Annotated in this window: 88 protein-coding genes, 6 tRNA genes, 13 rRNA genes and 2 riboswitches (2 of these 109 cut by a window edge); of the genes, 80 read left to right on the top strand and 27 right to left on the bottom strand. The window is 42.7% G+C overall.

What is annotated here, in order from left to right; translation table 11 throughout:
- From OC457_RS13800 to OC457_RS13710, 19 genes are all read left to right on the top strand, one after another.
- Window positions 1–458: ribosomal RNA gene (locus OC457_RS13800) — 16S ribosomal RNA — on the top strand (it extends 1,087 nt beyond the left edge of the window).
- A 101-nt stretch (window positions 459–559) separates the two neighbouring features.
- Window positions 560–635: transfer RNA gene (locus tag OC457_RS13795), tRNA-Glu, on the top strand.
- Window positions 636–637: 2 nt separating this feature from the next.
- Window positions 638–713 (top strand) — tRNA-Lys (locus OC457_RS13790).
- A gap of 31 nt (window positions 714–744) precedes the next feature.
- A tRNA-Val gene (locus tag OC457_RS13785) sits at window positions 745–820 on the top strand.
- A 330-nt stretch (window positions 821–1,150) separates the two neighbouring features.
- A 23S ribosomal RNA gene (locus OC457_RS13780) occupies window positions 1,151–4,044 on the top strand.
- 136 nt (window positions 4,045–4,180) lie between these two features.
- Window positions 4,181–4,296 (top strand): 5S ribosomal RNA (gene rrf / locus OC457_RS13775).
- A gap of 431 nt (window positions 4,297–4,727) precedes the next feature.
- A 16S ribosomal RNA gene (locus OC457_RS13770) occupies window positions 4,728–6,272 on the top strand.
- 332 nt (window positions 6,273–6,604) lie between these two features.
- Window positions 6,605–9,498: ribosomal RNA gene (locus OC457_RS13765) — 23S ribosomal RNA — on the top strand.
- Between the two features lie 137 nt (window positions 9,499–9,635).
- Window positions 9,636–9,751, top strand: a 5S ribosomal RNA gene (gene rrf, locus OC457_RS13760).
- Window positions 9,752–10,171: 420 nt separating this feature from the next.
- A 16S ribosomal RNA gene (locus OC457_RS13755) occupies window positions 10,172–11,716 on the top strand.
- A gap of 101 nt (window positions 11,717–11,817) precedes the next feature.
- Window positions 11,818–11,893: transfer RNA gene (locus OC457_RS13750), tRNA-Glu, on the top strand.
- Between the two features lie 2 nt (window positions 11,894–11,895).
- Window positions 11,896–11,971, top strand: a tRNA-Lys gene (locus OC457_RS13745).
- A 31-nt stretch (window positions 11,972–12,002) separates the two neighbouring features.
- Window positions 12,003–12,078, top strand: a tRNA-Val gene (locus tag OC457_RS13740).
- A gap of 330 nt (window positions 12,079–12,408) precedes the next feature.
- A 23S ribosomal RNA gene (locus tag OC457_RS13735) occupies window positions 12,409–15,302 on the top strand.
- Window positions 15,303–15,438: 136 nt separating this feature from the next.
- Window positions 15,439–15,554 (top strand): 5S ribosomal RNA (gene rrf / locus OC457_RS13730).
- 434 nt (window positions 15,555–15,988) lie between these two features.
- Window positions 15,989–17,533, top strand: a 16S ribosomal RNA gene (locus OC457_RS13725).
- 376 nt (window positions 17,534–17,909) lie between these two features.
- Window positions 17,910–20,803 (top strand): 23S ribosomal RNA (locus tag OC457_RS13720).
- Between the two features lie 137 nt (window positions 20,804–20,940).
- Window positions 20,941–21,056, top strand: a 5S ribosomal RNA gene (rrf, locus tag OC457_RS13715).
- The 16S, 23S and 5S rRNA genes sit together here with 6 tRNA genes alongside, the layout of an rRNA operon.
- A gap of 185 nt (window positions 21,057–21,241) precedes the next feature.
- Window positions 21,242–22,277 (top strand): IS630 family transposase gene (locus OC457_RS13710; protein WP_262054063.1). Its coding sequence is split into 2 segments (ribosomal slippage): window positions 21,242–21,700 and window positions 21,702–22,277, totalling 1,035 coding nucleotides; the frame shifts between segments, so codons are not numbered across the junction.
- 66 nt (window positions 22,278–22,343) lie between these two features.
- On the opposite strand, the gene crcB is transcribed toward OC457_RS13710, so the two are convergent.
- Entirely contained in the window at window positions 22,344–22,727 is a 384-nt protein-coding gene (gene crcB, locus OC457_RS13705) for a fluoride efflux transporter CrcB (RefSeq protein ID WP_036788490.1), read from the bottom strand.
- A 204-nt stretch (window positions 22,728–22,931) separates the two neighbouring features.
- On the opposite strand from crcB, the gene OC457_RS13700 reads away from it, so the two are divergent.
- From OC457_RS13700 to thiH, 7 genes are all read left to right on the top strand, one after another.
- The gene (locus tag OC457_RS13700; RefSeq protein WP_080175512.1) at window positions 22,932–23,354 is read left to right on the top strand and encodes a universal stress protein; all 423 of its coding nucleotides are present in this window, start codon (window positions 22,932–22,934) and stop codon (window positions 23,352–23,354) included.
- 124 nt (window positions 23,355–23,478) lie between these two features.
- Window positions 23,479–23,576, top strand: a riboswitch (TPP riboswitch).
- Between the two features lie 116 nt (window positions 23,577–23,692).
- A complete protein-coding gene (gene thiC / locus OC457_RS13695) occupies window positions 23,693–25,603 on the top strand; it encodes a phosphomethylpyrimidine synthase ThiC (protein WP_080175511.1) in 1,911 nt (636 codons plus the stop codon).
- Between the two features lie 3 nt (window positions 25,604–25,606).
- Window positions 25,607–26,905 (top strand): thiamine phosphate synthase, encoded by a 1,299-nt coding sequence (gene thiE, locus OC457_RS13690; protein WP_080175510.1) that lies wholly within the window; start codon window positions 25,607–25,609, stop codon window positions 26,903–26,905.
- The gene (locus tag OC457_RS13685) at window positions 26,883–27,677 is read left to right on the top strand and encodes a HesA/MoeB/ThiF family protein (protein ID WP_080175509.1); all 795 of its coding nucleotides are present in this window, start codon (window positions 26,883–26,885) and stop codon (window positions 27,675–27,677) included. Before thiE ends, OC457_RS13685 begins: the two co-directional genes overlap by 23 nt.
- Window positions 27,677–27,886, top strand: a complete 210-nt coding sequence (thiS, locus tag OC457_RS13680) for a sulfur carrier protein ThiS (protein WP_080175508.1) — start codon at window positions 27,677–27,679, stop codon at window positions 27,884–27,886. Before OC457_RS13685 ends, thiS begins: the two co-directional genes overlap by 1 nt.
- A gap of 1 nt (window position 27,887) precedes the next feature.
- Window positions 27,888–28,658, top strand: a complete 771-nt coding sequence (locus OC457_RS13675) for a thiazole synthase (protein ID WP_080175507.1) — start codon at window positions 27,888–27,890, stop codon at window positions 28,656–28,658.
- Window positions 28,659–28,667: 9 nt separating this feature from the next.
- Window positions 28,668–29,780 (top strand): 2-iminoacetate synthase ThiH, encoded by a 1,113-nt coding sequence (thiH, locus tag OC457_RS13670; RefSeq protein WP_080175506.1) that lies wholly within the window; start codon window positions 28,668–28,670, stop codon window positions 29,778–29,780.
- Window positions 29,781–29,854: 74 nt separating this feature from the next.
- On the opposite strand, the gene OC457_RS13665 is transcribed toward thiH, so the two are convergent.
- Complete coding sequence (locus tag OC457_RS13665; protein WP_080175505.1) at window positions 29,855–31,642, bottom strand: aminopeptidase P family protein; 1,788 nt, start codon at window positions 31,640–31,642, stop codon at window positions 29,855–29,857.
- A 317-nt stretch (window positions 31,643–31,959) separates the two neighbouring features.
- On the opposite strand from OC457_RS13665, the gene OC457_RS13660 reads away from it, so the two are divergent.
- The 10 genes from OC457_RS13660 to hemB all read left to right on the top strand — a co-directional run bounded on the left by OC457_RS13660 (window position 31,960) and on the right by hemB (window position 41,538).
- Window positions 31,960–33,168: a multidrug effflux MFS transporter gene (locus tag OC457_RS13660; RefSeq protein ID WP_080175504.1), complete on the top strand. Its 1,209-nt coding sequence runs from the start codon at window positions 31,960–31,962 to the stop codon at window positions 33,166–33,168.
- A gap of 182 nt (window positions 33,169–33,350) precedes the next feature.
- The gene (gene rmuC / locus OC457_RS13655; RefSeq protein WP_080175503.1) at window positions 33,351–34,883 is read left to right on the top strand and encodes a DNA recombination protein RmuC; all 1,533 of its coding nucleotides are present in this window, start codon (window positions 33,351–33,353) and stop codon (window positions 34,881–34,883) included.
- A 135-nt stretch (window positions 34,884–35,018) separates the two neighbouring features.
- The gene (ubiE, locus tag OC457_RS13650) at window positions 35,019–35,774 is read left to right on the top strand and encodes a bifunctional demethylmenaquinone methyltransferase/2-methoxy-6-polyprenyl-1,4-benzoquinol methylase UbiE (RefSeq protein ID WP_080175502.1); all 756 of its coding nucleotides are present in this window, start codon (window positions 35,019–35,021) and stop codon (window positions 35,772–35,774) included.
- Between the two features lie 8 nt (window positions 35,775–35,782).
- Complete coding sequence (locus tag OC457_RS13645) at window positions 35,783–36,388, top strand: ubiquinone biosynthesis accessory factor UbiJ (protein ID WP_080175501.1); 606 nt, start codon at window positions 35,783–35,785, stop codon at window positions 36,386–36,388.
- 2 nt (window positions 36,389–36,390) lie between these two features.
- Window positions 36,391–38,028, top strand: coding sequence for a ubiquinone biosynthesis regulatory protein kinase UbiB (ubiB, locus tag OC457_RS13640; RefSeq protein ID WP_210436097.1), 1,638 nt, complete (start codon window positions 36,391–36,393; stop codon window positions 38,026–38,028).
- 83 nt (window positions 38,029–38,111) lie between these two features.
- The gene (gene tatA / locus OC457_RS13635; protein WP_080175500.1) at window positions 38,112–38,375 is read left to right on the top strand and encodes a Sec-independent protein translocase subunit TatA; all 264 of its coding nucleotides are present in this window, start codon (window positions 38,112–38,114) and stop codon (window positions 38,373–38,375) included.
- Window positions 38,376–38,378: 3 nt separating this feature from the next.
- Window positions 38,379–38,717, top strand: coding sequence for a Sec-independent protein translocase protein TatB (tatB, locus tag OC457_RS13630; protein WP_080175499.1), 339 nt, complete (start codon window positions 38,379–38,381; stop codon window positions 38,715–38,717).
- A gap of 11 nt (window positions 38,718–38,728) precedes the next feature.
- A complete protein-coding gene (gene tatC / locus OC457_RS13625) occupies window positions 38,729–39,514 on the top strand; it encodes a twin-arginine translocase subunit TatC (protein WP_080175498.1) in 786 nt (261 codons plus the stop codon).
- A gap of 144 nt (window positions 39,515–39,658) precedes the next feature.
- Window positions 39,659–40,438 (top strand): TatD family hydrolase, encoded by a 780-nt coding sequence (locus OC457_RS13620; protein WP_080175497.1) that lies wholly within the window; start codon window positions 39,659–39,661, stop codon window positions 40,436–40,438.
- Between the two features lie 59 nt (window positions 40,439–40,497).
- On the top strand, window positions 40,498–41,538 hold the full coding sequence (hemB, locus tag OC457_RS13615) for a porphobilinogen synthase (protein WP_080175496.1): 1,041 nt from the start codon (window positions 40,498–40,500) through the stop codon (window positions 41,536–41,538).
- Window positions 41,539–41,595: 57 nt separating this feature from the next.
- Here the strand turns inward: hemB and asnC are convergent, their stop codons facing one another.
- Complete coding sequence (gene asnC / locus OC457_RS13610; RefSeq protein ID WP_080175495.1) at window positions 41,596–42,057, bottom strand: transcriptional regulator AsnC; 462 nt, start codon at window positions 42,055–42,057, stop codon at window positions 41,596–41,598.
- 176 nt (window positions 42,058–42,233) lie between these two features.
- Between asnC and OC457_RS13605 the strand changes: the two genes are divergently transcribed.
- Window positions 42,234–43,022 carry a class I SAM-dependent methyltransferase gene (locus tag OC457_RS13605; RefSeq protein ID WP_080175494.1) on the top strand — a complete coding sequence of 263 codons (789 nt, stop codon included), beginning with the start codon at window positions 42,234–42,236 and terminating at the stop codon, window positions 43,020–43,022.
- 103 nt (window positions 43,023–43,125) lie between these two features.
- Window positions 43,126–43,557, top strand: coding sequence for a hypothetical protein (locus OC457_RS13600; RefSeq protein ID WP_080175493.1), 432 nt, complete (start codon window positions 43,126–43,128; stop codon window positions 43,555–43,557).
- 345 nt (window positions 43,558–43,902) lie between these two features.
- On the opposite strand, the gene OC457_RS13595 is transcribed toward OC457_RS13600, so the two are convergent.
- From OC457_RS13595 to hemC, 4 genes are read right to left on the bottom strand one after another with little or no spacing between them, the layout of a single operon-like run.
- Entirely contained in the window at window positions 43,903–45,090 is a 1,188-nt protein-coding gene (locus tag OC457_RS13595) for a heme biosynthesis HemY N-terminal domain-containing protein (protein WP_080175492.1), read from the bottom strand.
- Window positions 45,090–46,370, bottom strand: a complete 1,281-nt coding sequence (gene hemX / locus OC457_RS13590; protein WP_080175491.1) for a uroporphyrinogen-III C-methyltransferase — start codon at window positions 46,368–46,370, stop codon at window positions 45,090–45,092. Before hemX ends, OC457_RS13595 begins: the two co-directional genes overlap by 1 nt.
- A 13-nt stretch (window positions 46,371–46,383) precedes the next feature.
- Window positions 46,384–47,133, bottom strand: a complete 750-nt coding sequence (locus tag OC457_RS13585; protein ID WP_080175490.1) for a uroporphyrinogen-III synthase — start codon at window positions 47,131–47,133, stop codon at window positions 46,384–46,386.
- A complete protein-coding gene (gene hemC, locus OC457_RS13580) occupies window positions 47,133–48,065 on the bottom strand; it encodes a hydroxymethylbilane synthase (protein WP_080175516.1) in 933 nt (310 codons plus the stop codon). The genes OC457_RS13585 and hemC overlap by 1 nt, the downstream gene beginning before the upstream one ends.
- Before the next feature lie 396 nt (window positions 48,066–48,461).
- Here hemC and OC457_RS13575 point away from each other — a divergent pair, with 396 nt between their 5' ends.
- Window positions 48,462–51,020, top strand: coding sequence for a class I adenylate cyclase (locus tag OC457_RS13575; protein WP_080175489.1), 2,559 nt, complete (start codon window positions 48,462–48,464; stop codon window positions 51,018–51,020).
- Window positions 51,021–51,099: 79 nt separating this feature from the next.
- Here the strand turns inward: OC457_RS13575 and cyaY are convergent, their stop codons facing one another.
- Window positions 51,100–51,411 carry an iron donor protein CyaY gene (gene cyaY, locus OC457_RS13570; RefSeq protein WP_080175488.1) on the bottom strand — a complete coding sequence of 104 codons (312 nt, stop codon included), beginning with the start codon at window positions 51,409–51,411 and terminating at the stop codon, window positions 51,100–51,102.
- A gap of 78 nt (window positions 51,412–51,489) precedes the next feature.
- On the opposite strand from cyaY, the gene lptM reads away from it, so the two are divergent.
- The 5 genes from lptM to yigB all read left to right on the top strand — a co-directional run bounded on the left by lptM (window position 51,490) and on the right by yigB (window position 55,492).
- Entirely contained in the window at window positions 51,490–51,606 is a 117-nt protein-coding gene (lptM, locus tag OC457_RS13565) for an LPS translocon maturation chaperone LptM (protein ID WP_080175487.1), read from the top strand.
- Window positions 51,607–51,668: 62 nt separating this feature from the next.
- On the top strand, window positions 51,669–52,919 hold the full coding sequence (gene lysA, locus OC457_RS13560; RefSeq protein WP_080175486.1) for a diaminopimelate decarboxylase: 1,251 nt from the start codon (window positions 51,669–51,671) through the stop codon (window positions 52,917–52,919).
- Window positions 52,920–52,957: 38 nt separating this feature from the next.
- Entirely contained in the window at window positions 52,958–53,788 is an 831-nt protein-coding gene (gene dapF / locus OC457_RS13555) for a diaminopimelate epimerase (RefSeq protein WP_080175485.1), read from the top strand.
- A gap of 28 nt (window positions 53,789–53,816) precedes the next feature.
- Window positions 53,817–54,749, top strand: a complete 933-nt coding sequence (xerC, locus tag OC457_RS13550) for a tyrosine recombinase XerC (protein WP_370737973.1) — start codon at window positions 53,817–53,819, stop codon at window positions 54,747–54,749.
- Window positions 54,750–54,775: 26 nt separating this feature from the next.
- Complete coding sequence (gene yigB / locus OC457_RS13545; protein ID WP_080175483.1) at window positions 54,776–55,492, top strand: 5-amino-6-(5-phospho-D-ribitylamino)uracil phosphatase YigB; 717 nt, start codon at window positions 54,776–54,778, stop codon at window positions 55,490–55,492.
- A gap of 72 nt (window positions 55,493–55,564) precedes the next feature.
- Here yigB and OC457_RS13540 read toward each other — a convergent pair whose 3' ends face one another.
- Genes OC457_RS13540 through OC457_RS13525 form a run of 4 tightly spaced genes read right to left on the bottom strand, consistent with a single transcriptional unit; the run spans window position 55,565 to window position 57,934 of the window.
- A complete protein-coding gene (locus tag OC457_RS13540) occupies window positions 55,565–56,023 on the bottom strand; it encodes a DoxX family protein (protein ID WP_080175482.1) in 459 nt (152 codons plus the stop codon).
- Entirely contained in the window at window positions 56,016–56,816 is an 801-nt protein-coding gene (locus OC457_RS13535) for an HvfC/BufC N-terminal domain-containing protein (protein WP_159447861.1), read from the bottom strand. Before OC457_RS13535 ends, OC457_RS13540 begins: the two co-directional genes overlap by 8 nt.
- Entirely contained in the window at window positions 56,791–57,684 is an 894-nt protein-coding gene (bufB, locus tag OC457_RS13530; RefSeq protein ID WP_080175480.1) for an MNIO family bufferin maturase, read from the bottom strand. Before bufB ends, OC457_RS13535 begins: the two co-directional genes overlap by 26 nt.
- Window positions 57,659–57,934, bottom strand: coding sequence for a BufA1 family periplasmic bufferin-type metallophore (locus OC457_RS13525; RefSeq protein WP_080175479.1), 276 nt, complete (start codon window positions 57,932–57,934; stop codon window positions 57,659–57,661). The genes bufB and OC457_RS13525 overlap by 26 nt, the downstream gene beginning before the upstream one ends.
- Before the next feature lie 246 nt (window positions 57,935–58,180).
- Between OC457_RS13525 and uvrD the strand changes: the two genes are divergently transcribed.
- Window positions 58,181–60,352: a DNA helicase II gene (gene uvrD / locus OC457_RS13520; RefSeq protein WP_080175478.1), complete on the top strand. Its 2,172-nt coding sequence runs from the start codon at window positions 58,181–58,183 to the stop codon at window positions 60,350–60,352.
- 81 nt (window positions 60,353–60,433) lie between these two features.
- Here uvrD and ggt read toward each other — a convergent pair whose 3' ends face one another.
- Window positions 60,434–62,158, bottom strand: coding sequence for a gamma-glutamyltransferase (ggt, locus tag OC457_RS13515; protein WP_235866967.1), 1,725 nt, complete (start codon window positions 62,156–62,158; stop codon window positions 60,434–60,436).
- 609 nt (window positions 62,159–62,767) lie between these two features.
- Between ggt and recQ the strand changes: the two genes are divergently transcribed.
- From recQ to OC457_RS13495, 4 genes are all read left to right on the top strand, one after another.
- Window positions 62,768–64,612, top strand: a complete 1,845-nt coding sequence (recQ, locus tag OC457_RS13510) for an ATP-dependent DNA helicase RecQ (RefSeq protein WP_080175476.1) — start codon at window positions 62,768–62,770, stop codon at window positions 64,610–64,612.
- Window positions 64,613–64,624: 12 nt separating this feature from the next.
- Window positions 64,625–64,924 carry a DUF3630 family protein gene (locus tag OC457_RS13505; protein ID WP_080175475.1) on the top strand — a complete coding sequence of 100 codons (300 nt, stop codon included), beginning with the start codon at window positions 64,625–64,627 and terminating at the stop codon, window positions 64,922–64,924.
- Between the two features lie 106 nt (window positions 64,925–65,030).
- Window positions 65,031–65,747 carry a 7-cyano-7-deazaguanine/7-aminomethyl-7-deazaguanine transporter gene (locus OC457_RS13500; protein WP_080175474.1) on the top strand — a complete coding sequence of 239 codons (717 nt, stop codon included), beginning with the start codon at window positions 65,031–65,033 and terminating at the stop codon, window positions 65,745–65,747.
- 86 nt (window positions 65,748–65,833) lie between these two features.
- The gene (locus OC457_RS13495) at window positions 65,834–66,277 is read left to right on the top strand and encodes a GNAT family N-acetyltransferase (protein ID WP_096777857.1); all 444 of its coding nucleotides are present in this window, start codon (window positions 65,834–65,836) and stop codon (window positions 66,275–66,277) included.
- A 264-nt stretch (window positions 66,278–66,541) separates the two neighbouring features.
- Here OC457_RS13495 and elbB read toward each other — a convergent pair whose 3' ends face one another.
- Complete coding sequence (gene elbB / locus OC457_RS13490) at window positions 66,542–67,192, bottom strand: isoprenoid biosynthesis glyoxalase ElbB (protein ID WP_080175473.1); 651 nt, start codon at window positions 67,190–67,192, stop codon at window positions 66,542–66,544.
- A 376-nt stretch (window positions 67,193–67,568) separates the two neighbouring features.
- On the opposite strand from elbB, the gene polA reads away from it, so the two are divergent.
- Both polA and OC457_RS20960 read left to right on the top strand, forming a co-directional pair.
- Window positions 67,569–70,340: a DNA polymerase I gene (gene polA / locus OC457_RS13485; protein ID WP_080175472.1), complete on the top strand. Its 2,772-nt coding sequence runs from the start codon at window positions 67,569–67,571 to the stop codon at window positions 70,338–70,340.
- A 180-nt stretch (window positions 70,341–70,520) separates the two neighbouring features.
- Window positions 70,521–70,568 carry a hypothetical protein gene (locus OC457_RS20960; RefSeq protein WP_438616993.1) on the top strand — a complete coding sequence of 16 codons (48 nt, stop codon included), beginning with the start codon at window positions 70,521–70,523 and terminating at the stop codon, window positions 70,566–70,568.
- Between the two features lie 672 nt (window positions 70,569–71,240).
- Here OC457_RS20960 and yihA read toward each other — a convergent pair.
- On the bottom strand, window positions 71,241–71,909 hold the full coding sequence (gene yihA / locus OC457_RS13480; protein WP_080175471.1) for a ribosome biogenesis GTP-binding protein YihA/YsxC: 669 nt from the start codon (window positions 71,907–71,909) through the stop codon (window positions 71,241–71,243).
- Between the two features lie 156 nt (window positions 71,910–72,065).
- Between yihA and OC457_RS13475 the strand changes: the two genes are divergently transcribed.
- The 5 genes from OC457_RS13475 to hemN all read left to right on the top strand — a co-directional run bounded on the left by OC457_RS13475 (window position 72,066) and on the right by hemN (window position 76,779).
- Window positions 72,066–72,683, top strand: coding sequence for a c-type cytochrome (locus OC457_RS13475; protein WP_080175470.1), 618 nt, complete (start codon window positions 72,066–72,068; stop codon window positions 72,681–72,683).
- 899 nt (window positions 72,684–73,582) lie between these two features.
- Window positions 73,583–74,224 (top strand): class I SAM-dependent methyltransferase, encoded by a 642-nt coding sequence (locus tag OC457_RS13470; protein WP_080175469.1) that lies wholly within the window; start codon window positions 73,583–73,585, stop codon window positions 74,222–74,224.
- Entirely contained in the window at window positions 74,224–74,775 is a 552-nt protein-coding gene (yihI, locus tag OC457_RS13465) for a Der GTPase-activating protein YihI (RefSeq protein ID WP_080175468.1), read from the top strand. The genes OC457_RS13470 and yihI overlap by 1 nt, the downstream gene beginning before the upstream one ends.
- Window positions 74,776–74,778: 3 nt before the next feature.
- Window positions 74,779–75,258, top strand: coding sequence for a DUF2489 domain-containing protein (locus OC457_RS13460; protein ID WP_080175467.1), 480 nt, complete (start codon window positions 74,779–74,781; stop codon window positions 75,256–75,258).
- Between the two features lie 147 nt (window positions 75,259–75,405).
- Window positions 75,406–76,779: an oxygen-independent coproporphyrinogen III oxidase gene (gene hemN / locus OC457_RS13455; protein ID WP_080175466.1), complete on the top strand. Its 1,374-nt coding sequence runs from the start codon at window positions 75,406–75,408 to the stop codon at window positions 76,777–76,779.
- Between the two features lie 114 nt (window positions 76,780–76,893).
- Here hemN and add read toward each other — a convergent pair whose 3' ends face one another.
- The 5 genes from add to glnA all read right to left on the bottom strand — a co-directional run bounded on the left by add (window position 76,894) and on the right by glnA (window position 82,766).
- Window positions 76,894–77,898 (bottom strand): adenosine deaminase, encoded by a 1,005-nt coding sequence (gene add, locus OC457_RS13450; RefSeq protein WP_080175465.1) that lies wholly within the window; start codon window positions 77,896–77,898, stop codon window positions 76,894–76,896.
- Window positions 77,899–78,018: 120 nt separating this feature from the next.
- Window positions 78,019–79,428, bottom strand: coding sequence for a nitrogen regulation protein NR(I) (glnG, locus tag OC457_RS13445; RefSeq protein WP_080175464.1), 1,410 nt, complete (start codon window positions 79,426–79,428; stop codon window positions 78,019–78,021).
- A 25-nt stretch (window positions 79,429–79,453) separates the two neighbouring features.
- Window positions 79,454–80,506: a nitrogen regulation protein NR(II) gene (gene glnL / locus OC457_RS13440; RefSeq protein ID WP_080175463.1), complete on the bottom strand. Its 1,053-nt coding sequence runs from the start codon at window positions 80,504–80,506 to the stop codon at window positions 79,454–79,456.
- Window positions 80,507–80,646: 140 nt separating this feature from the next.
- The gene (locus tag OC457_RS13435; protein ID WP_080175462.1) at window positions 80,647–81,222 is read right to left on the bottom strand and encodes a DUF4124 domain-containing protein; all 576 of its coding nucleotides are present in this window, start codon (window positions 81,220–81,222) and stop codon (window positions 80,647–80,649) included.
- 134 nt (window positions 81,223–81,356) lie between these two features.
- Complete coding sequence (gene glnA, locus OC457_RS13430) at window positions 81,357–82,766, bottom strand: glutamate--ammonia ligase (RefSeq protein ID WP_080158860.1); 1,410 nt, start codon at window positions 82,764–82,766, stop codon at window positions 81,357–81,359.
- 600 nt (window positions 82,767–83,366) lie between these two features.
- On the opposite strand from glnA, the gene typA reads away from it, so the two are divergent.
- Window positions 83,367–85,193 (top strand): translational GTPase TypA, encoded by a 1,827-nt coding sequence (gene typA / locus OC457_RS13425; protein WP_080175461.1) that lies wholly within the window; start codon window positions 83,367–83,369, stop codon window positions 85,191–85,193.
- A gap of 150 nt (window positions 85,194–85,343) precedes the next feature.
- Here the strand turns inward: typA and OC457_RS13420 are convergent, their stop codons facing one another.
- A complete protein-coding gene (locus OC457_RS13420) occupies window positions 85,344–85,982 on the bottom strand; it encodes a DUF2959 domain-containing protein (RefSeq protein WP_080175460.1) in 639 nt (212 codons plus the stop codon).
- 204 nt (window positions 85,983–86,186) lie between these two features.
- Between OC457_RS13420 and OC457_RS13415 the strand changes: the two genes are divergently transcribed.
- The 3 genes from OC457_RS13415 (at window position 86,187) to OC457_RS13405 (ending at window position 88,497) form a co-directional block, all read left to right on the top strand.
- Entirely contained in the window at window positions 86,187–86,996 is an 810-nt protein-coding gene (locus OC457_RS13415; RefSeq protein WP_390948900.1) for a virulence factor BrkB family protein, read from the top strand.
- Window positions 86,997–87,067: 71 nt separating this feature from the next.
- Window positions 87,068–87,505 (top strand): D-aminoacyl-tRNA deacylase, encoded by a 438-nt coding sequence (gene dtd, locus OC457_RS13410; RefSeq protein WP_080175459.1) that lies wholly within the window; start codon window positions 87,068–87,070, stop codon window positions 87,503–87,505.
- Window positions 87,506–87,567: 62 nt separating this feature from the next.
- Window positions 87,568–88,497: a bifunctional GNAT family N-acetyltransferase/hotdog fold thioesterase gene (locus OC457_RS13405; protein WP_080175458.1), complete on the top strand. Its 930-nt coding sequence runs from the start codon at window positions 87,568–87,570 to the stop codon at window positions 88,495–88,497.
- Here the strand turns inward: OC457_RS13405 and OC457_RS13400 are convergent.
- The 4 genes from OC457_RS13400 to hslR form a co-directional block, all read right to left on the bottom strand.
- Window positions 88,404–90,431 carry an AsmA family protein gene (locus OC457_RS13400; RefSeq protein ID WP_080175457.1) on the bottom strand — a complete coding sequence of 676 codons (2,028 nt, stop codon included), beginning with the start codon at window positions 90,429–90,431 and terminating at the stop codon, window positions 88,404–88,406. The genes OC457_RS13405 and OC457_RS13400 overlap by 94 nt on opposite strands.
- A 174-nt stretch (window positions 90,432–90,605) precedes the next feature.
- Window positions 90,606–92,237, bottom strand: coding sequence for a phosphoenolpyruvate carboxykinase (ATP) (gene pckA / locus OC457_RS13395; protein WP_080175456.1), 1,632 nt, complete (start codon window positions 92,235–92,237; stop codon window positions 90,606–90,608).
- A 323-nt stretch (window positions 92,238–92,560) separates the two neighbouring features.
- Window positions 92,561–93,439, bottom strand: coding sequence for an Hsp33 family molecular chaperone HslO (gene hslO / locus OC457_RS13390; RefSeq protein WP_080175455.1), 879 nt, complete (start codon window positions 93,437–93,439; stop codon window positions 92,561–92,563).
- A gap of 154 nt (window positions 93,440–93,593) precedes the next feature.
- Entirely contained in the window at window positions 93,594–94,004 is a 411-nt protein-coding gene (hslR, locus tag OC457_RS13385) for a ribosome-associated heat shock protein Hsp15 (protein ID WP_080175454.1), read from the bottom strand.
- A 285-nt stretch (window positions 94,005–94,289) separates the two neighbouring features.
- On the opposite strand from hslR, the gene gspC reads away from it, so the two are divergent.
- The 16 genes from gspC to OC457_RS13305 all read left to right on the top strand — a co-directional run bounded on the left by gspC (window position 94,290) and on the right by OC457_RS13305 (window position 108,533).
- Complete coding sequence (gene gspC / locus OC457_RS13380; protein WP_080175453.1) at window positions 94,290–95,174, top strand: type II secretion system protein GspC; 885 nt, start codon at window positions 94,290–94,292, stop codon at window positions 95,172–95,174.
- 50 nt (window positions 95,175–95,224) lie between these two features.
- Window positions 95,225–97,249: a type II secretion system secretin GspD gene (gene gspD / locus OC457_RS13375; RefSeq protein WP_080175452.1), complete on the top strand. Its 2,025-nt coding sequence runs from the start codon at window positions 95,225–95,227 to the stop codon at window positions 97,247–97,249.
- Window positions 97,249–98,751, top strand: a complete 1,503-nt coding sequence (gene gspE, locus OC457_RS13370) for a type II secretion system ATPase GspE (RefSeq protein ID WP_080175451.1) — start codon at window positions 97,249–97,251, stop codon at window positions 98,749–98,751. The genes gspD and gspE overlap by 1 nt, the downstream gene beginning before the upstream one ends.
- Window positions 98,751–99,977 (top strand): type II secretion system inner membrane protein GspF, encoded by a 1,227-nt coding sequence (gspF, locus tag OC457_RS13365; RefSeq protein ID WP_080175450.1) that lies wholly within the window; start codon window positions 98,751–98,753, stop codon window positions 99,975–99,977. The genes gspE and gspF overlap by 1 nt, the downstream gene beginning before the upstream one ends.
- 22 nt (window positions 99,978–99,999) lie before the next feature.
- Entirely contained in the window at window positions 100,000–100,440 is a 441-nt protein-coding gene (gene gspG / locus OC457_RS13360) for a type II secretion system major pseudopilin GspG (RefSeq protein ID WP_080175449.1), read from the top strand.
- Between the two features lie 11 nt (window positions 100,441–100,451).
- Entirely contained in the window at window positions 100,452–101,057 is a 606-nt protein-coding gene (gene gspH, locus OC457_RS13355; protein WP_080175448.1) for a type II secretion system minor pseudopilin GspH, read from the top strand.
- Window positions 101,058–101,059: 2 nt separating this feature from the next.
- Window positions 101,060–101,419 (top strand): type II secretion system minor pseudopilin GspI, encoded by a 360-nt coding sequence (gspI, locus tag OC457_RS13350; protein WP_080175447.1) that lies wholly within the window; start codon window positions 101,060–101,062, stop codon window positions 101,417–101,419.
- Window positions 101,406–102,053: a type II secretion system minor pseudopilin GspJ gene (gspJ, locus tag OC457_RS13345; protein ID WP_080175446.1), complete on the top strand. Its 648-nt coding sequence runs from the start codon at window positions 101,406–101,408 to the stop codon at window positions 102,051–102,053. Before gspI ends, gspJ begins: the two co-directional genes overlap by 14 nt.
- Window positions 102,050–103,084 (top strand): type II secretion system minor pseudopilin GspK, encoded by a 1,035-nt coding sequence (gene gspK / locus OC457_RS13340; RefSeq protein WP_080175445.1) that lies wholly within the window; start codon window positions 102,050–102,052, stop codon window positions 103,082–103,084. Before gspJ ends, gspK begins: the two co-directional genes overlap by 4 nt.
- A complete protein-coding gene (gene gspL / locus OC457_RS13335) occupies window positions 103,053–104,372 on the top strand; it encodes a type II secretion system protein GspL (RefSeq protein WP_235866966.1) in 1,320 nt (439 codons plus the stop codon). The genes gspK and gspL overlap by 32 nt, the downstream gene beginning before the upstream one ends.
- A complete protein-coding gene (locus OC457_RS13330) occupies window positions 104,372–104,854 on the top strand; it encodes a type II secretion system protein M (RefSeq protein WP_080175443.1) in 483 nt (160 codons plus the stop codon). The genes gspL and OC457_RS13330 overlap by 1 nt, the downstream gene beginning before the upstream one ends.
- Window positions 104,855–104,856: 2 nt before the next feature.
- Window positions 104,857–105,615 carry a type II secretion system protein N gene (locus tag OC457_RS13325; RefSeq protein WP_080175442.1) on the top strand — a complete coding sequence of 253 codons (759 nt, stop codon included), beginning with the start codon at window positions 104,857–104,859 and terminating at the stop codon, window positions 105,613–105,615.
- 142 nt (window positions 105,616–105,757) lie between these two features.
- Window positions 105,758–106,315 (top strand): ADP compounds hydrolase NudE, encoded by a 558-nt coding sequence (gene nudE, locus OC457_RS13320; RefSeq protein WP_080175441.1) that lies wholly within the window; start codon window positions 105,758–105,760, stop codon window positions 106,313–106,315.
- 3 nt (window positions 106,316–106,318) lie between these two features.
- Window positions 106,319–107,152 (top strand): 3'(2'),5'-bisphosphate nucleotidase CysQ, encoded by an 834-nt coding sequence (cysQ, locus tag OC457_RS13315; protein ID WP_080175440.1) that lies wholly within the window; start codon window positions 106,319–106,321, stop codon window positions 107,150–107,152.
- A 349-nt stretch (window positions 107,153–107,501) separates the two neighbouring features.
- Window positions 107,502–108,134, top strand: coding sequence for an HTH-type transcriptional repressor FabR (gene fabR, locus OC457_RS13310; protein WP_080175439.1), 633 nt, complete (start codon window positions 107,502–107,504; stop codon window positions 108,132–108,134).
- 27 nt (window positions 108,135–108,161) lie between these two features.
- Window positions 108,162–108,533, top strand: coding sequence for a YijD family membrane protein (locus OC457_RS13305; protein WP_080175438.1), 372 nt, complete (start codon window positions 108,162–108,164; stop codon window positions 108,531–108,533).
- 81 nt (window positions 108,534–108,614) lie between these two features.
- Here the strand turns inward: OC457_RS13305 and trmA are convergent, their stop codons facing one another.
- Window positions 108,615–109,721 (bottom strand): tRNA (uridine(54)-C5)-methyltransferase TrmA, encoded by a 1,107-nt coding sequence (gene trmA, locus OC457_RS13300; RefSeq protein WP_080175437.1) that lies wholly within the window; start codon window positions 109,719–109,721, stop codon window positions 108,615–108,617.
- A 147-nt stretch (window positions 109,722–109,868) separates the two neighbouring features.
- Window positions 109,869–110,105: riboswitch (cobalamin riboswitch) on the top strand.
- Window positions 110,106–110,138: 33 nt separating this feature from the next.
- Here trmA and btuB point away from each other — a divergent pair.
- From btuB to murI, 3 genes are read left to right on the top strand one after another with little or no spacing between them, the layout of a single operon-like run.
- The gene (gene btuB, locus OC457_RS13295) at window positions 110,139–111,971 is read left to right on the top strand and encodes a TonB-dependent vitamin B12 receptor (protein ID WP_080175436.1); all 1,833 of its coding nucleotides are present in this window, start codon (window positions 110,139–110,141) and stop codon (window positions 111,969–111,971) included.
- A 58-nt stretch (window positions 111,972–112,029) separates the two neighbouring features.
- Window positions 112,030–112,728, top strand: coding sequence for a Dph6-related ATP pyrophosphatase (locus tag OC457_RS13290; RefSeq protein WP_080175435.1), 699 nt, complete (start codon window positions 112,030–112,032; stop codon window positions 112,726–112,728).
- Window positions 112,729–112,758: 30 nt separating this feature from the next.
- Window positions 112,759–113,565, top strand: a complete 807-nt coding sequence (murI, locus tag OC457_RS13285; protein ID WP_080175434.1) for a glutamate racemase — start codon at window positions 112,759–112,761, stop codon at window positions 113,563–113,565.
- Here murI and OC457_RS13280 read toward each other — a convergent pair.
- Window positions 113,525–113,986, bottom strand: a complete 462-nt coding sequence (locus tag OC457_RS13280) for an RNA recognition motif domain-containing protein (protein ID WP_080175433.1) — start codon at window positions 113,984–113,986, stop codon at window positions 113,525–113,527. The two genes, murI and OC457_RS13280, sit on opposite strands and share 41 nt — an antisense overlap.
- A 673-nt stretch (window positions 113,987–114,659) precedes the next feature.
- Here OC457_RS13280 and OC457_RS13275 point away from each other — a divergent pair.
- Window positions 114,660–115,343: ribosomal RNA gene (locus OC457_RS13275) — 16S ribosomal RNA — on the top strand; it runs 861 nt beyond the window's last position.

The raw sequence follows: 115,343 nt of genomic DNA, 5'->3' as shown, positions 1-115,343 counted from the left end.
TGGGTTAAGTCCCGCAACGAGCGCAACCCTTATCCTTGTTTGCCAGCACGTAATGGTGGGAACTCCAGGGAGACTGCCGGTGATAAACCGGAGGAAGGTGGGGACGACGTCAAGTCATCATGGCCCTTACGAGTAGGGCTACACACGTGCTACAATGGCGTATACAGAGGGCTGCAAACTAGCGATAGTGAGCGAATCCCACAAAGTACGTCGTAGTCCGGATTGGAGTCTGCAACTCGACTCCATGAAGTCGGAATCGCTAGTAATCGTGAATCAGAATGTCACGGTGAATACGTTCCCGGGCCTTGTACACACCGCCCGTCACACCATGGGAGTGGGCTGCACCAGAAGTAGATAGCTTAACCTTCGGGAGGGCGTTTACCACGGTGTGGTTCATGACTGGGGTGAAGTCGTAACAAGGTAGCCCTAGGGGAACCTGGGGCTGGATCACCTCCTTACCTAAAGACTTATACTGTTTTATGCAGTGTCCACACAGATTGCTTGGTCGAAATGTAAAAGAGCCGACGTAAGTTGCCCAACAACTTACGTTATGAACATTGTCCCGTTCGTCTAGAGGCCTAGGACACCGCCCTTTCACGGCGGTAACAGGGGTTCGACTCCCCTACGGGACGCCAATGGGTCGTTAGCTCAGTTGGTAGAGCAGTTGACTTTTAATCAATTGGTCGCAGGTTCGAATCCTGCACGACCCACCATTCTTTCTCACGAAGGAATTAAAACTATCGTGGGCGATTAGCTCAGTTGGGAGAGCACCTCCCTTACAAGGAGGGGGTCACTGGTTCGAGCCCGGTATCGCCCACCACTCTCTAAGAATTTTCTGCACGGAATCGCAGATTTAATGAAGAATACCTTTGTTAAGTCCGCATTGTTGTCACTGAAAATCATTAGAAAGTGGTTATCGTTAGATAATTGCATGCTCTTTAACAATCTGGAAAGCTGACTAGTAAATTTAATCGAAAGATTAATTTTAAAAAATGTTTTTATTTTCGAATAAAAACGAGTTCTCAAAACAACACACATTCAAGTGTCTTGTATCGAGTCCGGCGAAAAACCAATGTTTAATATTTTCTTGATCGGATTATTAAACACAAACCTTGGTTGTTTGAACATACAAGACCTCTTGGGGTTGTATGGTTAAGTGACTAAGCGTACACGGTGGATGCCTTGGCAGTCAGAGGCGATGAAGGACGTATTAACTTGCGATAAGCCCAGATTAGGCAGTAAAAGCCACTTGAGTCTGGGATTTCCGAATGGGGAAACCCACTAGCATAAGCTAGTATCATTAACTGAATACATAGGTTAATGAAGCGAACCGGGGGAACTGAAACATCTAAGTACCCCGAGGAAGAGAAATCAACCGAGATTCCGGTAGTAGCGGCGAGCGAAACCGGATTAGCCCTTAAGTTAGTTCAGCGTTAGGTGAAGGTTCTGGAAAGTACCGCGATACAGGGTGATAGCCCCGTAACCAACAACGCTTTATTAGTGAAATCGAGTAGGACGGGACACGTGATATCCTGTTTGAACATGGGGGGACCATCCTCCAAGGCTAAATACTCCTGACTGACCGATAGTGAACCAGTACCGTGAGGGAAAGGCGAAAAGAACCCCTGTGAGGGGAGTGAAATAGAACCTGAAACCGTGTACGTACAAGCAGTAGGAGCCCACTTGTTGGGTGACTGCGTACCTTTTGTATAATGGGTCAGCGACTTAATTTTAGTAGCAAGGTTAACCGTTTAGGGGAGCCGTAGGGAAACCGAGTCTTAACTGGGCGAATTAGTTGCTAGGATTAGACCCGAAACCGAGTGATCTAGCCATGGGCAGGTTGAAGGTGAGGTAACACTTACTGGAGGACCGAACCGACTAATGTTGAAAAATTAGCGGATGACTTGTGGCTAGGGGTGAAAGGCCAATCAAACTCGGAGATAGCTGGTTCTCCCCGAAAGCTATTTAGGTAGCGCCTCGGACGAATACTACTGGGGGTAGAGCACTGTTAAGGCTAGGGGGTCATCCCGACTTACCAACCCTTTGCAAACTCCGAATACCAGTAAGTAATATCCGGGAGACACACGGCGGGTGCTAACGTCCGTCGTGAAGAGGGAAACAACCCAGACCGCCAGCTAAGGTCCCAAAGTTATAGCTAAGTGGGAAACGATGTGGGAAGGCTCAGACAGCCAGGATGTTGGCTTAGAAGCAGCCATCATTTAAAGAAAGCGTAATAGCTCACTGGTCGAGTCGGCCTGCGCGGAAGATTTAACGGGGCTAAGCTATACACCGAAGCTGCGGCAATGTGAACTCGTTCATATTGGGTAGGGGAGCGTTCTGTAAGCCGTTGAAGGTGCATTGTAAAGTGTGCTGGAGGTATCAGAAGTGCGAATGCTGACATGAGTAACGATAAAGGGAGTGAAAAACTCCCTCGCCGGAAGATCAAGGGTTCCTGTCCAACGTTAATCGGGGCAGGGTAAGTCGACCCCTAAGGCGAGGCCGAAAGGCGTAGTCGATGGGAAACGGGTTAATATTCCCGTACTTCTTATAATTGCGATGGAGGGACGGAGAAGGCTAGGTGAGCCTGGCGACGGTTGTCCAGGTCCAAGTATGTAGGCTGATGGTTTAGGCAAATCCGGACCATCTTAAGGCTGAGATACGATGTCGAGCTACTACGGTAGTGAAGTCATTGATGCCATGCTTCCGGGAAAAGCTTCTAAGCTTCAGATTATAAGAAATCGTACCCCAAACCGACACAGGTGATCAGGTAGAGAATACCAAGGCGCTTGAGAGAACTCGGGTGAAGGAACTAGGCAAAATGGTACCGTAACTTCGGGAGAAGGTACGCTCCTAGCGGTGATGAGACTTGCTCTCTAAGCTGCCGGGAGTCGCAGATACCAGGTGGCTGCAACTGTTTATTAAAAACACAGCACTGTGCAAAATCGAAAGATGACGTATACGGTGTGACGCCTGCCCGGTGCCGGAAGGTTAATTGATGGGGTTAGACTTCGGTCGAAGCTCTTGATCGAAGCCCCGGTAAACGGCGGCCGTAACTATAACGGTCCTAAGGTAGCGAAATTCCTTGTCGGGTAAGTTCCGACCTGCACGAATGGCGTAATGATGGCCACGCTGTCTCCACCCGAGACTCAGTGAAATTGAAATCGCAGTGAAGATGCTGTGTACCCGCGGCTAGACGGAAAGACCCCGTGAACCTTTACTATAGCTTGGCACTGAACATTGACCCTACATGTGTAGGATAGGTGGGAGACGTTGAAGCAACCGCGCCAGTGGTTGTGGAGTCAATCTTGAAATACCACCCTTGTATGCTTGATGTTCTAACGTCGACCCCTTATCGGGGTTACGGACAGTGCCTGGTGGGTAGTTTGACTGGGGCGGTCTCCTCCCAAAGAGTAACGGAGGAGCACGAAGGTGGGCTAATCACGGTCGGACATCGTGAGGTTAGTGCAATGGCATAAGCCCGCTTGACTGCGAGAATGACAATTCGAGCAGGTGCGAAAGCAGGTCATAGTGATCCGGTGGTTCTGAATGGAAGGGCCATCGCTCAACGGATAAAAGGTACTCCGGGGATAACAGGCTGATACCGCCCAAGAGTTCATATCGACGGCGGTGTTTGGCACCTCGATGTCGGCTCATCACATCCTGGGGCTGAAGTCGGTCCCAAGGGTATGGCTGTTCGCCATTTAAAGTGGTACGCGAGCTGGGTTTAGAACGTCGTGAGACAGTTCGGTCCCTATCTGCCGTGGGCGTTGGATGATTGAGAGGGGCTGCTCCTAGTACGAGAGGACCGGAGTGGACGAACCGCTGGTGTTCGGGTTGTATCGCCAGATGCATTGCCCGGTAGCTAAGTTCGGAATCGATAACCGCTGAAAGCATCTAAGCGGGAAGCGAGCCTCAAGATGAGTCATCCCTAGACCTTTAAGGTCTCTAAAGGGTTGTTGAAGACTACAACGTTGATAGGTCAGGTGTGTAAGTGCTGCGAGGCATTGAGCTAACTGATACTAATTGCCCGTGAGGCTTAACCATACAACACCCAAGGGGTTTTTCTTCTCAAAAGAGAAGAGACGGACTCTACAACGCTTGAATGCGTGTTGAGAACAACTAGTTAGATTTTCCCAGATTGCTATTTATTGCCACAAGGCAATAAATAAACCAGAATTTGCTTGGCGACCATAGCGTTATGGACCCACCTGATCCCATGCCGAACTCAGTAGTGAAACGTAATAGCGCCGATGGTAGTGTGGGGTCTCCCCATGTGAGAGTAGGACATCGCCAGGCTTCAAAATATGAGAGCCCGTTCAATGAACGGGCTTTTATTTCGCTTCCACTGATTGTAATGTGAGCGACGTCAATAGAAAGTTTTTACTTTTTAATCAACTGATAAAAAAGAATAAAATTTTGTCTTGACTGAATATCAGAAAAGCGTATTATACGCCACCTGACTTGCTGAAGCGTAACGCGCTAAGGCATTGATAGTCAACGTTCTTTAACAATTTGACCATGCAATCTGTGTGGGCACTCACTGAAGAGTTAAGTCGAAAGATTTATCAATAAGCTGAGTGACCAATACAAAATAGCCTAATCTATTTATAGAAAAGATTATTTTGGCACAGTTATTTAATTATCATTCTTTGAATGATAAAAGCTTTAATTTACTACGGTATTTAAAGTCAGTATTTATTGAGCCGGTCGAAAGACCAACAAAACTTTAATTGAAGAGTTTGATCATGGCTCAGATTGAACGCTGGCGGCAGGCCTAACACATGCAAGTCGAGCGGTAACAGATTGGTAGCTTGCTATCAATGCTGACGAGCGGCGGACGGGTGAGTAATGCCTGGGAATATACCCTGATGTGGGGGATAACTATTGGAAACGATAGCTAATACCGCATAATCTCTTCGGAGCAAAGAGGGGGACCTTCGGGCCTCTCGCGTCAGGATTAGCCCAGGTGGGATTAGCTAGTTGGTGGGGTAATGGCTCACCAAGGCGACGATCCCTAGCTGGTCTGAGAGGATGATCAGCCACACTGGAACTGAGACACGGTCCAGACTCCTACGGGAGGCAGCAGTGGGGAATATTGCACAATGGGGGAAACCCTGATGCAGCCATGCCGCGTGTATGAAGAAGGCCTTCGGGTTGTAAAGTACTTTCAGTTGTGAGGAAGGCAGTTAAGTTAATAGCTTAGCTGTTTGACGTTAGCAACAGAAGAAGCACCGGCTAACTCCGTGCCAGCAGCCGCGGTAATACGGAGGGTGCGAGCGTTAATCGGAATTACTGGGCGTAAAGCGCATGCAGGCGGTCTGTTAAGCAAGATGTGAAAGCCCGGGGCTCAACCTCGGAACAGCATTTTGAACTGGCAGACTAGAGTCTTGTAGAGGGGGGTAGAATTTCAGGTGTAGCGGTGAAATGCGTAGAGATCTGAAGGAATACCGGTGGCGAAGGCGGCCCCCTGGACAAAGACTGACGCTCAGATGCGAAAGCGTGGGGAGCAAACAGGATTAGATACCCTGGTAGTCCACGCCGTAAACGATGTCTACTTGAAGGTTGTGGCCTTGAGCCGTGGCTTTCGGAGCTAACGCGTTAAGTAGACCGCCTGGGGAGTACGGTCGCAAGATTAAAACTCAAATGAATTGACGGGGGCCCGCACAAGCGGTGGAGCATGTGGTTTAATTCGATGCAACGCGAAGAACCTTACCTACTCTTGACATCCAGAGAATTCGCTAGAGATAGCTTAGTGCCTTCGGGAACTCTGAGACAGGTGCTGCATGGCTGTCGTCAGCTCGTGTTGTGAAATGTTGGGTTAAGTCCCGCAACGAGCGCAACCCTTATCCTTGTTTGCCAGCACGTAATGGTGGGAACTCCAGGGAGACTGCCGGTGATAAACCGGAGGAAGGTGGGGACGACGTCAAGTCATCATGGCCCTTACGAGTAGGGCTACACACGTGCTACAATGGCGTATACAGAGGGCTGCAAACTAGCGATAGTGAGCGAATCCCACAAAGTACGTCGTAGTCCGGATTGGAGTCTGCAACTCGACTCCATGAAGTCGGAATCGCTAGTAATCGTGAATCAGAATGTCACGGTGAATACGTTCCCGGGCCTTGTACACACCGCCCGTCACACCATGGGAGTGGGCTGCACCAGAAGTAGATAGCTTAACCTTCGGGAGGGCGTTTACCACGGTGTGGTTCATGACTGGGGTGAAGTCGTAACAAGGTAGCCCTAGGGGAACCTGGGGCTGGATCACCTCCTTACCTAAAGACTTATCTGTTTTATGCAGTGTCCACACAAATTGCTTGGTCGAACTAAAAGAACAGTACGAAAGTGCTAATGAATGCTATCGCATTGATTAACGCTTTTTTGCGTTATGCTCTTTAACAATCTGGAAAGCTGACTAGTAAATTTAATCGAAAGATTAATTTTAAAAAATGTTTTTATTTTCGAATAAAAACGAGTTCTCAAAACAACACACATTCAAGTGTCTTGTATCGAGTCCGGCGAAAAACCAATGTTTAATATTTTCTTGATCGGATTATTAAACACAAACCTTGGTTGTTTGAACATGCAAGACCTCTTGGGGTTGTATGGTTAAGTGACTAAGCGTACACGGTGGATGCCTTGGCAGTCAGAGGCGATGAAGGACGTATTAACTTGCGATAAGCCCAGATTAGGCAGTAAAAGCCACTTGAGTCTGGGATTTCCGAATGGGGAAACCCACTAGCATAAGCTAGTATCATTAACTGAATACATAGGTTAATGAAGCGAACCGGGGGAACTGAAACATCTAAGTACCCCGAGGAAGAGAAATCAACCGAGATTCCGGTAGTAGCGGCGAGCGAAACCGGATTAGCCCTTAAGTTAGTTCAGCGTTAGGTGAAGGTTCTGGAAAGTACCGCGATACAGGGTGATAGCCCCGTAACCAACAACGCTTTATTAGTGAAATCGAGTAGGACGGGACACGTGATATCCTGTTTGAACATGGGGGGACCATCCTCCAAGGCTAAATACTCCTGACTGACCGATAGTGAACCAGTACCGTGAGGGAAAGGCGAAAAGAACCCCTGTGAGGGGAGTGAAATAGAACCTGAAACCGTGTACGTACAAGCAGTAGGAGCCCACTTGTTGGGTGACTGCGTACCTTTTGTATAATGGGTCAGCGACTTAATTTTAGTAGCAAGGTTAACCGTTTAGGGGAGCCGTAGGGAAACCGAGTCTTAACTGGGCGAATTAGTTGCTAGGATTAGACCCGAAACCGAGTGATCTAGCCATGGGCAGGTTGAAGGTGAGGTAACACTTACTGGAGGACCGAACCGACTAATGTTGAAAAATTAGCGGATGACTTGTGGCTAGGGGTGAAAGGCCAATCAAACTCGGAGATAGCTGGTTCTCCCCGAAAGCTATTTAGGTAGCGCCTCGGACGAATACTACTGGGGGTAGAGCACTGTTAAGGCTAGGGGGTCATCCCGACTTACCAACCCTTTGCAAACTCCGAATACCAGTAAGTAATATCCGGGAGACACACGGCGGGTGCTAACGTCCGTCGTGAAGAGGGAAACAACCCAGACCGCCAGCTAAGGTCCCAAAGTTATAGCTAAGTGGGAAACGATGTGGGAAGGCTCAGACAGCCAGGATGTTGGCTTAGAAGCAGCCATCATTTAAAGAAAGCGTAATAGCTCACTGGTCGAGTCGGCCTGCGCGGAAGATTTAACGGGGCTAAGCTATACACCGAAGCTGCGGCAATGTGAACTTGTTCACATTGGGTAGGGGAGCGTTCTGTAAGCCGTTGAAGGTGCATTGTAAAGTGTGCTGGAGGTATCAGAAGTGCGAATGCTGACATGAGTAACGATAAAGGGAGTGAAAAACTCCCTCGCCGGAAGATCAAGGGTTCCTGTCCAACGTTAATCGGGGCAGGGTAAGTCGACCCCTAAGGCGAGGCCGAAAGGCGTAGTCGATGGGAAACGGGTTAATATTCCCGTACTTCTTATAATTGCGATGGAGGGACGGAGAAGGCTAGGTGAGCCTGGCGACGGTTGTCCAGGTCCAAGTATGTAGGCTGATGGTTTAGGCAAATCCGGACCATCTTAAGGCTGAGATACGATGTCGAGCTACTACGGTAGTGAAGTCATTGATGCCATGCTTCCGGGAAAAGCTTCTAAGCTTCAGATTATAAGAAATCGTACCCCAAACCGACACAGGTGATCAGGTAGAGAATACCAAGGCGCTTGAGAGAACTCGGGTGAAGGAACTAGGCAAAATGGTACCGTAACTTCGGGAGAAGGTACGCTCCTAGCGGTGATGAGACTTGCTCTCTAAGCTGCCGGGAGTCGCAGATACCAGGTGGCTGCAACTGTTTATTAAAAACACAGCACTGTGCAAAATCGAAAGATGACGTATACGGTGTGACGCCTGCCCGGTGCCGGAAGGTTAATTGATGGGGTTAGACTTCGGTCGAAGCTCTTGATCGAAGCCCCGGTAAACGGCGGCCGTAACTATAACGGTCCTAAGGTAGCGAAATTCCTTGTCGGGTAAGTTCCGACCTGCACGAATGGCGTAATGATGGCCACGCTGTCTCCACCCGAGACTCAGTGAAATTGAAATCGCAGTGAAGATGCTGTGTACCCGCGGCTAGACGGAAAGACCCCGTGAACCTTTACTATAGCTTGGCACTGAACATTGACCCTACATGTGTAGGATAGGTGGGAGACGTTGAAGCAACCGCGCCAGTGGTTGTGGAGTCAATCTTGAAATACCACCCTTGTATGCTTGATGTTCTAACGTCGACCCCTTATCGGGGTTACGGACAGTGCCTGGTGGGTAGTTTGACTGGGGCGGTCTCCTCCCAAAGAGTAACGGAGGAGCACGAAGGTGGGCTAATCACGGTCGGACATCGTGAGGTTAGTGCAATGGCATAAGCCCGCTTGACTGCGAGAATGACAATTCGAGCAGGTGCGAAAGCAGGTCATAGTGATCCGGTGGTTCTGAATGGAAGGGCCATCGCTCAACGGATAAAAGGTACTCCGGGGATAACAGGCTGATACCGCCCAAGAGTTCATATCGACGGCGGTGTTTGGCACCTCGATGTCGGCTCATCACATCCTGGGGCTGAAGTCGGTCCCAAGGGTATGGCTGTTCGCCATTTAAAGTGGTACGCGAGCTGGGTTTAGAACGTCGTGAGACAGTTCGGTCCCTATCTGCCGTGGGCGTTGGATGATTGAGAGGGGCTGCTCCTAGTACGAGAGGACCGGAGTGGACGAACCGCTGGTGTTCGGGTTGTATCGCCAGATGCATTGCCCGGTAGCTAAGTTCGGAATCGATAACCGCTGAAAGCATCTAAGCGGGAAGCGAGCCTCAAGATGAGTCATCCCTAGACCTTTAAGGTCTCTAAAGGGTTGTTGAAGACTACAACGTTGATAGGTCAGGTGTGTAAGTGCTGCGAGGCATTGAGCTAACTGATACTAATTGCCCGTGAGGCTTAACCATACAACACCCAAGGGGTTTTTCTTCTCAAAAGAGAAGAGACGGACTCTACAAACGCTTGAATGCGTGTTGAGAACAACTAGTTAGATTTTCCCAGATTGCTATTTATTGCCACAAGGCAATAAATAAAACAGAATTTGCTTGGCGACCATAGCGTTATGGACCCACCTGATCCCATGCCGAACTCAGTAGTGAAACGTAATAGCGCCGATGGTAGTGTGGGGTCTCCCCATGTGAGAGTAGGACATCGCCAGGCTTCAAATTATGAGAGCCCGTTCAATGAACGGGCTTTTATTTCGCTTCCACTGATTGTAATGTGAGCGACGTCAATAGAAAGTTTTTACTTTTTAATCAATTGATAAAAAAGAATAAAATTTTGTCTTGACTGAATATCAGAAAAGCGTATTATACGCCACCTGACTTGCTGAAGCGTAAAGAGCTAAGGCATTGAAAGTCAACGTTCTTTAACAATTTGACCATGCAATCTGTGTGGGCACTCGTTAAATAGTTAAGTCGAAAGATTTATCAATGAACTGAGTGACCAATACAAATAACTTCGGTTATTTGGCACAGTCAATTCATTACCATTCTGTTGGAATGGTAATAGCTTTAAAATTACATTAGTAGTTTTGAAGTCAGTATTCATTGAGCCGTCTCGAAAGAGGCAACAAAACTTTAATTGAAGAGTTTGATCATGGCTCAGATTGAACGCTGGCGGCAGGCCTAACACATGCAAGTCGAGCGGTAACAGATTGATAGCTTGCTATCAATGCTGACGAGCGGCGGACGGGTGAGTAATGCCTGGGAATATACCCTGATGTGGGGGATAACTATTGGAAACGATAGCTAATACCGCATAATCTCTTCGGAGCAAAGAGGGGGACCTTTGGGCCTCTCGCGTCAGGATTAGCCCAGGTGGGATTAGCTAGTTGGTGGGGTAATGGCTCACCAAGGCGACGATCCCTAGCTGGTCTGAGAGGATGATCAGCCACACTGGAACTGAGACACGGTCCAGACTCCTACGGGAGGCAGCAGTGGGGAATATTGCACAATGGGGGAAACCCTGATGCAGCCATGCCGCGTGTATGAAGAAGGCCTTCGGGTTGTAAAGTACTTTCAGTTGTGAGGAAGGCAGTTAAGTTAATAGCTTAGCTGTTTGACGTTAGCAACAGAAGAAGCACCGGCTAACTCCGTGCCAGCAGCCGCGGTAATACGGAGGGTGCGAGCGTTAATCGGAATTACTGGGCGTAAAGCGCATGCAGGCGGTCTGTTAAGCAAGATGTGAAAGCCCGGGGCTCAACCTCGGAACAGCATTTTGAACTGGCAGACTAGAGTCTTGTAGAGGGGGGTAGAATTTCAGGTGTAGCGGTGAAATGCGTAGAGATCTGAAGGAATACCGGTGGCGAAGGCGGCCCCCTGGACAAAGACTGACGCTCAGATGCGAAAGCGTGGGGAGCAAACAGGATTAGATACCCTGGTAGTCCACGCCGTAAACGATGTCTACTTGAAGGTTGTGGCCTTGAGCCGTGGCTTTCGGAGCTAACGCGTTAAGTAGACCGCCTGGGGAGTACGGTCGCAAGATTAAAACTCAAATGAATTGACGGGGGCCCGCACAAGCGGTGGAGCATGTGGTTTAATTCGATGCAACGCGAAGAACCTTACCTACTCTTGACATCCAGAGAATTCGCTAGAGATAGCTTAGTGCCTTCGGGAACTCTGAGACAGGTGCTGCATGGCTGTCGTCAGCTCGTGTTGTGAAATGTTGGGTTAAGTCCCGCAACGAGCGCAACCCTTATCCTTGTTTGCCAGCACGTAATGGTGGGAACTCCAGGGAGACTGCCGGTGATAAACCGGAGGAAGGTGGGGACGACGTCAAGTCATCATGGCCCTTACGAGTAGGGCTACACACGTGCTACAATGGCGTATACAGAGGGCTGCAAACTAGCGATAGTGAGCGAATCCCACAAAGTACGTCGTAGTCCGGATTGGAGTCTGCAACTCGACTCCATGAAGTCGGAATCGCTAGTAATCGTGAATCAGAATGTCACGGTGAATACGTTCCCGGGCCTTGTACACACCGCCCGTCACACCATGGGAGTGGGCTGCACCAGAAGTAGATAGCTTAACCTTCGGGAGGGCGTTTACCACGGTGTGGTTCATGACTGGGGTGAAGTCGTAACAAGGTAGCCCTAGGGGAACCTGGGGCTGGATCACCTCCTTACCTAAAGACTTATACTGTTTTATGCAGTGTCCACACAGATTGCTTGGTCGAAATGTAAAAGAGCCGACGTAAGTTGCCCAACAACTTACGTTATGAACATTGTCCCGTTCGTCTAGAGGCCTAGGACACCGCCCTTTCACGGCGGTAACAGGGGTTCGACTCCCCTACGGGACGCCAATGGGTCGTTAGCTCAGTTGGTAGAGCAGTTGACTTTTAATCAATTGGTCGCAGGTTCGAATCCTGCACGACCCACCATTCTTTCTCACGAAGGAATTAAAACTATCGTGGGCGATTAGCTCAGTTGGGAGAGCACCTCCCTTACAAGGAGGGGGTCACTGGTTCGAGCCCGGTATCGCCCACCACTCTCTAAGAATTTTCTGCACGGAATCGCAGATTTAATGAAGAATACCTTTGTTAAGTCCGCATTGTTGTCACTGAAAATCATTAGAAAGTGGTTATCGTTAGATAATTGCATGCTCTTTAACAATCTGGAAAGCTGACTAGTAAATTTAATCGAAAGATTAATTTTAAAAAATGTTTTTATTTTCGAATAAAAACGAGTTCTCAAAACAACACACATTCAAGTGTCTTGTATCGAGTCCGGCGAAAAACCAATGTTTAATATTTTCTTGATCGGATTATTAAACACAAACCTTGGTTGTTTGAACATACAAGACCTCTTGGGGTTGTATGGTTAAGTGACTAAGCGTACACGGTGGATGCCTTGGCAGTCAGAGGCGATGAAGGACGTATTAACTTGCGATAAGCCCAGATTAGGCAGTAAAAGCCACTTGAGTCTGGGATTTCCGAATGGGGAAACCCACTAGCATAAGCTAGTATCATTAACTGAATACATAGGTTAATGAAGCGAACCGGGGGAACTGAAACATCTAAGTACCCCGAGGAAGAGAAATCAACCGAGATTCCGGTAGTAGCGGCGAGCGAAACCGGATTAGCCCTTAAGTTAGTTCAGCGTTAGGTGAAGGTTCTGGAAAGTACCGCGATACAGGGTGATAGCCCCGTAACCAACAACGCTTTATTAGTGAAATCGAGTAGGACGGGACACGTGATATCCTGTTTGAACATGGGGGGACCATCCTCCAAGGCTAAATACTCCTGACTGACCGATAGTGAACCAGTACCGTGAGGGAAAGGCGAAAAGAACCCCTGTGAGGGGAGTGAAATAGAACCTGAAACCGTGTACGTACAAGCAGTAGGAGCCCACTTGTTGGGTGACTGCGTACCTTTTGTATAATGGGTCAGCGACTTAATTTTAGTAGCAAGGTTAACCGTTTAGGGGAGCCGTAGGGAAACCGAGTCTTAACTGGGCGAATTAGTTGCTAGGATTAGACCCGAAACCGAGTGATCTAGCCATGGGCAGGTTGAAGGTGAGGTAACACTTACTGGAGGACCGAACCGACTAATGTTGAAAAATTAGCGGATGACTTGTGGCTAGGGGTGAAAGGCCAATCAAACTCGGAGATAGCTGGTTCTCCCCGAAAGCTATTTAGGTAGCGCCTCGGACGAATACTACTGGGGGTAGAGCACTGTTAAGGCTAGGGGGTCATCCCGACTTACCAACCCTTTGCAAACTCCGAATACCAGTAAGTAATATCCGGGAGACACACGGCGGGTGCTAACGTCCGTCGTGAAGAGGGAAACAACCCAGACCGCCAGCTAAGGTCCCAAAGTTATAGCTAAGTGGGAAACGATGTGGGAAGGCTCAGACAGCCAGGATGTTGGCTTAGAAGCAGCCATCATTTAAAGAAAGCGTAATAGCTCACTGGTCGAGTCGGCCTGCGCGGAAGATTTAACGGGGCTAAGCTATACACCGAAGCTGCGGCAATGTGAACTTGTTCACATTGGGTAGGGGAGCGTTCTGTAAGCCGTTGAAGGTGCATTGTAAAGTGTGCTGGAGGTATCAGAAGTGCGAATGCTGACATGAGTAACGATAAAGGGAGTGAAAAACTCCCTCGCCGGAAGATCAAGGGTTCCTGTCCAACGTTAATCGGGGCAGGGTAAGTCGACCCCTAAGGCGAGGCCGAAAGGCGTAGTCGATGGGAAACGGGTTAATATTCCCGTACTTCTTATAATTGCGATGGAGGGACGGAGAAGGCTAGGTGAGCCTGGCGACGGTTGTCCAGGTCCAAGTATGTAGGCTGATGGTTTAGGCAAATCCGGACCATCTTAAGGCTGAGATACGATGTCGAGCTACTACGGTAGTGAAGTCATTGATGCCATGCTTCCGGGAAAAGCTTCTAAGCTTCAGATTATAAGAAATCGTACCCCAAACCGACACAGGTGATCAGGTAGAGAATACCAAGGCGCTTGAGAGAACTCGGGTGAAGGAACTAGGCAAAATGGTACCGTAACTTCGGGAGAAGGTACGCTCCTAGCGGTGATGAGACTTGCTCTCTAAGCTGCCGGGAGTCGCAGATACCAGGTGGCTGCAACTGTTTATTAAAAACACAGCACTGTGCAAAATCGAAAGATGACGTATACGGTGTGACGCCTGCCCGGTGCCGGAAGGTTAATTGATGGGGTTAGACTTCGGTCGAAGCTCTTGATCGAAGCCCCGGTAAACGGCGGCCGTAACTATAACGGTCCTAAGGTAGCGAAATTCCTTGTCGGGTAAGTTCCGACCTGCACGAATGGCGTAATGATGGCCACGCTGTCTCCACCCGAGACTCAGTGAAATTGAAATCGCAGTGAAGATGCTGTGTACCCGCGGCTAGACGGAAAGACCCCGTGAACCTTTACTATAGCTTGGCACTGAACATTGACCCTACATGTGTAGGATAGGTGGGAGACGTTGAAGCAACCGCGCCAGTGGTTGTGGAGTCAATCTTGAAATACCACCCTTGTATGCTTGATGTTCTAACGTCGACCCCTTATCGGGGTTACGGACAGTGCCTGGTGGGTAGTTTGACTGGGGCGGTCTCCTCCCAAAGAGTAACGGAGGAGCACGAAGGTGGGCTAATCACGGTCGGACATCGTGAGGTTAGTGCAATGGCATAAGCCCGCTTGACTGCGAGAATGACAATTCGAGCAGGTGCGAAAGCAGGTCATAGTGATCCGGTGGTTCTGAATGGAAGGGCCATCGCTCAACGGATAAAAGGTACTCCGGGGATAACAGGCTGATACCGCCCAAGAGTTCATATCGACGGCGGTGTTTGGCACCTCGATGTCGGCTCATCACATCCTGGGGCTGAAGTCGGTCCCAAGGGTATGGCTGTTCGCCATTTAAAGTGGTACGCGAGCTGGGTTTAGAACGTCGTGAGACAGTTCGGTCCCTATCTGCCGTGGGCGTTGGATGATTGAGAGGGGCTGCTCCTAGTACGAGAGGACCGGAGTGGACGAACCGCTGGTGTTCGGGTTGTATCGCCAGATGCATTGCCCGGTAGCTAAGTTCGGAATCGATAACCGCTGAAAGCATCTAAGCGGGAAGCGAGCCTCAAGATGAGTCATCCCTAGACCTTTAAGGTCTCTAAAGGGTTGTTGAAGACTACAACGTTGATAGGTCAGGTGTGTAAGTGCTGCGAGGCATTGAGCTAACTGATACTAATTGCCCGTGAGGCTTAACCATACAACACCCAAGGGGTTTTTCTTCTCAAAAGAGAAGAGACGGACTCTACAACGCTTGAATGCGTGTTGAGAACAACTAGTTAGATTTTCCCAGATTGCTATTTATTGCCACAAGGCAATAAATAAACCAGAATTTGCTTGGCGACCATAGCGTTATGGACCCACCTGATCCCATGCCGAACTCAGTAGTGAAACGTAATAGCGCCGATGGTAGTGTGGGGTCTCCCCATGTGAGAGTAGGACATCGCCAGGCTTCAAATTATGAGAGCCCGTTCAATGAACGGGCTTTTATTTCGCTTCCACTGATTGAAAGGTGAGCGACGTCAATAGAAAGTTTTTACTTTTTAATCAACTGATAAAAAAGAATAAAATTTTGTCTTGACTGAATATCAGAAAAGCGTATTATACGCCACCTGACTTGCTGAAGCGTAACGCGCTAAGGCATTGATAGTCAACGTTCTTTAACAATTTGACCATGCAATCTGTGTGGGCACTCACTGAAGAGTTAAGTCGAAAGATTTATCAATAAACTGAGTGACCAATACAAAATAGCCCAATCTATTTATAGAGAAGATTATTTTGGCACAGTTATTTAATTATCATTCTTTGAATGATAAAAAGCTTTAATTTACTACGGTATTTAAAGTCAGTATTTATTGAGCCGTCTCGAAAGAGACAACAAAACTTTAATTGAAGAGTTTGATCATGGCTCAGATTGAACGCTGGCGGCAGGCCTAACACATGCAAGTCGAGCGGTAACAGATTGATAGCTTGCTATCAATGCTGACGAGCGGCGGACGGGTGAGTAATGCCTGGGAATATACCCTGATGTGGGGGATAACTATTGGAAACGATAGCTAATACCGCATAATCTCTTCGGAGCAAAGAGGGGGACCTTCGGGCCTCTCGCGTCAGGATTAGCCCAGGTGGGATTAGCTAGTTGGTGGGGTAATGGCTCACCAAGGCGACGATCCCTAGCTGGTCTGAGAGGATGATCAGCCACACTGGAACTGAGACACGGTCCAGACTCCTACGGGAGGCAGCAGTGGGGAATATTGCACAATGGGGGAAACCCTGATGCAGCCATGCCGCGTGTATGAAGAAGGCCTTCGGGTTGTAAAGTACTTTCAGTTGTGAGGAAGGCAGTTAAGTTAATAGCTTAGCTGTTTGACGTTAGCAACAGAAGAAGCACCGGCTAACTCCGTGCCAGCAGCCGCGGTAATACGGAGGGTGCGAGCGTTAATCGGAATTACTGGGCGTAAAGCGCATGCAGGCGGTCTGTTAAGCAAGATGTGAAAGCCCGGGGCTCAACCTCGGAACAGCATTTTGAACTGGCAGACTAGAGTCTTGTAGAGGGGGGTAGAATTTCAGGTGTAGCGGTGAAATGCGTAGAGATCTGAAGGAATACCGGTGGCGAAGGCGGCCCCCTGGACAAAGACTGACGCTCAGATGCGAAAGCGTGGGGAGCAAACAGGATTAGATACCCTGGTAGTCCACGCCGTAAACGATGTCTACTTGAAGGTTGTGGCCTTGAGCCGTGGCTTTCGGAGCTAACGCGTTAAGTAGACCGCCTGGGGAGTACGGTCGCAAGATTAAAACTCAAATGAATTGACGGGGGCCCGCACAAGCGGTGGAGCATGTGGTTTAATTCGATGCAACGCGAAGAACCTTACCTACTCTTGACATCCAGAGAATTCGCTAGAGATAGCTTAGTGCCTTCGGGAACTCTGAGACAGGTGCTGCATGGCTGTCGTCAGCTCGTGTTGTGAAATGTTGGGTTAAGTCCCGCAACGAGCGCAACCCTTATCCTTGTTTGCCAGCACGTAATGGTGGGAACTCCAGGGAGACTGCCGGTGATAAACCGGAGGAAGGTGGGGACGACGTCAAGTCATCATGGCCCTTACGAGTAGGGCTACACACGTGCTACAATGGCGTATACAGAGGGCTGCAAACTAGCGATAGTGAGCGAATCCCACAAAGTACGTCGTAGTCCGGATTGGAGTCTGCAACTCGACTCCATGAAGTCGGAATCGCTAGTAATCGTGAATCAGAATGTCACGGTGAATACGTTCCCGGGCCTTGTACACACCGCCCGTCACACCATGGGAGTGGGCTGCACCAGAAGTAGATAGCTTAACCTTCGGGAGGGCGTTTACCACGGTGTGGTTCATGACTGGGGTGAAGTCGTAACAAGGTAGCCCTAGGGGAACCTGGGGCTGGATCACCTCCTTACCTAAAGACTTATCTGTTTTATGCAGTGTCCACACAAATTGCTTGGTCGAACTAAAAGAACAGTACGAAAGTGCTAATGAATGCTATCGCATTGATTAACGCTTTTTTGCGTTATGCTCTTTAACAATCTGGAAAGCTGACTAGTAAATTTAATCGAAAGATTAATTTTAAAAAATGTTTTTGTTGCTTCTTGTAAAAGAACAATAAAAACGAGTTCTCAAAACATACACATTCAAGTGTCTGTGTTTGCTTTCACTTTTTAAAGTGAAGACAAATAAATGAGTCCGGCGAAAAACCAATGTTTAATATTTTCTTGATCGGATTATTAAACACAAACCTTGGTTGTTTGAACATACAAGACCTCTTGGGGTTGTATGGTTAAGTGACTAAGCGTACACGGTGGATGCCTTGGCAGTCAGAGGCGATGAAGGACGTATTAACTTGCGATAAGCCCAGATTAGGCAGTAAAAGCCACTTGAGTCTGGGATTTCCGAATGGGGAAACCCACTAGCATAAGCTAGTATCATTAACTGAATACATAGGTTAATGAAGCGAACCGGGGGAACTGAAACATCTAAGTACCCCGAGGAAGAGAAATCAACCGAGATTCCGGTAGTAGCGGCGAGCGAAACCGGATTAGCCCTTAAGTTAGTTCAGCGTTAGGTGAAGGTTCTGGAAAGTACCGCGATACAGGGTGATAGCCCCGTAACCAACAACGCTTTATTAGTGAAATCGAGTAGGACGGGACACGTGATATCCTGTTTGAACATGGGGGGACCATCCTCCAAGGCTAAATACTCCTGACTGACCGATAGTGAACCAGTACCGTGAGGGAAAGGCGAAAAGAACCCCTGTGAGGGGAGTGAAATAGAACCTGAAACCGTGTACGTACAAGCAGTAGGAGCCCACTTGTTGGGTGACTGCGTACCTTTTGTATAATGGGTCAGCGACTTAATTTTAGTAGCAAGGTTAACCGTTTAGGGGAGCCGTAGGGAAACCGAGTCTTAACTGGGCGAATTAGTTGCTAGGATTAGACCCGAAACCGAGTGATCTAGCCATGGGCAGGTTGAAGGTGAGGTAACACTTACTGGAGGACCGAACCGACTAATGTTGAAAAATTAGCGGATGACTTGTGGCTAGGGGTGAAAGGCCAATCAAACTCGGAGATAGCTGGTTCTCCCCGAAAGCTATTTAGGTAGCGCCTCGGACGAATACTACTGGGGGTAGAGCACTGTTAAGGCTAGGGGGTCATCCCGACTTACCAACCCTTTGCAAACTCCGAATACCAGTAAGTAATATCCGGGAGACACACGGCGGGTGCTAACGTCCGTCGTGAAGAGGGAAACAACCCAGACCGCCAGCTAAGGTCCCAAAGTTATAGCTAAGTGGGAAACGATGTGGGAAGGCTCAGACAGCCAGGATGTTGGCTTAGAAGCAGCCATCATTTAAAGAAAGCGTAATAGCTCACTGGTCGAGTCGGCCTGCGCGGAAGATTTAACGGGGCTAAGCTATACACCGAAGCTGCGGCAATGTGAACTTGTTCACATTGGGTAGGGGAGCGTTCTGTAAGCCGTTGAAGGTGCATTGTAAAGTGTGCTGGAGGTATCAGAAGTGCGAATGCTGACATGAGTAACGATAAAGGGAGTGAAAAACTCCCTCGCCGGAAGATCAAGGGTTCCTGTCCAACGTTAATCGGGGCAGGGTAAGTCGACCCCTAAGGCGAGGCCGAAAGGCGTAGTCGATGGGAAACGGGTTAATATTCCCGTACTTCTTATAATTGCGATGGAGGGACGGAGAAGGCTAGGTGAGCCTGGCGACGGTTGTCCAGGTCCAAGTATGTAGGCTGATGGTTTAGGCAAATCCGGACCATCTTAAGGCTGAGATACGATGTCGAGCTACTACGGTAGTGAAGTCATTGATGCCATGCTTCCGGGAAAAGCTTCTAAGCTTCAGATTATAAGAAATCGTACCCCAAACCGACACAGGTGATCAGGTAGAGAATACCAAGGCGCTTGAGAGAACTCGGGTGAAGGAACTAGGCAAAATGGTACCGTAACTTCGGGAGAAGGTACGCTCCTAGCGGTGATGAGACTTGCTCTCTAAGCTGCCGGGAGTCGCAGATACCAGGTGGCTGCAACTGTTTATTAAAAACACAGCACTGTGCAAAATCGAAAGATGACGTATACGGTGTGACGCCTGCCCGGTGCCGGAAGGTTAATTGATGGGGTTAGACTTCGGTCGAAGCTCTTGATCGAAGCCCCGGTAAACGGCGGCCGTAACTATAACGGTCCTAAGGTAGCGAAATTCCTTGTCGGGTAAGTTCCGACCTGCACGAATGGCGTAATGATGGCCACGCTGTCTCCACCCGAGACTCAGTGAAATTGAAATCGCAGTGAAGATGCTGTGTACCCGCGGCTAGACGGAAAGACCCCGTGAACCTTTACTATAGCTTGGCACTGAACATTGACCCTACATGTGTAGGATAGGTGGGAGACGTTGAAGCAACCGCGCCAGTGGTTGTGGAGTCAATCTTGAAATACCACCCTTGTATGCTTGATGTTCTAACGTCGACCCCTTATCGGGGTTACGGACAGTGCCTGGTGGGTAGTTTGACTGGGGCGGTCTCCTCCCAAAGAGTAACGGAGGAGCACGAAGGTGGGCTAATCACGGTCGGACATCGTGAGGTTAGTGCAATGGCATAAGCCCGCTTGACTGCGAGAATGACAATTCGAGCAGGTGCGAAAGCAGGTCATAGTGATCCGGTGGTTCTGAATGGAAGGGCCATCGCTCAACGGATAAAAGGTACTCCGGGGATAACAGGCTGATACCGCCCAAGAGTTCATATCGACGGCGGTGTTTGGCACCTCGATGTCGGCTCATCACATCCTGGGGCTGAAGTCGGTCCCAAGGGTATGGCTGTTCGCCATTTAAAGTGGTACGCGAGCTGGGTTTAGAACGTCGTGAGACAGTTCGGTCCCTATCTGCCGTGGGCGTTGGATGATTGAGAGGGGCTGCTCCTAGTACGAGAGGACCGGAGTGGACGAACCGCTGGTGTTCGGGTTGTATCGCCAGATGCATTGCCCGGTAGCTAAGTTCGGAATCGATAACCGCTGAAAGCATCTAAGCGGGAAGCGAGCCTCAAGATGAGTCATCCCTAGACCTTTAAGGTCTCTAAAGGGTTGTTGAAGACTACAACGTTGATAGGTCAGGTGTGTAAGTGCTGTGAGGCATTGAGCTAACTGATACTAATTGCCCGTGAGGCTTAACCATACAACACCCAAGGGGTTTTTCTTCTCAAAAGAGAAGAGACGGACTCTACAAACGCTTGAATGCGTGTTGAGAACAACTAGTTAGATTTTCCCAGATTGCTATTTATTGCCATAAGGCAATAAATAAAACAGAATTTGCTTGGCGACCATAGCGTTATGGACCCACCTGATCCCATGCCGAACTCAGTAGTGAAACGTAATAGCGCCGATGGTAGTGTGGGGTCTCCCCATGTGAGAGTAGGACATCGCCAGGCTTCAAATTTTAAAAGGCCATCCGTAAGGATGGCCTTTTTTCGTTTATAACGAAAAAAATAATGACATATATTAAGATTGATCTATCATTTCCTATATTTCCTATATTTCCTATATTTCCTATATTATACCAATCTAACTAAAATTATGATCTAATTAAAGCCATCATTTTTAAATGAGATTCGCTATGGACAGCCTAAACAATACCGACTTTAAAAAGCTTGCTCGCCAACAAAAAACAATTCAAATGAAAATGAGATTACTTGCCTTGGAGCACTTCAAGGAAGGTAAATCTCGTACTCAAATTGCTAAATATCTCAAAGTTAGCCGAACAAGTGTTAATAAATGGGTGAGTGTCTTTCTTGAAGAAGGCTTAGAAGGGCTTCAAGAAAAAACGCGTAGTGGTCGCCCTGCATTTCTCTCACCTAAACAACGTGAGCAGCTATCCAATTATATTAAACTTAAAGCTCAAGACTCTTCTGGCGGGCGATTAATAGGCGCGGATATTCATGCTTACATTCTCAAAGAATTTGATAAAAACTACCACCCAGATTCTATCTATTATCTACTTAAGCGCATGGGCTTTTCGTGGATAACATCACGGTCAAAACATCCAAAACAATCACAGCAAGCTCAGGATAATTTTAAAAAAATTTAAAATTGAAATGATCCTTAAGATCCCAGGATATATAGCGCTCGATAAGGTCGATGTATGGTTTCAAGATGAAGCAAGATTTGGACAACAAAATACCACTACCCGTCTTTGGGCTGAACGAGGAACTCGACCAAGAGCGATAAAACAACAGCAGTTTGAATATGCTTATCTATTTGGTTCGGTGTGCCCAGCAAGAGGAGTTGGTGAGGCGTTAGTGGTACCTTGGGTAAATAAAGAAATAATGACTGAGCACCTTGCTCAGATATCACGAACCACAGAAAAAGGTCGTTATGCTATTGTAGTGATGGATGGTGCAGGCTGGCATACTGACGATATTGCTAATCCGTTTAATAATCTAAGCATCATCAAACTTCCACCATATTCCCCAGAACTTAACCCAATAGAACAAGTTTGGAGTTGGTTACGACAACACTATCTCGCTAATCAAAATTTTTCTGATTATAACGACATTCTCGATAAGGTCTGCCTTGCATGGAATCAGTTTAATGAATCGGCTTCACGCATCACTAGAATGTGTTCAAGAGATTGGATCAACCTGACCAGTTAATTTTCCAGATTGGTATTATTCTTATGAAAAAAACCGCCTTGCGGCGGTTATATGTTTGAATGATTATTAGCTTTTCATCATTAGCTGGTAGCCAATATAACAAGCAAACAAACTGACGGTTACGTTAAGTACGATATTTAACCCAGCTTTGATAAACTCACCTTGCTGCATCATTACAATGTTATCCATTGAAAAGGTAGAGAAGGTGGTTAATGCACCAAGAAAGCCTAGGCCTATCATTGGACGCCATGGTGCTGCTTCTATCATTCCTTGATTTAGCCCTGACATTAATAGCCCCATAATTAGCGAGCCAATAATATTGACGGTTAATGTTCCGTATGGGAAGCCACGGCCAAATAAAATAACGCAAAGCTCAGAAATTAAGTATCGTGAGCAGGCGCCGAATGCACCACCGATTGCGATGAATCCTAGTAATAAATATTGGCTCATTGGTATCTCGTTTCAGTTAAAGGTAATGATTAAAAAACGTCATAATAATCGCTTGTTGAGTTGGTTAATACTCTCGATAACTGCAATCATTGATTTAAGCGTATATTAAAATGTCTGTACATAGTTGGTTGTATAGCTACATTTATAGCATCATAATCATAACTAAGAAATTCACTATTGAGCGTTAGCTCACGGAGATAAGCTATGTCGCTATATCAAACAATCTTGCTTGCTGTTAACCCTGAAGATAAATATGCTCATAAATTAATGGTGAAGGCCGGAGTTATTGCTGAGCAAAATCATGCTGAATTACACATTGCTTATGTTGAGCCTGGTGTTGGAAATGTTAGTTTTATTGATGTTGAAATTGAATTGCAAGAAGAGCATGACGCTATAGCAAAACAACGAATGACACAATTATCAGAGTTAGCTGCTGTATCGTCTTATCCTGTGGCAGGGTTACATATTGCTAATGGCGACATTGCGAAACATTTAGAAGAGCTTGCTGAAAAAATTGAAGCCAATTTGGTGATTACTGGTTATCACAAATCCAGTATTCATATTTTTGGTGATGTGAGTGAGACATTAGCGAAAAATCTTAAATGTGATGTACTTATTTCGCAATAATCTGTGTTGTGATTATCTGCAATAAAAAGCCGTGTAATTGCACGGCTTTTTGCTATCTGTCACTAGGTGTTGATTCTTTATTGGGAAACCATTGCGATCATAACCTCAGTTATTATACTCAATCACTTACTTGTCGGAGTGCCATATGGCTGAGACCGCATTGCGGGATCCGTTGAACCTGATCAGGCTAATACCTGCGAAGGGAACAAGAGGTTATCTTTACTGCATATTCTTATCGAGGATCACTGTACGTATTTGATGATGCATAACTGTATGCATAGCTCTTGTTTACGCCCATCTGATAAGCACTTTTCCCTATAACATTAAAGGAAATTGCTGTGTCGAATCGCAAGCAAGCGAGATTGGAAGCGAAACAATTTATCGAGTCATTAACGGCTCAACCCTATCCTAATTCACGAAAAGTCTATGTTGTTGGTAGTCGTGCTGATATTGCAGTACCGATGCGAGAAATTGCTTTAGCTGATAGCCTTATTAGTGGTCCTAAACAAAATCCCATTTTTGAACCGAACCAACCGATTCGTGTTTATGATACTTCTGGTTTTTATACCGATCCTGAGCACTCTATAGATATTTATCGTGGTTTGCCCCCAGTGCGCCAAGCGTGGATCATTGAACGTAATGACACTGAATTATTATCTGATTTAAGTTCTGATTACGCTAATGAGCGTTTGCATGATCAGAGTTTGGATTCATTGCGTTTTAATCAGCGCGCTCCAACTCGACGTGCTAATAACGGTAAGAGTGTTACTCAATTGCATTACGCCCGCCAAGGTATTGTTACGCCTGAAATGGAATATATTGCGATTCGCGAAAACATGGGGCGAGGATATTATGATGATGAAATGCTAAACCAACAACATTCCGGCGTTAATTTTGGCGCTAATCTCCCTTTAAAGATCACACCTGAATTTGTTCGGCAAGAGGTTGCGGCTGGGCGTGCGATTATTCCTACAAATATCAATCACCCAGAAGTAGAACCAATGATTATTGGGCGTAATTTTTTAGTAAAGGTGAATGCCAACATTGGTAATTCAGCCGTGAGTTCATCCATTGAAGAAGAAGTTGAGAAATTAGTATGGTCGACTCGGTGGGGCGGCGATACGGTAATGGATTTATCAACGGGACGTAATATCCATGAAACGCGGGAATGGATCATTCGTAATAGCCCAGTACCGATTGGAACGGTACCGATGTATCAAGCATTGGAGAAAGTAAATGGAGTTGCGGAAAATCTAAACTGGGCTGTTTTTCGCGATACGTTATTAGAACAAGCTGAACAAGGTGTCGATTACTTTACTATTCATGCTGGAGTTTTATTACGTTATGTGCCAATGACGGCTCGACGGGTGACTGGGATTGTTTCTCGTGGCGGCTCAATCATGGCTAAGTGGTGTTTAGCACATCATCAAGAAAGTTTTTTGTATGAAAATTTCCGCAGTATTTGTGAGATTTGTGCTCAATATGATATTACGCTCTCTCTCGGTGACGGTTTGCGACCAGGCTCTATTGCTGATGCCAACGATGAAGCGCAGTTTAGTGAGCTGCGTACTTTAGGTGAGCTAACAAAAATCGCGTGGGAATATGATGTTCAGGTCATGATTGAAGGTCCGGGTCATGTGCCAATGCATATGATTAAGGCCAATATGGATGAGCAACTTAAACATTGTCATGAAGCGCCATTTTATACGCTTGGACCTCTTACAACAGATATTGCGCCCGGTTATGATCATATTACTTCTGGTATTGGTGCTGCCATGATTGGTTGGTATGGCTGTGCAATGCTGTGTTATGTCACGCCCAAAGAGCATTTAGGATTACCCAATAAAGATGATGTAAAAGTCGGTTTGATCACGTACAAGTTGTGTGCGCATGCGGCAGACTTAGCTAAAGGCCACCCCGGGGCACAAGTTCGTGATAATGCATTATCTAAAGCACGGTTTGAGTTTCGCTGGGAAGATCAATTTAATCTAGGCCTTGACCCACAAACTGCTCGAGATTATCACGATCAAACTTTACCGCAAGAATCTGGCAAAGTAGCCCACTTTTGTTCTATGTGTGGACCTAAATTTTGCTCAATGAAAATCTCTCAAGAAGTTCGAGATTACGCGAAAACGCTATCACCAATAGGTATTAGACAGAGTGATAACCCTCGTGTCGAGATGGAACAAAAAGCGGCTGAATTTCGCGCTCGTGGCAGTGAATTGTATCACCCTGCTAAAGAGGATTAACCAATGAGCACGTTATCGTTACCCCCTCATCTAATACCATTATTAATGCATATCGAACCTCTATTAATACCCGCTGAGTTATACCAACTAGGCGAAACGGTGACAGTAACCGTTCATAGCAGTGAGCCTTTAATACATATCAAGACCATCGTTAAGGAGTGTTCATTAGCGTTTAATTTTGTTACTGCAGATGAGGCGTGTACCCCGCCAACGTATCAAATATGGGATCAGTGGCTCGCCCCTTTTGCTGAATTGGCTGAGTTGCAACAAAAAGTCGCGGCCAATCCTAGTTTTGTCGTCTGTGGGTTTCCCGTAAATGATGGTTGTGTTGATATTTGGCATCATCAAGGGCAGGCTCGAGCTGTGTATTGTCATCATAGTGGCGCTAGTGAAGCACAACGAGCAATGTTGTTGGTAGCACTTGCACTTGATTATCCATTGGACGATGCGTTGGTATTAGCACGTGCTTATGCGCGGAGTTATCACGAATATAGTTATCAAGATCATAATCAGGATGCTCAAAGCGAACCAGTTTGGCCAACAGAAGCTAAAGTTTTTCCTCGTGCTTTAACGATAAATCATCCTCAAATCAAACAACTTGGATGGTTAATTGATGGTCAAGAGCTGGCTCCTTTTGCAGCTTTAGAGACAAGGCAACTTGGTTTGTATGCCGTTGTTGATAGCAGTGATTGGATTAAACGAGTCTTAGATCTTGGTGTTAATACCACCCAATTACGAATTAAAAATCCACAAACCTCTGATCTGGAACACCAGATTCAATGTGCTGTGACTGCTGGAGAATCAGTTTCAGCCCCCGTATTTATTAATGATTATTGGCTGCTGGCAATCAAATACCATGCTTATGGGGTTCACCTTGGCCAAGACGATCTTGATAGCGCTAATTTAGTTGCGATTCAACAAGCGGGATTACGACTTGGTATTTCTACCCATGGTTATTATGAAATTTTACGCGCACTTGAATATCAACCCAGCTATATCGCTTTGGGGCATATTTTTGCGACATCAACCAAAGATATGCCGTCATTGCCTCAAGGTGTGGCTCGATTAGCACTTTATCAAAAATTGATTGGTGATCGAGTACCCACTGTGGCGATTGGTGGCATTACCATTGAGCGGGCCGCAAAAGTGTGGCGCACCGGGGTTACTGGGGTGGCAGTTGTGAGTGCGATTACTCAAGCGGCCGATCCTGCATTTACGATCACTAAACTGCACAATATATTGGTGCCTAACGTTGAATATGTGGCTGCAGGAGGGCGGAATGATAAACACTGCGCTCTCTGATGCTGAATTTATGCGTTATAGCCGCCAGTTAATGGTGACTGATATTGCTGAATCTGGACAGCAACAACTGAAAAATACGCAAGTGTTAATTGTTGGTGGTGGTGGTTTAGGCTCAGCGGTTGGACTTTATTTGGCGGCGACTGGCGTAGGTACGATTGTCATTGCTGATGATGATGTGGTTGACGTGTCAAATTTACAGCGCCAAGTTTTGTATCGTGCAGCAGACGTTGGGTCTAATAAAGCGCAGGCTGCGTGTGCTCAAATGCGCGCGTTAAATCCGCTTAATCGTTACCGCGCGGTCACAACTAGATTAGCCGGTTTGCAATTAGCGTTAGAAGTAGATCAAGCTGATATTGTAGTTGATTGCAGTGATAATTTTTCGACTCGCTATGCGATTAATGATGCCTGTTTTGCTGCGAGAAAATACTTAGTTTCAGGCGCTGCAATCGGCTGGCAAGGACAGTTAATGACGTTTGATTTTAGGGCTGGGATTGGACCTTGTTATCAATGTTTATTGCCTCAAGCTGTATCAAATACGGCTAAAGTGCGTAATTGCCGCAGTGGTGGCATTGTGGGACCCGTGGTGGGAATTATTGGTTCGATGCAGGCGCTTGCAGTCATAAAAGTGATTGTTGAGACGGAGAGGGTTGATGTGAATTACCTTTCTCAATTTGATGGATCACAAGGGCACTGGCGCCAATTTGGCATCAAGATTGATCAACAGTGCTCTGTTTGTGGTGAACACTCACTTGTTAATGGAGGTATTGTTTAATGACAATAATAACCGTCTGGTTAAATGATCAAGCTGTTGAGTGTCAATCACAGCAATGTTTAGTTGAGTTAGTTGAGCAATTATCACTACCTACTATGGGGGCTGCGATTGCGGTAAATCAAGCCATTATTACGCGCAGTGAATGGTCAACAACAGTACTGAACCATCACGATCAGATCTCGCTCTTTCAAGTCATTGCTGGAGGCTAACATGCTCACTATTGCTGATAAAACATTTAGTTCGCGGTTATTTACTGGAACGGGTAAATATTCTCATCGTGATGTGATGACCGCATCGTTATTAGCTTCTGAATCACAATTGGTCACTATGGCTTTGAAACGGGTTGATTTAGTCCGTCAAGCGGACGATATTTTAGCACCTTTAATAGCGGCTGGAGTTAACCTATTACCTAATACCTCTGGGGCTAAAAATGCTCAAGAAGCGATATTTGCTGCCCAATTAGCACGCGAAGCATTGGGGACCAATTGGCTCAAGTTAGAAATTCATCCTGATCCCAAATACTTAATGCCCGATCCAATTGAAACATTAAAAGCGGCTGAGCAGTTAGTGAAACAAGGCTTTGTGGTATTGCCTTATTGTCATGCTGATCCAGTGTTATGTAAGCGTTTAGAAGATGTTGGTTGTGCGGCGGTGATGCCATTAGGATCGCCGATAGGTTCAAATAAAGGCTTAGTTTCTGGTGATTTTCTACAAATAATTATTGATCAAGCACAGATACCAGTAATTATAGATGCAGGAATTGGTGCTCCGTCTGATGCTGCAGCGGCAATGGAAATGGGAGCAGATGCGGTGTTAGTTAACACTGCTATTGCGACTGCTGTTGATCCGGTTGCGATGGGTGAAGCTTTTAAGTGGGCGGTTATTAGTGGTCGTATGGCTTATAACGCGGGATTAGCAGGTAAAATGAGTCATGCTGTAGCATCTAGTCCATTAACGGCTTTTCTCGATAGTGAATGCTAAGGAGCGAGAATGAGCTTTGTAAAGGTATGGCAGCAATTGGATTGGGATGATATTCGACTGTCGATTTATGCTAAAACGGCTGCTGATGTTGAACGTGCGCTGGCTAAACCGCAGTGTGATATTGATGATTTTAAAGCGTTAATCTCTCCCGCAGCAGAGCCTTATTTAGAGCAGATAGCGCAACAAGCAACGTTATTAACGCGGCAGCGGTTTGGTTATACGATACATTTTTATGTGCCATTATACCTCTCCAACCTGTGTGCTAATGCGTGTACTTATTGTGGTTTTTCAATGGAAAATCGCATTAAGCGACGTACATTAACTCCTGCTGATATTGAACGTGAATGTGTCGCAATTAAAGCACTTCAGTTTGACAGTGTGTTGTTGGTAACGGGTGAGCATCAAACTAAAGTGGATATGGAGTATTTTAGGCACACATTGCCTCAAATTAAATGCCACTTTAACCATGTTGCGATGGAAGTTCAGCCACTTGAACAACAGCAATATCGAGAGCTGAAAGGTTTAGGTTTAGATGCGGTGATGGTGTATCAAGAAACCTATCATGCTCGTACTTATGCTAAGCACCACTTACGCGGCAATAAAACCAATTTTGATTATCGGCTCGAAACGCCTGATCGTTTGGCACAAGCTGGTATTGATAAAATAGGCATAGGAGCGTTATTGGGAATGGAAGATTGGCGTACGGACAGTTTTTTTGTTGCGAGCCATCTGGCTTATCTTGAGCGCCAGTATTGGCAAAGTCGTTATTCGATTTCATTTCCACGTTTGCGACCCTGTACTGGCGGTATTGAGCCTAAATCAATAATGACTGATCGCCAGTTAGTGCAATTGATCTGTGCTTATCGGTTATTTAATCATGACGTTGAGTTGTCGTTATCCACTCGTGAATCAGCCCATTTTCGCGATAATGTCTTACCGTTAGGGGTTACAAGTATGTCAGCTGGCTCTAAAACGCAACCGGGCGGCTATGCCGATGACACGCCAGAGTTAGAGCAATTTGCAATCAGTGACGATCGCAGTGTGGCTGAGGTTGCAATGGCGGTGAAGCGACGAGGATTTGAGGTAGTATGGAAAGACTGGGATGCGGTTTACTCGGGGTAACCACATTAACAGGCCGTAATAAGCCAGCGCAAAGGTGATGCACTGGCTTTTTTATTATTAATCTGACGTTATTATTAGCGTTGTAATGGTGCTGTTGCTTGAGTTAACCATGCTAAATCATCACCGTCTAAGGCTGGACTAATAACCTCAAACACGGTGTGGTGGTAATGGTTAAGCCACGCGAGTTCGATATCTGTTAATAAGCTTAAATCAATTAAACGCTTATCAATCGGGGCGCGAGTCAGAGATTCAAATCCCATTACCGACATATCACCTTGGGTTGCCACTTCTACTACTGCTTCAAGGTTTTCAATGCGAATGCCAAATGCATCAGCGCGGTAATATCCAGGTTCATTAGACAGCACCATGCCAGGTAGTAATGCGACTGGATTATAGGCTTTAGCGATCCGTTGTGGCCCTTCGTGCACACTTAGAAAATGACCGACGCCGTGACCAGTACCGTGATCATAATCAAACCCATGCGCCCATAAATGTTGACGGGCTAACGCATCAAGTTGACTCCCTGTTGTACCTTTTGGAAAGCGTGCAGATGCTAAAGCTATGTGGCCTTTTAACACTAAAGTAAAGGCTTGCTTAACCTCTTCTCCTGGCTGACCAATGGCAATGGTACGAGTAATATCAGTAGTGCCATCTGGGTATTGGCCACCTGAGTCGACCAAGTACACGGTATCCATTTGCAGTTTACTTGGCTGTGGTTGGTTAAGGTGATTGTAGTGACACATTGCCGCATTACCTGCAGCGGCAGAGATAGTATCAAAACTTACATCACTACAACTTGGATCTAATTGACGGAATTGCCATAGTTGATCGGATAATTGGGCTTCATCAAGTAAATGACCTGCCGCAACTTGTGCATCAACCCATGCGAGGAATTTTGCCATTGCCACACCATCACGAATATGACACGCCTTTATCCCCGCCATTTCAGTCGCATTTTTGGTAGCTTTAGGTAGTAAGGTTGGATTTGCAGCTTCAATCAACTGTGCGCCAGCGTCTTGAAGTTGTTGCGCTGCCCATGCATTACTGTTTGCTGAGTCAAACTGTACACGTTTACCTGAAAGAGCGGCTAAACCTGCGGCAAGTTGCTCTGGCTCGCGGATATTTACCCCGTTACCTACATGGGTTGCAAAACCTTCAGGTAAGCGGTGGCTATCGATATAGAAATTAACTGATGCGTCGCTATGTATCACCGCAGCTGAAAGCAGAACGGGTAGACAATGGACATCATCACCACGAATATTGAGCAGCCAAGCAATGCTATCAAGCTGACTTAAAAAGGCAGCATCCGCTTTGTGTTTTTTAAGCAATGCCGCAATTTGTTCCCGCTTCTCTGTACTTGATTGACCGACATATTCTAAGCCCATCAATTGAGCATCAGACAATACAGGTGCTGGGCGGTCTAGCCATAGAACATCAATTGGGTTTTCGGTTACGCACACTAGGTCTAATTCACCATCAATAGTGGTGGTGGCATTTTTAAGCCATGCTGCACTGTGTAAGCGAGCGTCAATGGCAACTTTACTGCCCGCGGCTAAATTGTCTAATGCCCATTGTACTGGTGGTTGCTCTATAAGATGGCAGTATTGAAATACTTCCGCTGGTACTTGTTTACGCACTTGCACTACATATCGACCATCAACAAAAACAGCAGCATCATCACGAGTAATAATGGCAGCGCCAGCTGAGCCTGTGAATCCAGTTAACCAGTGTAGGCGTTCATTATGATCGGGAATGTATTCACCGAGAAACTCATCTTCGTGAGGGATCAATAATGCATCTAACTGATTTTCAGCGAGCCAGTGGCGGATTTGTTCAACACGTTGCGAAATTGCAGCTTGCATGTTTTCGTCCTTTAATTAAAGCATCATCTGAGTGATGACATAAACGGTGAACTTACAGAATATCAGCGAATATTAGGCTGAGTGAGTAAGTTGATGCGGTTACGTTAGCGTGTTTGGCGGTTGGCTTCAATTAGCTAATCGGTAATTGATTGGCATTTATTATATTTTCGAAGCGATCGTATTAACTGGAAATGGATAAGGGGTTATTATCATCATTGCAGATATTCCCAAAAGGAAAAATACTATTGAATATATACCATTTCTATTCATATCTCTAAAGCCGTAAACTTGGCGCGATCATCTTTTAGGAACCTCATATGACCTCGTCAACAACCTCTTCTACGGATACCAAACTCGTCACTTTGATGGTGGTTTTGGTTTTATTTAGCCCATTGGCTATTGATATTTATTTACCTGCTTTCCCTGCTATTGCTGATAGTTTCGGGGTTAATGCTATACGTGTACAAGATACCGTGACATGGTTTATGTTCAGCCTTGGTTTAGGACAATTATTGGCAGGGCCATTAGCGGATCGCTTTGGTCGGCGTCCGATTGCGTTAGCCGGTATTGTTATTTATGGTTTTAGCGCTTTGATGGCGTATTTAGCCTCCAATTTAGACATGTTATTAACCGCCCGTTTATTACAAGGGTTTGGTGCTTGTGCGACATCTGTTGCCGCATTCTCTGCGGTGCGTGATAGTTTTGGTGCTGAAAAAAGTGGTCGTATGATCAGTTATCTAAATGGTGCAATCTGTTTTATTCCCGCTTTAGCACCGTTATTAGGTACCTGGTTAACCCATCAATTTGGTTGGCGCTCAAATTTTAGTTTTATGGCGGGCTTTGCACTCGTTGCTGGGCTGTTCATTATGACAATGTTTAAAGAAACCCGTCCTACGAATACTCATGTGAGTGGCTCAACCTTAAGTTTAAGCCGTTATTGGTCGGTATTACGTGAGCCAACCTTTTTATACCATGCGAGTCTGTGCATGTTAGCAATGGCGGTTATTTTAGCCTATGTGACCTCCGCTCCTATATGGTTGATGAGTCATCTTGGGGCAGATATGAGCCAATTTACACTATGGTTTGGTATTAATGCGGCGTTAAATATTATGGCTTGTATGATCGCTCCGAAATTTATGGATCGATTCGGTACTCGTGGCACATTACAAACGGGGCTGATTATTTTAGCTGTTGCTGGTGGATTAATGCTGGCTCTGAGTTCGATTAATCAAGCATGGGCGTTTATGGTGCCTATTTTTATCTGTTCATTTGGGTTTGCGTTTGTATTGGGATCATCGGCAGGTAAAGCGTTAGCACCGTTTGGTGATCGCGCTGGTACAGCTGCGGCTTTGTTAGGTTTATTTCAGATGAGTGGCGCTGGAGTGATGGTAAGTTTAACTCAACGTTTAGATCTGACAACACCAATGCTGATGACATTACAGATGTGGTTATTGATTCCCGGATTATTTGTTTTATGGTCAAAATGGGGTAAAGGCTGGTATCAAGCTCCAGTAACGAACGAATAACGCCATTGCTAGTTTGAGAGAACAATAGCAATTATTGAGCCTGTTAGTTATCAGCTGACAGGCTTTTTATATGGAGAATGATAATGAGCATCACCAAGTAATATCGCTGAACTGGACATTTATTCAGTCTCCACTTAGCCTTACAACAGCAATGGATTTGTGGTTTTTGTAGAGTATTTGTTATGACGGAATGGTTAAGTAGCGGCATGATCTCGTTGTTAGCAGCAATGTCTGGTGCGACAGTGGCGAGTGTTATTACCACGCTATGGTTAAAGGGACGTTTTGAACAAACATTGCAATTACATCAGCAGCAAGCAGAAGCTGAGATACGATTATTGCAATTACGTGAGCAGCAATTACAACAGCAGTTAAACGATCGAAATCAAGAACTCGAACAGATGGATGATGAGCGTGATCGCCTAACCCATGAAATTCGACAGCTACATGGTAATTTATCGGCTGCGATTGAAAAAATGCGTCATTTTGAGGCTCTTCAAAATGAAAAACAGTATTTATTTGAGCAATTAGATAACTCTCGAATGATTAATGCAGGGCTTGAAGCTGATCTGCGTGAGCAAGATGCGCGTCACTTTGAAGAACAAAAATCGGCCGAAGAAAAAATTCAGATATTAGAAAATGCTGAAGAACGATTACGCGTCCAATTTGAAAGCCTTGCTAATAAATTGTTTGAGCATAAAACCCGCAGTGTCGATGAGCAGAATAAAATCAGTCTTCAGAGTTTATTAATGCCATTGAAAGAGCAGTTGGAAGGCTTTAAAAAACAAGTTAATGATAACTTCACACAAGAATCCCGCGAACGCCATACTTTGGTTCATCAAATTAATCACCTTAAACAACTCAACGAGCAGATGGCTCAGGAAGCTATCAACCTGACGCTAGCCCTTAAAGGTGATAATAAAGCTCAAGGTAATTGGGGAGAAGTGGTACTTGCACGGGTATTAACTGAATCTGGTTTACGTGAAGGGCATGAATATCAAACCCAAGTCAGCCTTGAAAATGAGCATGGCAAACGCTATCAGCCGGATGTGGTCGTACATTTACCGCAGCAAAAGGATGTGGTTGTTGATGCAAAAATGTCATTAGTGGCTTATGAACGGTTCTTTAATGCTGAAACTATAGCGGAACGAGAGCTGGCAATGGGGGAACATATTGCTTCAATGCGCGCGCATATGCGAGGCTTAAGTCGTAAAGATTACCATCAGCTGCATGGCGTTCAAAGTTTGGATTATGTGTTGATGTTTATTCCGGTTGAACCTGCTTTTCAAGCTGCGATTGCCGCTGATCCTAAGCTCATTCGCGATGCGATGGATCTTAATATCATGTTGGTCAGCCCGACGACTTTGCTGGTGGCACTGCGAACGATTAATAATTTATGGCGTAACGAACGTCAAAACCAAAACGCTAAAGAAATTGCAGAGCGAGCAGGAAAGCTTTATGACAAATTACGCTTATTTGTGACTGATATGGAAGGATTAGGCTCATCATTAGATAAAGCCAGCCAAAGTTACCATGGTGCCATGAATAAGTTAGTCAGTGGGCGGGGAAATATTATTCGCCAAGCTGAAAGCTTTAAGTTGCTTGGAGTCGAAGTGAAACGAGATATTAGCCCGCAATTAGTTGAAAAATCACAGTCACAGTTGCATGATGCGAGAGGTTTTTCACCTATACCTTCAACAACGGAATCTGATTTGTAGTGCTTAAGGGGTAAACCACTTTGAGCAAACGACAACCATCAAGTACACTAAGCCAGTTGAATAAATGAATTTAATCCTCGGTCGCTATTTTGTTGTCATGATGAAATGAGCGCGAGGACACATAATGGATTGAGCATGACGGACACCACACAAGACACGACCCACTTTGGCTTTCGTACCGTGGCCAAAGAGGAAAAAGCAACCATGGTTGCTGAAGTATTCCATTCAGTAGCGGCAAAGTACGACATTATGAATGATTTAATGTCGATGGGTATTCATCGCGTATGGAAACGCTTTACGATTGACTGCAGTGGTGTGCGCCGTGGCCAGCGAGTACTTGATTTAGGTGGTGGTACCGGTGACTTAACCGCTAAATTTTCGCGTATGGTGGGTGATAGTGGTCAGGTTATTCTGGCTGATATCAATAACTCAATGCTAAAAGTTGGTCGGAGTAAATTGCGTGATAATGGCATTGTAGGTAATGTCGGTTACGTACAAGCTAATGCAGAAGAACTGCCTTTTCCTGATAATTATTTTGATTGTATTACAATCAGTTTCTGCTTACGTAACGTTACCGATAAAGAACAAGCTTTACGTTCGATGTACCGCGTATTAAAACCGGGTGGTCGATTATTAGTGTTAGAGTTCTCTAAGCCAATTTTAGAACCTTTATCTAAAATATATGATGCTTACTCGTTCCATTTATTGCCTAAGATCGGTGAGATTATTGCTCATGATAGTGAAAGTTACCGCTATTTAGCAGAATCTATTCGCATGCACCCAGATCAAGAAACATTAAAAGGAATGATGGACGATGCTGGGTTTGATCAGACGACTTATTATAATTTAACTGGCGGTATTGTTGCTTTGCACCGTGGTTATAAGTTCTGAGGTTCCCTATGCCAATAGATGCATTTGTTACTGGCGCAGTAGAAACGGCGCTTAATCAGTTAGTAAAAGATGATGTTGATAGTCAACGTCGTTTATCACGCTTGCGCGGTAAAGTGATCAGCGTGATTCTGAATGAATTTGGCAAAACGTTATATTTTATTTTTAGCCAGCAAATTGATGTACTAGCGGTTTATGAAGGGGATGTCGATTGTCAACTGGCGTTAAATGTAACCGCATTACCTGAATTACGCCAACAAGCTAATGTGACTCAGCTAATTAAAGCCGACAAGTTATCTCTTGAAGGTGATTTACAATTAGCGCAGCATTTTTCAAGTTTGCTAAGCGGTTTAAAGCCCGATATTGAAGAAAAATTATCTCATTACAGTGGTGATGTTGTGGCTCATACTGTTGTTAGTGGGGTGAAATCGAGTGGTCAGTTTATTCAGCAACGGTTACTTAAGCGCCAGTTAAATTTAGCTCAAACACTAACGGAAGAGTGGAAATTATTTCCACAACCATTAGAAATAGCTTATTTTGCTGATCAAGTTGATGACTTGAAATCAGATGTTGCCTGTTTTGAGGCCCGATTAAATCAGTTACTTGAGCGATCATAGCCATGATGACTATTCGTGAATTTAAACGTCTTTACCGTATTATTGAAGTGCAATTACGTTATGGTTTGGATGATTTTATTCCGCAAGACCCACGTTCAGCATTACCGAAAAAATTACGTAAGTCGTTATTTTGGATTAAAAATGAGTACCCTGATACGCCTTTAGGGGAGCGATTGCGGTTAGCATTACAAGAACTGGGTCCGGTATGGATCAAGTTTGGGCAAATGATGTCGACTCGACGTGATTTGTTTCCGCCACATATCGCCGATCAATTAGCGTTATTACAAGATCAAGTGGCACCTTTTGATGGTCAGTTAGCAAAACGTACGATTGAAGCGTCACTAGGCGGTCCGATTGAACAATGGTTTGATGATTTTGATGAGGTTGCGTTAGCTTCTGCTTCCATTGCACAAGTCCATACCGCAACCATGAAAGAAAATGGTCGTGAAATTGTATTTAAAGTTATTCGACCTGATATTCGTCCTATTATTGAAGCTGATATTAAGCTGATGTACAGGATGGCCGAGATAGTTTCTCGGTTACAACCAGAAGCGCGTCGATTACGTCCGGTTGAAGTGGTAAGGGAATATGAAAAAACCTTACTTGATGAACTTGATTTAATGCGTGAAGCGGCAAACGGGATTCAACTTCGACGTAATTTTGAAGGTGATGATACTTTGTATGTGCCAGAAGTTTTCACTGATTATAGCAGTGTTAACCTACTGGTCATGGAGCGTATCTATGGTATTCAGGTATCGAATCTTGAAGCATTAAAAGCGAATGGCACCAATTTAAAATTATTATCAGAAAATGCAGTAAATATATTTTTTACGCAGGTATTCCGTGATAGTTTCTTTCACGCCGATATGCACCCTGGGAATATTTTTGTTTCCTATGAGCACCCACATGATCCACAATGGATAGCATTGGACTGTGGTATCGTCGGTACGCTTAATCGCGAAGACAAACGTTATTTGGCTGAAAATTTACTGGCTTTCTTTAATCGAGATTACCGTAAAGTGGCTGAATTGCATGTTGATTCAGGTTGGGTACCCGCAGATACCAATATTGACGCGTTTGAAGTTGCTATTCGTACCGTGTGTGAGCCCATATTTGAAAAGCCGTTATGTGAAATATCATTTGGGCATGTATTGTTGAATTTATTCAATACTGCACGTCGATTTAATATGGAAGTGCAGCCGCAATTAGTGTTGTTACAAAAGACATTGCTTTATGTTGAAGGTCTTGGACGACAGCTGTATCCACAACTTGATTTATGGGCAACAGCAAAACCTTTTTTAGAAGATTGGATGTCACGTCAAGTTGGCCCACAAGCCATTATTGATGCAGTAAAGAGTAAAGCGCCATTTTGGGCTGAAAAGTTACCAGAATTGCCTGAATTACTTTACGACAGTTTGCGCCAAGGCAAGGTTATGAATCAACGACTCGATACACTCTATGATAATTTCATGGATAGTCGGCGTAACCAAGGTAAGGCAAGATTTTATTTTGGTATTGGTGCCACCATGATGGTGTGTGCTGCCATACTTTTCGGTGATCATGTTACCTCCTATCCTACTATTGCAGTTGGAGCAGGCGCGGTATTTTGGTTGCTGGGATGGCGAGCCTGTCGAAAATAATCGATTTGGGTTTCGCCTATACTTATAGTTGCGTGTAACAACGCACTCCGTTATTAACCACATAAAGCTGAGGTAAAATAAGCATGGGTGGTATCAGTATCTGGCAATTATTAATTATTGCACTGATCATTGTTCTGTTGTTCGGAACTAAGAAGTTACGCACATTAGGTGGCGACTTAGGTTCTGCTGTTAAGGGTTTCAAAAAAGCAATTGGTGATGAAGATTCATCTGCACCTGCTGCTAAAAAAGAAACCACTGATGCAGATTTTGAGCAAAAGAAAATTACGGATGAGCAGCAAGCAGCTGATCAGACTAAAACGAGTCAAAAAGACAAAGAGCAGGTTTAAGACGTGTTTGATATCGGGTTCTGGGAGTTAGTGCTGATCTCCGTGGTGGGATTAGTAGTACTGGGGCCGGAACGTCTACCCGTTGCGATACGTACCGTATCGCAGTGGATAGGTGCAGCCCGTAATATGGCAAACTCAGTCAAAGATGAATTGACTCAGGAACTGAAAATTCAGGAACTGCAAGCCAATTTAAAAAAAGCTGAGCAAATGGGAATGAAGGACATCGCACCTGAATTGCAAGATTCGGTTGATGAACTTAAAAAAGTCGCATCTGATGTGCAACGTCCCTATGCTGATAAAAGCGAGCAACCCTCAGCAACGACTTCTAATAAGCAGGAATAAATTACATCACTATGTCGACTGTCGAAGATTCGCAGCCGTTATTCAGCCATTTACTTGAGCTGCGTACACGGATTCTGCGCTCTCTCATCAGCGTGCTGGTGGTTTTTGTCTGTATCGTTTGGTTTTCGAAAGACATTTATGCGTTTGTAGCAGCACCTTTGGTTGAGCGTATGCCAATCGGTGCCACTATGATCGCAACCGATGTTGCATCACCATTCTTTACACCGATAAAACTCACTTTAGTTACCGCTGTTTTTATTGCTGTACCAATGATTTTGTATCAACTGTGGGCTTTTGTAGCACCAGGTTTATACAAGCATGAACGTAAGCTTATTATGCCATTACTGGTTTCCAGCTCATTGCTGTTTTATGCCGGTGTTGCGTTTGCTTATTTCGTTGTGTTTCCATTGGTGTTTAAGTTTTTTACCAGCGTCGCTCCGCAAGGGGTTGAAGTTGCAACAGATATTTCAAGTTATCTCGATTTTGTATTATCGCTATTTATGGCGTTTGGTATTGCATTTGAGATCCCTGTCGCGATTATTCTGTTGTGTTGGACCGGTGCTACCGATCCTGAAACGTTACGCAGTAAACGCCCATATATTATTGTGGCCGCGTTTGTGGTTGGTATGTTGTTAACACCGCCTGATATTTTATCTCAGACTCTGTTAGCGGTGCCGATGTGCTTGTTGTTTGAAGTCGGTTTATTCTTCTCACGTTTTTACATTCGTAAAGATGATGAAGACGAATATGACGATGAAAACGAACCGCAAGACGTAAAGAGCATTAGCAAAGAATAGGGATTTATCCCCTGTGATGATGAAAAAAACCGACATTAGTGTCGGTTTTTTTATGTCTGTAATAATGCGATTATCACATGGTCAGTCAATTCGAGGCTCGATATACTGCTAATTATGATCGTTCATTAATCGATGGAAAAATAAATGATAGATATTGGCGTTAACCTTACCAATAGTCGATTTGATAAAGATCGTACCGAGGTTATTACACGCGCTCAAGCCGTTGGCGTAAAAGGATTGGTCATTACTGGTACCAGTATTGAGGAAAGTCTTGCTGCTCAGAAAATTGCGGAGCAGTGGCCAAATTATTGTTATAGCACTGCTGGTGTTCATCCCCACGATGCAGCCTCAGTAACTGATTTAGCCTTGCCACAACTTCGCGCTTTAGCACAATTACCGCAAGTGGTAGCAATTGGCGAATGTGGACTGGATTTTAATCGTGATTTTTCACCCCGTCCGCAACAAGAGGCGGTGTTTGAAGCCCAATTAGCGTTAGCCGCAGAGCTTAACTTACCCGTATTTATGCATTGTCGTGATGCTCATGAGCGGTTTTTAGCGATTCTAAAACCATGGCGCGATAAATTACCTGCAGCGGTTGTGCATTGCTTTACCGGTTCACAGCAAGAGTTAGCTGATTGTTTAGCGCTTGATTTACATATTGGTATTACGGGGTGGATCTGTGATGAGCGCCGTGGCACTGAGTTGCGTCAAATAGTGAAACATATTCCGAGTCAGCGATTGATGATTGAAACTGATAGTCCGTATTTATTACCGCGAGATTATCGTCCTAAGCCAAAATCTAGCCGTAATGAACCGTTGTATTTGCCGCATATCGCAGCGGTTATTGGTGAATGCCGTGGTGAAAATGCTACGCAGGTTGTCAATAATTCTTACCAAGTTAGCCAAGCTTTTTTTGCAATTTGATGCCACCTTGGTGGTGTGAGTGATACTATCAATATTCATTAATCTGTAAGGAGTTTACCGTGTCAGTATCTATTCAAGGTGCGTTTCCTGGACGTCGTATGCGTCGAGTTCGTAAGCATGATTTTAGTCGTCGTTTGATGGCGGAAAACCAGTTATCAGTTAATGATCTTATTTATCCGATGTTTGTACTTGAAGGTACCAATCGCCGTGAAAGTGTGGCTTCAATGCCGGGTATTGAGCGTTTATCAATTGATTTATTGTTAGAAGAAGCAGCGTATATCGCCAGTCTCGGTGTGCCTGCAATTGCATTATTTCCTGTGGTATCACAACCGTTTAAATCTGAATTAGCAGAAGAAGCGTATAACGTTGATGGTTTAGTACAAACAGCGGTTCGTGCATTAAAAGCGCATGTACCAGAGCTGGGTGTGATCACTGATGTCGCTTTAGATCCGTTCACGGTTCATGGTCAAGATGGCATCATTGATGATGAAGGTTATGTACTTAATGACATCACTACTGATATTTTGATCAAACAAGCGTTATCTCACGCAGAGGCTGGGGCTGACGTTGTTGCACCTTCCGATATGATGGATGGCCGTATTGGTGCAATCCGTGAAGCATTAGAACAAGCGGGTCATATTAATACGCAAATTATGGCTTACTCAGCGAAATATGCGTCAAATTACTATGGCCCGTTTCGTGATGCAGTAGGGTCAAGCAGTAATCTTAAAGGCGGTGATAAGAAAACCTACCAAATGGATCCTGCTAACAGCGATGAAGCCTTGCATGAAGTGGCAATGGATATCAGCGAAGGTGCTGATATGGTGATGGTAAAACCAGGGATGCCTTATCTTGATGTGGTACGCCGCGTGAAATCGGAACTACAAGTACCGACCTATGCTTACCAAGTGTCTGGTGAGTATGCGATGCACATGGCGGCATTCCAAAATGGTTGGCTTAAAGAGCGTGAAACCGTGATGGAATCACTAATGTGCTTTAAACGTGCAGGTGCTGATGGTGTGTTGACCTATTTCGCTAAAACTGTAGCGGAATGGTTGGCGGCAGAAGGCGCTGAACGAGGGTTAAACTTGAAAAAATAACGTTTATTGAGCGTGATAAAGCGAGCTGAGGCTCGCTTTTTTTATGGCAAATTTCCGCTACGGTTTTACATTACGATTGATCGGATTTTGCAATGAAATTAAGGTTTCTGTTGATTGAACCTCTTCAATGGCTTGCAGTTTATTAATCAGTACATGCTGCAATTCTTCTATTGAATGACACATCAATTTAACGAAAATATTGTAAGCCCCTGTGGTGTAATAAGCTTCGACCACTTCATCTAATTGATTGAGTTTTTCAAGCGCAGAATGATAATCACGTGCGGCATAAAGATTGATACCAATAAAACAACATACGTCATAGCCTAATAATTTAGGGTTAACTATTACTTCTGTGCCAGTAATAATTTGAGAAGTACGCATTTTTTCAACCCTAACATGCACTGTAGCAGGACTAACGTTGAAGCGTTTTGCCATTTCAGCGTAGGGAACTCGCGCATCTGTCATTAGCGCATTAAGAATGTCGCGATCTAAATCATCGATGCGAACAGCTATATTCATCATAATTCCTTTTCAGCAAGGTAAGTTATTCGCATGCTGCGAGCTGGCGTTATCTTATCCTTATGTTAGGTTGTGATACCAGAGCCAAGCTTGATTTGTAGTGCTATAATTCGCCGCCTAAAGCTTCTATCTCCAATAATGGGTGAGATAGATATTGTTTGATATCGGAGAATGCAGTGCAACTAGCCTTACTTTGTGAAGTTCCTCAACGTCAGTCTGAATTAGATCAACTTGCCGCCCGCTGGGGATTGACGCATGATGAGCACAGCTGCTTTGCGTTAGTGTTAACCGCTAACCAATTAGAACTGCGTAAGTTAGATGAGCCTAAACTTGGTGCTGTATTTGTTGATTTAGCCAGTGGTGCAGTCGCGCACCGACGTAAATTTGGTGGTGGGCGCGGACAGGCGATCGCTAAAGCGGTAGGGCTAAAAAATGGCTTAACACCAACGGTATTAGATGCAACAGCAGGCTTAGGGCGGGATGCTTTTGTATTAGCATCATTAGGTTGTAAAGTGCAATTGGTTGAACGACATCCGGTTGTGGCAGCGTTACTTGATGATGGTTTAGCTCGTGCTAAAGCTGATCCTGAAATTGGTCACTGGGTTAGTGAGCGGATGCAGTTATTACATGCTTCAAGTCAAGATGCATTGTTGCAACTGGCTGCGGATAAAGATTTTGTCGCGCCAGAAGTGATTTATTTAGATCCAATGTATCCGCATAAAAAGAAATCAGCGTTAGTTAAAAAAGAGATGCGGGTATTTCAAACCTTGGTTGGTGCTGATTTAGATGCTGATGAACTGTTTGCTCCAGCATATGCATTAGCGACAAAACGAATAGTGGTTAAACGTCCTGATTATGCTGAATTTTTAGCAAATGCGAAGCCTTCGATGGCGATTGAGACAAAGAAAAACCGGTTTGATATTTATGTGAAAGCGGGTATGAAAAAGAATGATGAACCACAGTAAAACAATTTACAAATTTAGTGTTTAAGTGCACACTCAAAAGATATAGTTACGAATAGTTATCGTTTCATATTGCAAGGCAAATTAGCTGAGTGGGGGTGTGTTGATGGTAAAATCTTTGTGTAAGTATCGTCGTGCTGAAATAGCCGATCAATTTGCAATGATCACTAAGATAGTCAGTGAACCCACGTTTATTTGCGCGAGTTGTACCCGTGTCGCGAGTGATCAACGTTATTTATGTAAGCCAAGCCGTTTAATAAATACTACTGCATCAATAGCACCACCGAGTACGCCTGTTATGGCATTGGCAGCCTCGGTATCATCCCTTTCTAAACCAATAGCAACTGGGGTTGAGATGGTAACCGTTGTTAAACAAGCTGAGGTGCTTGAAGATCCAAATAGATTGTTAGAACAAACGGAAAAGCTTAAAAAATTAGCCAAGAAAAAAAACAAGCTCTTAAAAAAAGCGGCTAAAGCGGCAAAGAAATTTGATAAGCAATTACGTAAAACAAAACAAACACTTGGGCTAACATTCTGATGTAACATTAACAGTATAATAAACACCAATAAAAAAGCCTCCCTAATGGGAGGCTTTTTTATTGGTGTTTATTAGTCAGCGTGTTTAATTAAAACAGCCATCATTACGCCAACAATCACCGATACCATAATACCTGAAACAATAAGCCAAGGAAGCATATCCATAACAGTTATCCAAATGTTAAATAAAAAAGGCTGAGTGGCTATTGAAGCGTGTTTATCGGTTAGGAGCAATGGGGTAGATATACCTTGTAATGGCTGTTTACATATAGAAACATGTTAATGTGAAAACTGTTATCCAGACGAAAAAAAAGCGCCATCATGGCGCTTTTTTCATTGTTAAAATTTAAGCGAGATCGGGTTTTGCAAGTTGTAGCGCTTGACGTGAAACGTCTGCTGCAGCTTGCGTGTCACCTAGTTGCTCAAGAGTTGCGACTAGGTGAGCGTAATCCGTCACATCAGGTCGAATAGCAAGGGCTTTTTCTAAGTGATCTTTAGCAGCTTGCCATTGTTTATCAGCCATCAGCATCTGCCCTAACGCACTTTGTAAGGCTGGGTTATTACTATTGTTAGCCAATAAATCTTGTAAGCTAACAATTGCAGGGTGGCGATCTGGCAGGGTGAGTTGTGGCATTAAACTAATTAACGCTTGATCAGGACTTTTCTTGATGGCATCACGTAAGATTGGAAATGCATCAACATCAGCATGGCGAACGATCATCTGTTTAACAAAGCACGCGACTAGCGCTGGATTGTGTTTGTCTTTACGGTTAACACTGTTCCAGTAACCCATTAAGCCATCGCTGCCATTTTGTTGGCTAAGATGGTGCATTTGACCACACTGCGCTTGAACATCAAGTTGAGAGGCTTCTGTGGCAGTAATTACGTCTGCTTTAGTTAATTGAGGCAGCAATACTTGGAGTGCTTTCCAATCTTCTAATTGTAAGTAACACTGTTTGAGTAGGCTCAGTATCATTGGATTACGTGGGCTGGTTGACTGCACGTCTTGCAATGTTGCCAGCGCCTGCTCAAATTGTTGTTGGCGAATTTGAAGCTTAGCGCGCGTCAGTGCGACAGCAAGGCTTTCAGTATCTTGCTCTGCTGCGAGTTGTAAAAATTGATCTCGCTGTTGAGTTTTACCTAGACCTTGTGCAGCTTCTGCAGCAGCCAAGTAGTTTAGAATCGGCGCATCGCTAAATTTTGCTGATTTAGACAACATTTTTTCAGCGGCTTTCCACTCACCTTCTGCAACTTTTAATAGGCCTTCTGCGGTGTTGCGGCGTGCATTACGCACTTGGCGACCACTAAACCAACCACGGGTTGAACTACCAAAAGAAAACAAGCGACGTAAAATAAATTCAAGTACAAAAAAGATCGCAACGATAGCAATCGCAACGATGATCAGTGTTGTTAAACTCATTTCAATGGTTTGATTGGCAAACGAGATCAATACATAACCTTGATGGCCTGCAAGATCGGGGCTGACAATGATACCGGCAATCAAAGCGATGACCAATAACAACAATTTAATCATTATTTAGTCTCCTCTTTAGTGGTGTAAGTCACTACCGCTTTAGTATTTGTTGTTTTGTCTGCAGTAGTTGCTTGTTTGATATGTTTCTCTACCGCTTTCTTTTCTACAGGTACTGCACTTTTCGGTGCTGACTGGGGCGTTTTCACGGCAACAGGTTCGCTAAGAGCGGTCATTTTATTGCGTAATACTTGATTAACCAATTTAGTGATCAATGCTTGTGATTGCAATTTAGTCGGATAATCAACAGCGACATTTTGTTGTTCTAGTTGTTGTAGGCCAGCAATAAAGCTTTGAGTTTTTGGTGAGGATAAGTCGTAGTACTGTTGTGACCACTTGATCGCTGTCACAATAGAATCACGGTAAACTTGACCTTGATCGCGGTATACAGCGGCAATAGCTGTTTCAAGTTTATTGGTGATATTCTGCTGAAGATAGAAATCTTGCTGTGGTGATAGTAGCGGTACAACACTGCCATCACGCTTGCGGTAAGTAATGAAATTCTCACTAAAGTTTTTAAGTGATGTTATTAAGTTATTTTTCCAATCAGTCACCGATTGGCTAACGGTTGGATTTTGTTGCGGCTCTGCTTTTGCTAAGATCGCATTAGCTAACGGTAGGCTATCAATACTGTTTTCAAGGCTATTAAGGCGCAATACGATACCATCACGATCAACCACGGTGATTGATTTTAATGCGGTAATATCATTGCTCATTGCTTGACGTAGGTTTTTAAGACTTGGGTCATTAAGCTCTGCAATACGGTGATCAGCAGCTTCAAGCAATAATGTTGCACTGGTTACATCATGTTCTAGCCATAGTTTACGACCTGCCATTTTAACCAAATAATCAGCTTCTGCTAATAACCAATCGTTAGGCTCTTGGCCTTTTAAATCAGCAATCGCAGTTTGAATGGAATCAATGGATTTTTGTTGTTGGCTAATGCCCTGCTCAACCTTTTGCTGGGCTGTGTTAAGTTCATTATTTACCATCGCGATAGTTTGTTGTTGGTCGCTTTGCATTGCCGTTTTCATGGTGGCGATTTGTTGTTGTAAAGCGGCAACTTGCTGTTGTTGTAGTAGACCTTGCTGATGACCGTGATAGTAAAGACCACCACCGAGTGCTAATACCAGCGCAATAGCAACCCAACCTGTTTTGCTACCTGAGTTTTTTTGTTTAGCGGCAATAGGTGCTGTTTTGGTTGTGTTTGAAGCAGTAACCGTAGCTTTTTCTTTCGATGATGGCGCTGCAGTTGAGTTTGTGTTGGTTGTTTTGTCTGTCATCCTAATTATTCCGTTAGCTTACGTTGCTTTTTAGGAACGTGAATAAGGCCTGATTAGCGGCACTTCCCACGGTGGAAATATGTTTGTAGCCAAGTGTCGATGCTTGGTTTGCGATTCGTTGACTCGGTACGAAAAGATGGCAATTATAAAGCCAAGCCAAATCCTCTATTGGGATTAATCCCGTTAAGTATATTAATTGTTCACCGCTTGTGACAACTAGAGCCTGTATTTGCTGTTGTTGCCATTGTTGGATTAATTGTGTTGCATCGAGATCAAGCCAACATCGTTGATAAGTTTCACAATAACTGACTTGAGCTTGGCGAGCGGTTAATGCTTGATAGATTAATTCGCGACCACCATTACCTCGTAAAATTAATACCCTACGTTGGCGAATATTTGCCAGTTCAGGTAAGGCTAATAGCGCTTCGCTATCATGACTACCTATTGGTGAACTCACGGGTTGTTGACAAGCTTGTGCTAAAGCAGCAGCTGTCTTATCGCCAACGGCTATATAATGCATGTTTTCTGGCCATTCTGCACCTTGTGAAATCAAGTAATCAGCTGCAAAACGTACCGCATGATAGCTAACTGCAATGATGTAGTCACCTGGTTGCAGTTGTTGAATTTGTTCTGTTAATTTATTTATATATTTACCTTGCCGCACTTCAAGTAAAGGCTGGGCAATAGCGCTGATCGCCACTTGGTTAAGTTGTGCGACTAATTGATCGCACTCCGGTGCGGGACGGGTGATCAGCACGGTCATTAGGCGTTACCGTATAAACGATCAAGGATCTCTTTCGCGCCATTCGCTAACAATTCATCGGCTAAGGTTTCACCTAATTGTTCTGCGTCTGTAATTGGGCCGCTAATTTCAGCACGAACAATAACGCTGCCATCGGGTTCACCCACAAGTGCACGTAACCAAATTGTATCGTTTTGCAGTTCTGAATAGCTACCAATTGGCACTTGGCAACCACCTTGAAGACGGTTATTCATTGCACGCTCACATAAGACGCGCGTTGCGGTTGGTTGATGATTTAGTGGCGCAAGTAGTTGACGTACTCGTTGATCATCCAAACGACACTCAATACCAACAGCGCCTTGGCCAACGGCAGGTAGGCTAGTTTCAGGAGCAATTTCACTGCGAATACGAGCCTCCATTTTCAGACGCTTTAGACCTGCAGCCGCTAAAATAATGGCATCATACTGGCCTTCATCAAGCTTGCGCAGGCGAGTATTTACATTACCTCGAAGGTCATTAACGATCAGATCGGGACGTTGAGATCGTAATTGGCATTGGCGGCGTAAGCTTGAAGTGCCGACAATCGCACCTTGGGGGAGATCATCGATGGAGTCATAATGATTAGAAACAAAAGCATCACGTGGATCTTCGCGTTCGCAAATGGTCACTAAGCCAAGTCCTTCAGGGAACTCAACCGGTACATCTTTCATTGAGTGGACGGCAATATCAGCGCGACCTTCAAGCATGGCGATTTCAAGTTCTTTAACAAATAGACCTTTACCGCCTACTTTTGCTAAAGGAGTATCTAAAATAATGTCGCCTTTTGTTACCATAGGCAAGAGTTCAACAACAAGCCCCGGGTGAGCTTGTTCGAGTTCAGCTTTGACAAATTCTGCTTGCCACATGGCTAATGGGCTTTTGCGTGTCGCAATGCGAATCGGTTGGGTTGTCATCATAGTAAAGAGGGTCCGTTAACCAAGGTTATTATTTTTTCTATTCAGTATCGTACCATTACCTAAGCATGGATGATAATTCGTGTATTGCGGTTCCTGATTCCAAGCGTTATTGTGTTGTCAGTAATACTAAAAAATGTGATATTTATCGCAATAAGCCATTGTTTGATTTCTAATTACAATAATATTATTGGTGGTTAGTTATTACGACAATTTGCCGTCTGATGATTATGGATGAGTCAGCAACAATTGTTATTGGCTCCGCTTGGCATTATCTTTACCGTAGGTATTAAAAATGATACATTGATCACGTTTTTTTCTCATTTTGAATAAAATTTACGCTATTAATGGCAAACTGCGGGCCGCACTAACACTGCTAGCTCTTGGAAGAGTAATTTGCAAAATTATATCAAGACGCTAAAAGGTAGACTGGATTCATTGACTGAACTTCGTATTGAACGAGCACGTTTAGCGATGAATGAGTCGTCGGTACAGATTTTTGATCTGTTACCTGTCTTATTACATTATAACCATCCAGCCTTGCCAGGGTATCTTGATCAACAAGTGCCGCAGGGAATTGCGCATTTTGTCGCTACTGATGTGCAACAGCAATTTGTTAATAATTGCGCGAGCACAGCAAAAATGCCCATTGACCCAATTTTGGTTGCTGATATCGACTGCCCAATTACTGGCCTTTATGCCATGGGTAGTACTTCTTCTATGGGGCAAAGTCTCACTAGTGATCTCGATATTTGGGTCTGTATTCCCACGTCATTAAATAGTCAAAGTAGAGCTGCATTAGACAGTAAATGTAGCTTAGTTTCTCAATGGGCGATGGAACAAGGGGTTGAAGCTAACTTCTTTTTGATCGACGAAAATCGTTTCCGTGAAAATTACTCTGAAGCCATGACTGGTGAAAACTGTGGCTCAAGTCAGCATTTATTACTACTCGATGAATTTTATCGCTCTGCAGTGTGCTTAGCGGGATTACCTTTATTATGGTTTATGGTGCCGCCAGAGATGGAAGAGTGCTATGACCAATATATCGATGATCTGGTTGCTAAAGGCTATATCAAGCGTGAGCAATGGATAGATTTTGGTGGCTTGATGCGTATTCCTGCCGAGGAGTACTTTGGTTCTAGTTTATGGCAGCTCTACAAAAGTATCGACTCGCCTTATAAATCAGTATTAAAAGCGATTTTGCTTGAAGCTTATTCATGGGAATATCCGCATACCCAATTATTGAGTCTTGATGGTAAGCGTCGTTTCTTCGCTGAAGATCGCAGTGAATACTGTATGGATGCTTATTATTTGATGCTTGAAAAAGTGACGCGTTATTTAGAGCGTATTGATGATCATCGTCGTCTCGATTTAGTGCGTCGCTGTTTTTATTTAAAAACTCATGAAAAACTTACTCGTAAGCCAGTCTTAGGTTCAGTTGTGTGGCGTCGACAGGCGTTACAGCATTTAACTGAGCAATGGCAATGGTCGACAGATGTCGTTGCGGCGCTGGATAACCGCCGTAATTGGAAAGTCACTCAAGTGAAGCAAGCGCACAATGAATTACTTGATGCGTTGATGCTCAGCTATCGAAATCTGATTCGTTTCGCGCGTCGTAATGATATTACCTCAGCGATTAGCCCTGAAGATATCAGTATTCTGGCGCGTAAATTATATGCAGCGTTTGAGGTACTTCCCGGTAAAGTGACCTTATTAAATCCGCAAATATCGCCAGATTTACACGAACCTGATTTAAGTTTTATTCAAGTACCAGAAGGGCGAACCAATACAGCAGGTTGGTATTTATATAAGCAGCCGATAGAAGCGAAATATATTTTAGGCCAGCCATCACTAGAGCATAACCGTTACTTGTCAAAATTAGTGGCGTGGAGCTACTTTAATGGTTTGCTAACTGAATCTACGCATTTACATGCAGTCGCACGTCATGCTGATATGGATTTGGACAAGCTATACCAATTGGTGAGTGATATTCGTAATACTTTTCCAATTCGTCGTCCACATCCTGGTTTACAAGCGTTATCGAGTCCGTGTGAAATTCGTCAATTAGGTTTGTTTGTTAATTTAGAAAACGATCCCACCACAGAACTAAAAAATCGGTCGGTTAAATTTGATTTTAAAACTACCGATATTTTCAGTTATGGCCCTGAGCAAAAGTGCTTAGTCGGCAGTGTCGATTTAGTTTATCGCAATTCATGGAATGAAGTGCGAACGCTAAATTTTAGCGGCAAGAATGCGATGTTGGATGCCTTAAAAACCATGTTAGGTAAAATGCACCACGATGCTATTCCTCCAGAAGCTATTGATGTGTTTTGTTACAGTAAACATATGCGTGGTTTAATTCGTAATGTGGTCTACCAATTGGTGGCTGAATGTATTGAAATGCGTTTAAAACCAGTTGAAGAAGAAAAACGCCGTCGCTTTAAAGCGGTCCATATTGCGAATGAAACGTATGGTTTGTTTTTTGAGCGCCGCGGTGTTTCAGTACAGCGACTTGAAAATTCGGTTGATTTCTATAGTTGCATTTCATCAAATAAAGTCAGCGATGTTCCTAAAGTTGTGATGGGAAAAACCGACGAGCCGCATCCACCAGAAATTGTTGATGCTTATGCCAGTGAAGGTTTGATTCAGTTTTTCTTTGAAGATTGTGATCAAGGTTTCAATATCTACATCCTAGATGAAACCAATCAAATGGAAGTGTATCGGCAGTGTAATGGCAACAAAGATGAGATGGTTCATGGTGTGAATCGTTTTTATACGTCATCACAAGATCGTTTTAGTTATAGCGCTAATTTTATCAATTTTAATTTGCCCCAGTTTTATGATATTGCTCATAACGACAAAGGTGAGTTGCAAGTATTACCATTTAAAAGCGGTCAAGTTGCTCGTCGTCAAGATAATACTGAATCAGTAAACCATGGTATTCGTCTCAATTAATGGTATTGATGGCGCGAAACTAAAAAAAAAGCCTTCATTGTGAAGGCTTTTTTTATACCAGTTTGTCGATAAATACACATTACCAAACGACAGGCTCACCGGCGTGTAAACTGCATTCTTGTTTAAGTAGTGTAAATAATTCTTTATCACTACGAGTACAACGCCACTCGCTACCTGTATATTTAAAATGATAACCGCCTGATTTTGAAGCTAACCATAGCTCATGTAATGGTTCTTGGCGGTTAATAACAATTTGGCTGCGATTAGCAAATTCTAATGTAAGTACATTACCTGTGGTTTCAGGTTCAATATCAACACCGGATTCATCGATGCCTTCTTCTATTTGCATCAGTGCCAGATCAGCCAGTTGGTGGAATTCAGTATCATTCATCCTATTGCGTCCTATTGCATTTCTTGTTCTTGGTGCGATTATAGAGGGCATTGGATTGATAATCACTGGCTTTGAATTATGCATAAAGGTTTATTAGCAATTTTGGTCTTAGGATCGTTAATTTTAACTGGCTGTGGTCAAAGTGGCCCACTGTACATGCCAAAAGATGCGCCACAGCAACATCAGCCACAATAATAATATCATTACGATAACGATTGAGTCGCCGCTCAACAGTCAATAGACAGGGAAGGACAACATTGGATTATTTTAATTACCAGCAAGATGGGCAATTATGGGCAGAAGACGTCGCATTAGCGGAGTTAGCTGCACAATATGGCACACCACTTTATGTTTACTCTCGAGCAACATTAGAACGTCATTGGCATGCATTTGATCAAGCCGTTGCCACGCAGCCGCATTTGATTTGTTATGCAGTTAAAGCAAACTCTAACCTTGGAGTATTAAATGTTCTGGCGCGTTTAGGTTCTGGGTTTGATATCGTCTCTTTGGGGGAATTAGAGCGCGTATTAGCCGCTGGTGGTGATCCTGCTAAAGTGGTTTTTTCTGGTGTAGGTAAGACTATAGCAGAAATGCAACGGGCACTTGAGTTGGGAATTAAATGTTTCAATGTTGAATCTGAACCTGAGTTAGAGCGTTTAAATTATGTCGCAGGTCAATTAGGCAAAATTGCACCGATTTCATTGCGCATTAACCCTGATGTTGATGCCAAGACTCACCCTTATATTTCAACTGGTTTACGGGATAATAAATTTGGTATTGCGCGTGAGCGTGCACTTGAAGTGTATCAATTAGCTCACCAATTACCGCACCTTGCTGTGGTTGGAATGGATTGCCATATTGGATCTCAGTTAACGGAAGTTAAGCCTTTTATTGATGCGACTAAACGGTTGTTAGCATTAGTGGATGAATTAAAAGCAGTCGGAATTGAGATTAAACATTTAGATCTTGGTGGCGGCTTAGGGGTAACTTATAACGATGAGCAACCTCCGTTACCTGCAGATTATGCGACTGAATTACTCTCATTGTTAGCGCCTTATTCAAAACTAGAATTAATTTTTGAGCCTGGGCGAGCGATTGCTGCAAATGCGGGTGTATTGCTGACTAAGGTTGAATTTTTAAAGCATACTGAATATAAAAATTTTGCCATTGTTGATGCGGCAATGAATGATTTGATTCGCCCGACACTGTATTCTGCTTGGCAAGATATTATTCCAGTACAACCACGTGATGGTGAACGTCAGTGTTATGATTTAGTGGGACCTATTTGTGAAACTGGTGATTTTATTGGTAAAGATCGTCATCTCTGTTTAGCTTCGAATGACTTACTTGCGGTAAGGTCTGCGGGCGCTTATGGTTTTGTGATGGCATCGAATTATAATTCTCGCCCGCGTGTTGCTGAAGTAATGGTTGATGGACGACAAGTACATTTAGTGCGTGCACGAGAAACGTTAGAGCAACTTTGGCAACATGAATATCTTGTTGAATGATTGTCGTCGCGACTGAAGCTTAATAATTAAGGAACATCATGCAGATTAACTTTTCCAAAATGCATGGGCTCGGCAATGACTTTGTTGTTGTGGATTGTGTAACACAAAATATATATTTCTCCCCCGATGCGATTCGCCGTTTAGCCGATCGTCATCGTGGGATTGGGTTTGACCAATTATTAGTGGTTGAGCCACCGTATGATCCTGAAACGGATTTCCATTACCGTATTTTTAATGCTGACGGTAGTGAAGTCGAACAATGTGGTAATGGCGCCCGTTGTTTTGCTCGTTTTGTATCAATGAAAGGCTTAACCAATAAATACCATATTTCTGTTAGCACCAAAGCTGGAAAAATGGTGCTAAAGCTTGAAAGTGATGGTCAAGTCACGGTGAATATGGGCGCGCCAAATTTTGAACCCGCGAAGCTGCCGATGCGTGCTAAACAGGCAGAGAAAACCTATTTACTGCGTGTGGGTGAGCAAACGCTGTTTTGTGGGGCTGTTAGTATGGGCAATCCTCATTGCGTTACGATTGTTGATGACGTTGATACTGCGGCGGTTGAAAAACTCGGTCCGTTGCTTGAGTCTCATGAGCGTTTCCCTGAGCGGGTTAATGCTGGTTTTATGCAAATTATTGACCGTGGAACGGTAAAACTACGGGTTTATGAGCGTGGCGCGGGAGAAACTCAAGCTTGTGGCAGTGGTGCGTGTGCCGCTGTTGCTGTGGGTCGAAGCCAAGGTTTACTGGATGAGAATGTTAAAGTCTGCTTACCAGGTGGTGAGTTATATATTCGCTGGGCAGGTGAAGGCAAACCGTTATTTATGACAGGTCCCGTTGCCCATGTGTTTGATGGTCAATTTATTCAATAGTGGTATTTAATCGTGGTTATTAAGATTAATGCCACGAATGACCGAGGTTTATGTGAGTACGCTTCCCCAAAGTTTTGAGCAACCCCTTGAACGTTTTTATGAATATTTGCGCAGCGAGCGTGAGCTTAGTTTGCATACTCAGCAAAATTATAAACGTCAATTAACCTGTATTGCCGAGCAATTGCTAGAGCTAGGGGTTGAAAATTGGCAGCAAGTTGATGCTGGCTGGGTGCGCCAAATTGCCAGTAAAGGAATGCGTAATGGCTTAAAAGCCAGTAGCTTGGCAATGCGATTATCTGCTTTGCGTAGCTTTTTTGATTATTTGGTACACCAACAAATATTACCGGCTAACCCAGCCAAAGGAGTGGCGGCACCACGTAAAGCGCGTCCGTTACCCAAAAACCTTGATGTTGATGAAATGAATCAATTGCTTGAGGTGAAAGATGACGATCCATTAGCGATTCGTGATCGGGCAATGATGGAGTTGATGTATGGTGCAGGATTACGTTTATCTGAATTGGTTAATTTGAATGTGCGTGATATTAGCTTAACCAAAGGTGATTTACGGGTTATTGGTAAAGGCGATAAAGAACGCATCGTTCCGTTTGCAGGTTTAGCGCGGGAGTGGGTCGCAAATTGGCTTAAATTACGCGGTAATATTGCTCATGCAGATGAACCTGGGCTATTTGTGTCTAAGCTTGGACATCGTATTTCAAACCGTAATGTGCAAAAAAGAATGGCGGAATGGGGACAGAAGCAGGCTGTATCAAGCCATATTAACCCGCATAAATTACGCCATAGTTTTGCAACTCATATGCTGGAATCTAGTGGTGATCTACGTGCTGTACAAGAATTATTAGGTCATGCGAATTTGACCACCACTCAAATCTATACCCATCTTGATTTTCAGCATTTAGCTAAAGTTTATGATGCTGCTCATCCTCGCGCAAAACGCCGTTAAGGCTTTAATCGAGTTTAGGAACAACCATGCAATTTTATCGTCAATTAGGCCAGATTAGAGCACTTACGTTTGATCTTGATGACACCTTATATGATAACCATCCGGTGATTGTGAGGGCAGAACAAGCCATGTTTGATTGGCTGGCACAGATATTACCGCCCGCAATGGTGATCAGCCGTGATAATTGGCAGCGCTTAAAGCAGCAACTTGTCGCAGTCGATTCCAGTTTGAGGCATGATGTTAGTGCGTGGCGTTATGAAGCACTAAAAATCAACTTTATGCAATTAGGTTGGCGGCTTAAAGATGCTGAGTTAGCTGCGCAACAAGGGCTAGACTTGGTACTGGTTGAGCGTAATACCGTTGATGTACCAGCTGAGACCCATCGAGTTTTGGCTTTATTAAGTGCCAAACTACCGTTAGTTGGTATAACCAATGGTAATGTTGATCCCAAAAAAATCGGATTAGCGCCTTATTTTAGTGAAATTTATCAAGCAGGTCGGGATGGTTTAGCCAAACCTGACGCTGATCTGTTTGACTGTGCTATTCGTTATTTAAAAGTGCCAGCACAGCAGATTTTACATGTGGGTGATCATCTTCATACCGATGTTTTTGGTGCTAAACAACAGGGCTTACAAGCTTGTTGGTATAACGATCAACAACGGGTATTAACAACAGAGAAAGTTACGTGTTTACCCGATATTGAAATCAGCGCATTAGCTGAATTATTGCCATTAATTAAATAACTTCATCGGTACATTAACGTTGTACAGAGAGTACCCATCGTTATTTGTATCGATGGGTAATCATTCTCGTATTTACGGTATGATGTTGCTATTTCGATAATGCTGACTTATCCAGTGATCTACCGATAATCTCCCCGCTCCCCAGAAGATAGTGACTAACAACATCATTCCCCACAATTGGTGATCATAAAACCCTTGCGCCCATAAGGCGGGGTATGACACTACTGCAATAGCATTAAATCCAAATAACAGTATGGCCATCGGGCGAGCAAATAGCCCAAGCACTAAAAAGACCGGTACGATTAATTCAATTGCAGTGCCACTATAAGCGGCCCATAGCCAAGGTAAAACCGGCACCTGATATTCGTATTCAAATAAATACAATGTACTGTCCCAACTGCCATATTTTATCAGTCCCGATTTGAAGAATGCGATAGCAACCCACACGCGACAAAACAGTAATAATAGTGATTGTAGCGGTTGTACAAGTTGTTCAAAAAAAGTGTCAATGGCACGAATAAAACTAATCATCACTATTAACCTTACAAATATCATCAATTAAATGGTGGTGTAATAACTGTGGTAGCAGAGCTAATTGGGTTGGTGTTAAAGCCGCGATGGGGCGCTGCTGCTGACAGTCACTAACCAAAGTGACTAATGCTGGCGTGACATGCTGCTGCCAAATTTGCCATTGGTAATGTTGAATAAGAGCGGTTTGCGGCTGATTAATATCCAGCATCGCTAATAACTGGTGTTGATCTTGATGGGGATGGTTAACGATTTCCCACAGTGATACCACCGCATATTGACTGCTAAAGGTGTCAGTTGAGGTTGGAATATGAAAATAATAGTGCTGGGGAGTGATGTCATTAGCGGTGTGTTCAAGTTGACGTAATTTTTTCAGTGGCAGGCTACCATCGTGGCAAGCTAAGCGGCTGACACAATCTCGTTGCCATTCTAAACGTGCCAGATCAACTAAATAAGGTAGCGTGGATACTAATGTCGCTTGAGTTGCGATGGTGTCACTGAAATGTGCGCCATAAATAGTGACATCCCCTTGGGGTAGTGGATGATTAAGTATGTGCTGCCGTGCGAGATGATTGAAGCAATCATCTCCAATCATGGCATTGACTGTGACATAGACACTGGCTAGAACATCCGTTAAGCCAATAATGAAATTATTACAGTACAGTTGTAGTCGTTGCTCGGCACTGAAATGATCATCGACAACGGTGGTCGTTAAATCATGCGCTTGATAATGCAAGGCTGCCGCAAACTGATGTTGTAACTGCTGTAAATTAGGCGTGGTTGCTGATGATGACATTGGCGGACTCCTTATCGATAATGGCTTGAGCTTTATCAGCCTCAGCCAATAATATTGCCAGTGGAGGAATATCAGCATCCCATTCAATTAAGGTTGGTGTATCGCTACCATGACAATGGATCCATTGTTGATATAGGCGCCATACTTTATCACTGACGGGTTGACTATGAGTATCAATCCAGATTTCGCCTTGAGGTTGCTGTTTACGAATAAATCCCGCGAGGTGTATTTCCTGTACCACGGCAGGATTGATAGCTGCGAGGTAAGTTTGACAGTCAAAACTGTGATTAAAACTGCTGACATAAATATTGTTTAAATCGAGTAGCAGTCCGCAACCTGTTCGCTGTTGTACTGCCATTAAAAATTCCCACTCGGGTATGGTTGAATGCTGAAACTGCAAATAGCTTGACGGGTTTTCAATCAACATTTGACGTTGCAGCACATCTTGTACTTGCATTACCTTACCGCAAAAATTAGTCAATGCTTCTTCGGTATAGGGGAGCGGTAATAGATCATTAAAGTATTGACCATCAACTGAACTCCAACTGAGATGATCTGAAATTAAAAATGGCTCCGTTTCTGTAACTAATTGTTTTAGTTTCTGTAAATGTTCAAGGTTGAGTGGATCGGCAGAGCCTAATGACAGCCCGATACCATGACAACTAATCGGGTAGTGAGACCGCAATTGACGTAATTGTTGACGCGCTAATGAATGAGGATTGAAATAATTTTCACTATGAATTTCTAACCACCCAAGGTGCGGCTGTTGGGTGATCATCTCTGTAATATGAGGCGAGCGTAAGCCCACCCCAATTGGCCGCTTGGATGAGAAATCCACTAAGCTATGCCTCCTTAGTTGAGCCGCCATGAAGACGATCGCACAGACCTTTAGGAACGACTACAAACGCATCTTTTTGAGCATCTTCTTTGGCTGATCCCGCGCAAGAACTGGTTTTGGTGGCACAATCATTTTTACCGGCTTTGCTGACGCCATAACATTTTTCTTTATCCATTTTTTTGCCCATTTCGTCAGCAACTGCTGCTGTTGAAGCTAATGTTCCTGCTAATGCAATTAAGCCAGTCATTGCTGATGCTAAGGCGATATTGGTCTTTTTCATGATAGTTCCTTGATTATGATTGTTGGGTTGGTCTGCTGTAATTAAGTATTTTTTGGCGGTATTAATACGCTCTCAGAATAATAGACAGGGTAAGGGTGGAATATATTTCAATGAATGTTAATTATTTTAACAATTGTGTTGATTTTGGGTTTCTGAATTTTGCGAAAATCGTAATAAAGATATCGAAGCAATCTTTATTAGGGCTGGTATAATCGTCACCATTGTATAAATAACCAGTAGATAGCGATGGACGTTTCACTTCTATTAGATGGCCTCAATGACAAACAACGCGAGGCGGTGGCTGCGCCGTTGGGTAATCACCTAGTATTGGCGGGAGCAGGTAGCGGTAAAACCCGTGTGCTAGTGCATCGCATTGCTTGGTTGTTAGCGGTTGAACAGGCGTCGCCGTACTCGATTATGTCGGTCACGTTTACCAATAAAGCGGCTGCAGAAATGCGTGGTCGAATTAACGAATTAATGCATGGCTCAAGCGCAGGTATGTGGAATGGTACTTTCCATGGCTTATGTCATCGTATGCTGCGTGCGCATTATTTAGATGCGCGCCTACCTGATGATTTTAATATTCTAGATTCTGATGATCAGATGCGGTTATTGCGCCGTTTGATTAAAGCGCAGAATTTAGATGAAAAACATTGGCCTGCCCGTCAAGGTGCTTGGTATATCAACGCCAAGAAAGACGAGGGTTTACGTCCACAGCATGTTGAAACCTATAATGATCCAGTTGAACAAACATGGTTACGCATTTATACCGCTTATCAGGAAGCGTGTGATCGTGCGGGTTTAGTTGATTTTGCTGAGTTATTGCTGCGTTCGTTTGAATTATTGCGTGATAACAAACATATTCGTGAGCATTACCAAGCGCGCTTTAAACATATTTTGGTCGATGAGTTTCAAGATACCAATAATATTCAATTTGCATGGTTGCGATTAATGGCAGGCACTGATTGTCATGTGATGATTGTCGGTGATGATGACCAATCTATTTATGGTTGGCGTGGCGCACAAGTTGAAAATATTCAGCGTTTTTTAAATGATTTTAATAACGCCTCCTCGATATTCTTAGAGCAGAATTACCGTTCTACTGCCAATATTCTTAATGCCGCCAATGAGCTTATTGCCAATAATACCGCCCGTATGGGTAAGAATTTATGGACAGAAGACGGTGATGGTGAGCCGATTTCATTATATTCAGCCTTTAATGAACTCGATGAAGCGCGGTTTGCGGTTGGTAAAATTAAAGAGTGGCGTGAGCAAGGGGGCAGTCTTAGCGATACCGCTTTTCTGTACCGTAGCAATGCGCAATCGCGAGTATTAGAAGAAGCGTTAATTCAAGCGGGTATGCCATACCGTATTTATGGCGGCATGCGTTTCTTTGAGCGCCAAGAAATTAAAGATGCGTTAGCTTATTTGCGTCTTATTGGTAACCGTAATGACGATGCTTCATTTGAGCGCGTTGTTAATACTCCAACACGAGGGTTAGGTGATCGTACGCTAGAAACTATTCGTTTAGCGGCGCGTGATCGTGGTTTAACCATGTGGCAATCAAGTTTGGCGTTATTAGATGAGAAAGTACTGGCGGGACGCGCGGCAAATGCATTACAACGCTTTATTGAATTGATTAATGCCTTAGAAGATGACACTGCTGAATTGCCTATGTATCAACAAACTGATGATGTGATCCGTCATTCTGGTTTGCGGGCAATGTATGAACAAGAAAAAGGCGAAAAAGCGCAAGCGCGAATTGAGAACTTAGAAGAATTAGTTACCGCAACGCGTCAATTTGAAATTCCAGAAGAAGCGGCAGAAATGAGTCCGTTATCGGCCTTTTTAGCCCATGCTGCGCTAGAAGCGGGTGATGGTCAGGCGGATGCTTTTGAAGATGCAGTGCAATTGATGACCATGCACAGTGCCAAAGGTCTAGAGTTTCCGATTGTGTTTATGGTGGGTGTTGAAGAAGGGATGTTCCCAAGTTCACGTACTATCGAAGAAGCGGATCGGTTAGAAGAAGAGCGTCGCTTGTGTTATGTCGGCATGACACGGGCAATGAAAAAACTGTATATCACTTATGCTGAAATGCGACGCCTATATGGTAAAGATAATTTCCATAAACCCTCACGTTTTATTCGTGAAATTCCTGAACAATATGTTGAGGAAGTACGAATGAAAGCACAAGTATCACGCCCTGTGAGCAGTGGCCGTTTTAGCCAATCGCAAGTGAATAATAACTTCAATGAAACCGGTTTTAGTTTAGGGCAGCGGGTGCAGCATCCTAAATTTGGTGAAGGGACAATTATTAACTTTGAAGGCAGTGGCGCACAAAGTCGTGTACAAGTGGCCTTTAATGGTGAAGGTATTAAATGGTTAGTGACTCAATACGCAAAATTAACTGCGCTATAATCGTCACTAACAACTAATAAGCCCGCCAGTGATTACTGTAATGGTTAATCATAGGCGGGCTTTTTTTATCTATTGATCTTGCTATTGAGCGATAACTTTACCTTCACGGCGTGGATCGGCGGCACCAATTAATTGTTGTGGTGCAATACTTATCGCTTGAATTCCCGAGTTGAGATCTTTGACTGCGGTTTTATAACCTAATTGCTCAAACTTAGGCGCCCACGCTGTGGCAGAAGTATTTTGCTCAAGTTCAAAAGTACCAAAGCGATTAGTGATGTTAGGTAAGTTAATGGCTTGCTGTAAATCCATTCCCCAATCAATGTAAGCCACTAAGGTTTTGGCGATATAACCAATAATTTGACTGCCACCGGGTGAGCCAATCGCTAATACGGGTTGGTTATTGTGCATCACAATTGTCGGCGCCATTGATGATCGAGGACGTTTTCCTGGTTCAATTCGATTAGCAATTGGCACACCATCAATGTGGCTGCGAAATGAAAAATCAGTTAATTCATTATTGAGTAAAAAGCCACCGACCATTAACCGTGAACCAAAACTGTTTTCAATGGTAGAGGTCATTGAGACCACATTACCTTGGCGATCAACAATCGCAAAATGGGTAGTTGACGGTAGTTCAAGTGCTTTGTCCGTGGTTTGAATACTAGCATGATCCCAAGGTGGCAATCCGGGTTCAACTTTAATGAGCTTTTTATTCGTCGCTAATAATTGTGCTCGTTGTTGAATGTAAGTTGGTGCAAGTAATCCTTTGGTAGGCATCGGTACATAATCACTATCAGCCATATAACGACCACGATCAGCAAAAGCTAACCGTGATGCATCGCCAATTAAGCGCCAGCTATGAATATTATTCGCCCCCATTTTTGCTAATGGATAATGGCTAAGCATCCCCATAATTTGTCCAAGAGTTAATGCGCCAGAGCTTGGTGGTCCCATGCCACAAATTTGATATTGATGGTAAGGTGCGCATATTGGAGCGCGTTGTTTAACTTTGTAACTGGCTAAATCAATGCTACTTAGAACGCCAGGATTGTCACTCGCAGTTTGAACTGTATTAACAATCTCACGTGCAATATCTCCTTGATAAAATGCCTTTTGACCATAATCGGCAATTTTACGAAGCGTATTTGCATAAGGTTGATTAATTAATTTTTGACCGGCTTGAATAGGCTGGCCTTGGGCATCAAAAAAATAGTTTTTTGTTATCGCTGAACGTTGTAAATATGTCGCATCTTTAGCGACTAATGCGGCTAATCGAGGACTAACGATAAAGCCATTTTTAGCCAGTTTGATGGCTGGCTGAAACAGTTGTTTCCACTGTAATTGGCCATATTGCTGGTGGCTATTCCACAATAATTTAATCGTTCCAGGTGTGCCGACAGAGCGCCCACCGACAACCGCATCATAAAAGGCTAATGGTTGACCTTTTTTATCCTGAAATAGCTGTGGTGTTACCGCAAAAGGTGCTGTTTCGCGGCCATCAAAGGTGGTCATTTGGTGATTGTCGTTATCCCAATAGACTAAGAACCCACCGCCACCAATGCCAGATGATTGCGGTTCAACTAGCCCTAAAACTAATTGCGTCGCGACCATCGCATCAATGGCATTTCCTCCCTGACGTAACATTGCTGCTCCTGCTTCACTGGCATAGTGATTAGCACTGGCAATCATCCATTGTTGACCTTGAATTAATTGTGATGGCTGTTGAGCGACGCTGGTTTCAGGAATGATGTTATCACTCAACTGTTGTGCAGAAATGCTAAAGATAGGCACCGCACAACTGCACATTGTGACAAAACGTAATAGTGATGACGTGATTTTGAGCATAACAGATCCTTGTAATCAGCAACGCAAAAAGAGGGGGGAGGCTATGAGTATCTTAATGGAATTAATGATGGCAGAAAAAATACCGTATATCTCATTATTTTTACTATTTTTACGCGTCATTTTAACTAAAGATGTTGGTTTTAATGAATTACGGCCGTTGTGATGGTATCAATCGAATAAATAATCATAATAACTTTAATTATAAGCCGTGAAATGTTGAGGTTAATGTGGCAGTTGTTGAATAACTAACCGATGAAAAATAAAGGAGTTATTGAGGAATATGCATTTTATTATCTTATTAATTATCTAGTTAATTGCATGAGTAACAATCAAGACAAAAGGAATTTCAAAAAAAAGTATCTTAAAATGAATAAATTCAATAATAAGTAGGAATTGATACTGAAAAGGTTATTGATAACGGTTAATGCGGCAATATTTACATTGAGATGTTTGTTATCAATATATGTGTTTTTAGTATAAAAAGGAATGGTTCGTTAAGCTGGGACCTGACTCGCATCTCATGCTCATTTAGGTATAGAATGGCAACCCTGTTGAGTGAAGAGTCTTACTATGTCTGCTGTTGTTTCTTGTCCCATATCGGCATCCTTATTATCCAGCCAAGAAATATTGCAGGATGTGTTTGGCTATCAGCAATTTAGGCAAGGACAGCAAGCAGTGATTGAAGCGATCACTGCGGGTAATGACTGTTTGGTGATTATGCCCACTGGTGGCGGTAAATCTTTATGTTATCAAATTCCAGCATTAATGATGCCAGGGTTAACTTTAGTGATTTCACCACTTATTTCGTTAATGAAAGATCAGGTCGATCAATTAAATGCCAATGGTGTCAGTGCTGGATGTATTCACTCAGCGATGTCGCGAGAAGAGATTCAAGCGACATTTGAAGCGATGCAAAATGGATCGTTACGGTTAGTTTATGCCTCGCCTGAGCGGGTACTAATGCGTGACTTTATTGAACGGTTACAGCAACTTGATTTGGCAATGGTGGCTGTTGATGAAGCTCACTGTGTTTCTCAGTGGGGGCATGATTTTCGACCAGAATATGCAGCATTAGGTCTGCTTAAACAGCAATTTTCACCGTTGCCAGTGATGGCGTTAACAGCCACCGCTGACGATGCCACTCGGCAAGATATTATTAGTCGATTAGGATTAATCGATCCCCATTGTTATTTGGGCAGCTTTGATCGGCCTAATATTCATTACACGCTATGGGAAAAACATAAACCATTAACGCAATTAAGCCGCTATTTGGCAACGATGCGCGGTCAGTGCGGCATTATTTATTGTAATAGCCGCAAGAAAGTAGAGCAGATCAGCGAAAAACTGTGCGAAAGTGGTATTCGTGCTGCCGCGTATCATGCTGGTATGGAGCACCAGCAACGAGTCGCAGTACAAGATGCTTTTCAGCGGGATGATATTCATGTAGTGGTTGCCACGGTAGCATTTGGTATGGGGATCAATAAACCTAATGTCCGCTTTGTGGTCCATTTCGATATTCCGCGTAACATTGAATCGTATTACCAAGAAACCGGACGAGCAGGGCGCGATGGTTTACCCGCCGAAGCGTTACTGCTTTATGATCCTGCCGATTTAGCATGGTTGCGACGTTGTGTTGATGAAAAACATCATGATGCGCAGCGTGAGGTCGAACTACATAAATTACATGCGATGGGGGCTTTTGCTCAAGCTCAAAGTTGTCGTCGCCAAGTGCTATTACACTACTTTGGTGAAGATCAGCGACAAGGGTGTGGTAACTGCGATGTTTGTCTTGATCCGCCACAACAATTTGACGCGGTTGAAGTGGCTCAAAAAGCATTATCTTGTGTTTATCGCGTTAACCAGAATTTTGGTATTACCTATGTCATTGATGTATTACGTGGTATGCAGAATCAACGTATTCGTGAATATGGTCATGATAAATTAACCACTTATGGTATTGGGCGTGATTATAGCCATGAATATTGGGTCAGTATTTTACGCCAATTGATTCATCGTGGTTTTTTAACTCAAAACATCAGCCGTAATTCGGTATTACAACTCACCGAGCAAGCACGACCATTATTACGTGCTGAAATGGCGTTATCTTTGGCAGTTCCTCGGTTGGATAGTGCTGTTCGTAACAGTAAAGTGGATCGCATGGCGAATCGTCAGTATGACAAAAAATTGTTTGCTAAGTTACGTAAGCTACGCAAGGCTATTGCTGATGAAGAAGATATTCCGCCGTATGTGGTGTTTAATGATGCCAGCTTAATGGAAATGGCTGAACGATTGCCCTGTTCAAAAGGTGAATTTTTAGCGATTAATGGGGTGGGACAACGTAAGTTAGAAAAATTTGGGGAAGTATTTTTGCAATTGATTGGCGATCATTTAATGGCGGTCGATGAACATAACTAATGGAAGCTAATAATGGATTATAATTTTAGTCAAACGGAAATAAATATTGAGCAAGGCACGTTAGCGATAACGCTACCTTCGTTTGATTTTGATAATTTTCCAGCGGTCGCCAAGGCACTGTTACAGCGTTTAGATGCAATATTGATAGAGCAAGAGCCAAGTGCCGATCTTCACCAATGGCTAATTGATTTTGAAGGGTGTCAGTTATTGCTTAAGGCTGAATATTATAGTGCCTCGATATGGCTGGAACTACTGATCTTAAATGACATTGAGCATTTAATTTTTATTCAACAGTTATTGTCTCACTACTAGGCAAATAAATGCTGTGCTGTATAATCGCCGCCCTGGTGTTGCTGGTGGTTATCGCCGGCAATGAAAATGTTTGGGTTCCCTCCCCCCAATGACAAAAAGGTCTTCCATGACTGCTTTATCCAACGCAACAACATCTAATGTAACCACGACTGCTTTTACTGCGGCTCAGCAACATAAGGCTCTATCGTATTTAGTCGCGTTTCATCTATTAGTGATCGCCTCAAGTAATTATTTAGTTCAATTACCTTTTACTATTTTTGGTTATCACACCACTTGGGGTGCATTTACCTTTCCGTTTATTTTTCTCGCGACTGATTTGACGGTGCGTATTTTTGGTGCGGGTATGGCACGCAAAATTATTTGGCGAGTAATGGCACCAGCACTGATTGTGTCATATATATTGTCAGTGCTGTTTTTTCAAGGTCAATATCAAGGCTTTGCTCATTTGGCTGAATTCAATCTTTTTGTTGCTCGAATTGCGATTGCCAGTTTTATGGCCTACCTCTTAGGGCAAATATTGGATGTGTCGGTGTTTAATCGCCTCCGTCAAATGAAACAGTGGTGGATCGCACCAACAGCATCGACCATTATTGGTAATGCACTTGATACACTGGCTTTTTTCAGTATTGCGTTTTATCACAGCCCTGATGCCTTCATGGCACAAAATTGGACTGAAATTGCGCTGGTAGATTACAGCTTTAAATTAATTATTAGTTTGGGTTTATTTGTGCCTTTATATGGGGTACTGCTTAATTATTTAATTCACAAGCTAACAACGTTAAAACAATCATCACTACCGAATACGGCAAGCGTGATTAAATAGCGATGATTGATTTGTAGAAGAAAGAATAAATCGGCTGCGGCCGATTTTTTTTTACATTTTTTATGTCAATGAAGGGATACTGAATAATGACTGAAATAGTGGTACGGATTGGAACGGTAGATGAAGCCGTTACCGTATTGGCAGGGATTAATGAATTAAGCTCTGGTGTTGATGCTACGACGATACGGGCACGATTTGCTCATCAACCAGCGTTGATTTTGGTGGCTGAATATCAACAACAATTAATAGGTGTGAAAATTGGTTATGCATTATCTGATCACGTTTTTTATAGCTGGCTTGGGGGAGTATTAGCCAGTGGACGTGGATTGGGTATTGCCCAAAAATTATTAGAAGTACAAGAAGCATGGGTAGTGGCACAATCACAATATACGATGATTAACGTCAAATCACGTAACTGTTTTCCAGCGATGTTACGGCTATTGTTTAGAAATGGCTATGTCATTGAAAATATGGAAAAGAAAGGGAAGTTACGTGATTATAGATTATGTTTTACCAAGACGATCAACTAACTGCCCTTGTTTTAAATGAAAATTATTCTCAATTAAGTATTGCGATTTAGTTGAGAATAGTTATTATTAACGGGCTCTCAAACATCAGAGAACCCCCATTTTCTGATGCTTGAAGTACGACATTGCTCACATTGCTTCCAGTGTACTTCAGCTTGGTAATGGTGCTTAGTGTAGGGCTAAAAACCGATTACTACTTCTGCTGAGCGACGCATCACACTGTGCGTCGCTTTTTCTTTTTTAAGTGGTTAGTTTTTATTATGTCGTTTAGGCTAATTTTATTAATTCTCGTACCAGTTTATTGATCCCTATTGCCGCTTCACTGATGTTGGTTGCTAACATATAAGCCGGTGTGGTTAATAGACGTCGTTTTTGATCCAACACAAAATCATCAACAGGGCACTGAATATGCTCACCTCCCATGGCATTAAATGCAGCAGCCGTATCAGGATCATTACCGATCGTAGCTTTGGCGCCAGGACCATAGATCTGCGGGATCAAGGTCGGCGCGATACATAAGTAACCCGCAGGTTTATTGGCTTGAGCAAATGTTTGGCAGGCTTGTTTAACATCTTCATTGATCTGACATGCGCTGCCGTGAAGAGCGAAGTCAGATAAGTTGTTAGCCACGCCAAATCCACCCGGAACGAGCAGTGCATCGTAGTCATTAATATCCAATTGGGTGACATCACTAATATTGCCACGTGCAATTCGTGCTGATTCGACTAGCACATTGCGAGTTTCATGACTCACCTTCCCATTGAGATGATTAATGACTTGATGTTGATCGATGTTAGGAGCAAAACAGTGCCAGCTTGCTCCTTGCTGCTCTATTGCCAATAAAGCTAATACTGCTTCATGGATCTCGGTTCCATCAAAAACACCAGAACCGCTTAAAATTACCGCAATTTTCTTCATAATGGCATCCTAACTAATCAAATAGACTTATATTATTGTTATTATTGGCTTGGTTAAGATTATCTAGCTAAGGTTGTCCACAATCAATGATCAATATGGGATCGAGGATCTAATTTAAGCTTTCTTATTAAGTATATGAAAATAAATACAATCATGAGTAATTTTTATTTTTACATAAAAAACGATCAACTGGCGTAAATTAAATACTAACAAAGTTATCCACAGAAAATGGATGAATAACCCAAAACAGCAGTTAACAGTTGCGGTTGAGCATGGCATTCTAGTCAATATTGCATTTTTTCTGTGGTGTAGGGGTAAAATTGGTCGATAATAGACCTTACCTGAACTACTTTCGCTCGGATATAAGAATAACCTTATGGCTACGATTCCTGAAAATCCATTGATCCTTATTGATGGATCCTCTTACCTTTATCGCGCTTACCATGCCGCACCCAATTTCACTAATTCTGACGGTGAACCAACGGGTGCAATTTATGGTGTGGTTAATATGTTACGCAGCATGTTACGTCAGTTCTCAACTGATCGCATTGCGGTTATCTTTGATGCTAAAGGTAAGACATTCCGTGATGAGATATACCCTGAATATAAAGCAAATCGTCCACCGATGCCGGATGATCTTCGTGGTCAGATTGAGCCATTACATGCAGTGATCAAAGCAATGGGATTACCGTTGATCGCGATCTCAGGCGTTGAGGCGGATGATGTGATCGGTACGTTAGCAACCCAGGCTTCTAAACAGGGAATGCCGGTATTGATCAGTACTGGCGATAAAGATATGGCTCAACTGGTAGATCAACACGTTACTTTGATCAATACCATGACGGATGTGGTAATGGATGCCGCTGGCGTTGAAGAAAAGTTTGGTATTGGCCCTGAGTTGATTATCGATTACTTGGCGCTAATGGGGGATAAAGTTGATAATATTCCTGGGGTTCCTGGTGTTGGTGAAAAAACGGCTAAAGCATTATTGCAAGGTATTGGTGGTTTAAATGCCTTATATGCCAATCTTGATGATATTGCGCCGCTAGGCTTTCGTGGCTCAAAAACCATGGCTAAAAAGCTACTTGATAATAAAGAAGCGGCTTATATGTCTTATGAGTTAGCGACTATCAAACTTGATGTTGAATTAGAACTGGCTCCAGAGCAATTATGTAAAGGCGTACCAGATACTGACGCACTGACTGAACTGTTTGGTAAATTACAGTTCCGTCGCTGGCTAACAGAAATGTTAGATGGCAGTGATGGCCGTATTGTTGCCGATGAAAGTGCAGCAACAACCACAACGGAGCCAAAAGTTGTTGCACCAACGATTGATCGTAGTGGGTATGAAACCGTACTTGATGAAGCCAGTTTTAATAACTGGTTAGCTCAGTTAAAAAATGCTGACGTATTTGCATTTGATACTGAGACTGATGGCCTTGATTACATGACGGCCAATTTAATTGGGGTCTCATTTGCGGTTGAAGAAGGTAAAGCGGCTTATGTTCCTGTGGCTCATGATTATTTAGATGCGCCAGCGCAGCTTGATCGTGATTGGATGTTAGCACAATTAAAACCACTATTAGAAGATAAGACTTTAGCTAAAGTCGGTCAGAATTTAAAATTTGATGCTAGCATTGTTGCACGATATGGCATTGATATGCAGGGTATTAAATTTGATACCATGCTTGAATCTTATGTTTATAACAGCGTTGTCGGTCGCCATGATATGGACAGCCTAGCGCTGCGTTATCTTGAGCATAAAAATATTAGTTTTGAAGAGATTGCGGGTAAAGGTAAAAAGCAATTGACCTTTAACCAAATCGATCTTGAGCAGGCGGGTCCTTATGCTGCTGAAGATGCTGATATTACGTTACGCCTTCACCATGCGTTATATCCAAAAGTTGCCGCTGATGAAAAGCTAAATAAGGTATTTGAAACAATTGAAATGCCATTAGTGCCTGTTTTATCTCGTATGGAACGTACTGGTGTTTACATTGATAGTGCTTTGTTAGGGGCGCAATCTATCGAGTTGGCACAACGGTTAGATGAAATCGAAAAACTGGCTTATGAATTAGCGGGTGAAGAATTTAATTTAAGTTCTCCTAAGCAATTACAGGCAATCTTGTTTGAGAAAATGGCTTTACCTGTTATTAAAAAAACCCCATCAGGTACACCATCAACCAATGAAGAAGTGCTACAAGAGCTTGCTTTAGATTACCCATTACCAAAATTACTATTAGAATACCGTGGCTTAGCAAAACTAAAATCCACTTATACTGATAAATTACCCAAAATGGTGAATGTCGCAACGGGTCGAGTTCATACTTCTTATCATCAATCTGGAACGGTAACGGGACGTTTGTCTTCCAGTGAGCCGAACTTACAAAATATTCCGGTTCGTAATCAAGAAGGACGTCGTATTCGCCAAGCATTTGTTGCTAAGTCAGGATATAAAATTCTGGCTGTCGATTACTCTCAAATTGAATTACGAATTATGGCGCACCTTTCTGGTGACCAAGCATTATTAGATGCATTCCGTCATGGTAAAGATATTCACGCAGCAACAGCAGCTGAAATTCTAGGATTAGCGATTGATGATGTCAGTACCGAGCAACGTCGACGTGCAAAAGCAATTAACTTTGGATTGATTTACGGCATGAGTGCGTTTGGTTTAGCCAAGCAACTTGATATGGGTCGTAATGAAGCACAAGACTATATGAATGTGTATTTTGAACGCTACCCTGGTGTTTTAGAATACATGGAAAGTACGCGTAATAGTGCTGCTGAAGTGGGTTATGTGGAAACTCTATTTGGTCGTCGTTTGTATCTTCCAGATATTAAGGCGCGTAATGGCTTACGTCGTAAAGCTGCAGAACGCGCAGCGATTAACGCTCCTATGCAAGGCACTGCGGCTGATATTATTAAATTAGCCATGATTGCGGTTGATGAATGGGTACAGCAACAACCGCAAGGTCAGGTCAGTTTATTAATGCAAGTACACGATGAATTAGTGTTTGAAGTTGAAGCTTCAGTATTAGACAGCGTTACCGCTAAAGTACGTGAGTTAATGGAGCAAGCTGCAACGTTAGCAGTACCATTAATTGCCGATGCTGGTCACGGTGATAATTGGGATCAAGCCCACTAATTAATACTGCTGTATTTTGATAATAAAATTATAGCTGATCGTAAGATTGGCTATTTTTTTGTTAAAATTAACAACATTTATGTAAAAATTACTTACAATATTATGAAAAAAAACTACAACAAGGGCTTCCAAAAACTGAGTGATTGATATACAGTTGATGATGTAGGGTACAGAGGTAAGATGTTCTATCTTTCAGACCTTTTGTTTCACGTTATTGGATTTGGCTGATTCAGCTGCCCCAGTCTATTTATTGGACTGGGGCGTTTTTTATGGAGCCAACATCAAAATTATCTGCACTATCGCGACGTTCTCGCATTAATTTTCTATTTTATTATTTATATCTTTGATACCAATTACGGCTTATTTATGTTTATTTTCCAGTCTAAAGTAAGTGTATTGCTGTTTTTTATGACAAGGCTCACTTATTCTAGGTTAGTAGATCTACTTTTAAAGCTGATTCCTATTTGTTAATGCCTTTTTTAGAGCAAATACTTTAAATTTTAAATTGGCAGGCTATAATAGTCTGAGCTTCTTGTTCATATTTGGTTTTGTGGGTGAGTAATAATAACTTTCCGACAAACAAAGACATGGAATAGCCATTCTCGGTATTGAGAATGGCTTTTTTTTTGGTTTTTTTTATACCACGGATGATGTAATTTTATTCCAGAAATAGACTGAATTATTAACAATGCGTGAACTTGTTTTTTGCTTAAAATAATGTGTTGTTATCAATTGGATTAGCAGAATTTAATCAGGGAGAGTGAGCAGTATTAAGATAGGTTTAATGTAAGATAATGCATTACAAGTAGCGATTATTCATCGCAAAAAAGCGGTTTTAGTTAATAACCCCACCAATAATGATGGGGCTTTAAATATTATTTATTATATTGCGTGATGGTTTTATTCAGCAGAGGGTAGATTAAAAACATCACTATCGTCAGCGGCAAGTACACGTTGACGTTCTAATTCTGGTGCATACCATTCATCAAGTTTACGACGAACTTGATCAACGCCAATCCCTTTCAATGAAGAGAAAGCTTCAACCTGAACGTTACCGCCAAATTCTTTCGACATCTCACGGATTTTTAATACTTGTGCTTTACGCGCTCCGCTTTTTAATTTGTCGGCTTTAGTCAGCAGTACTAAGACTGGCAAACTGCTTTCAATTGCCCAATTGATCATTTGTTGGTCAAGATCTTTCATTGGGTGACGAATATCCATCAGTACCACTAAACCTTGTAAACATTCACGGCGTTGTAGGTATTCACCTAATGCTTTTTGCCATTTTAGTTTAAGTTCAAGTGGTACTTGAGCAAAACCGTAGCCAGGTAAGTCAATCAAGTTACAGCCACTAATGACTTCAAACATATTGATTAATTGGGTACGGCCAGGGGTTTTGGAAGTACGTGCCAAACCTTTTTGATCCGTTAGGCGATTTAGCGCACTTGATTTACCGGCATTGGAGCGACCAGCAAATGCGATCTCAACGCCGATATCTTGTGGCAAGTGACGAATATCCGGTGCACTTGTAATAAAACTGGTATTTCTATAGTTGAGAGGTTGATTCACTGTTAACTCCGTCAAGCCCCCACATCGTAAAATGAGCGCTTTTTTGTGAAATTGTCTAAGATATATTAAACCGTGTTTGGTTTATGGTCGTATTGTATACCATGTCACTGAGCATTACTTGTAGTACGGAAGCTCTATAATTATAAATGGAATGTCATGAAAAAATTAGTCTTAGTATTCAGCCTTGTTGTGAGTTATTCGGCTTGGGCGCAAGGTGATGTTGATGCGGGTAAATTAAAAGCGGCTGCCTGTGTTGCGTGTCACGGTAATGATGGCAATGCGATTGTGGCACAGTATCCTAAATTGGCAGGGCAACATGCTGCTTATTTAACAAAGCAACTTGCTGACTATAAATTAGCCGTCACCAGTAACGGTACTCAAGGCCGCAGTAATGCTGTAATGGCGGGTATGGCTGCTGGGCTCTCTGCTACCGATATGGCAGATCTCGGTGCTTATTTTTCCTCTTTGCCTATATCTGGTAATACTACCCCTGAAAATGTGATTGCGATTGCAGAACCGTTATACCGTTTTGGTGATCCTGAGCGAGGCATTGCTGCATGTATCAGTTGTCATGGTCCGCGAGGTAATGGTACCAGTTTATCCGGTTTTCCTAAAATATCGGGTCAAAATGCGGCATATATTCAATTACAATTACAAGCATTCCGTTCAAGTGCGCGCAATAACGATCTTAATGCCATGATGCGTTCTGTCGCGGCTAAGCTCAATGATAATGAAATTAGTGCACTTTCAGCTTATGTTGGCGGGTTACATTAACGTTGTTATTAGGGGCACAATTAAACTTGTTGCTTAAAGTTACTATTTTTTAAAACTTTAGTAACGGTGAATCTGCCAGTTTTGTTGTAAGAGATTGACCATTGATAAGTATTATTAAGGTGATTTTAAGGCTGGATAATTAAAATTTTATTTATAAAACATAGGGTTGTTCATTGCGAGTATTTACGCATTCAAAAGTGTGATCTTGATACATTGTTTTAGATATTGCTTAAGGTAAATTACTCCCTGTCGACAAGGAGTGCGACATAGGAAGGAAGCGCTAGGATAGCTTAAGCAGTGACGCTTAAAGGAACACAGGATGTCTGGTCAGGAGACTAGGGTAGACGCAGGATGCGTAGGGATTGTCAAGGTAGACACTCAAGGAAAGAGAGTAGCTATAGTCATATAGCTTAGGTACATCAGGACGATGTATCGCATAAGGATGGTGGTATAGTTATTGGAGCGTAACATTGCGATAGGGATCGCCAACTTAGGATGAGTTGTGATGCCATGGACGGAAATAATGGACGCGAAAATTCACTAGGACAGTGACGAACGATATTGGCAGGGATAGCAATTATAATAAATGGATATTTGTTAAACCGGGACGTTACTTGCTGGTTAAGGAAAGACTAGACAGAATTATAAGCTCATAGCTTACCCCATAGAGCGATAGGTGCAGACCTATTGCTTTTTTTTTCGTCTAAATTTCGCGGCGAGAGATGGTTATTACCATGATTTACATGTGATATTTTACGTTGTGTCTCGATATAATAGCTGAATAAATTGAACAATTTGTCAGCAGAACTACATCTTAACCGCAATTGGGTATAGAATAGCCCGCTCGATTTTGCACCGCTGCTACTGTTCATCAACATTCAGTCGTTGTGGAGAAGATAATGGATAGATGTCCACTGTGTAATAGTCAAGATAATCGATGGTTGGTGGCAGACACTAAACGCGATTATTTTCGTTGTTTACACTGTGCATTAATTTATGCCGATCCGACAACTCATTTAACGTCGTCCCAAGAAAAGTTAGTCTACGATCAACATCGAAATAATCCTGATGATGCGAGTTATCGACAATTTTTAGAGCGGTTAGCAACGCCACTTGTGACACGATTATCATCGCCGCCGTTATTGGGGTTAGATTTTGGTAGCGGTCCTGGGCCGACCTTGTCAGTGATGTTGGCTGAAATGGGGTATACTATGACTATCTATGATCCCTATTTTGCGGCACAGTCTGCCGTATTAGATGATCAGTATGATTTTGTTACTTGCACAGAAGCAATCGAGCATTTTTATCAGCCTGCGAAGGAATGGGGGCTGTTGCTACGTTTAGTTAAACCCGGCGGTTGGCTGGGAATTATGACCAAACTAGTAACCGACACTGATGCTTTTGAGCATTGGTACTATAAGAACGACCCAACCCATGTTAGCTTTTTTAGTCATGATACGTTTAGCTTTTTAGCACAACGAGATGGTCTTGAAGTTGAGTTTGTTGGAAATGATGTGATTTTGCTGAGGAAACCCCAGTAATGACCCGTAAGAAAAGAGCGCGCACAGTAGGTTCTGAAGGCCCTGCTGTATACCGTGAGAAATCAAATAGTAAAGTTGATATTGAGACACGTGAACGCCAAAAAGCGAAGAAACGTAAAGGCTTAAAATCAGGTAGTCGTCATTCTGCTGTTGAAGAGAATAAGCAGCGCAATGGCGGTCAGAAAAAAGATCCACGTTTAGGTAGCAAAAAATTAGTCCCACTAATTGTTGAGCCTAAAAAACCGCAAACTAAGCAGCAGCGTCGCTTATCAGCAGAGCAAGAACTTGCAATGCTTGAAAATGATGCACAATTAATGGTGCTATTAGATCGTATTGATGCCGGTGAAAAACTGGGTGCTGGCTTGCAAAAGCAAGTTGACCTTAAGTTAGATCGCATTGAGCGTTTAATGAAGCAACTGGGTTTATTAGATGATGTTGAAGAAGAAACATCAGCGCCTGTTAAACAAAGTGCTAAATCTAAACCTCGTTCAGATGATGATTTATTAGCGCAATTTGAAAACATGGATTTTGATAATTTCGATAAGGAGTAACCGTTGCAGGGAATAACACTTCTATTTGTTATTGGTAGCGTTATTGTAGTTGGATTAGCACTATACGCTGGATTGTTATTGGCTAAGCTTTATAAGCAGCAACAACGGCATAAGTTATTTTTAGCCCGTGCTGCCGAGCAACAGGCCGCAGCAATCAAAGCCAGAAATGACAATATATTAGAAAGCGTCTTTATTATCGCAATGGCATGTAAACAAGAACAATGCGATATGTCTGAAGCCGCAATTCGGTTATATAAATTAATGGAAGTGTTGCAAGCAGATAAACAAGTTAATTTTGCAGCAACGTATCCGGCATTAACTGACTTGTATCAAGTGGTTAAAGATATGCCACGCGGAGATGCTCGCCAGCAAATAGAAAAACAAAGCCGAATGCGATTTGATCTTGAACGTATGAAAGCGGAGTCTCGTCTACAGGCTGAAATTAAACTTGAATTAGATGCTATTCTGTTAACTAAGGTTTAATTCGTTATCGTTATTATTAACACCGCCATTTATTGGCGGTGTTTGTTTTTGTAGCGAGTGTAAATTGAACAGCAGGGATAGGTTTTACTTTTTGTAAAATGGTGACACACTCTATGTATTCTATATTCACCAAATTGGAACAATGTCATGTCAAATGAGCAGATTATTTGGGATCAGGCCCTGATTGAAAAATATAATTATTCAGGCCCGCGTTATACTTCTTACCCGACCGCACTAGAGTTTAATCAAGCATTCACTTCTGCTGAATTTGAGATGGCATGTCAGCAATATCCTGATCGTAAGCTATCGCTTTATATTCATATCCCATTTTGCCATAAGCTTTGTTATTACTGTGGTTGTAATAAAATTATTACTCGCCATCAGCACAAAGCAGACCAATATTTAGATGTACTTGAGCAAGAGATTAAGCAACGTGCGACCTTACTTGGTGATCGTCAAGTTAGTCAGTTACATTTTGGCGGCGGCACACCAACGTTTTTAACTGCGACTCAAATCACCCGTTTAATGACAGCACTGCGCAGTGCATTTAATTTTGATGTAGATGCTGAAATCAGTATTGAAGTAGACCCGCGTGAAATTGAATTGAATATCCTTGATCACCTACGCAGCGAAGGTTTTAATCGCTTAAGTATCGGGGTGCAAGATTTCAATAAAGACGTACAGAAGTTAGTTAACCGTGAGCAAGATGAAGATTTTATTTTTGCGATGGTAGAGCGCGCTCGTGAATTAGGCTATCGCTCAACCAACCTTGATTTAATTTATGGCTTACCGTTACAAACTCAAACTTTATTTGCTGAAACACTACAGCAAGTGCTAACCATGAAACCGGGTCGATTATCAGTGTTTAACTACGCTCATATGCCAACCTTGTTTGCCGCACAACGTAAAATTCATGAAGACCAATTACCCTCAGCGACAGAAAAATTAGCGATTTTACAAGATACCATTGCGACACTAACGGGGGCGGGGTATCAATTTATTGGTATGGATCACTTTGCGCTGCCAAGTGATGAATTAGCGGTTGCACAGCGTGATGGTATTTTGCACCGTAATTTCCAAGGCTACACCACCCAAGGCGATTGTGATTTATTGGGTATGGGTGTCTCTGCTATTTCAATGATTGGTGATTGTTATGCGCAGAACCAAAAAGAATTGAAGTTGTATTATAGCCAAATGGCAGAACAGCAAACAGCATTATGGAAAGGGGTAACTTTAGATGCTGATGACTTGTTACGCCGTGAAGTGATCAAGGCGCTAATCTGTAATTTTCAATTGAATAAACGTGCGATTGAAACTGAATTTAATATTGATTTTGATAGCTACTTTAGCGAAGACTTACAATTATTGCAGACATTTATTAATGATGAATTAGTAACTGTGGGTGACGATATTATTCATGTTGAATTAAAAGGTCGGTTGTTGATTCGTAATATTTGTATGTGTTTTGATAAATATTTACGTGTTCGTGCACGTCAACAGCAGTTCTCTAGAGTTATCTAAGTTATAGATAATTTTAAGTCATACCGGTATAAAAAACGCCTCAGTTTCACGTGAAACTGAGGCGTTTTATTTTGTGAATTATAGTCGCCAAATGAGCGTTATAACGTAGCGTAATTAGCCACGTTTACTGGCAATATCACGTAATGCCTGCTTTTCTGCGGTAGACAAGAACGCTAGCTCAAGTCCATTGATTTGTGCTTGGCGAATTTGAGCAACACTTAGCCCCGCTTTCGGTGCAGCAACTTCATATTCGTAAGGCAGTTCAATGCCTTCAACCGCGGGATCATCGGTATTTAAACAAGCAAGAATGCCGTGTTCAAGGAACGCTTTTACCGGATGTTGAGTAATATCTGCGACAGTACTAGTCTGAATATTTGATGTAATACAAGATTCAATACCAATGCGATGCTCTGCTAAGTAATCCATTAGTTTTGGATCATTAACGGCTTTTACACCGTGACCAATACGGACTGCGCCAAGTTCATTAATGGCTTGCCACATACTTTCAGGTCCTGCGGCTTCTCCAGCATGAACGGTGATTTGTAATCCTGCATCACGGACTTGTTTAAAGTGTGAGATAAATTGGGTGCCAGGTTGGCCAAGTTCATCACCGGCAAGATCAATGGCTACCAATTGGTCTTTATGGCTGAGCAGTGCATCTAATTCTTGCTGACATGCTTGAGTGCCAAAAGTACGGCTCATAATGCCAATCAGGTTCGCTTTAATACCAAAATCACGACAACCTGCAGCAACACCATCAGCGACTGCTGCAACAACATCTGCTATAGGTAAGTGGTGTTTCATTGCCATGTAATACGGTGAAAAACGCAGTTCAGCGTAATCAATCTGAGCATTAAGTGCGTCTTCAACGTTTTCATAGGCAACACGACGACAAGCATCTAAATCACCTAATACTGCCACTCCCCAATCTAATTTATTCAGGAAAGCCACTAAATTTGGCTCAGCCTCAACAATTTGCACGTGCGGGCGTAATGCTTCAATTTCTGTTGCTGGCAGGGCAATATTAAATTGCTGACCTAATTCTAAGATCGTTTGGGGACGAATATTACCATCAAGATGGCGATGAATATCCGTTAGTGGCAGATCTTTGTTTATCATGATGATTATACTTCTCGACGTTAAAGATGAACTTAGTATACGCAATCGCCAAATGACATTCATCATTGTTGCAGAGAAATGTGCGCTGGCACATATACTTGTCTTGATGCTATTTAATGCTTAATCATGGATTTGCAACTCTTTAAGTTTACGAGTCAGCGTGTTGCGTCCCCATCCAAGTAATTTTGCAGCTTCTTGTTTGTGGCCATGAGTATGGAGTAGAGCAGTTTCGAGCAGGATTTTTTCAAATTGCGGTAAGGCTTCTGCCAACAATTCAGTTTCACCTTGCTGTAGTGCTTGTTGCGCCCATTGTTGTAAGCCTTGATGCCAGTGTTGTTCATTCGTCGAGGGCGTTGCGGTCGTCGTTTCTGTGATTTCTGGCGGTAAATCTGATGGTAAAATTTCATTACCACTTGCCATTACGGTTAGCCAGCGACAAATGTTTTCTAATTGACGTACATTCCCCGGCCACGGTAATTGGGTCAGTTTCTCTGCGGTTTGTGGATGTAACGATTTAACATCGACACTGAGTTCATCTGCCGCTCGTTGTAAAAAATGGTGCGCTAGTTGAGGAATATCTTGGCGACGATCTTTGAGGGAAGGTAAGTGGACGCGAATCACATTGAGGCGGTGAAAAAGATCTTCACGAAAATCACCGGCAGTAACCAGACGTTCAAGATGTTGATGCGTGGCTGCAATAATTCGCACATCAACATTGACGGGGGCATGTCCTCCAACGCGATAAAATTGTCCATCGGCTAATACGCGCAATAATCGTGTTTGAATATCTAATGGCATATCACCGATTTCATCAAGAAATAATGTGCCACCATTAGCTTGTTCAAATCGCCCTTGACGAACACTATTAGCACCTGTAAAAGCGCCTTTCTCATGACCAAATAGCTCTGATTCAATTAAATCTTTAGGAATAGCTGCCATATTGAGGGCAATGAAAGCGTTACTGCTACGCGGGCTATGGCGATGCAGAGCATGGGCGACCAACTCTTTACCTGTACCTGATTCGCCATTAATGAGTACAGAAATGGATGAGCGTGACAAGCGACCAATGGCGCGAAACACTTCTTGCATTGCTGGTGCTTCACCAATGATTTCTGGCGCGTGTTTAGGCTCAATTACAGGCTGGTGTTGGCGTTTTTGTTCCTGACTGTGACTAAGTGCTCGTTCAACTAAAGTGACAGCTTCATCGATATCAAATGGTTTCGGAAGGTATTCAAAAGCTCCTCGTTGGTAAGCATTGACTGCTGCGTCTAGATCTGAATGTGCGGTCATAATAATAACCGGTAAGCTAGCGTAATTTTGTTGTAGCTCTTTGAGTAACGTAAAACCATCAGTACCTGGCATTTTAATATCAGATACAAGCACATCAGGAACATTGCGTTCTAATGCCGCCAATACGCTATCAGCATCAGCAAATGTTTCGCATTTCATTCCTGCATTAACGAGTGTTCGTTCTAATACCCAACGAATCGAGTTGTCATCATCAACAACCCAGATTAATCCTTTGCTCATAGTAAGCCTCCTGTGGTGGTCAATGTTATGACTTAATGGGTAAGTAAATAGTAAAGTTAGTATGTCCCGGCCAGCTAAAGACTTCGATTTTACCTTGATGTTGATCGATTAAATTACGGGCGATTGATAGCCCTAATCCAGTGCCGCCTTCGCGGCCTGTGACCATCGGATAGAATAACGTATCTTGAATTTCTGCCGGAATACCGGGACCATTGTCAATGATTTCGATAGTAGCAGTAACTCGGTGTCGTACTCCTTGAATTAAGCTTTGATGGGCAGTTCGGGTTTTTAATTTAATCGTACCTCCCCCTTGACTTTTCAATGCTAATGCCGCGTTACTGACAATATTTAATAATGCCTGTTCCAGTTGTTCAGCATCCATATCGATATCAGGCAAACTGGGATCGTAATCGCGTTCAATGTTGATGGTGTCATCGGTTTCAATGTTGACTAACTGACGTACTTTTTCTAATACCAAATGAATATTATCTGTTCTGCGGACTCCTGGCCGTTGTGGTCCTAACAGGCGGTCGACTAAATTGCGTAATCGATCCGCTTGTTCAATGATCATTTGGGTATATTCGTGATAGCTTTTATCCGGTAACACTTTTTCTAATAATTGTGCTGCGCCGCGTAAACCACCGAGAGGATTTTTTATTTCATGGGCTAAACCACGAACTAACTCTTTGGCGGCTTGTTGTTGTGCGTGTTGGTTCAGTTCTTGGCTAATACGACGTTGCTGATCGATAGGCTTTAATTCTAATAAAATCAGTAGTTGTTTTTGCCATGAAATAGGACTGGCACTAACACCAAATAAATGTTGTTGGCCATCAATGACAAATGTGACATCGCTATCAGCTAAACCTTGACCGCTGTGAAGGGTTGCTTTGATATGGTTAAAATCGAGTGAGCTGTATTGTAATAATTGCGGCAACTGACTACCGAGTAAACGGCGTTTGCTCGATGATAATAATTGCTCGGCGGCAGGATTGACATAACGGATCACTAAGGTCTCATCGAGTAACACAATAGCGGTGACTAAATTGTCGAGAATTATGGGCGTAAAGCTAGCATTCACAATTATCATCCTTATCGATAGCCAAGCAAAAGACGATCGGTGTCGGCATCCATCTCTCGCTGTTAAGTAACGCACCAATTTGGTGCGTTAAAGTGTACTCGGTTTAACAGCGAACAGGCAGAGTTTATTGTAAATTGACGTTAACGGGGTTGAACTGGGCTGTTTTTAGGACGAGCCTGAGAAACGCGATGGAGATAAACCGTAATACTTTCAGATGTAGCAAGGATCTTGCCATTATTAAGTAATTGGATTTGAATTTGATGACTACCGCGATCGATATTGACCAGTTTCCAGGTTAAGTGGGTTTGAGGTGATCCATGAACTTTGCCATCAATAACTAACTGGGCTTGAGTGTTTTTATTTAGTTTACGGTTACTCACTGCGCGAATATTAATATCACCATCATTACTGCGAATGGTTTGTTGATGTACTGGAGTGAGTAGGCTAATCGTAGCGACGGGGAGTGAGGCTTCGGTCTCAGTTGTGATTGAGATAAGTTCCACATTGTCCGTTTGATTGATATCGATGACGGTTGCTTCAATATTTGGCTGTACTTCAGTAACGGATAGTTTAATTGTACTCGCTTGTTGGCTGCCTGGAGTATCACTAAAATGAACAATGCCATTATCATCAGTCCAAGAGTAGATCGTTGTTGCTAGTGCGATATTTGTCGTTACTGTAAAGAACAGTATTGATGCCAGATCAATGAGTTTCATCCGTTAACTCTCCACAAAGACCTTCATGGCCAATAAGTTCTTTATTGTTGCCGCTTTTTTTGTGAGAGCAATAGCAAAAAAGCCTGCGTGTGAGGCAGGCCTAAATATTGACTGTTAAGTTATAAGCTTATTGCTTAAACCGAGTAGTAAAGTTCAAATTCTAATGGGTGTACTGCCATATTGATTTTCTCTACATCTTGCTCTTTTAGGGCGATGTAAGAATCAATAAAGTCGTTAGAGAATACGCCACCAGAGGTTAAGAATTCACGATCTTCGTCAAGCGCCTGTAGTGCACCTTGTAGTGACTCTGCTACTTTTGGAATCTCTGCTGCTTCTTCTGCTGGTAAGTCGTATAAATCTTTATCCATCGCTTCGCCTGGGTGGATCTTGTTAGCGATCCCGTCAAGGCCTGCCATTAGCATTGCTGCAAAGGCTAAGTATGGGTTCGCTGCTGGATCACCAAAGCGTACTTCGATACGACGTGCTTTTGGACTTGGTACGACAGGAATACGAATTGATGCTGAACGGTTACGTGCTGAGTAAGCCAACATAACAGGAGCTTCGTAACCAGGAACTAAACGCTTGTATGAGTTCGTTGCTGGGTTAGCAAAGGCATTGATTGCACGTGCGTGCTTGATAATACCACCGATGTAGAACAGTGCCATTTCTGATAGGCCGCCGTACTTGTCACCTGCGAATAAGTTTACGCCATCTTTGGCCAGTGACATGTGAACATGCATGCCTGAGCCGTTATCACCTACAAGTGGTTTAGGCATAAAAGTTGCTGTTTTGCCAAATGCATGAGCGACATTATGAACAACATACTTATAAATCTGAATTTCATCAGCTTTATTGGTTAGTGTGTTGAAACGGGTCGCGATTTCATTTTGGCCAGCAGTCGCTACTTCATGGTGATGAGCTTCAACAACGAGACCCATTTCTTCCATGATAAGGCACATTGCAGAGCGAATATCTTGTGATGAATCAACAGGTGCTACTGGGAAATAACCGCCTTTAACGCCTGGACGGTGACCTTTGTTACCACCTTCAATTTTGGTACCGCTATTCCATGCCGCTTCAATGTCGTCAATCTTAAAGAATGAACCTGACATATCAGTATTGAATCGAACGTCATCAAATAGGAAGAATTCTGGCTCTGGGCCAACTAATACATTGTCAGCAAAACCTGCTGAACGCATAAATTCTTCAGCGCGTTTAGCAATTGAACGTGGATCACGATCGTAGCCTTGCATTGTTGCTGGCTCAAGAATATCACAACGAATATTTAGAGTTGCGTCTTCAGTAAATGGGTCAAGTACCGCGCTTGCTGCATCAGGCATCATTACCATGTCTGATTCATTAATGCCTTTCCAGCCCGCAACAGAAGAGCCATCAAACATTTTACCTTCTTCAAAAAAATCAGCATCGATTTGATGAGATGGAATAGAAATGTGCTGCTCTTTACCTTTGGTATCGGTAAAACGTAGGTCAATAAACTTAACTTCATTTTCCTGGATCAGCGCTAGTACGTTTTCAACTGACATCTTGAGTAACCTCCGGTGTTATTTAGGGCGATGGCCGCAAACTTTTTTGCTCATGCAATGGTGAGCGAATCTAAAAGTATTAAAGCGAAAACCATGCCAACTTTAAAAAGCCTCTAAAAATGCGTGGTTATAACATTTAGAGTACTTTTTCCTATCCTGATTTGCACTGTTATGGTGAAGTGCGCACCAAATTGGTGCAATGGTAAAAGATATAGAAAAGGGTGCTATATCTTTTCAATCATTCACTGATTTAACAGCCATACTACTATGGTGATGAGGCTAAATATTGTCAATCTGTGAGGTAGATAATTGTGGATTTTATTGTTAATTGATCGCTGTCTAAACGTTGTAAAAAAGGACATTGATTATGCTTTTGGGTGAATTATTACTTATTTATCGTACGAATAAAGCGTATAAAAAAAATAAAAATAGCCAAAAAAGTGAGTAAAAATGCGGCTCTAGAGATAAAATAGAAAAAAGCTGGTGATATAAATCACATATTTCGTGGGTTTTAGCGTAAAATCTGTTAAATTATGAGCCGTTTTTTTAATCAAGTAGCCTCTAGTAAGACGCTGCATGTTCTGAGTGAATGTGAAACTAATGTCTAATCAATCGATCGATAACTTAAGAAATATCGCAATTATTGCTCACGTTGACCACGGTAAAACTACCCTGGTTGATAAACTTCTACAGCAATCTGGCACGTTAGAGGGTCGCGGCGAAGCCGAAGAACGTGTTATGGATTCTAACGATATCGAAAAAGAGCGTGGCATTACCATTCTTGCTAAGAACACAGCAATTAACTGGAATGACTACCGCATCAATATCGTAGACACCCCTGGACACGCAGACTTCGGTGGTGAAGTTGAGCGTATCATGTCTATGGTTGACTCTGTATTGCTTATCGTTGACGCAGTTGACGGCCCTATGCCTCAAACTCGTTTCGTAACGCAAAAAGCGTTCGCATACGGTCTTAAGCCAATCGTTGTAATCAACAAGATTGACCGTCCAGGTGCACGTCCTGAGTGGGTTATGGATCAAATCTTTGACCTATTTGACAACCTAGGCGCAACTGATGAGCAACTAGACTTCACAACAGTTTACGCATCAGCGCTAAACGGTTGGGCAACAATGGAAGAAGGCGTAACTGGCGAAGATATGGAACCATTGTTCCAAGCTATCGTTGATAACGTTGCAGCTCCTTGTGTTGACGTTGATGGTCCACTACAGATGCAAATCTCTCAACTAGATTACAGCTCTTACGTGGGTGTTATCGGTGTTGCTCGTATCGCTCGTGGTACTGTTGCTGCAAACCAACAAGTTACTATCATTGGTGCTGACGGTACTAAGCGTAACGGTAAAGTAGGTACAGTTCTTGGTTACCTAGGTCTTGAGCGTCACGAAGTTGCTGAAGCGAAAGCGGGCGATATCGTTGCTATCACAGGTCTTGGCGAGCTTAAGATTTCTGACACTATTTGTGACGTGAACACTGTTGAAGCGTTACCTGCATTGTCTGTTGATGAACCAACAGTAACAATGACTTTCCAAGTAAACACTTCTCCGTTTGCTGGTAAAGAAGGTAAGTTTGTTACTTCACGTAACATCCTTGAGCGTCTACAAAAAGAATTAGTACACAACGTTGCATTGCGCGTTGAAGAAACTGAAAGCCCAGACCGCTTCCGTGTTTCAGGCCGTGGTGAACTTCACCTATCTATCCTGATTGAAAACATGCGTCGTGAAGGTTACGAGCTAGCAGTATCTCGCCCAGAAGTTATCATCAAAGAAGAAGATGGTAAGCTAATGGAACCGTTTGAAATTGTAACTATCGATGTGGTTGAAGAGCATCAAGGTAGTGTAATGGAGAAAATCGGTATCCGTAAGGGTGAGCTAAAAGATATGGCACCAGATGGTAAAGGCCGTGTTCGCATGGACTTCATGATGCCTTCTCGTGGTCTTATCGGTTTCCAAACAGAATTCCTAACAATGACTTCTGGTTCTGGTCTTATCTACCATACGTTTGATCACTACGGTCCTCACAAGGGCGGTACTATTGGTCAACGTGCTAACGGCGTATTGATCTCTAACGGTACTGGTAAAGCGGTAACTTACTCGCTATTCAACCTACAAGAGCGTGGTCGTCTGTTCTCTGAGCACGGTGATGAAGTATATGAAGGTCAGATCATCGGTATTCATAACCGTGCAAACGATCTAACTATCAACTGTCTACGTGGTAAGCAGCTAACAAACGTTCGTGCATCAGGTACTGATGAAGCACAAACGCTTTCTCCTGCTATCAAGTACACACTTGAGCAAGCTCTAGAATTCATCGATGATGACGAGCTAGTAGAAGTAACACCAGAAAGCATTCGTATTCGTAAGAAACTTCTTACTGAAAACGATCGTAAGCGCGCAGGTCGTGGTAAGTAATTACCGCTAATCTGAACGATTACTAATACAATCCCTCGCTTGGCAACAAGCGGGGGATTGTTGTATCTGGAGTATGAAAATATTCCAGAGAAAAAAAGAGCTAACATGGTTAGCTCTTTTTTATGGTTATAGTATGGCAATAAATGCGAATTACTTTTTCAAGTGGCCAATAAAACGATTTGATTCTGCAATGGCGTGGTTCATATCTCGAATGGCACCAGAGATCTCTGTTTGTAATGCATTAAACTGGCCCTGAAGTGAGCCTACTGCTGCTGCATTGAGGTTGTGCTTAAGATATAGGGTGTTATCACGTAAAGTGTCTAAAACAGGCTCCATCTTCTTCTCAGCGCGTTTCATCGCGGTTAACATTTTATTATACGATGCTTTGGTTGCTTGAAGTTTACGTTGGCTATCCCGCTTAAGAGCGGCACTTTTATATAATGACAGTTCTTGTTGCCACTCATCAAACATCGCATTTGCGACATCTTCAATAGCTGCAATTCGATCATTTACGTTATTGACGGCCGCCTCACTGCTTTGATATTGGCTATCAATATCCTGATAAGCCGATTCAAGTTTTCCGCCATCAAATTGATTCAATGCTTTTAGGCCATCAAGGGCGCTGGTAAATTGTTTTTGAGCATTTTGTTGTGCTTGATTAGCGTCTTCAACACGATCAACCATAATGTCGCGTTTATAGACGCCCACTTTTTCCATCGCTGAATAGTAAGCCGTTTGGCAACCTGAAAGCAGACTAACACTTAAAAAAAGTGCAATAAAATAAGGCATGTTTGGCTCCTTGGTGAGACATGCAAAATAACGAATAATGATATTGTTGTTGGTAGCTAAAGTAACGGTATTGATAGATAAATATTAATAACAGCATGTAATTTTAATATGGCTGTATTTTATAACATAGAGGTAGAACACTTTATTATGGCCGACAAAGAACAACCTGTGAAACGTGTATTATGGCAACGGTTACCTCGAATAATGGAATATGTGGGTTATTTAATCCAACGTGTAGATCATGATCGGTTGACGGTAACTGCAGGATCAATGGCTTATGTGACGTTATTATCATTAGTACCGTTATTAACCGTTGTCGTTTCGGCATTGTCGGTCGTGCCTGCTTTTGCCGGCGTTGGTGCTCAAGTCCAGCAATTTGTAATCACGCATTTTGTACCAGCGGCAGGGGCGGTGGTGACTACTTATTTAAATGAATTTGTGATTAATGCCGGAAAGATGACCGTGGTCGGTATCGGAGCATTATTTGTCGTCGCAATGATGTTGATTTCTTCAATTGATAAATCATTAAATTATATTTGGCGAGTAAAGAAAAAGCGCCGTTGGATAATCTCTTTGGCGGTATATTGGATGATCCTTACGTTAGGGCCTATTTTGTTGGGCTCCAGTCTTGCTTTGAGTTCATATTTAGGTTCATTGGTCTTATTTGAGCACCAAATATTGCATGGTGTGGTTCAACAATCATTACAATGGTTGCCCTCAATGATGTCTGGCTTGGCTTTTTTATTGCTTTATGCGCTAGTGCCTAATTGTAAGGTGCTATTTAAACATGCGTTATTAGGGGCATTATGTAGTAGTGTTTTGTTTGAGTTGAGTAAAAAAGGTTTTGTGATTTATTTAGCGCATTTTCATTCCTATCAAATGATTTATGGCGCATTGTCAGTGATCCCTATTTTGTTTGTGTGGGTATATTTGTGTTGGTGCATCGTATTACTTGGAGCAGAAATTACTGCTAGTTTAGGTGAACGTGGTTTTTGGGATGTAACTCAACATTGATAACTTGATAATAAATAACAACAATGGTGACAAACCATAACCAAGATATTAACCATAAATAAGGAACAATAATGATTGCGCTGATTCAACGGGTAAGTGAAGCGAGTGTTACCGTCGATGGTAAAGTAACTGGCGCTATTGGTGGTGGTTTATTAGTGTTATTAGGGGTTGAGAAAGGCGATGATGAAGCGAAAGCCCAAAAGTTACGCGATAAAGTGTTGGGCTATCGTATATTCAGTGATGCTGACGATAAAATGAACCTTAATGTGCAGCAAGCGCAAGGTAGTGTGTTGGTGGTTTCGCAATTTACTTTGGCTGCGGATACGAAAAAAGGCATGCGGCCAGGATTTTCAGCAGGTGCGGCTCCTATTGAAGCTGAACGGTTGTACCAATATTTTGTCGAACAATGTAAGGCACAGCCAATTGTAACTGAAACTGGAATATTTGGTGCCGATATGAAGGTCGCATTAGTGAATGATGGCCCCGTGACATTTTGGTTGCAGGTCTAAGCCTTGGATGTGCGACTTTAGAATGTAATAGCTATCGACGATTAAGGGAAGAGAGGGAAGGCATGTTCCGATTAGTCACTCCGCAAACCGAACAGCAGTTTGCGCGTTATTATCATTTTCGTTGGCAGATGCTCCGCGAGCCATGGCACTTACCGTTAGGCTCTGAGCGGGATGCTTATGATGATGTCAGTGCGCATCGAATGTTAGTTGATAATCATGATAATGTGGTTGCGGCTGGGCGTTTGTATATAACTCCTGACAATGAGGGTCAAGTACGTTATATGGCCGTTGATGTCGCAGTGCAGCACCATGGGTTAGGTGGCATGATTTTAATGGCACTTGAATCATTGGCGCGTTATGACGGTGCAAAACGGTTAGTGTGTAATGCTCGTGAAGCTGCAATTCCATTTTATATTAAAAATGGTTTTGAGAGTCGAGGTGAACTAAGTGATGAGCATGGTCCAATACGTCATCAACAAATGGTTAAACAGTTACCCCCGTTAACAGATGTTGCTCGTCAACCACAATGGTGTCAGGAGTTGCAATCACTATGGCAAAGTCAGATCCCTATCAGTGATAAAATGGGGATCAAAATTAATCAGTACACGGGCTATCGATTTGAAGTCAGTGCGTTGTTTAATGCCAATATTAATCCCAATGAATTTATGTTTGCCGGCAGTATTTTTACTATGGCAACATTGGCTGGTTGGGGTTTTATTTGGCTGTTACTTAAAGAACGTGGCTTACAAGGCAATATTATTTTAGTTGATAGCCACATTCGTTATTCTGCACCTGTAACAGAACGGCCGATCGCCGTCACCACCCTTGAGCATTTACGCGGTGACTTTGATCGAATTACTCAACAGCGTAAAGGACGGATCACGGTTGATGTTAATGTTCAGTGTGGTAAAACAGTTTCATCAACGTTTACGGGAACATATTTAGTGTTACCTGTACATGATGAATCGACCGTTGCGGTTGATATTCCTTGATGCCATGAACGGGTTAGTTGTTGACAGCCCGTTGTTAATATCAGTTGTAATTGCTGCTGTTGGGCGGTGGTGAAATTCCATTGTCCCATCATATTTAATCTGAAATCATTACCCGTGATGGTTGATGGGGATAATTGGATGGTGCCATCGTGTGCCGTTAGTATGAGTGGTGGCGTTGTAAGTTGTAACGGCAATGCCACACTTGGTGTTGCCGCAGGTTGATTCTCGACAGTAAAATTGGGCTGTTGCCATTGCGCCAATAATTGCTGTGGGGTGATGTTATTTAATGCCAATTGACGTGATGTGACATTAGCACTGCCAGTTAAGTGAGTATTAAAATCTGCCCAGCTGCGTGCATAACCATTGAGTTTTATTTGAGTGTCGATAGCGCCTGTCAGTGGAAGAGGCAATGCTAACCAACGGTATAATATTTGAGCTGGCATAGTGTCGCCCATGAGAGTTAATTGCCATGGATGCTGTGGCTTCTCAAGTGATATTCTTGCGCGTGCTTTTAATATTCCATCTTTAAATGGCAGGGTTAATTTATCTAATTGCCATTGGCCTGCATTACTGTGCATGGTAGCAATTGCTTGATTAATAATGACTTGATTGATACTGCCAAACCCCAAATTTGCTTCAATATTCCCTTGCCATAATCCCCACTGATTATTTTGTTTTAGTACCGTATCTTGTGCATCAATATCAATTCCTGCCAGTTGCAAAGGTATAGCAGAAGCCGATGAGGTAATTTGACTGTTATTGATACTCAGTTTTTTGACTATAATATCGGTGTATTGTTGCTGCCATTGTTGCCATTTCTGAGACCAATCTTTACTCACAAACCATTTAATACCACTGGCTTTAAATTGATTAATAAAAAGTTGTTGTGGATCTATCCAACCATCAATACGAACAGCACCATCCATCATATGGGCGGATATACCATGGCTAATAATTTGCTGAGGCATAAATTGTAATTCAGCTAATGGTTGTTCAAAATTAAGTTGTTGCCATTGAGCATGACGGGCACTAAACGATAAGCGACTGTTTTGTTGTTGCCAATAAGTGAGGGGCCACTGCCAATTTTCCAATGATAAATTAATATCGTCAGCGCCCCATTGGGGTAATTCAATACTGCTGTTGACCACATCAACACGATTGAATTTAATGGTTTTTAACATTGGCATTGGTTGACTGAATTGTTGTCGCCAAGTATTGAGCAATTGTTGATCTTGCAAGTGAAAGCGACTGATGGTGAGTTGGTCAACTGTTAAACTGTGGTTGTGATTATCAAGCTGAGCTTGGGCGGTAAATGTCGCCTGATGCCAGCGGCCAGATATACCATCAAACTGCCATTGTTGGTCGTGCTTTTTAGCATTGATTAGCAGTTGTTGTAGTTGTAATTGGTGCCATTTAACGCTGGTGGCATTCATTTTAAAACTACCATTAAAGCTCTGCCACCACGACGTATTTGGTTGTGGTGTTTGCCAATTATCCATTTCAATTACCCCGTGTTTAATCTTAAATTCAGGGGTATGTATATTGGTATTATTGAGTATTAAGCGCTTAACCGTTATGGGTGGTGATTGGCTAAATAGTGGCATGTTTACTGCGGTAATATTATTAAGTTGGACGCTGTCAAATACGAGCTTGTGATCAGTAAAACTTGATTTTGATAACCATAGTTGAATGCTATCTGCATTAATAAACACCTGTTGGTGTTGAGTGATTTCTGCATGTTCAAAAGTGATGTGATAAGGCGATCGAATATCGTAATCAATTTTTTTAGCAAACACTTGATAGGGTGAGATTTGGGCGAGGACTAAATTTAATAGCGGCTCATTATAACGAGTATGTAATAGTCCAATTAGGGTTGTTAGGCTTACGACGATGATTAACATAAAAACAAGCACAAATTTGCTAAAAAATCGCATAACGTTTCCTCGTAAGCGGCAGATATAAATATAAAGAAAGGCTTATTGAGGGTGGGTGAAAAACATTTTTTTAGCAAGTGCTTTGGTGAGTGTATTGATATGAAATATGGCGATGAAATAAAAAACAGCCTCTAATAAAAGAGGCTGTTAACGATTATTCAATGAGCAATAAGATTACTTGAGTTGTGGACCTGCAGTAACTAACTGTTGACCTTCTTGAGTATCAGTATACTTATCAAAATTAGTAATAAAGCGTGTCGCTAAATCTTCAGCTTTGCTTTGCCACTGAAGTGGATCAGTGTAAGTATCACGAGGATCAAGAATCATTGGATCAACACCGGGTAGTGATGTTGGCACCGTTAGATTAAAGATTGGAATCTGTTTGGTATTTGCTTCATCAATTGAACCATCAAGAATTGCATCAATGATTGCACGCGTATCTTGAATTGAAATTCGCTTACCAGTGCCGTTCCAACCGGTGTTTACCAAGTACGCTTCAGCGCCTGCAGCTTCCATCCGTTTAACCAATACTTCAGCATATTGAGTTGGATGTAACGTTAGGAACGCATTACCAAAACAAGCTGAGAACGTTGGTGTTGGTTCAGTAATACCACGCTCAGTACCGGCTAATTTAGCGGTAAAGCCTGAAAGGAAATGGTACTTAGTTTGCTCTGGAGTTAATTTTGAAACCGGAGGTAATACACCAAAAGCATCTGCAGATAAGAAGATCACTTTATTAGCATGACCGCCTTTTGAAACGGGCTTAACAATATTTTCAATATGGTAAATTGGGTAAGAAACACGGGTGTTTTCAGTTTTTGAGTTATCATCAAAATCAATTGAACCATCACCGCGAACAGTAACGTTTTCTAGCAAAGCATCACGACGAATAGCATTGTAGATATCAGGCTCTGCTTCTTTTGATAGGTTGATAGTTTTTGCATAGCAACCACCTTCAAAGTTAAACACGCCATTGTCATCCCAGCCATGCTCATCATCACCAATTAACGCACGTTTAGGATCGGTTGATAGGGTTGTTTTTCCCGTACCTGATAGACCAAAGAATACCGCCACATCGCCTTCTTGGCTCATGTTGGCTGAACAGTGCATAGATGCAATACCTTGTAGCGGTAAGAAGTAGTTCATCATTGCGAACATACCTTTCTTCATCTCACCGCCGTACCATGTACCGCCAATCAATTGCATTTTTTCACTAAGATTGAAAACCGTGAAGTTTTCAGAGTTCATGCCGTGTTCTTGCCATTTAGGGTTAGTGCACTTTGAACCGTTCATGATCACAAAATCAGGTTCGAAATTCTCAAGCTCAGCCTCTGTTGGGCGAATGAACATGTTTTTTACAAAATGTGCTTGCCATGCGACTTCAGTGATAACGCGAATACAAAGGCGAGTGTCTGGGTTTGCACCACAGTAGCCATCAATAACAAACAGGCGTTTATTTGATAGTTGATTAGTGACTAATTCTTTTAGATCTAACCATGCTGTTTGTGTTAGGGCTTTATTGTCATTCTTACCTTGATCTGACCACCACAATGTATCTTTGGTAGTGTTATCACGCACAATAAATTTATCTTGTGGTGAACGACCTGTAAAAATGCCGGTATCAACAGATACGGCACCCAGCTCTGTAACTATACCGCGCTCGTAACCTTCAAGTTCTGGTTTGGTTTCTTCATTAAAAAGAACTTCGTAGGATGGGTTACGAATAACATCTGTAACATTGGTAATACCGTATTGGGATAAATCCATGTTGTTTGCAACCTTATTATCGACACAAGAAGTGATCATTGGTGCTCCTAGGGTAAGATGTTGTTTAACTGTCAATCATGCTAACAACCCTAAACCGCTAAATCAGGGACGGTCATCAAAAAACCGACCATCATTTTGTTAATTTTAGGTAAAAATGTCGAGATCGCGAGAGGTTTTACTTTGCGGAAATGTTAAAATATATTTGTTGTGATAATGGTCAATTTTTACGCGGCGTGATTGCAAAAAAAGCACAAATAAAGGTGAAATATACGTTTATATACGGTGTGGCGATGATGAAATTTAAATATTAAATAAAAAAAACCGGCATAATTAGCCGGCTTTAAATAACGATATGGTGTGAATTAGTGAATTTGATCACTATCTGTAGTGCTAGCACTATTATCACGTAGTGCTGCTATATCAATGCTGTCGAAGTCATAGCTTGTGCCACAATAATCACAATGTAGTGATACTTTGCCATCGTCAGCAATGATTTTATCTATCTCATCTGGTTGAACACTCATGATTGCCGCTGCACTGCGCTCACGTGAACAACCACACTCAAAGCTGACAGCCTGAGGATCAAACAGTTGTACTTGCTCTTGATGGTAAAGACGATATAGCACATCTTGTGCTTCTAGCGTAAATAGCTCTTCATCTTTAACGGTTTCAGTTAACGCTTCTAAATGTTCGAAGTCGCCTTCTGTACCAGTACCATCAGGCATGATTTGTAACAGCATTCCCGCCGCTTTTACTTGGTCATCAATTGTGCCAGTACGCAACCAGATACGGGTTTTTAATTGCTCTGAATTTTTGAAGTAACTTTCAAGACACTCAGCCAATGTATCACCATCAAGACCTACGACACCTTGGTAGCGCTCGCCCTTGGTTGGTGTAATGGTGATCACCATGTGACCTTTACCCATTAAGTCATGAATAGTACCCGCTTCTACGTCACCATTCCAACGCGCGACACCACGTAATTGTTGGTTATGATCACCGTTGATTACCGCTAAGCTTACAGGACCATCACCTTGAACTTGTACTGTGATTGAGCCTTCAAACTTTAACGTTGCCGTTAATAGGCTAGTTGCTACCAATAATTCGCCCAATAACGTTGCTACTGGTGCTGGGTAGTTTTTATCCGCAATAATTTGTTGGTAAGTTTGACTTACTTGTACCAATTCGCCGCGAACAGCTGCGCCGTCGAAAAGGTAACGGTTTAAACTATCGTTTGTCATGAGTATGTATTCTCCAACTATAGAGCCAACCCAATAAAGGGATAAAATGAACAGTAATTACTTTATGGTCAACGCCGCAACCAAGGCGGGTTAAACCGTTGCAATAAAGCACTCATTGTTGAAATTATAATTTAATCGATTGGCTCTGAGTTATTTATTCAGATGCGTTAATATTTTTGAATCGCATAATGTCGCGGCGTTGCTTTTTATCCGGTCGTTTTTCTGGACTTGGATTGTCATAAGCATTGAGTTTGCGCATTTTTGCTGTCTGTTCGCGGGCTGTAATACTTTCAGCCGTTTCTCGATAGAGTAGTTGTGCTTCTGGTGCGCCACGGCGACAGTCTGAGATTTGTTCGATGATGATAATCTTCTCATCATTACCCTGACGTAATTTTATCGCTGCACCAAGTTCAATAATTTTACTTGGTTTTGAACGTTGACCATTGTACTGCACTTTACCGCCGTCAATCATAGCGCGAGCAATTGAACGTGTTTTGTAAAAGCGGGCAGCCCATAACCATTTATCAAGACGAACCTGTTTAATATTCGAGGTGTTTTGACCCATCACGGTGCCTTTATTTGTTGAAACGATAAATTATCACATTTTGCCAATAACAGCAGTTAATGTGACTATTTACTATAAATGGTGATATTAGCCGAGGATTTCAATCACTGAGTAAGAATTTATTACAAAAAATCATTAAATTCTTAGATACTATGGTGTTTTGTTTGGATTATTAAATGGTATTTCGATAATGAACAGGCGATCATAGTCCATTCAATTTTCAGATACGATTGCACTGCACCTATTTGTTTAATAGTTCTTGGTATTTTAACAATGGATTTCACTATGCTTGCTTCAAAGTGGTTTGCTACTGCAGCAACCAAATGTCCGTTATCATTACAATCTGTCACGCGTCTTTTAACTTGTATTTTAGTGGTGATATTGGCTTGGGTTATGGGGCGTTTGGTGTGGTCTATTATCGAACCTACTCCTGCTGTTGCTCGTTGGCAACCTCTTGCGGTAACCGTGAATACCTCTCAACAACAATTACCCATTAATGAATTATTAAGCCTGAATTTGTTTGGTCGTTATCAAGCCAATGCCGCACCTATTTCGATTAAGCCCGTTAAACAAGATGCACCGCAAACACAATTACGATTAACTTTGGTCGGTGTCGTTGCTAGTTCAACGCCATCAAAAGCATTGGCGGTGGTGACCAATAACGGTAAACAAAATACATATGGTATTAATGAAGTTATTGATAATACGCGTGCGACTTTAATTGCGGTGTATAACGATCGCGTTATTATTCGAAACAACGGTCGTGATGAAACCTTAATGCTTGAAGGTTTAAAATTTACTAAACCATCACTAACGGCTGCTGTACCTCAACGTCATACTTCGCAAAGTAATAGTAATACCGCAGAGTTAGCCAAAATCAAACAAGAAATTTTATCTGAGCCTCAAACATTATTCAGTTATATCCGTTTATCTCAGGTAAAAAAAGATGGCCAAATTGAAGGCTATCGTGTCAATCCCGGCAAGAATAGAATTTTATTTGATCAGGTTGGTCTTAAAGCCAATGATCTTGCAGTGAGTATTAACGGTCGTAGCCTGACAGATCCTGCAATTATGGCCAAGCTTTGGGGTGAATTATCTTCAGCCACTGATTTTACACTGACGGTTGAGCGTGACGGTCAGTTACATGATATCCACATTGAGCTGCAATAACATCTTAGTGCTTAGCTTGAAATGAATATGCGATTACGCAGGAGTTTTTTGTGAAAAAATGGATGGGTAAAAGTGCCCTATTGTTAGCGAGTGGCTTGTTTTGTAGTCAAGCCATTGCCGATGAATTAAGTGCTAATTTTAAAGGCACAGATATTCAAGAGTTTATCAATATTGTTGGTCGCACTTTGCATAAAACAATCATTATCGATCCCGCAGTGCGTGGGCAAGTGAATGTGCGTAGCTATGATTTATTGAATGAAGAGCAGTATTATCGCTTCTTCCTTAATGTGCTTGATGTTTATGGTTATGCGGTGGTGACCATGGAAGATGGCGTGATGAAAGTCATTCGTGACAAAGATGCCAAAACTGCCGCTATTCCCGTGGTTGGCGCTAATGATAAAAATATTCCCGGTGACGCGGTTGTTACCCGTGTGATTGCGGTTAAAAATGTCTCGGTACGTGAATTATCTCCGTTATTACGTCAGCTAAATGATAATGCGGGCGCGGGTAACGTGGTCCATTATGATCCAGCTAATATCATTATGATCACCGGTCGTGCCGCGGTGGTAAATCGCTTAGCTGAAATTATTGAACGTGTGGATCGTGCAGGTAATAAAGATGTAACGGTTGTATCACTTAATAATGCCTCTGCGTCAGAAATGGTACGGATTATTGACTCACTTAATAAAAGTGCTGAAGCAAAATCAACTCCAAGCTTTTTGATCCCTAAAGCGGTTGCCGATGAGCGTACCAACTCAGTATTGATTTCAGGTGATCCGAAAGTGCGCGAGCGGTTAAAGAAGCTGATCCATCGCTTAGACAAAGAGATGGCAGTCAGTGGTAATAGCCGTGTGTTTTATCTTAAATACGCTAAAGCTGAAGATCTCGTCGATGTTCTAAAAGGGGTGTCTGAAAATGTTCAAGCCACGACCAAAGGTAATTCAGGTCAGGGTCAGAGCACAAATAAAGACGATGTTATGATCTCAGCCCATGCACCGACGAATGCACTCATTATTTCAGCACCAGCTGATGTGATGAAGCGCTTAGAAGCGATCATTTCTCAACTCGATATTCGTCGCGCTCAAGTCCACATTGAGGCGATGATTGTTGAAGTACAAGAAGGTGATGGTGTCGATTTTGGTGTTCAGTGGGGCTCTGAAGATGGTGGTGTGATTCAGTTTGGAAACAGTGGTGCACCCATCGGTGGTTTATTGTCAGCGCAAGAGCAAGGCAAAGATAAAGTCACAACCCAAAATCGAACGGATCCAAATACAGGTGAGCAGTTACCTCCTATCGTCACCACTGAAAGTGGCGACTTAGCCCCAATGGCAGCCTTCTTAGGTGGCGTTAAAGGTGCGGCTGCGGCGATTGCATTAGGTGACTGGACCGCGTTGGTTACTGCCGTGCAATCAAACCGTAATGTTAATGTGCTTTCTACGCCAAATATTACGGTGCTTGATAATCAAGAAGCAAACTTATCGGTTGGTCAAGAAGTGCCCGTTACTACTGGCTCACAAACGGGTTCAAATAATGATAATCCGTTTACCACTGTTGAACGTAAAGATGTCGGTATTAAGCTTAAAGTAACGCCGCAAATCAACGAAGGTGACTCAGTACAGATGAAGATCGAGCAAGTAGTATCGCAAGTTGCCGATGCTAATGGTGCGGTTGATATTCGTTTTGATAAGCGTGAGCTAACCACATCAGTGTTAGTGAAAGATGGCAATATGATCGCTCTTGGTGGTTTGATGCAAGAGAAGACCCTTGAGTCGGAGCAAAAAGTGCCGATTTTAGGAGATATTCCAGTGTTAGGCGCGTTATTCCGTTCGACCAATAATCAAACTGAAAAAACCAATTTGATGATTTTCATTCGCCCAACGATTTTACGTGATGGCATGAGTGCCGATGGCATGACGCAGCGTAAATATAACTACATTCGCGCGCAACAGTTATACCAAGCCGATAAAGGTATGCGATTAATGGATGCTGAAATGCCTATTATTCCAAAATATGGTGATGACATGGCACTGCCAGCAGAAGTCCGTGCATTTGTATCGCAACTGGAGAAACACTAATGGCAGATGAGTCTTTGGCGTTAGAAACGGCAGTGTTATTTCGATTGCCGTTTTCTTTTGCTAAGCGCCATCATGTTGTGATTGAAGCCAATCAACAAGGATGGCAGTTATATTATTGCGGTCAATTATCGGCAATTGTTTTAGCAGAAGTACGACGGGTTGTTGGTGAGGGGTTTTATCCGATTGCGTTATCAGAGTCGCAGTTTGAGCAGAAGCTTACTGATGCCTATCAACGTGATTCGTCAGAAGCACGTCAGCTAATGGAAGATTTAGGCTCTGACAGTGATGACTTTTTCTCGTTAGCGGAAGATCTTCCTGAAACAGAAGATTTGCTAGAGTCAGAAGATGATGCGCCAATCATTAAGTTGATTAATGCGATGTTAGCAGAGGCTATCAAAGAAGGGGCGTCTGATATTCATATCGAAACCTTTGAAAAAGTACTGTCGATTCGTTTTCGCGTCGATGGCATGTTACGTGAAGTGCTCCAACCAAGCCGTAAGTTAGCGCCGTTGTTAGTGTCGCGTATCAAAGTCATGGCGAAATTAGATATCGCAGAAAAACGCATTCCACAAGATGGGCGTATTTCATTGCGTATCGGCGGTCGTGCGGTGGATGTGCGAGTTTCAACGATGCCATCATCCCATGGCGAACGAGTAGTTCTGCGTCTATTAGATAAAAATGCTACTCGGCTTGATTTACACAGTCTTGGTATGACAGCAACGAACCATGAAGCGTTTAGAAAGCTTATTGATCGTCCCCATGGGATTATTTTGGTTACCGGTCCTACGGGGTCGGGTAAATCGACCACGTTGTATGCAGGCTTGCAAGAGTTAAACAGTGCTGAGCGCAATATTCTAACCGTTGAAGATCCGATCGAATTTGATATCGATGGTATTGGTCAAACACAAGTAAACAGTAAAGTTGATATGACGTTTGCTCGTGGTCTGCGAGCGATCCTTCGTCAAGATCCTGATGTGGTCATGATTGGTGAGATCCGTGATTTAGAAACTGCAGCGATTGCCGTTCAAGCATCACTAACAGGTCATATGGTGTTATCAACCCTGCATACCAATACTGCCGTTGGTGCAATCACCCGTTTACGCGATATGGGCATTGAACCTTTCTTGGTGTCATCCTCTTTACTTGGCGTATTAGCGCAGCGTTTAGTACGTACATTATGTGCTGAGTGCCGCCAACCTTATGATGCTGATACCGAGCAGAAGAAACTGTTTAGATTAACGGCAACAGATAGCCTGACGTTGTACCGTCCTTGTGGTTGTGACAAATGTAATTTTAAAGGTTATCGCGGTCGTACCGGTATTCACGAGCTTTTACAAATAGATGAACGCGTACAAGAGTTAATTCATGCTGAAGCGGGTGAACAAGCGATTGAAAAGTATGTTCGTCAGACGACGCCAAGTATTCGTGATGACGGTTTAGATAAAGTGCGCCAAGGGATCACCACACTTGAAGAAGTGATGCGCGTGACGAAGGAAAGTTAATGGCAGCATTTGAATATAAAGCATTAGATGCCAAAGGCCGCCATAAAAAAGGTGTGCTAGAAGGTGATACTTCGCGTCAAGTTCGACAGCAGCTACGCGAAAAAGGGTTAGTGCCGATCGAAGTTAATCAAACTTCAGGTCAAGGTAAAAAAACAGCAACAGCACCAAGTAAGCTAACTTTTCGACGTGGCATTAGTACTAATGAGTTGGCGTTGATTACGCGTCAATTGGCAACCTTAGTACAAGCCTCGATGCCACTAGAAGAGTGTATCAAAGCCGTTGCTGAACAAAATGAAAAGCCGCGTTTGAAAAATATTTTACTCGCAGTGCGCTCACGGGTGGTTGAAGGTTATACCTTGGCTGACAGTATGGCGGAATATCCACATGTGTTTGATCAATTGTTTCGTGCAATGGTGGCAGCGGGTGAGAAATCAGGGCATTTGGATACCATTTTAAATCGCCTAGCTGATTACAGCGAAAATCGGCAACAAATGCGCAGTAAACTACAACAAGCGATGATTTATCCATTAATGCTGACCTTGGTGGCAGTATCGGTGGTGGCATTTTTGTTAGCAACTGTGGTGCCTAAAATTGTCGATCAATTTGTCCAAATGAACCAAGGCTTACCTGCAATTACAGAAGTGTTATTAGCTGCCAGTAATTTCGTGCAACATTGGGGATTGCTGGTGGTGATAGTGATTGTTGCGATGATTACTTTGATTAAAACCGCGTTAAAAAAACCGGCCTTTCGAATGAAATGGGATCGGGCTATTTTACGGCTTCCAGTTATTGGCAAGGTAGCTCGAGGGTTAAATACCTCTCGGTTTGCGCGAACATTATCAATTTGTACATCAAGTGCAATTCCATTATTAGACGGCATGAAAGTCGCGTCTGATGTGATGACTAACACCTATGTTAATAAGAAGATCCTAGAAGCTGCAGATAGAGTGCGTGAGGGCGCAAGTTTACGTATTTCTTTGGAAAAAACTGCGCTGTTTCCACCGATGATGTTACATATGATCGCCAGTGGTGAGCGTAGTGGTGAGTTGGAACAAATGCTTACTCGTGCAGCAGATAATCAAGATCGTGATTTTGAATCATTAGTTAATATGGCGCTAGGTGTGTTTGAGCCGTTATTGATTGTTGCAATGGCAGGAGTGGTGATGTTTATCGTGATCGCAACCTTGATGCCGATTATTGAATTAAACAATATGGTTGGAATGTAACTTTTCTTTTGGAGGACAAATAATGCAACAAAAACAACGTGGTTTTACGCTGTTAGAAGTCATGGTGGTAATTGTAATTCTTGGAGTGTTGGCAAGTTTAGTGGTGCCAAATCTATTAGGTAACAAAGAAAAAGCCGACCAACAAAAAGCAGTAACTGATATTAGTTCGCTTGAGCAGTCATTAGAAATGTACAAGCTCGATAATAGTGTCTTCCCAACCACTGACCAAGGTTTAGAGGCATTGGTAACCAAACCATCATCTTCACCTGAACCACGTAATTACCGTGAGGGTGGCTACATTAAACGTTTACCACAAGATCCATGGGGTTACGATTACCAATATGTATCACCAGGTGAGCATGGTGCAGTTGATATCTTCAGTTTAGGTGCTGATGGTCAAGAAGGCGGTGATGGTATTAATACTGATATCGGCAACTGGAATATGTTGAACTACAACAAATAAAGTTAAGAATAATGATGAAGCGTAATGCAGGTTTTACCCTAATTGAAATTATGTTGGTGTTAGTGTTACTGGCAACCAGTGCGGTCGCTGTGGTATCGACGTTACCCAATAATAAACGTGATGAGGTTAAAGAACAGGCAGTGCGTTTTCATCATTTAGCCCAACTTTTGGGTGAGGATGCAATGTTAAACGGGGTTGATTACGGTATTCGTATCGAGCCTCATCAATATTATTTTTTAATCCTTACTCAAGATGGCTGGAAACCGTTAGAAGAGGCAAAATTTTTTACCAATGTAAAATTGGATGCTGGTATCACAGCAACGGTTACATTAGGTGATACATGGAAAGATAAAGACCGACTTTTTAAATCTGATTCAATATTTAAAAATGACGACATATTTAAAAAGTCTGATCAAGAGCAGCAACAATTACCGCCGCAAATCGTCGTCATGGCGAGTGGTGATTACACTCCATTTACGGTCAGTTTTGAAATAAATAACCAACATCAAGATTGGCAAGTCGTTGCTGATGAGGTGGGTAATTTAGTGTTATTAGCCCCTGGACAAACGATAGAGCAACACCTTTCTGCGCAAGCATTATTAGCGCAGGAGCAATAGCAATGAGACGCTCGCAAGGATTTACATTACTAGAAGTGCTGGTTGCTTTAGCTATTTTTGCCGTTGCAGCATTAAGTGTTATGCGTGCCATTAGCCAAAATCTTAATAATTTAGGTTACTTAGAGCAAAAAACATTGGCATCAATGGTCGCTGATAATGAATTAGCGCAACTGCATTTGAGCGGCGAGTACCCAAGCTCAGTTAAGCGCGGAAAATCGACGTTAGCTGATCGAGAATGGTATTGGACGATCACCAGCAGTAAAACTCAACAAAAACTATTGCGTCAAATTGAAGTCTCGGTGGCTACCGATTCACAACGAAAACATTCAGTTATTACGGTAAAGACCTATGTCAGCAATTAATTATCGTCGCCAACAAGGTTTTACATTGTTGGAAGTACTGGTGGCGATTGCAGTATTTGCGATGTTGAGTTTATCTGCCAATCAAGTGCTGAGTAATGTCATGCGCAGTGATGCGCAATCAAAAGATCACAGTCAACGTTTGCAAGCGATTCAACGTACCATGATCATGATGGATAACGACTTTCGGCAGATTGTAGCGCGTAAATTTAGAATTGATGCGGAAAAGCCTACCGATAAAATATTACAAGCAAGTGAGTACTTATTGGATTCAAGCAGCGAAGGGATCACCTTTGTTCGTGGTGGTTGGCAAAATCCGCAATCGATGTTTCCTCGAGGCGATATTACTCGAGTTGGTTACCGTATTATTAATGATAATTTAGAGCGAATTTGGTTTCGTTATCCCGATACTGTGGTGGGCGCTAAACCGTTAGTAAGAGTGTTATTAACTGGCGTTACCGATTTAAAATTTGAATTTTATTATGATAAGCAATGGCATAATAAATGGAATCAAGCGAATAGTTTGCCTGCGGGAATCAAAGTTATTATGACCTTGAAAAAACTGGGCAATATTGAGCGAATTTATTTATTACCTACCTCAGCACTGACAGTGAATGATCAGGAGGCTAAGGGATGATAAAGCAACGTGGAGTTGCGTTAATCGTAGTGTTATTGCTCGTTGCTTTAATGAGCTTATTAGCTGTACAGATGACGGAACGGTTACAACTCAATTTTCATCGTGTTCAAAATCAAGTTGAGCATCAACAAAGTTATTGGTACAGCTTGGGCGTTGAATCACTTGCTGTGCAGGCCATTAAGCAAAGTCTTAAAGACAGTAAAACAGTTAATTTAACTCAAGCTTGGGCGGTGGGTGAGCAACATTACCCATTAGATGATGGCGCCGTAATTAGTGGCAATTTAACCGATAAACAGACCTGTTTTAATCTTAATGCTTTTAAAAATATTAAAGCGAATTCGAGTAGTAGCAAGCCGCCTTTTTTAGTGACCTATTTGCAAAATATTCTTACTGAGTCTGGTGTTGATGATTATGAAGCTGAAGTCATTGCAGATTCAAGCTGGGAATTTATTGATGATACTACTACTGTGGAGTCAGCTTACGGTGCAGAGGATAGTACCTATGAAAGCTTTCAACCGCCTTATGTTACCGCCAATGATTGGCTGGCTGATGGCAGTGAATTTAGAGCGATTAATGGCGTCTCGAATAAAATATATCGACAGCTTAAAGGTTTAATTTGTGCATTACCAACCGATAATATGCTACTCAATGTTAATACGATTACTGAGAAACAAGCGGTGTTGTTATCGGCATTATTTGCACCAGCATTATCATTAGAAGATGCACAAAAAATTATTCGTGAACGTGATAAGAACCATACCGTGTGGGACAGTGTTGCTGATTTTATGAAGCTTGTGCCATTGCCGCCACCGGAAAGTCCTGCCTCAGATAACGATCAAACAGCTACCGAAATGGAGAAATATTTAACGGTTACTAGTCATTATTTTTCGTTAGATGCTGAAATAAAAGTAGACCGTGCCCGAGTGCGAACCGTGGCATTATTTAAACGTGATGATAAGAACAAGGTGACGGTAGTTCGTCGCCAATATGGAGGAATCCGTGAGCGAATTTCTGACGATAAGACTAAGTAGCCGGCTCGAGACGCCGCTGCAATGGCTGGTCTGGTCGCCACTGCAAAATGAAGTGATTGCATCTGGTCAATTGGCGAATATAAACCAGTTAAATGAATTAACAGAATATGCTCTAACACGTCCTGTTTATGGTTTGGTCCCCACCAGTGAGATGCTATTAACACAAGTAACGATCCCTACTGGTAGTAGTCGTCAATTAGCGGCGGTCTTACCGTATTTACTGGAAGAAGAGTTAGCGCAAGATGTTGATAGTTTACATGTGCAATTACTGAAACGTGATAACGATATTGCAACGGTAGCAATTATTGAACATCAAAAAGTAGTGACGTGGTTAGCCGCATTTAGAGAGTGTGGTATTGAGCTTAAAAAATTAATTCCAGACTGTTTATGTTTGCCCTTATTTAACGAGGGGTATAGCGCAGCTGAAATTGATGGGCAGTGGCTAATTCGACAATCAGAAGCGATGGGTGTTTGTGCTGATTTAAGTTGGTTAGGGGCATGGATAACAGCTCAAAAAGCACCAATAATTATTGAAACATCAGCTGATACCGCCGCCGATGACAGTCACGATACAACATCAGAAGTTGAAGCTGAACGGTTAGCTGAAGAGGTCGAGTCGATTGTTGCTGCTACTGAAAGTTTAGCGCAAGTTACAATTCATAACTATACGCCAGCACCAGCAAATATAGCGGGGCATTGGCAGCCACAAGCACCTGAATTGGTAATGCAGTTGTTAGCAATGGGGGCTGCAGAATCAAAAGCGACTTTATTATCCGGACCTTATAAACCCCAAGCAGCATGGCGTAAGCATTTACAGCCATGGCGTAAAGTGGCAATTACAGCAGCAGTCGTTGTCATTGCACTTATTGGTGAGCAAGTGCTAACTACGCAGCGTTTAGAGCAACAAGCAAATGCGTATCGAGCTGAAAGTGAACGTATTTTTCGTCAAGTTCTGCCGCAGTTTAAACGTATTCCATCACAGAGTTATTTGAAAAACCAAATGAACGCAGCATTAAAGAGTTTAGGTGGTCAAGGTGAGCAAAATGGCATGTTAATGTGGCTAAGCGAATTAAGACCCGCATTAATGAAAGTGCCAACAATCAAAATTGTTAACCTTAAATATGATCAAACTCGAGGTGAATTACGGCTGCAAGCAACAGCTGCTGGATTTCAAGATTTTGAACAATTACGCAGTGCATTAGCGACCCAGTTTGTGGTTGATCAAGGTCAGTTAACGAAAGAAGATAATTTAGTCAGTGGTGCTGTGGTGTTGAGGAGAAAAGCCTAATGGCAGAAATAAAGTCATGGTGGAAAGCCCTCAGTCAAAGAGAGCAGCATTTATTGCTTGGGGCTGGCAGTGCGTTAGTGATTGCAATTCTTTATTGGGGAATATGGCAACCATTAAATCAACGTGCAGTTAATGCTCAGAATAAAATTAATCAGCAGCGACAATTATTAACTTGGGTTGAACACAAAGCTAATCAAATTACGGCACTTAAACGTGCAGGTGGAACAGTAAATGTTAGTGATGAGGGGCTTAACCAAGTTATTAATGAGACCACAACTCGATTTAAAATTGATCTGATTCGAATGCAGCCACGTAATGATGCGCTACAAGTGTGGGTGCAACCACTACCGTTTGATACGCTTGTTAATTGGTTAGTGTATTTGCAGCAGAGTTTTGGTATTAACCCACAGTTTATTGATCTCTCAAAAACCGATAAAAACGGTATGGTTGAAGTTAACCGTTTGCAGTTAGGACGAGGATAAGCGTGAAATTTAAATTAGCGGTTGGTGCCAGTTTCGGGGCGGTATTTATAGCAAGTTTAGTCACTCATATTCCCGCCAGTTGGTTATGGCAGTATGCACCTAAAATACAAGGTCTCGCTTTAGAAGGAATATCAGGTACGCCATGGCAAGGATCGGCAGCCAATGTACGTTGGCAAAATCAACCTTTTGGACGGTTGCAGTGGAACATGCAATTAGGGCGATTATTACAAGGCGAATTGGCGTTTAATGTTCGTTTTGGCAAAGGCAGTGAATGGCAGTTACAAGGCCAAGGACTCGTGGGTTACAGCATGTCTGGTCCATTTGCGGAAAAACTTTTGTTATCGATGCCTGCCGCGCAAGCCGTATCACAAGCTCAGCTTCCTGTTCCAGTCTCTATCGATGGTAATTTAGAACTAACGGTTAGAAATTATCATTATGCAGCCCCTTATTGTAAAACCCTTGATGCGACATTAGCTTGGGTACAAGGTGCAGCAGAAACACCGATGGGAACGATTAAACCGGGACCTGTTTTTGCTGATCTTAGTTGTGAAAAGGGTGCGATTGTCGCTAAAGTCAAGCAAACCTCGACGGATGTAAGTAGCAATTGGAATGCTAATTTAGCCACTAATCGTCAATATAAAGTTTATGGTTGGTTTAAGCCGGGAGCAACGTTCCCTGCTAAATTAGCGGCACAATTAACATGGTTAGGTGATCCTAATACTAAGGGACAGTATTCGCTGAATTATTCTGGACGCTTGTAGTCTTTGCGGTTGTTTTAACCTGAAATGTATTAATAATAGGCAGTCGATTACGGCTGCTTATTTATTTCTGATAATTATTTACTTTTAATTAGTGTAAGCTTTTCTTATTCTGGTAATGCTTTTCATTAAACAGGATCTAAGCATGGCGATCAGCAAAGATAAACCCCAAATCTTAGCAGCCGAGGTTGTTGCACAATCACGACTATTTAAAATTGAATCATTGGATCTACGTTTTTCTAATGGCGTCGAACGTACTTATGAACGTATGCAGCCAAGTGGGCGTCATGCGGTATTAATTGTTCCTGTCACAGCGGATGGTGATTTATTATTGATTCGTGAATATTCTGCTGGAACTGAGCGTTATGAATTAGGCTTTCCGAAAGGATTAATTGATGCTGGTGAAAGTGCAGTAGAAGCGGCAAATCGTGAATTAAAAGAAGAGATAGGTTTTGGGGCGAAGCGATTACAGCCATTAAAAGAGGTCATTTTAGCACCATCGTATTTTTCGAGCCGAATGACACTGTTTGTGGGACAAGATTTATATCCAGAGTGGTTAGAAGGTGATGAGCCTGAACCATTAGAGATTGTACGGTGGCCGTTAGCTCAAGCTGAAGAGTTACTCAATCATCTAGATTTTGCCGAAGCACGTAGTATCAGCGCACTATTCTTAGCGCTGAAATATTTAGCTAGTGAGGAATAATCTATGACACTACATCACCTTATCCCCGATGTTATCGATATTGCTCAAGCCTCTGGTCGATTGATATTGGATATCTATCAACAAGGTCAATTTGAACAACACACTAAATCAGATAATACCCCAGTCACCAGTGCTGATTTAGCGGCCAATAAATTAGTCATTGAACGGTTATCACAATTAACGCCTGATATTCCCGTATTATCAGAGGAAGACACCGCAATATCATTAGCAGAGCGCAGCCAATGGCCGCGTTACTGGTTGATCGATCCCTTAGATGGCACTCAAGAATTTATTGCAGGTAGTGGTGATTTTGCGACAATTATTGCGTTAATTGATAATAATAAGCCGGTTATGGGAGTGGTATATGCTCCGGTCTCTGGTGTGACGTATTACGCAGCCAAAGGCCAAGGCGCACATAAAATTACCGCAGAGGGTCAAATAAGTACGATCTCAACGGCTAAACATCCATTGCCATTACGCGCGTTAACAATAGCGATTAGTCGTCGGCAGGACATTAATACGACAAAAGCGCGGTTTGATGATCAATATCACTATGATTTAATTGAATTGGGCTCGGCATCGCTTAAAGCGTGCTTGGTTGCAGAAGGTGGTGCTGATTGTTACTTACGATTAGGGCCAACGGGGGAGTGGGATACAGCTGCTACTCAATGTATTGTTGAAGAAGCGGGCGGGCGTATTTTTAATACTCATATAACCCCATTATCGTACAACCAGCGACAAACGTTAGAAAATCCCAATTTTATTGTAGTGGGTAATGAACAGTTACCGTGGACATCAATTTTAACGGCGGATGATCGCTTAATGACCGCAAAGTAACGTATAAATAAATCATATAAAACGGAGCTTGATCAGCTCCGTTTTTGATCATGATCTTTTATTTAAAATTTATATCGGTAAGTGTCGATAGAGAAGCAAGAGATGATGAGTCGCGATAGCGTTAAGTGAAATTCGATGTTCTTGTTATTAATTAAACAGTAGCAAAGATTATTGGTCATAAAAGCAGCGCCAGTTTTTATGGTAAAAAATGTACAATGATCTCAATCTGGCTTTGCGTCGCTCGCCCTCTACCTTTACTATATGAGAGTATAGCGTCGTTGCAATGACGCGGATGTTACTGTGTAAACAGAGTATCATTGTAATAAAATCACAGAGAAGCAGATAGTTCATGGGAATTAGGGCTCAGCAAAAAGAAAAAACTCGGCGTTCATTAATTGATGCCGCTTTTAGCCAATTAAGTGCCGAGCGAAGTTTTTCCAATTTAAGTCTACGTGAAGTTGCGCGTGAAGCAGGTATTGCTCCGACATCATTCTATCGTCACTTTAAAGATATGGATGAATTAGGGTTAACCATGGTCGATGAGGGCGGTTTAATCCTTCGTCAATTAATGCGTCAGGCTCGACAGCGTATTGCTACTGAAGGCAGTGTAATTCGTATTTCAGTAGAGACTTTTATGGAATTTATTGAAGGTAGTCCTAACGTATTCCGCTTGCTGCTTCGTGAGCGTTCTGGTACATCAACAGCTTTTCGTGCTGCCGTTGTGCGAGAGATACAACATTTTGTGGCTGAACTAGCAGAGTATCTTGAAGCTAAAACAGGGGTAACCCATGAAGAGGCTTATACGCAAGCTGAAGCGTCAGTGACATTAGTCTTTAGCTCAGGCGCTGAAGCGCTAGATCTTGATTGTCATGCTCGCACTGAGCATGCAGAAAGACTGATTATGCAACTTAGAATGATTGCAAAAGGTGCCTATTGGTACCGTAAAGAGCGTGAGCGTCGAGAGCTCAGGCAGAAACTATAATCTTATTTTGATTTTGGTGAAAAATATATGGAAAAGCAACAGCTTAAAGCAGAGCGCAAAACATTAGTTTTATCTATAATCGCAGGAGTCTGTGGTTACGGTACTTTGGCGGTATTGTTTTCAAGTTATCTAACATTCTCTATTTTCCCTGTCTTGGCATTTGTTATGGCAGTGTACTGTTTATACCAAGAATACATGCGTAAACCTATGGCAGAAGGTGTTCCTGCGGTTGCGAGTGCATGCTTCTTTGTTGGTATATTTGGCTATGCAGCATTACTTCGTGCTGAATACCCAGCAATGGGATCAAATTTCATTCCACTGATGATTGTATTGGCACTGTTATTTTGGGTGTCATACAAAATGGGTGTAATGGATAAGAAAGATAAAAAAGCAGCATAAGTTATATTTGCTGTGAGTAGAGACAAGAAAAAGGCGCTTAGAATAGCGCCTTTTTTATATTCAAATTATTAGACTTAAAGCTTATTTGCGTTCAAGTAACACACCAGCTTCCATGTGGTGGGTGTAAGGGAACTGGTCAAATAATGCAAATCGAGTGATATTGTGAGTTTCAGTTAGAATCGCTAGATTATCACGTAATGTCTCAGGGTTGCATGAGATGTACATGATATTGTCGTAGCCTTGTACCATGCGGCAGGTACCCTCATCCATACCTGAGCGTGGTGGATCGACAAAAATGGTGTTGCAGTTATAACTTTGCAAATCAACATTCTGATCTTTTAGACGACGGAATTCACGTTTACCCGCCATTGCATCGGTAAAATCTTCTGCAGACATACGAATAATTTGTACATTTTCAATATTGTTTACTGCAATATTGTATTGCGCTGAATCAACCGAAGGTTTTGCCAACTCTGTGGCTAGCACTTGCTCAAAGTTTGGCGCAAGTGCTAATGAGAAATTACCATTACCACAATACAGTTCCAGTAAATCACCCGCACTGTCTTGAGTACAATCAACTGCCCACTCCAGCATTTTCTGTGCGACTTCACCATTAGGCTGGGTAAAACTATTTTCAACTTGTTTATAAGTTAGCGTTTTATCGTGAACCTTCAATTGTTCAATAACATAATCTTGGTCTAGAACAATTTTCATTTTACGCGCACGACCAATCAGATTTAACTTAAATCCTTCATCGTTTAAGCGTTGTTTTAGTTTTTTAGCCGCTTCTGTCCACTCATCATCTAATTGACGGTGGTAAAGCATAGAAACTAGAATCTCACCACTTAGAGTCGATAAAAAATCCACTTGAAATAGTTTATGGCGAAGGGTTTTTATTGGCTTGATAGCCTCAAGCAGCATTGGCATTAAATCGTTAATTAGACGACTTGCTGCTGGGAATTGATCAACACGGTATTTCTCACGGGTGTGTTGATTAAACATGATGTAATACAGCTCTTCGCCTTCGTGCCAAACACGAAACTCTGCACGCATACGGTAATGCTCTGCAGGAGAGGCAAACACCTCCAATTCAGGCGTTTCAAAATCGCTAAGTAGCTCTTGAATACGCGCTGCTTTTTCATCCAACTGCGGCTGGTAATCAGCGGTATTAAGGACGGTGGATGTCATAGTGTGTGCCTCGACTGCTCAAAATAAGACCGCAGATTTTATTGTATTGCACACTGATGTCCAGTGTTGATCCAAATTAAAATATTTATGTCTCCAAAATTTCATAACTAATACCAAACAAAACTAGACATAAAAGCAATACAACACTAGCATTCGCGCTGTGCTGGTTAAGCCTTGGATGGCTCGGGAATACGGTGTGAATCCGTAACTGACGCGCAGCGGTAATAGAGAACGAAAGCACAAGGATATAATCCAAACACTGTTGATGTGAACTACAAATAATCACAGTATTATTTTAGTATAGCGGCAATGGGAAGTTGTTGCCTAGGCGACCGTATGGTCATGCTCTTAAGTCCGAATACCAACCAGCAAGACAAGCAATATTGCTTTGATATAAACGCGACTTAGGAAAATATAATGAAAAAATCCCTTTTAGCAGCGACGGTAGCGTCGTTGTGTCTCCCTTCTTTTGCTTCATTTGCAGCAGACACTACATCTGATGATGTGATGGTAGTAACGGCTAACCGCTTTGAACAACCAGTAACTTCAGTACTAGCACCTTTTAATGTTGTCACTCGTCAAGATATCGATAACGTTCAGGCGAAAACGTTAACAGAAGTGTTGAGTTTATTACCTGGGGTACAGATCACTCAAAATGGTGGGCGTGGGCAAAGTTCAAGTATTTTTGTACGCGGTGCAAACTCGGATCAAGTTTTGGTCTTGGTTGATGGTATTCGTATGGCTCGCTCAGTGGCGGGTAACGTAGATTTTAATCAAATTCCATTAACTCAAGTTCAGCGGATTGAATTTACGCGCGGTGCAAGGGCTGCAATTTATGGTTCAGAAGCGATTGGTGGTGTGATTAATATCATTACTCTAACAGGTACAGATACGCCATCAAAAACGAAATTAGATTTAGGTATTGGTAGCCATAATTATCAAGAAGCAAATGTTTCTGGTTCCTATAAAATCGGTGATAATAGCGTATTACAAGTCGCTGCTGGTTATGAAAATGACAAAGGCTATAATGTTCATCCACAGCCGGGATTGAATGATGGCGATAAACATGGCTTTGATAGCCGTAATGCATCGTTAGCATTGCATCATCAATTTAGTGATGAAATTTCAGGTTTTGTTGCTACCCGTTGGTATAAAAATCATTCTCAATATGATGGCTCAAGTGTGTATTCTGGTCATCAATATGTGAGATCAGAAACTGAATTTAATGATTATTCTGCGGGATTAAAATATGCACAGGATAGCTATAAGTCATCATTGATTCTTGATTACCAAAAACAAGACAATCTTGATCTGATCGATAAAACTAATGCAGTGAATCGTCAGGATCAATATCACCAACGTAATGTTCAATGGCATAACCAATATCACTTACTATCAACATTGTCAGTAAGTGGTGGTATTGATTGGCGTCAAGAACAATGGAATGATTTAACTGGTTTTGCGGGTAATAAAGAACGGGATAATACTGGTTATTATGCGATTGGCTTATGGGATTACTCTCCAGTTAGTATCGAAACCAGTGTTCGTCTGGATGATAATCAGCAATATGGTACCCATTCAACATACAATATTGCGGGGGGATGGTATTTAAATGACAATATTCAGCTTCGAGGTTCGTACGGCACAGCATTTAAAGCCCCTAATCTTTATCAACTTTACGTTAAAAGTGCTTGGTCAACGGGTAACTCTAATTTAAATCCTGAAACATCAAAAAATATCGATGTTTCTCTCCATGCTGATTATGATATCGCGAGTGTTGCTGTTACCGCTTATCAAATGCGTATTGATGATTTAATTGAGTATGTGAGTGGTACCCCATCGTATGACAACGTTAAAGGGGAAAGTAAAATTAAAGGTGTAGAAGTCGAAGCTGACTTTGATACTGGTATTATTACTCACCAGCTAAACTTTGATTTTAAAGATCCTCGTGACAGTGAAGGCCAACAACTTATACGTCGTGAAAAATTCTCATTTAAATGGGTGGGTACTGCGAGCTATGGCGATCTCGATACTGCTGTAACTTATCAGTATCACGGTAAACGTCCAGATATTTCAGATACTGAATTACCAGCTTACGATACATGGGATATTGCACTCACATACTGGCTGCAACCCAAGCTTGCTTTAAAAGGACGAGTCGCTAACCTTCTAAATGAAGATTATGAAACGGCTGGCGGTTATGTCATGCCTGGCCGAACTTATTACACCAGCATTAATTATCAGTTCTAATGGGTGATTTTTTATAGATCAAGGCCGCCATCGTGCGGCCTTTTTGATGGTGATGAATATGAAAAAAAAAGTAATAATCAGTTGGTCATCAGGCAAAGATTCAGCATTAACCTTATGGCGATTGTTTAACGATCCTGATTATGAGGTTGTTGGGCTGTTCACGACTCATGTAAATGACGATGTTCCTTTTCAAGCAACGCCAATTGATATTGTAAAAAAACAAGCGCAGTTAATCGGTTTACCGTTAGTGCTGATTGCATTACCTGAAATATTTCCCTCCAATGATATTTATCAGCAGACGATTATTGAGGGGTTAACAAATTGTGGCTTGCAGTTTGATAGCATCGCTTTTGGTGATTTATTTTGTAATGGTATTGTAGATTATCGTCGACAGTATATTGAGCCCGCAGGATGGGAATGTGTTTTTCCTTTATTAGGTCAACCTAGCACCCAATTAGCCAATGAAATTATTGAGTCTGGGATTAAAACTAAATTAGTCACCATTGACAGTACCCAATTAGATAGTCAATTTTGTGGGCGTTGGTTTGATCATCAGTTATTAAATGAGTTACCGACAACAATTGATCTGTGCGGTGAGAATGGTGAGTTTCATTCATTGGTCATTGATGCGCCTTTTTATAAACAGTCACTAAATGTAAAGTGGTTAACTTGCGAAACAGAGGCGCGATTTTGTTATCAACGTTATATGGTTATCGAGACAGACACTTTGCCGAACGTTGATATCGCAGTATCATGACAACTTGATATCGTAATAAGGTAAGTGGTAGTGAAAAAAGTTGTTATTTTTGATTCAGGCGTAGGTGGTTTATCTGTTTATCAGGAGATCCATGCTTTACTACCTCAAGTACAGTATATCTATGCTTTCGATAATGCGGCTTTTCCTTATGGTGAATTAGACGATACGACATTAATAAAGCGTACGAATCATATTGTGACATTATTAGCTAATCAATATCAGGCTGATTTAGTCGTTATAGCATGTAATACCGCCAGTACTATCGTATTACCCTCATTGCGACAGCAGCTAACAATACCTGTGGTTGGAGTTGTTCCTGCAATCAAACCCGCTGCTTTGGTTAGTCAAACTAAATCAATTGGATTACTTGCCACACCAGCAACGGTAAATCGAGCTTATACCCATCAATTAGTACAGCAATTTGCTAATGGGTGTGAGGTTAAGATGATTGGTTCGACTCGATTAGTCGAAATGGCAGAGCAGAAACTACGTGGTAAGCCTGTTGATATAGAAGAATTAGCCGAGATTTTAATGCCATGGCAAGGTATCGTCGATAGTATCGTTCTAGGCTGTACGCATTTTCCACTTATAAAACAGGAAATTCTATTAGCACTAAAACAGCAGGTGAATATTATAGATTCAGGTAAAGCTATCGCTAAGCGGGTAGCATTATTATTAGAGTTGTCGACTGACGTTATAACAACATCGAATGTGATAAAGAATGTCACATACAGCAGCGCCGCAACATCAGATGCTGCGGCGCTGAATAAAAGCTTAAATAAAATGCAGCTAGATATTATTCAAGATCTAAACTATCCGCATTTTTCGGCTCATTAGCTTCACGCACTTTTAGGGTACGTTGACCATATTCTTGGTTGTTAAGTTGATCAATTGCATGTTCTGCATCTTGACTATTCATAACGACAAAACCAAAGCCTCTACGTTTACCTGTGCGCTTATCTTTCATTAGGCGTACAGCAAAAACATCACCATGTTCTGCAAAAAGGTTTTTTACGTCACTCTCATTAGCACGATAAGGAAGGTTGCCAACATAAAGGGTTTTGCTACTTTGAGAAGGATCTAGTTCATCAATGATAGGATTTTTATTTTCTTGCATAAATCGTAATGCCAATCCGGTCAGCATCGCGCCAAGCGCAAAACTAATGGCTGGTGGAGTACTACTGAACATACTAAAGATTAAGGCGCCAATGATAGCGATAGCGATCACGGTTATTGTGGTTTGATTATTTGATTTCATATTTAAAGTACATCTCAAAAGGGAAGGAGAAGAATGCGTTAATGGGTGTTTTAACATCAAGTCTATAATGATGCCAATTTTTAATGGTCTGGAATGAATAATAATTGAGTATAAATATACTCGCATGAGCTTATTACAGACACATTGTTCACATTAGATGAAATAATCAGCAATTACATTATTTTTTTTCAAAAAGACTTGTCAGAGTGATCAAAGTCTCTATAATGCGGCTCCATCGAAAGGGAATACGGTTAAACAACAGATCGAGTTCAAGCTTTTGATAATTAGCTTTCAATAAATAATCAGAGTGATTATTTTAGATAAAATATTTTTCTTTTAGCTGTTTTTTAGCAAGAAGAAAGTCAACAAGATGTTTTAGATAGTAAAATCTCTTTTTGACTTTAAATACTGAAGTGTAAAAGCGAATGTATTGAGAGCCAACGTTCTTTAACAATTTGACCATGCAATCTGTGTGGGCACTCACTGAAGAGTTAAGTCGAAAGATTTATCAATAAACTGAGTGACCAATACAAAATAGCCCAATCTATTTATAGAGAAGATTATTTTGGCACAGTTATTTAATTATCATTCTTTGAATGATAAAAAGCTTTAATTTACTACGGTATTTAAAGTCAGTATTTATTGAGCCGTCTCGAAAGAGACAACAAAACTTTAATTGAAGAGTTTGATCATGGCTCAGATTGAACGCTGGCGGCAGGCCTAACACATGCAAGTCGAGCGGTAACAGATTGATAGCTTGCTATCAATGCTGACGAGCGGCGGACGGGTGAGTAATGCCTGGGAATATACCCTGATGTGGGGGATAACTATTGGAAACGATAGCTAATACCGCATAATCTCTTCGGAGCAAAGAGGGGGACCTTCGGGCCTCTCGCGTCAGGATTAGCCCAGGTGGGATTAGCTAGTTGGTGGGGTAATGGCTCACCAAGGCGACGATCCCTAGCTGGTCTGAGAGGATGATCAGCCACACTGGAACTGAGACACGGTCCAGACTCCTACGGGAGGCAGCAGTGGGGAATATTGCACAATGGGGGAAACCCTGATGCAGCCATGCCGCGTGTATGAAGAAGGCCTTCGGGTTGTAAAGTACTTTCAGTTGTGAGGAAGGCAGTTAAGTTAATAGCTTAGCTGTTTGACGTTAGCAACAGAAGAAGCACCGGCTAACTCCGTGCCAGCAGCCGCGGTAATACGGAGGGTGCGAGCGTTAATCGGAATTACTGGGCGTAAAGCGCATGCAGGCGGTCTGTTAAGCAAGATGTGAAAGCCCGGGGCTCAACCTCGGAACAGCATTTTGAACTGGCAGACTAGAGTCTTGTAGAGGGGGGTAGAATTTCAG

The organism is Photobacterium toruni (genome assembly GCF_024529955.1).
Taxonomy (GTDB): domain Bacteria; phylum Pseudomonadota; class Gammaproteobacteria; order Enterobacterales; family Vibrionaceae; genus Photobacterium; species Photobacterium toruni.
This window is presented reverse-complemented; position numbering and strand designations above follow the sequence as displayed.

Excerpts from the sequence above, each read along its gene's own strand:
- hslO (WP_080175455.1), bottom strand. The coding sequence starts at position 93,439 with ATGACAAACGATAGTTTAAACCGTTACCTTTTCGACGGCGCAGCTGTT.
- yigB (WP_080175483.1), top strand. The coding sequence starts at position 54,776 with ATGCAATTTTATCGTCAATTAGGCCAGATTAGAGCACTTACGTTTGAT.
- dapF (WP_080175485.1), top strand. The coding sequence starts at position 52,958 with ATGCAGATTAACTTTTCCAAAATGCATGGGCTCGGCAATGACTTTGTT.
- OC457_RS13500 (WP_080175474.1), top strand. The coding sequence starts at position 65,031 with ATGACTGCTTTATCCAACGCAACAACATCTAATGTAACCACGACTGCT.
- OC457_RS13600 (WP_080175493.1), top strand. The coding sequence starts at position 43,126 with ATGGTAAAATCTTTGTGTAAGTATCGTCGTGCTGAAATAGCCGATCAA.
- trmA (WP_080175437.1), bottom strand. The coding sequence starts at position 109,721 with ATGACATCCACCGTCCTTAATACCGCTGATTACCAGCCGCAGTTGGAT.
- xerC (WP_370737973.1), top strand. The coding sequence starts at position 53,817 with ATGCCACGAATGACCGAGGTTTATGTGAGTACGCTTCCCCAAAGTTTT.
- fabR (WP_080175439.1), top strand. The coding sequence starts at position 107,502 with ATGGGAATTAGGGCTCAGCAAAAAGAAAAAACTCGGCGTTCATTAATT.
- thiE (WP_080175510.1), top strand. The coding sequence starts at position 25,607 with ATGAGCACGTTATCGTTACCCCCTCATCTAATACCATTATTAATGCAT.
- OC457_RS13305 (WP_080175438.1), top strand. The coding sequence starts at position 108,162 with ATGGAAAAGCAACAGCTTAAAGCAGAGCGCAAAACATTAGTTTTATCT.
- uvrD (WP_080175478.1), top strand. The coding sequence starts at position 58,181 with ATGGACGTTTCACTTCTATTAGATGGCCTCAATGACAAACAACGCGAG.
- OC457_RS13665 (WP_080175505.1), bottom strand. The coding sequence starts at position 31,642 with ATGCAAGCTGCAATTTCGCAACGTGTTGAACAAATCCGCCACTGGCTC.
- hemC (WP_080175516.1), bottom strand. The coding sequence starts at position 48,065 with ATGACAACCCAACCGATTCGCATTGCGACACGCAAAAGCCCATTAGCC.
- hemN (WP_080175466.1), top strand. The coding sequence starts at position 75,406 with ATGTCAAATGAGCAGATTATTTGGGATCAGGCCCTGATTGAAAAATAT.
- OC457_RS13700 (WP_080175512.1), top strand. The coding sequence starts at position 22,932 with ATGTCGCTATATCAAACAATCTTGCTTGCTGTTAACCCTGAAGATAAA.
- ubiB (WP_210436097.1), top strand. The coding sequence starts at position 36,391 with ATGATGACTATTCGTGAATTTAAACGTCTTTACCGTATTATTGAAGTG.
- tatA (WP_080175500.1), top strand. The coding sequence starts at position 38,112 with ATGGGTGGTATCAGTATCTGGCAATTATTAATTATTGCACTGATCATT.
- OC457_RS13505 (WP_080175475.1), top strand. The coding sequence starts at position 64,625 with ATGGATTATAATTTTAGTCAAACGGAAATAAATATTGAGCAAGGCACG.
- bufB (WP_080175480.1), bottom strand. The coding sequence starts at position 57,684 with ATGGCGGCTCAACTAAGGAGGCATAGCTTAGTGGATTTCTCATCCAAG.
- OC457_RS13435 (WP_080175462.1), bottom strand. The coding sequence starts at position 81,222 with ATGAAACTCATTGATCTGGCATCAATACTGTTCTTTACAGTAACGACA.
- OC457_RS13645 (WP_080175501.1), top strand. The coding sequence starts at position 35,783 with ATGCCAATAGATGCATTTGTTACTGGCGCAGTAGAAACGGCGCTTAAT.
- OC457_RS13675 (WP_080175507.1), top strand. The coding sequence starts at position 27,888 with ATGCTCACTATTGCTGATAAAACATTTAGTTCGCGGTTATTTACTGGA.
- rmuC (WP_080175503.1), top strand. The coding sequence starts at position 33,351 with ATGACGGAATGGTTAAGTAGCGGCATGATCTCGTTGTTAGCAGCAATG.
- ubiE (WP_080175502.1), top strand. The coding sequence starts at position 35,019 with ATGACGGACACCACACAAGACACGACCCACTTTGGCTTTCGTACCGTG.
- gspH (WP_080175448.1), top strand. The coding sequence starts at position 100,452 with ATGATGAAGCGTAATGCAGGTTTTACCCTAATTGAAATTATGTTGGTG.
- lptM (WP_080175487.1), top strand. The coding sequence starts at position 51,490 with ATGCATAAAGGTTTATTAGCAATTTTGGTCTTAGGATCGTTAATTTTA.
- OC457_RS13405 (WP_080175458.1), top strand. The coding sequence starts at position 87,568 with ATGTTCCGATTAGTCACTCCGCAAACCGAACAGCAGTTTGCGCGTTAT.
- btuB (WP_080175436.1), top strand. The coding sequence starts at position 110,139 with ATGAAAAAATCCCTTTTAGCAGCGACGGTAGCGTCGTTGTGTCTCCCT.
- tatC (WP_080175498.1), top strand. The coding sequence starts at position 38,729 with ATGTCGACTGTCGAAGATTCGCAGCCGTTATTCAGCCATTTACTTGAG.
- OC457_RS13525 (WP_080175479.1), bottom strand. The coding sequence starts at position 57,934 with ATGAAAAAGACCAATATCGCCTTAGCATCAGCAATGACTGGCTTAATT.
- OC457_RS13660 (WP_080175504.1), top strand. The coding sequence starts at position 31,960 with ATGACCTCGTCAACAACCTCTTCTACGGATACCAAACTCGTCACTTTG.
- OC457_RS13585 (WP_080175490.1), bottom strand. The coding sequence starts at position 47,133 with ATGACCGTGCTGATCACCCGTCCCGCACCGGAGTGCGATCAATTAGTC.
- polA (WP_080175472.1), top strand. The coding sequence starts at position 67,569 with ATGGCTACGATTCCTGAAAATCCATTGATCCTTATTGATGGATCCTCT.
- typA (WP_080175461.1), top strand. The coding sequence starts at position 83,367 with ATGTCTAATCAATCGATCGATAACTTAAGAAATATCGCAATTATTGCT.
- elbB (WP_080175473.1), bottom strand. The coding sequence starts at position 67,192 with ATGAAGAAAATTGCGGTAATTTTAAGCGGTTCTGGTGTTTTTGATGGA.
- OC457_RS13595 (WP_080175492.1), bottom strand. The coding sequence starts at position 45,090 with ATGATTAAATTGTTGTTATTGGTCATCGCTTTGATTGCCGGTATCATT.
- OC457_RS13330 (WP_080175443.1), top strand. The coding sequence starts at position 104,372 with ATGGCAGAAATAAAGTCATGGTGGAAAGCCCTCAGTCAAAGAGAGCAG.
- add (WP_080175465.1), bottom strand. The coding sequence starts at position 77,898 with ATGATAAACAAAGATCTGCCACTAACGGATATTCATCGCCATCTTGAT.
- hslR (WP_080175454.1), bottom strand. The coding sequence starts at position 94,004 with ATGGGTCAAAACACCTCGAATATTAAACAGGTTCGTCTTGATAAATGG.
- dtd (WP_080175459.1), top strand. The coding sequence starts at position 87,068 with ATGATTGCGCTGATTCAACGGGTAAGTGAAGCGAGTGTTACCGTCGAT.
- OC457_RS13685 (WP_080175509.1), top strand. The coding sequence starts at position 26,883 with ATGATAAACACTGCGCTCTCTGATGCTGAATTTATGCGTTATAGCCGC.
- cysQ (WP_080175440.1), top strand. The coding sequence starts at position 106,319 with ATGACACTACATCACCTTATCCCCGATGTTATCGATATTGCTCAAGCC.
- OC457_RS13470 (WP_080175469.1), top strand. The coding sequence starts at position 73,583 with ATGGATAGATGTCCACTGTGTAATAGTCAAGATAATCGATGGTTGGTG.
- asnC (WP_080175495.1), bottom strand. The coding sequence starts at position 42,057 with ATGAATATAGCTGTTCGCATCGATGATTTAGATCGCGACATTCTTAAT.
- OC457_RS13535 (WP_159447861.1), bottom strand. The coding sequence starts at position 56,816 with ATGTCATCATCAGCAACCACGCCTAATTTACAGCAGTTACAACATCAG.
- OC457_RS13495 (WP_096777857.1), top strand. The coding sequence starts at position 65,834 with ATGACTGAAATAGTGGTACGGATTGGAACGGTAGATGAAGCCGTTACC.
- gspG (WP_080175449.1), top strand. The coding sequence starts at position 100,000 with ATGCAACAAAAACAACGTGGTTTTACGCTGTTAGAAGTCATGGTGGTA.
- thiS (WP_080175508.1), top strand. The coding sequence starts at position 27,677 with ATGACAATAATAACCGTCTGGTTAAATGATCAAGCTGTTGAGTGTCAA.
- OC457_RS13280 (WP_080175433.1), bottom strand. The coding sequence starts at position 113,986 with ATGAAATCAAATAATCAAACCACAATAACCGTGATCGCTATCGCTATC.
- gspI (WP_080175447.1), top strand. The coding sequence starts at position 101,060 with ATGAGACGCTCGCAAGGATTTACATTACTAGAAGTGCTGGTTGCTTTA.
- crcB (WP_036788490.1), bottom strand. The coding sequence starts at position 22,727 with ATGAGCCAATATTTATTACTAGGATTCATCGCAATCGGTGGTGCATTC.
- gspC (WP_080175453.1), top strand. The coding sequence starts at position 94,290 with ATGCTTGCTTCAAAGTGGTTTGCTACTGCAGCAACCAAATGTCCGTTA.
- gspK (WP_080175445.1), top strand. The coding sequence starts at position 102,050 with ATGATAAAGCAACGTGGAGTTGCGTTAATCGTAGTGTTATTGCTCGTT.
- OC457_RS13540 (WP_080175482.1), bottom strand. The coding sequence starts at position 56,023 with ATGATTAGTTTTATTCGTGCCATTGACACTTTTTTTGAACAACTTGTA.
- ggt (WP_235866967.1), bottom strand. The coding sequence starts at position 62,158 with ATGTGCAGTTGTGCGGTGCCTATCTTTAGCATTTCTGCACAACAGTTG.
- thiH (WP_080175506.1), top strand. The coding sequence starts at position 28,668 with ATGAGCTTTGTAAAGGTATGGCAGCAATTGGATTGGGATGATATTCGA.
- OC457_RS13290 (WP_080175435.1), top strand. The coding sequence starts at position 112,030 with ATGAAAAAAAAAGTAATAATCAGTTGGTCATCAGGCAAAGATTCAGCA.
- OC457_RS13475 (WP_080175470.1), top strand. The coding sequence starts at position 72,066 with ATGAAAAAATTAGTCTTAGTATTCAGCCTTGTTGTGAGTTATTCGGCT.
- hemX (WP_080175491.1), bottom strand. The coding sequence starts at position 46,370 with ATGACAGACAAAACAACCAACACAAACTCAACTGCAGCGCCATCATCG.
- OC457_RS13400 (WP_080175457.1), bottom strand. The coding sequence starts at position 90,431 with ATGCGATTTTTTAGCAAATTTGTGCTTGTTTTTATGTTAATCATCGTC.
- gspF (WP_080175450.1), top strand. The coding sequence starts at position 98,751 with ATGGCAGCATTTGAATATAAAGCATTAGATGCCAAAGGCCGCCATAAA.
- glnA (WP_080158860.1), bottom strand. The coding sequence starts at position 82,766 with ATGTCAGTTGAAAACGTACTAGCGCTGATCCAGGAAAATGAAGTTAAG.
- yihI (WP_080175468.1), top strand. The coding sequence starts at position 74,224 with ATGACCCGTAAGAAAAGAGCGCGCACAGTAGGTTCTGAAGGCCCTGCT.
- OC457_RS13420 (WP_080175460.1), bottom strand. The coding sequence starts at position 85,982 with ATGCCTTATTTTATTGCACTTTTTTTAAGTGTTAGTCTGCTTTCAGGT.
- recQ (WP_080175476.1), top strand. The coding sequence starts at position 62,768 with ATGTCTGCTGTTGTTTCTTGTCCCATATCGGCATCCTTATTATCCAGC.
- nudE (WP_080175441.1), top strand. The coding sequence starts at position 105,758 with ATGGCGATCAGCAAAGATAAACCCCAAATCTTAGCAGCCGAGGTTGTT.
- gspJ (WP_080175446.1), top strand. The coding sequence starts at position 101,406 with ATGTCAGCAATTAATTATCGTCGCCAACAAGGTTTTACATTGTTGGAA.
- OC457_RS13415 (WP_390948900.1), top strand. The coding sequence starts at position 86,187 with ATGGAATATGTGGGTTATTTAATCCAACGTGTAGATCATGATCGGTTG.
- OC457_RS13620 (WP_080175497.1), top strand. The coding sequence starts at position 39,659 with ATGATAGATATTGGCGTTAACCTTACCAATAGTCGATTTGATAAAGAT.
- glnG (WP_080175464.1), bottom strand. The coding sequence starts at position 79,428 with ATGAGCAAAGGATTAATCTGGGTTGTTGATGATGACAACTCGATTCGT.
- gspE (WP_080175451.1), top strand. The coding sequence starts at position 97,249 with ATGGCAGATGAGTCTTTGGCGTTAGAAACGGCAGTGTTATTTCGATTG.
- pckA (WP_080175456.1), bottom strand. The coding sequence starts at position 92,237 with ATGATCACTTCTTGTGTCGATAATAAGGTTGCAAACAACATGGATTTA.
- cyaY (WP_080175488.1), bottom strand. The coding sequence starts at position 51,411 with ATGAATGATACTGAATTCCACCAACTGGCTGATCTGGCACTGATGCAA.